General features: G+C 59.6%; 105 protein-coding genes, 5 tRNA genes and 2 pseudogenes (1 of these 112 running past the window's edge). 80 read left to right on the top strand and 32 right to left on the bottom strand.

Translation table 11 applies throughout. The features are described 5' to 3' along the window. Positions 1–2,289 carry the 5' portion of an excinuclease ABC subunit UvrA gene (gene uvrA / locus HH303_RS16305; RefSeq protein ID WP_169626451.1) on the bottom strand. Its footprint begins 561 nt before the window's first position, so the window shows 2,289 of its 2,850 coding nt (coding positions 1–2,289); it begins with the start codon at positions 2,287–2,289; its stop codon lies beyond the left edge, outside the window. Between the two features lie 220 nt (positions 2,290–2,509). Between uvrA and HH303_RS16300 the strand changes: the two genes are divergently transcribed. Both HH303_RS16300 and HH303_RS16295 read left to right on the top strand, forming a co-directional pair. Next, positions 2,510–4,666, top strand: a complete 2,157-nt coding sequence (locus HH303_RS16300) for a methyl-accepting chemotaxis protein (protein ID WP_169626450.1) — start codon at positions 2,510–2,512, stop codon at positions 4,664–4,666. Between the two features lie 68 nt (positions 4,667–4,734). Continuing rightward, a complete protein-coding gene (locus HH303_RS16295; protein ID WP_169626449.1) occupies positions 4,735–5,943 on the top strand; it encodes an APC family permease in 1,209 nt (402 codons plus the stop codon). Here the strand turns inward: HH303_RS16295 and HH303_RS16290 are convergent. Next, positions 5,940–7,106 carry a pyridoxal phosphate-dependent aminotransferase gene (locus tag HH303_RS16290; RefSeq protein WP_169626448.1) on the bottom strand — a complete coding sequence of 389 codons (1,167 nt, stop codon included), beginning with the start codon at positions 7,104–7,106 and terminating at the stop codon, positions 5,940–5,942. The genes HH303_RS16295 and HH303_RS16290 overlap by 4 nt on opposite strands. A gap of 76 nt (positions 7,107–7,182) precedes the next feature. Then, positions 7,183–8,076 (bottom strand): LysR family transcriptional regulator, encoded by an 894-nt coding sequence (locus tag HH303_RS16285; protein WP_169626447.1) that lies wholly within the window; start codon positions 8,074–8,076, stop codon positions 7,183–7,185. Positions 8,077–8,164: 88 nt separating this feature from the next. Here HH303_RS16285 and HH303_RS16280 point away from each other — a divergent pair, with 88 nt between their 5' ends. After that, positions 8,165–9,064 (top strand): DMT family transporter, encoded by a 900-nt coding sequence (locus HH303_RS16280; RefSeq protein WP_169626446.1) that lies wholly within the window; start codon positions 8,165–8,167, stop codon positions 9,062–9,064. A gap of 33 nt (positions 9,065–9,097) precedes the next feature. On the opposite strand, the gene HH303_RS16275 is transcribed toward HH303_RS16280, so the two are convergent. Then, positions 9,098–10,408, bottom strand: coding sequence for an adenylate/guanylate cyclase domain-containing protein (locus HH303_RS16275; RefSeq protein WP_169626445.1), 1,311 nt, complete (start codon positions 10,406–10,408; stop codon positions 9,098–9,100). A gap of 350 nt (positions 10,409–10,758) precedes the next feature. Between HH303_RS16275 and HH303_RS16270 the strand changes: the two genes are divergently transcribed. Further along, a tRNA-His gene (locus HH303_RS16270) sits at positions 10,759–10,835 on the top strand. A 22-nt stretch (positions 10,836–10,857) separates the two neighbouring features. Here the strand turns inward: HH303_RS16270 and mnmC are convergent. Both mnmC and HH303_RS16260 read right to left on the bottom strand, forming a co-directional pair. Then, positions 10,858–12,801 carry an FAD-dependent 5-carboxymethylaminomethyl-2-thiouridine(34) oxidoreductase MnmC gene (gene mnmC, locus HH303_RS16265; RefSeq protein WP_169626444.1) on the bottom strand — a complete coding sequence of 648 codons (1,944 nt, stop codon included), beginning with the start codon at positions 12,799–12,801 and terminating at the stop codon, positions 10,858–10,860. Positions 12,802–13,032: 231 nt separating this feature from the next. Then, entirely contained in the window at positions 13,033–13,572 is a 540-nt protein-coding gene (locus tag HH303_RS16260; protein WP_169626443.1) for a hypothetical protein, read from the bottom strand. A gap of 93 nt (positions 13,573–13,665) precedes the next feature. On the opposite strand from HH303_RS16260, the gene HH303_RS16255 reads away from it, so the two are divergent. The 31 genes from HH303_RS16255 (at position 13,666) to HH303_RS16105 (ending at position 43,893) form a co-directional block, all read left to right on the top strand. Continuing rightward, a complete protein-coding gene (locus HH303_RS16255) occupies positions 13,666–15,231 on the top strand; it encodes an NAD(P)H-hydrate dehydratase (RefSeq protein WP_227421880.1) in 1,566 nt (521 codons plus the stop codon). A gap of 230 nt (positions 15,232–15,461) precedes the next feature. Continuing rightward, on the top strand, positions 15,462–15,653 hold the full coding sequence (locus tag HH303_RS16250; RefSeq protein ID WP_169626442.1) for a hypothetical protein: 192 nt from the start codon (positions 15,462–15,464) through the stop codon (positions 15,651–15,653). A gap of 153 nt (positions 15,654–15,806) precedes the next feature. Next, positions 15,807–15,891, top strand: a tRNA-Leu gene (locus HH303_RS16245). Positions 15,892–15,985: 94 nt separating this feature from the next. After that, positions 15,986–17,413: a trigger factor gene (gene tig, locus HH303_RS16240; RefSeq protein ID WP_169626441.1), complete on the top strand. Its 1,428-nt coding sequence runs from the start codon at positions 15,986–15,988 to the stop codon at positions 17,411–17,413. 208 nt (positions 17,414–17,621) lie between these two features. Further along, positions 17,622–18,260: an ATP-dependent Clp endopeptidase proteolytic subunit ClpP gene (gene clpP / locus HH303_RS16235; protein ID WP_169626440.1), complete on the top strand. Its 639-nt coding sequence runs from the start codon at positions 17,622–17,624 to the stop codon at positions 18,258–18,260. A gap of 255 nt (positions 18,261–18,515) precedes the next feature. Continuing rightward, positions 18,516–19,784, top strand: coding sequence for an ATP-dependent Clp protease ATP-binding subunit ClpX (clpX, locus tag HH303_RS16230; RefSeq protein ID WP_169626439.1), 1,269 nt, complete (start codon positions 18,516–18,518; stop codon positions 19,782–19,784). A 396-nt stretch (positions 19,785–20,180) separates the two neighbouring features. Continuing rightward, a complete protein-coding gene (gene lon, locus HH303_RS16225; RefSeq protein ID WP_169626438.1) occupies positions 20,181–22,598 on the top strand; it encodes an endopeptidase La in 2,418 nt (805 codons plus the stop codon). A 252-nt stretch (positions 22,599–22,850) separates the two neighbouring features. Further along, positions 22,851–23,123 carry an HU family DNA-binding protein gene (locus HH303_RS16220; protein WP_169626437.1) on the top strand — a complete coding sequence of 91 codons (273 nt, stop codon included), beginning with the start codon at positions 22,851–22,853 and terminating at the stop codon, positions 23,121–23,123. Positions 23,124–23,271: 148 nt separating this feature from the next. Then, a tRNA-Val gene (locus HH303_RS16215) sits at positions 23,272–23,347 on the top strand. Between the two features lie 217 nt (positions 23,348–23,564). Next, a complete protein-coding gene (locus HH303_RS16210; RefSeq protein ID WP_169626436.1) occupies positions 23,565–24,344 on the top strand; it encodes a hypothetical protein in 780 nt (259 codons plus the stop codon). 233 nt (positions 24,345–24,577) lie between these two features. Next, a tRNA-Asp gene (locus tag HH303_RS16205) sits at positions 24,578–24,654 on the top strand. Between the two features lie 300 nt (positions 24,655–24,954). Further along, positions 24,955–25,320, top strand: coding sequence for an NADH-quinone oxidoreductase subunit A (locus HH303_RS16200; RefSeq protein ID WP_169626435.1), 366 nt, complete (start codon positions 24,955–24,957; stop codon positions 25,318–25,320). Continuing rightward, entirely contained in the window at positions 25,311–25,865 is a 555-nt protein-coding gene (locus HH303_RS16195; RefSeq protein WP_169626434.1) for a NuoB/complex I 20 kDa subunit family protein, read from the top strand. Before HH303_RS16200 ends, HH303_RS16195 begins: the two co-directional genes overlap by 10 nt. Before the next feature lie 54 nt (positions 25,866–25,919). After that, a complete protein-coding gene (locus HH303_RS16190) occupies positions 25,920–26,546 on the top strand; it encodes an NADH-quinone oxidoreductase subunit C (protein ID WP_169626433.1) in 627 nt (208 codons plus the stop codon). Between the two features lie 3 nt (positions 26,547–26,549). Continuing rightward, positions 26,550–27,770: an NADH-quinone oxidoreductase subunit D gene (locus HH303_RS16185; protein ID WP_169626432.1), complete on the top strand. Its 1,221-nt coding sequence runs from the start codon at positions 26,550–26,552 to the stop codon at positions 27,768–27,770. Positions 27,771–27,783: 13 nt separating this feature from the next. Next, on the top strand, positions 27,784–28,386 hold the full coding sequence (gene nuoE, locus HH303_RS16180; RefSeq protein WP_169626431.1) for an NADH-quinone oxidoreductase subunit NuoE: 603 nt from the start codon (positions 27,784–27,786) through the stop codon (positions 28,384–28,386). Positions 28,387–28,404: 18 nt separating this feature from the next. Beyond that, on the top strand, positions 28,405–29,718 hold the full coding sequence (nuoF, locus tag HH303_RS16175) for an NADH-quinone oxidoreductase subunit NuoF (protein ID WP_169626430.1): 1,314 nt from the start codon (positions 28,405–28,407) through the stop codon (positions 29,716–29,718). A 17-nt stretch (positions 29,719–29,735) separates the two neighbouring features. Next, on the top strand, positions 29,736–31,808 hold the full coding sequence (nuoG, locus tag HH303_RS16170) for an NADH-quinone oxidoreductase subunit NuoG (RefSeq protein WP_169626429.1): 2,073 nt from the start codon (positions 29,736–29,738) through the stop codon (positions 31,806–31,808). Next, positions 31,801–32,859: an NADH-quinone oxidoreductase subunit NuoH gene (nuoH, locus tag HH303_RS16165; protein ID WP_169626428.1), complete on the top strand. Its 1,059-nt coding sequence runs from the start codon at positions 31,801–31,803 to the stop codon at positions 32,857–32,859. Before nuoG ends, nuoH begins: the two co-directional genes overlap by 8 nt. A 22-nt stretch (positions 32,860–32,881) precedes the next feature. Beyond that, positions 32,882–33,370 carry an NADH-quinone oxidoreductase subunit NuoI gene (nuoI, locus tag HH303_RS16160; RefSeq protein WP_169626427.1) on the top strand — a complete coding sequence of 163 codons (489 nt, stop codon included), beginning with the start codon at positions 32,882–32,884 and terminating at the stop codon, positions 33,368–33,370. Positions 33,371–33,403: 33 nt separating this feature from the next. After that, on the top strand, positions 33,404–34,012 hold the full coding sequence (locus HH303_RS16155) for an NADH-quinone oxidoreductase subunit J (RefSeq protein ID WP_169626426.1): 609 nt from the start codon (positions 33,404–33,406) through the stop codon (positions 34,010–34,012). 16 nt (positions 34,013–34,028) lie between these two features. Beyond that, positions 34,029–34,337 carry an NADH-quinone oxidoreductase subunit NuoK gene (gene nuoK / locus HH303_RS16150; protein ID WP_169626425.1) on the top strand — a complete coding sequence of 103 codons (309 nt, stop codon included), beginning with the start codon at positions 34,029–34,031 and terminating at the stop codon, positions 34,335–34,337. Between the two features lie 13 nt (positions 34,338–34,350). Continuing rightward, the gene (gene nuoL, locus HH303_RS16145) at positions 34,351–36,345 is read left to right on the top strand and encodes an NADH-quinone oxidoreductase subunit L (RefSeq protein WP_169626424.1); all 1,995 of its coding nucleotides are present in this window, start codon (positions 34,351–34,353) and stop codon (positions 36,343–36,345) included. A gap of 27 nt (positions 36,346–36,372) precedes the next feature. Continuing rightward, entirely contained in the window at positions 36,373–37,905 is a 1,533-nt protein-coding gene (locus tag HH303_RS16140; RefSeq protein WP_169626423.1) for an NADH-quinone oxidoreductase subunit M, read from the top strand. A 20-nt stretch (positions 37,906–37,925) separates the two neighbouring features. Further along, positions 37,926–39,371: an NADH-quinone oxidoreductase subunit NuoN gene (nuoN, locus tag HH303_RS16135; protein WP_169626422.1), complete on the top strand. Its 1,446-nt coding sequence runs from the start codon at positions 37,926–37,928 to the stop codon at positions 39,369–39,371. A 4-nt stretch (positions 39,372–39,375) separates the two neighbouring features. Beyond that, a complete protein-coding gene (locus tag HH303_RS16130; RefSeq protein WP_319637435.1) occupies positions 39,376–40,107 on the top strand; it encodes a biotin--[acetyl-CoA-carboxylase] ligase in 732 nt (243 codons plus the stop codon). A 37-nt stretch (positions 40,108–40,144) separates the two neighbouring features. Beyond that, the gene (locus HH303_RS16125; protein WP_169626421.1) at positions 40,145–40,921 is read left to right on the top strand and encodes a type III pantothenate kinase; all 777 of its coding nucleotides are present in this window, start codon (positions 40,145–40,147) and stop codon (positions 40,919–40,921) included. After that, positions 40,918–42,594 (top strand): ribonuclease J, encoded by a 1,677-nt coding sequence (locus tag HH303_RS16120; protein WP_169626420.1) that lies wholly within the window; start codon positions 40,918–40,920, stop codon positions 42,592–42,594. The genes HH303_RS16125 and HH303_RS16120 overlap by 4 nt, the downstream gene beginning before the upstream one ends. Before the next feature lie 23 nt (positions 42,595–42,617). Further along, complete coding sequence (gene mce, locus HH303_RS16115) at positions 42,618–43,022, top strand: methylmalonyl-CoA epimerase (protein ID WP_169626419.1); 405 nt, start codon at positions 42,618–42,620, stop codon at positions 43,020–43,022. Then, a complete protein-coding gene (locus HH303_RS16110; protein WP_169626418.1) occupies positions 43,019–43,273 on the top strand; it encodes a DUF1467 family protein in 255 nt (84 codons plus the stop codon). Before mce ends, HH303_RS16110 begins: the two co-directional genes overlap by 4 nt. Before the next feature lie 56 nt (positions 43,274–43,329). Continuing rightward, on the top strand, positions 43,330–43,893 hold the full coding sequence (locus tag HH303_RS16105; RefSeq protein WP_169626417.1) for a DNA-3-methyladenine glycosylase I: 564 nt from the start codon (positions 43,330–43,332) through the stop codon (positions 43,891–43,893). Positions 43,894–44,081: 188 nt separating this feature from the next. Here HH303_RS16105 and HH303_RS16100 read toward each other — a convergent pair whose 3' ends face one another. Next, on the bottom strand, positions 44,082–44,759 hold the full coding sequence (locus HH303_RS16100; RefSeq protein WP_227421878.1) for a glutathione S-transferase family protein: 678 nt from the start codon (positions 44,757–44,759) through the stop codon (positions 44,082–44,084). Next, positions 44,756–45,193 carry a DoxX family protein gene (locus HH303_RS16095; protein ID WP_169626416.1) on the bottom strand — a complete coding sequence of 146 codons (438 nt, stop codon included), beginning with the start codon at positions 45,191–45,193 and terminating at the stop codon, positions 44,756–44,758. The genes HH303_RS16100 and HH303_RS16095 overlap by 4 nt, the downstream gene beginning before the upstream one ends. A 97-nt stretch (positions 45,194–45,290) precedes the next feature. On the opposite strand from HH303_RS16095, the gene HH303_RS16090 reads away from it, so the two are divergent. Further along, entirely contained in the window at positions 45,291–45,719 is a 429-nt protein-coding gene (locus HH303_RS16090; RefSeq protein ID WP_169626415.1) for a MarR family winged helix-turn-helix transcriptional regulator, read from the top strand. 72 nt (positions 45,720–45,791) lie between these two features. Here the strand turns inward: HH303_RS16090 and HH303_RS16085 are convergent, their stop codons facing one another. Genes HH303_RS16085 through HH303_RS16075 form a run of 3 tightly spaced genes read right to left on the bottom strand, consistent with a single transcriptional unit; the run spans position 45,792 to position 49,044 of the window. Beyond that, positions 45,792–46,997, bottom strand: a complete 1,206-nt coding sequence (locus HH303_RS16085) for an alpha/beta hydrolase (RefSeq protein WP_169626414.1) — start codon at positions 46,995–46,997, stop codon at positions 45,792–45,794. A gap of 43 nt (positions 46,998–47,040) precedes the next feature. Next, positions 47,041–48,096: an Ldh family oxidoreductase gene (locus tag HH303_RS16080; protein WP_169626413.1), complete on the bottom strand. Its 1,056-nt coding sequence runs from the start codon at positions 48,094–48,096 to the stop codon at positions 47,041–47,043. A gap of 27 nt (positions 48,097–48,123) precedes the next feature. Continuing rightward, positions 48,124–49,044, bottom strand: coding sequence for a DMT family transporter (locus HH303_RS16075; RefSeq protein ID WP_169626412.1), 921 nt, complete (start codon positions 49,042–49,044; stop codon positions 48,124–48,126). Positions 49,045–49,227: 183 nt separating this feature from the next. Here HH303_RS16075 and HH303_RS16070 point away from each other — a divergent pair, with 183 nt between their 5' ends. Both HH303_RS16070 and HH303_RS16065 read left to right on the top strand, forming a co-directional pair. After that, positions 49,228–50,802, top strand: coding sequence for a peptide chain release factor 3 (locus HH303_RS16070; protein ID WP_169626411.1), 1,575 nt, complete (start codon positions 49,228–49,230; stop codon positions 50,800–50,802). 85 nt (positions 50,803–50,887) lie between these two features. Continuing rightward, positions 50,888–51,808, top strand: coding sequence for a hypothetical protein (locus HH303_RS16065; RefSeq protein ID WP_169626410.1), 921 nt, complete (start codon positions 50,888–50,890; stop codon positions 51,806–51,808). Between the two features lie 27 nt (positions 51,809–51,835). Here HH303_RS16065 and HH303_RS16060 read toward each other — a convergent pair whose 3' ends face one another. The 3 genes from HH303_RS16060 to HH303_RS16050 all read right to left on the bottom strand — a co-directional run bounded on the left by HH303_RS16060 (position 51,836) and on the right by HH303_RS16050 (position 54,459). Next, positions 51,836–52,678 (bottom strand): tetratricopeptide repeat protein, encoded by an 843-nt coding sequence (locus HH303_RS16060; protein ID WP_169626409.1) that lies wholly within the window; start codon positions 52,676–52,678, stop codon positions 51,836–51,838. 84 nt (positions 52,679–52,762) lie between these two features. Beyond that, positions 52,763–53,365 carry an MlaC/ttg2D family ABC transporter substrate-binding protein gene (locus HH303_RS16055; protein ID WP_169626408.1) on the bottom strand — a complete coding sequence of 201 codons (603 nt, stop codon included), beginning with the start codon at positions 53,363–53,365 and terminating at the stop codon, positions 52,763–52,765. Positions 53,366–53,496: 131 nt separating this feature from the next. Continuing rightward, a complete protein-coding gene (locus HH303_RS16050) occupies positions 53,497–54,459 on the bottom strand; it encodes a DMT family transporter (RefSeq protein ID WP_169626407.1) in 963 nt (320 codons plus the stop codon). Positions 54,460–54,656: 197 nt separating this feature from the next. Here HH303_RS16050 and HH303_RS20135 point away from each other — a divergent pair, with 197 nt between their 5' ends. Next, entirely contained in the window at positions 54,657–54,953 is a 297-nt protein-coding gene (locus tag HH303_RS20135) for a DUF6898 family protein (RefSeq protein WP_227421877.1), read from the top strand. Positions 54,954–55,022: 69 nt separating this feature from the next. On the opposite strand, the gene HH303_RS16040 is transcribed toward HH303_RS20135, so the two are convergent. After that, positions 55,023–55,481: a MucR family transcriptional regulator gene (locus tag HH303_RS16040; protein ID WP_227421876.1), complete on the bottom strand. Its 459-nt coding sequence runs from the start codon at positions 55,479–55,481 to the stop codon at positions 55,023–55,025. Positions 55,482–55,971: 490 nt separating this feature from the next. Here HH303_RS16040 and rpiB point away from each other — a divergent pair, with 490 nt between their 5' ends. The 13 genes from rpiB (at position 55,972) to HH303_RS15975 (ending at position 68,524) form a co-directional block, all read left to right on the top strand. Further along, on the top strand, positions 55,972–56,439 hold the full coding sequence (rpiB, locus tag HH303_RS16035; protein WP_169626406.1) for a ribose 5-phosphate isomerase B: 468 nt from the start codon (positions 55,972–55,974) through the stop codon (positions 56,437–56,439). A 51-nt stretch (positions 56,440–56,490) separates the two neighbouring features. Beyond that, the gene (gene glyA, locus HH303_RS16030; RefSeq protein WP_169626405.1) at positions 56,491–57,801 is read left to right on the top strand and encodes a serine hydroxymethyltransferase; all 1,311 of its coding nucleotides are present in this window, start codon (positions 56,491–56,493) and stop codon (positions 57,799–57,801) included. A 69-nt stretch (positions 57,802–57,870) separates the two neighbouring features. Further along, positions 57,871–58,338: a transcriptional regulator NrdR gene (nrdR, locus tag HH303_RS16025; RefSeq protein ID WP_169626404.1), complete on the top strand. Its 468-nt coding sequence runs from the start codon at positions 57,871–57,873 to the stop codon at positions 58,336–58,338. Between the two features lie 8 nt (positions 58,339–58,346). Beyond that, complete coding sequence (ribD, locus tag HH303_RS16020) at positions 58,347–59,441, top strand: bifunctional diaminohydroxyphosphoribosylaminopyrimidine deaminase/5-amino-6-(5-phosphoribosylamino)uracil reductase RibD (protein ID WP_227421875.1); 1,095 nt, start codon at positions 58,347–58,349, stop codon at positions 59,439–59,441. Between the two features lie 275 nt (positions 59,442–59,716). Next, the gene (locus HH303_RS16015; RefSeq protein WP_264465910.1) at positions 59,717–59,968 is read left to right on the top strand and encodes an FtsB family cell division protein; all 252 of its coding nucleotides are present in this window, start codon (positions 59,717–59,719) and stop codon (positions 59,966–59,968) included. A 358-nt stretch (positions 59,969–60,326) separates the two neighbouring features. Then, a complete protein-coding gene (pdhA, locus tag HH303_RS16010) occupies positions 60,327–61,370 on the top strand; it encodes a pyruvate dehydrogenase (acetyl-transferring) E1 component subunit alpha (protein WP_169626402.1) in 1,044 nt (347 codons plus the stop codon). Between the two features lie 31 nt (positions 61,371–61,401). Further along, positions 61,402–62,781, top strand: coding sequence for a pyruvate dehydrogenase complex E1 component subunit beta (locus HH303_RS16005; RefSeq protein WP_169626401.1), 1,380 nt, complete (start codon positions 61,402–61,404; stop codon positions 62,779–62,781). A gap of 18 nt (positions 62,782–62,799) precedes the next feature. Then, positions 62,800–64,149 (top strand): pyruvate dehydrogenase complex dihydrolipoamide acetyltransferase, encoded by a 1,350-nt coding sequence (locus tag HH303_RS16000; RefSeq protein ID WP_169626400.1) that lies wholly within the window; start codon positions 62,800–62,802, stop codon positions 64,147–64,149. Between the two features lie 19 nt (positions 64,150–64,168). Next, on the top strand, positions 64,169–65,581 hold the full coding sequence (gene lpdA / locus HH303_RS15995) for a dihydrolipoyl dehydrogenase (protein WP_169626399.1): 1,413 nt from the start codon (positions 64,169–64,171) through the stop codon (positions 65,579–65,581). Between the two features lie 181 nt (positions 65,582–65,762). Next, a complete protein-coding gene (locus HH303_RS15990) occupies positions 65,763–65,984 on the top strand; it encodes a hypothetical protein (protein WP_169626398.1) in 222 nt (73 codons plus the stop codon). Positions 65,985–66,093: 109 nt separating this feature from the next. Then, positions 66,094–67,071, top strand: a complete 978-nt coding sequence (lipA, locus tag HH303_RS15985; RefSeq protein ID WP_227421874.1) for a lipoyl synthase — start codon at positions 66,094–66,096, stop codon at positions 67,069–67,071. A 53-nt stretch (positions 67,072–67,124) separates the two neighbouring features. Further along, a complete protein-coding gene (locus tag HH303_RS15980) occupies positions 67,125–67,571 on the top strand; it encodes a type II toxin-antitoxin system RatA family toxin (protein WP_169626397.1) in 447 nt (148 codons plus the stop codon). 197 nt (positions 67,572–67,768) lie between these two features. Beyond that, a complete protein-coding gene (locus HH303_RS15975; RefSeq protein ID WP_169626396.1) occupies positions 67,769–68,524 on the top strand; it encodes a helix-turn-helix transcriptional regulator in 756 nt (251 codons plus the stop codon). On the opposite strand, the gene HH303_RS15970 is transcribed toward HH303_RS15975, so the two are convergent. The 3 genes from HH303_RS15970 to HH303_RS15960 are packed head-to-tail and all read right to left on the bottom strand — an operon-like array spanning position 68,499 to position 70,668. Beyond that, on the bottom strand, positions 68,499–68,987 hold the full coding sequence (locus HH303_RS15970) for a CinA family protein (protein WP_169626395.1): 489 nt from the start codon (positions 68,985–68,987) through the stop codon (positions 68,499–68,501). The genes HH303_RS15975 and HH303_RS15970 overlap by 26 nt on opposite strands. Next, a complete protein-coding gene (locus tag HH303_RS15965; protein ID WP_169626394.1) occupies positions 68,984–69,460 on the bottom strand; it encodes a phosphatidylglycerophosphatase A family protein in 477 nt (158 codons plus the stop codon). Before HH303_RS15965 ends, HH303_RS15970 begins: the two co-directional genes overlap by 4 nt. After that, positions 69,457–70,668: a bifunctional 2-C-methyl-D-erythritol 4-phosphate cytidylyltransferase/2-C-methyl-D-erythritol 2,4-cyclodiphosphate synthase gene (locus HH303_RS15960; protein ID WP_169626393.1), complete on the bottom strand. Its 1,212-nt coding sequence runs from the start codon at positions 70,666–70,668 to the stop codon at positions 69,457–69,459. Before HH303_RS15960 ends, HH303_RS15965 begins: the two co-directional genes overlap by 4 nt. Positions 70,669–70,833: 165 nt before the next feature. Between HH303_RS15960 and HH303_RS15955 the strand changes: the two genes are divergently transcribed. The 14 genes from HH303_RS15955 (at position 70,834) to HH303_RS15890 (ending at position 88,275) form a co-directional block, all read left to right on the top strand. Further along, positions 70,834–71,520 carry a cytochrome C assembly family protein gene (locus tag HH303_RS15955; RefSeq protein WP_169626392.1) on the top strand — a complete coding sequence of 229 codons (687 nt, stop codon included), beginning with the start codon at positions 70,834–70,836 and terminating at the stop codon, positions 71,518–71,520. Between the two features lie 84 nt (positions 71,521–71,604). After that, positions 71,605–72,633: a tRNA dihydrouridine synthase DusB gene (gene dusB / locus HH303_RS15950; RefSeq protein ID WP_169626391.1), complete on the top strand. Its 1,029-nt coding sequence runs from the start codon at positions 71,605–71,607 to the stop codon at positions 72,631–72,633. Then, complete coding sequence (locus tag HH303_RS15945; protein ID WP_169626390.1) at positions 72,633–73,787, top strand: two-component system sensor histidine kinase NtrB; 1,155 nt, start codon at positions 72,633–72,635, stop codon at positions 73,785–73,787. The genes dusB and HH303_RS15945 overlap by 1 nt, the downstream gene beginning before the upstream one ends. Continuing rightward, the gene (gene ntrC, locus HH303_RS15940; protein WP_169626389.1) at positions 73,784–75,244 is read left to right on the top strand and encodes a nitrogen regulation protein NR(I); all 1,461 of its coding nucleotides are present in this window, start codon (positions 73,784–73,786) and stop codon (positions 75,242–75,244) included. The genes HH303_RS15945 and ntrC overlap by 4 nt, the downstream gene beginning before the upstream one ends. Before the next feature lie 157 nt (positions 75,245–75,401). Then, positions 75,402–77,663 (top strand): sensor histidine kinase NtrY-like, encoded by a 2,262-nt coding sequence (locus HH303_RS15935; RefSeq protein ID WP_169626388.1) that lies wholly within the window; start codon positions 75,402–75,404, stop codon positions 77,661–77,663. Continuing rightward, positions 77,653–79,065, top strand: a complete 1,413-nt coding sequence (gene ntrX / locus HH303_RS15930; protein ID WP_169626387.1) for a nitrogen assimilation response regulator NtrX — start codon at positions 77,653–77,655, stop codon at positions 79,063–79,065. Before HH303_RS15935 ends, ntrX begins: the two co-directional genes overlap by 11 nt. 24 nt (positions 79,066–79,089) lie before the next feature. Beyond that, a complete protein-coding gene (trkA, locus tag HH303_RS15925; RefSeq protein WP_169626386.1) occupies positions 79,090–80,466 on the top strand; it encodes a Trk system potassium transporter TrkA in 1,377 nt (458 codons plus the stop codon). Positions 80,467–80,469: 3 nt separating this feature from the next. After that, the gene (locus HH303_RS15920) at positions 80,470–81,141 is read left to right on the top strand and encodes an HAD family hydrolase (protein WP_169626385.1); all 672 of its coding nucleotides are present in this window, start codon (positions 80,470–80,472) and stop codon (positions 81,139–81,141) included. Between the two features lie 176 nt (positions 81,142–81,317). Continuing rightward, the gene (gene hfq, locus HH303_RS15915; protein ID WP_169626384.1) at positions 81,318–81,569 is read left to right on the top strand and encodes an RNA chaperone Hfq; all 252 of its coding nucleotides are present in this window, start codon (positions 81,318–81,320) and stop codon (positions 81,567–81,569) included. Between the two features lie 6 nt (positions 81,570–81,575). Next, complete coding sequence (gene hflX / locus HH303_RS15910) at positions 81,576–82,937, top strand: GTPase HflX (protein ID WP_169626383.1); 1,362 nt, start codon at positions 81,576–81,578, stop codon at positions 82,935–82,937. A gap of 160 nt (positions 82,938–83,097) precedes the next feature. Beyond that, positions 83,098–83,385 carry a co-chaperone GroES gene (groES, locus tag HH303_RS15905; protein WP_169626382.1) on the top strand — a complete coding sequence of 96 codons (288 nt, stop codon included), beginning with the start codon at positions 83,098–83,100 and terminating at the stop codon, positions 83,383–83,385. 98 nt (positions 83,386–83,483) lie between these two features. Beyond that, positions 83,484–85,130 carry a chaperonin GroEL gene (gene groL, locus HH303_RS15900; RefSeq protein ID WP_169626381.1) on the top strand — a complete coding sequence of 549 codons (1,647 nt, stop codon included), beginning with the start codon at positions 83,484–83,486 and terminating at the stop codon, positions 85,128–85,130. A 91-nt stretch (positions 85,131–85,221) separates the two neighbouring features. Next, complete coding sequence (locus HH303_RS15895) at positions 85,222–86,028, top strand: inositol monophosphatase family protein (protein ID WP_169626380.1); 807 nt, start codon at positions 85,222–85,224, stop codon at positions 86,026–86,028. Positions 86,029–86,190: 162 nt separating this feature from the next. After that, on the top strand, positions 86,191–88,275 hold the full coding sequence (locus tag HH303_RS15890) for a methyl-accepting chemotaxis protein (protein WP_169626379.1): 2,085 nt from the start codon (positions 86,191–86,193) through the stop codon (positions 88,273–88,275). Between the two features lie 79 nt (positions 88,276–88,354). Here the strand turns inward: HH303_RS15890 and HH303_RS15885 are convergent, their stop codons facing one another. Together HH303_RS15885 and HH303_RS15880 are read right to left on the bottom strand one after the other, a co-directional pair. Next, positions 88,355–90,001, bottom strand: a complete 1,647-nt coding sequence (locus HH303_RS15885) for a pentapeptide repeat-containing protein (protein WP_169626378.1) — start codon at positions 89,999–90,001, stop codon at positions 88,355–88,357. An 89-nt stretch (positions 90,002–90,090) separates the two neighbouring features. Continuing rightward, positions 90,091–91,737: an adenylate/guanylate cyclase domain-containing protein gene (locus HH303_RS15880; RefSeq protein ID WP_169626377.1), complete on the bottom strand. Its 1,647-nt coding sequence runs from the start codon at positions 91,735–91,737 to the stop codon at positions 90,091–90,093. Between the two features lie 104 nt (positions 91,738–91,841). On the opposite strand from HH303_RS15880, the gene HH303_RS15875 reads away from it, so the two are divergent. Together HH303_RS15875 and HH303_RS15870 are read left to right on the top strand one after the other, a co-directional pair. Next, positions 91,842–92,189, top strand: coding sequence for an ArsC family reductase (locus HH303_RS15875; RefSeq protein ID WP_169626376.1), 348 nt, complete (start codon positions 91,842–91,844; stop codon positions 92,187–92,189). Positions 92,190–92,309: 120 nt separating this feature from the next. After that, positions 92,310–93,122 (top strand): annotated as a pseudogene (locus HH303_RS15870) (IS1595 family transposase); the annotation flags it as partial. Positions 93,123–93,277: 155 nt separating this feature from the next. Here the strand turns inward: HH303_RS15870 and HH303_RS15865 are convergent. Beyond that, positions 93,278–94,186, bottom strand: a complete 909-nt coding sequence (locus HH303_RS15865) for a hypothetical protein (protein WP_169626374.1) — start codon at positions 94,184–94,186, stop codon at positions 93,278–93,280. A 113-nt stretch (positions 94,187–94,299) separates the two neighbouring features. On the opposite strand from HH303_RS15865, the gene HH303_RS15860 reads away from it, so the two are divergent. Continuing rightward, on the top strand, positions 94,300–94,629 hold the full coding sequence (locus tag HH303_RS15860; protein WP_169626373.1) for a hypothetical protein: 330 nt from the start codon (positions 94,300–94,302) through the stop codon (positions 94,627–94,629). Positions 94,630–94,837: 208 nt separating this feature from the next. Here the strand turns inward: HH303_RS15860 and HH303_RS15855 are convergent, their stop codons facing one another. After that, on the bottom strand, positions 94,838–95,176 hold the full coding sequence (locus HH303_RS15855; RefSeq protein ID WP_169626372.1) for an NIPSNAP family protein: 339 nt from the start codon (positions 95,174–95,176) through the stop codon (positions 94,838–94,840). Positions 95,177–95,281: 105 nt separating this feature from the next. On the opposite strand from HH303_RS15855, the gene HH303_RS15850 reads away from it, so the two are divergent. Together HH303_RS15850 and mazG are read left to right on the top strand one after the other, a co-directional pair. Further along, on the top strand, positions 95,282–96,112 hold the full coding sequence (locus HH303_RS15850) for a PhzF family phenazine biosynthesis protein (protein WP_169626371.1): 831 nt from the start codon (positions 95,282–95,284) through the stop codon (positions 96,110–96,112). Positions 96,113–96,200: 88 nt separating this feature from the next. Continuing rightward, positions 96,201–97,001 (top strand): nucleoside triphosphate pyrophosphohydrolase, encoded by an 801-nt coding sequence (mazG, locus tag HH303_RS15845; protein ID WP_169626370.1) that lies wholly within the window; start codon positions 96,201–96,203, stop codon positions 96,999–97,001. 51 nt (positions 97,002–97,052) lie between these two features. On the opposite strand, the gene HH303_RS15840 is transcribed toward mazG, so the two are convergent. The 10 genes and pseudogenes from HH303_RS15840 to HH303_RS15795 form a co-directional block, all read right to left on the bottom strand. Then, entirely contained in the window at positions 97,053–98,255 is a 1,203-nt protein-coding gene (locus HH303_RS15840; RefSeq protein WP_169626369.1) for an adenylate/guanylate cyclase domain-containing protein, read from the bottom strand. A gap of 53 nt (positions 98,256–98,308) precedes the next feature. Continuing rightward, positions 98,309–99,187 (bottom strand): annotated as a pseudogene (locus HH303_RS20360) (NAD(P)-dependent oxidoreductase); the annotation flags it as partial. A gap of 18 nt (positions 99,188–99,205) precedes the next feature. After that, the gene (locus HH303_RS15830) at positions 99,206–99,865 is read right to left on the bottom strand and encodes an MBL fold metallo-hydrolase (RefSeq protein ID WP_227421872.1); all 660 of its coding nucleotides are present in this window, start codon (positions 99,863–99,865) and stop codon (positions 99,206–99,208) included. Between the two features lie 95 nt (positions 99,866–99,960). After that, positions 99,961–100,755 carry a TatD family hydrolase gene (locus tag HH303_RS15825; RefSeq protein WP_169626366.1) on the bottom strand — a complete coding sequence of 265 codons (795 nt, stop codon included), beginning with the start codon at positions 100,753–100,755 and terminating at the stop codon, positions 99,961–99,963. Further along, positions 100,755–102,323 carry a methionine--tRNA ligase gene (metG, locus tag HH303_RS15820; protein WP_169626365.1) on the bottom strand — a complete coding sequence of 523 codons (1,569 nt, stop codon included), beginning with the start codon at positions 102,321–102,323 and terminating at the stop codon, positions 100,755–100,757. The genes HH303_RS15825 and metG overlap by 1 nt, the downstream gene beginning before the upstream one ends. A gap of 42 nt (positions 102,324–102,365) precedes the next feature. Beyond that, entirely contained in the window at positions 102,366–103,454 is a 1,089-nt protein-coding gene (locus tag HH303_RS15815; RefSeq protein WP_169626364.1) for a DNA polymerase III subunit delta', read from the bottom strand. Beyond that, positions 103,451–104,104 (bottom strand): dTMP kinase, encoded by a 654-nt coding sequence (gene tmk, locus HH303_RS15810; protein WP_169626363.1) that lies wholly within the window; start codon positions 104,102–104,104, stop codon positions 103,451–103,453. The genes HH303_RS15815 and tmk overlap by 4 nt, the downstream gene beginning before the upstream one ends. A gap of 7 nt (positions 104,105–104,111) precedes the next feature. After that, entirely contained in the window at positions 104,112–105,272 is a 1,161-nt protein-coding gene (locus tag HH303_RS15805; protein WP_169626362.1) for a D-alanyl-D-alanine carboxypeptidase family protein, read from the bottom strand. A gap of 103 nt (positions 105,273–105,375) precedes the next feature. After that, the gene (locus HH303_RS15800; RefSeq protein WP_169626361.1) at positions 105,376–106,398 is read right to left on the bottom strand and encodes a septal ring lytic transglycosylase RlpA family protein; all 1,023 of its coding nucleotides are present in this window, start codon (positions 106,396–106,398) and stop codon (positions 105,376–105,378) included. Between the two features lie 3 nt (positions 106,399–106,401). Further along, on the bottom strand, positions 106,402–107,625 hold the full coding sequence (locus HH303_RS15795; RefSeq protein WP_169626360.1) for a lytic murein transglycosylase: 1,224 nt from the start codon (positions 107,623–107,625) through the stop codon (positions 106,402–106,404). A gap of 245 nt (positions 107,626–107,870) precedes the next feature. On the opposite strand from HH303_RS15795, the gene HH303_RS15790 reads away from it, so the two are divergent. The 9 genes from HH303_RS15790 to HH303_RS15750 form a co-directional block, all read left to right on the top strand. Beyond that, on the top strand, positions 107,871–109,469 hold the full coding sequence (locus HH303_RS15790) for an EAL domain-containing protein (RefSeq protein ID WP_169626359.1): 1,599 nt from the start codon (positions 107,871–107,873) through the stop codon (positions 109,467–109,469). Between the two features lie 66 nt (positions 109,470–109,535). Continuing rightward, positions 109,536–109,625 (top strand) — tRNA-Ser (locus HH303_RS15785). 168 nt (positions 109,626–109,793) lie between these two features. Further along, positions 109,794–111,032, top strand: coding sequence for a tyrosine-type recombinase/integrase (locus HH303_RS15780; protein WP_169626358.1), 1,239 nt, complete (start codon positions 109,794–109,796; stop codon positions 111,030–111,032). After that, entirely contained in the window at positions 111,025–111,519 is a 495-nt protein-coding gene (locus tag HH303_RS15775) for a MarR family transcriptional regulator (RefSeq protein ID WP_169626357.1), read from the top strand. Before HH303_RS15780 ends, HH303_RS15775 begins: the two co-directional genes overlap by 8 nt. A 168-nt stretch (positions 111,520–111,687) precedes the next feature. Further along, a complete protein-coding gene (locus tag HH303_RS15770) occupies positions 111,688–111,873 on the top strand; it encodes a DNA-binding protein (protein WP_169626356.1) in 186 nt (61 codons plus the stop codon). Between the two features lie 3 nt (positions 111,874–111,876). Further along, the gene (locus HH303_RS15765; RefSeq protein WP_169626355.1) at positions 111,877–112,569 is read left to right on the top strand and encodes a hypothetical protein; all 693 of its coding nucleotides are present in this window, start codon (positions 111,877–111,879) and stop codon (positions 112,567–112,569) included. Beyond that, a complete protein-coding gene (locus HH303_RS15760; RefSeq protein ID WP_169626354.1) occupies positions 112,553–113,716 on the top strand; it encodes an AAA family ATPase in 1,164 nt (387 codons plus the stop codon). Before HH303_RS15765 ends, HH303_RS15760 begins: the two co-directional genes overlap by 17 nt. 648 nt (positions 113,717–114,364) lie before the next feature. Next, positions 114,365–114,952: a hypothetical protein gene (locus HH303_RS15755; protein WP_169626353.1), complete on the top strand. Its 588-nt coding sequence runs from the start codon at positions 114,365–114,367 to the stop codon at positions 114,950–114,952. A gap of 3 nt (positions 114,953–114,955) precedes the next feature. Beyond that, positions 114,956–115,343 (top strand): hypothetical protein (locus tag HH303_RS15750; RefSeq protein ID WP_169626352.1); only part of this gene is annotated, 388 nt, incomplete at its 3' end.

Raw genomic sequence — 115,343 nt, 5'->3', positions numbered from 1 at the left:
CTGGACATAGACGTCCGGTAGGAAGTGCATTTCGATCTTGATGACGCCGTCGCCCTGGCAGGCCTCACAGCGGCCACCCTTGACGTTGAAGCTGAACCGACCCGGTTGATAGCCGCGGGCCTTGGCTTCCGGCAGACCGGCGAACCAGTCGCGGATCGGCGTGAAAGCCCCGGTATAGGTTGCCGGGTTCGATCTTGGCGTCCGGCCGATGGGCGATTGGTCGATGTCTATGATCTTGTCCAGGAACTGAACGCCCTCGATCTTGTCATGCGCGCCGGGATGGGTGCGCGCGCCCATCAGGACACGGGACAGCGCCTGTTGCAGGGTTTCGATGATCAGGGTCGACTTGCCGGATCCGCTGACCCCCGTGACGACGGTCAGCGTGCCCAGGGGGATGGTCGCATTGACATTCTGCAGGTTGTTTTCGCGGGCGCCGAAAATCTTCAACAACTGACCCTTGTGCCCTTTGCGGCGGGTTTTCGGAATCGGAATCTGCATCATGCCGGTCATATATTGCCCGGTCAGGCTGTTCGGGTTGGCCATGACCTCGTCCGGCAGGCCCGCGGCGACGACCTCGCCGCCATGGACACCGGCACCGGGGCCCATATCGACCAGATAGTCGGCGGCGCGGATCGCGTCTTCGTCATGTTCAACCACGATCACCGTGTTGCCCAGGTCACGCAGCCGCCGCAGCGTGTCCAACAAACGGTCATTATCGCGCTGATGCAGGCCGATGGACGGTTCGTCCAGAACGTAGAGCACGCCGGTCAGGCCGGAGCCGATCTGGGAGGCAAGGCGAATACGCTGACTTTCCCCTCCGCTGAGCGTGCCGGAGTTCCGGCTGAGCGTCAGGTAATCCAACCCGACATTGTTCAGGAAGCCCAGCCGTTCATTGATTTCCTTCAGAATGCGGTAGGCGATTTCCTTTTGCTTGGCGCCGAGCTTTTCATCCAGTTCCGTGAACCAGGTTCCGGCATCGGCGATCGACATCTGCGCGACCTCACCGATATGCAGGCTGCCGACCTTCACGGCCAGGGCTTCCGGCTTCAAGCGATGACCGCCGCAGGCCGGGCAGGGGGTGACGGACTGGTACTTCGCCAATTCTTCCCGCGACCAGCTGGATTCCGTTTCCCGATAGCGGCGTTCCATATTCGGCACGACCCCTTCGAACGGTTTCGTGGTCTTGTAGGACCGCAGCCCGTCGTCGTAACGGAATTCAATGGCCGTTTCGCCGCTGCCGTGCAGCAGGCAGGTTTTCACCGCGTCGTCCAATTCGGCGAACGGGGTCTTCAAGGACGCGCCGTAATGGCGGCAAATGGCTTCCAGCGTCTGCTTGTAATAAGGGGAGGATGAGTTCGACCACGGCGCGATGGCCCCTTGCCACAGGGATTTCGTCTTGTCCGGAACGATCAGGTCCAGATCGAACTCCATATCCGTGCCCAGACCGTCGCAGGTCGGGCAAGCGCCGAACGGATTGTTGAAGCTGAACAGGCGCGGTTCGATTTCCTCGATCGTGAATCCGGAAACCGGACAGGCGAATTTGGCGGAGAAGATCGTCTGATCGCCGCTGTCGGCATTTTCCGCGAACAGCAAGCCGTCGGACAGGTGCAACGCGGTTTCGATGGAATCCGCCAAACGGGATTGCAGATCGTCCCGGACGACGACGCGGTCCACGACGACATCGATCGTGTGTTTCAGTTTCTTGTCCAGCGCCGGGACTTCGGCGATTTCATAGAACTTGCCGTCGACCTTCACCCGCTGGAAACCGCGCTTCTGCAATTCCGCGAATTCCTTACGATATTCGCCCTTGCGGCCGCGCACGAGCGGGGCCAGCAGATACAGCCGCGTGCCGTCGCCCATTTCCATGATCCGATCGACCATCTGGCTGACCGTCTGGCTTTCAATGGGAAGGCCGGTTGCGGGTGAATAGGGCACCCCGACTCGCGCCCAGAGAAGGCGCATATAGTCGTAAATTTCGGTAACCGTGCCCACTGTCGATCGCGGGTTGCGGGACGTCGTCTTCTGTTCGATGGAAATCGCCGGGGACAGACCTTCGATCAGGTCGACATCCGGCTTCTGCATCATTTCCAGGAACTGACGGGCATAGGCGGACAGGCTTTCGACATAGCGCCGCTGCCCATCGGCATAGATCGTGTCGAAGGCGAGGGAGGATTTGCCGGACCCGCTGAGCCCCGTAATCACGACCAACTTATCGCGCGGGAGGTCGACATCGACGTTTTTCAGATTGTGCTCGCGCGCGCCCCGAACCGAAATCAGACTGTTGGACATGAAACCTTCCGCGGGAAAGAGATAGGAGGGGAAGGAATATAGGGGCCAAGCGCCGGGGATTCGAGTCCGTTCCTGCCCTGGGACCAAACTCTCCTGACTTTCCTGCTGCGGCGCAAAAAATCTGACCGAATTTTGTCGCGCATTTTGTATATCGAGGATTTGTTAACCAATTAACCTCATGCTACCGAGACGATAGTGCGGTCAGGGGGACAGTCAGATAATGAGTGGTGATCAGAGCGTATCCGTTTCGTCGCAGGATGGGACGGTTGGAACGCGCGGTGTGGGGCTGCGCGGTAAACTGTTTGCGGCGATCGGTATCATCGCGTTGACGACGCTGGTATCGGCTGGGGTCAGTTGGCTGGCCTTCGACGGCATTTCCAGGGATACGGCGCAGTTCGAAACACGAACCTTGCCGGAAATGGAAACGGCGCAGCGGATCGGCGCCCTCGGCCCGGCAGTCGCGGCGGGTGCCGCTAATTTGATTGCCGCGGAAACGGATGCGGATCGGGCAACCCGATACGAACGTCTGCAAGCCGATCTGGTGAATTTACGTGCCGATGCACAGGCGCTGCCGCAGGCTGGGGATCTTCTGCAATCCATCGAACAGCTTTCCGGCAACTTGGACGCCATCAATGCAACGGTGGGACAACGCACGATCAAGGAAGCGGAAGCCCGCGCGGCCTTCGACACCGTGATCGCCGCGAAAGCGTCGCTGGACGAGGTTCTGGATCCCTATCTGGAAGATCAAACCAAACAGGCGGACGAGGCCTTGACATCGATCATGGGCGATCCGAACAATTTCTTTACCTATATTTTCCCGCTGAACGGAGCCTACAGCAAGGCGAAGGTCCTGCACCGCGTGCGGGGCTTTTCGGATCGCGCGATGACGCAGATCGTCGCGATCATGACGGCGTCGGACGAGGACGGTGTCGCCAAGGGCGTGGCGGAAATCGACACCATGCTGCAATGGGCGCGCGATACGGTCAATTCGCTGAACGCCGACTTCTCGGATTCCGGGAAGATGGTGTCGGAACGTTTCAAAACCTTCGTCGGGTTGTTGAGCGCGGAAGACGGCTTGGTGGCGGCGCGGCGGGCGACGTTTGCACTGCAAGGGGAACTGCAATCCCAATTGTCCGAAAACAATGTTCTGGTTAACGGGTTGGATAGTTTCGTGGCCGACCTGTCGCAGGCCACCGCGTCGGAAGGCGAGGTCGCGATCGTCTCCATCCGAAATTCGGTCGCCCAGTCTGAAATCTGGCTGATCGTCATCAGCTTGGTTTCCATCATTCTGGCGGTGCTGGTCGGGTATCTTTATGTCGGTCGGTTCGTGGTGCAACGTCTGCTAACCCTGTCGGATGCCATGGACAGCATCGCCGGCGGCGATCTGGATACGAAGATCGACACGGGGGCCGCCGATGAAATCGGGACGATGAGCCGCGCGCTCGTCACTCTGCGCGAAAACTCGCGGCAGGTGGTCCAACTGAACGCGGAAAAAGAAGCCGCCGACCGGGCCGCGGAACGGGAACGCCGCGAAACGCTGAACCGGCTTGCGGACGACTTCAACCGACGCGTCCTGGCCATCGTGAAGGATGTGGAGGAAGAGGTTTCCGCTTTGACCGGGCTTGTCGCTACCATGGCACAGGAAACCGGCAGTTCCGCCGAACAGGCGCGCGTCGTATCGGGCGTTTCCAGCGACGCGGCCCAGAAGATGGGATCAATTTCCGAAACCTCCGAACAATTGTCGCTGTCGATGCGGGAAATGAGTTCCCGGGCGGCGGAGGCATCGTCGATCACCGGCAGCGTCTCGTCGGACGCAAAACGCACGGACGAGGCGGTAGATACCCTATCCGACGCGGCGGAAAAAATCGGCGATGTCGTGAAGCTGATTTCCGAAATAGCGGAGCAGACGAATCTTTTGGCCCTCAATGCGACGATCGAGGCCGCGCGTGCCGGGGAGGCGGGGAAAGGATTCGCCGTCGTGGCGAACGAGGTCAAAGGCCTGGCCAGCCAGACGGCGACCGCCACCGGCGATATCGTCGCCCAGGTGGAAGCGATCAAACAGGCCGTATCCGCCGCCGCCGATGCAACGCGCAAGGTGACCGAAGGGGTCGGCAGCGTGGATCAGGCAGTCTCCGAAATCGCCACCGACGCCGACCGTCAGACCCGCGAAACCCACGAAATCATGCAGACCATGCAGGCGACGTCCGACGAGATGGGATCGGTCAGCAGTTCGGTCGGCACGATCATGACGGCGACGGAGGAAATCCGGGAGGCAGCCGATTCCGTCGTCGCCCGCGTCGATGAGCTTCGCGCGCGGACCGGCGATCTGACCGCTGAACTGAACCGCTTCGTCACGGATATTCGCTCCGGTTCCTAAAGGATCGTTGTCCGAGGGTTGCTTTCGGTGATTAACTCCCGGCATTGCGTATTGTGGCGGGGCGATCGATGGCAGAATTGAAGCGGTCTCTATCCCTGCCTTTGGTCGTGCTCTATGGGCTGGGTGTGACCATCGGCGCGGGAATCTATGTGCTGCTGGGGGCGGCGGCCGGGCGTGCCGGGATGTACGCGCCATTGTCCTTCGTCCTCGCCGGGATTGTCATGGCGTTCAGCGCCGCATCCTTCGCGGAACTATCGGCGCGGTTCCCCGTCAGCGCGGGGGAAGCCGCCTATGTTCGTGCGGGACTTCAATCCAACAAGCTATCTCTTGTCGTCGGCTTTCTGGTGATCCTGTCCGGGGTCGTTTCGTCAGCCGCCATCACGGTCGGCAGCACCGGATATCTGCGGGAATTTATCGACTGGACACCCTGGTTCATGATCCTGGTCGTCTTGGTCGTTGTGGGCGGGATCGCCGCCTGGGGCATCGTTGAATCCATCGTCTTTGCCAGCCTGTTTACGATCGTAGAGGCCGGGGCGCTGATCGCCCTCATCGGTACCGGGATCGCCGTCGACCCGGGAATCGTCGGCCGTTTTCCGGAAATCCTGCCGGATATGTCGGACAATATGGCGTGGAGCGGAGTATTGAGCGCGGGCTTGTTGGCCTTTTTCGCCTTCGTCGGGTTCGAAGACATCGTCAACCTTGCCGAAGAAGTGAAAAACCCCCGCAAGGTTCTACCCCTGGCAATCCTGCTGACGCTGATCGGGGCGATGGGGATTTACTTCCTGGTGACCGCCGTCGCCGTCCTGTCCGTGCCGTTGGACGAATTGGCGGCGTCGGATGCGCCGGTCAGCCTCGTCTTTGGTCGGATCGCGGGCGTTTCCCCGGTCGTCGTCACCCTGATCGCGATCGTCGCGACCTTGAACGGCGTGGTCATTCAAATCGTCATGGCGTCGCGCGTGCTGTACGGCTTGGCGAAACAGAACAGCATCCCGTCGGTCTTCGCCCATGTCCATCCGGTGACGCAGACACCTCTGATCGCCACCGTCTCGGTTGTTTTCGTCGTACTGATCCTGGCCCTGTTCTTTCCGGTCGAAAACCTTGCCGAATGGACGTCGCGGATCGTTTTGACGGTCTTCGCCCTGGTCAATCTGTCGCTGTTCCGGATCAAGCGACAGGAAGGGGTGCTGCCACCGGACGGATTCGTTGCGCCGATCTGGGTTCCCATTGCCGGATTTCTCAGTTGTGCGGCGTTTTTGTTAGGCGACCTGTTGGTTTAACCCAGGTAGCGCCCGATCCGGTCGATCGCCTCCAGGATATTTTCCTTCGAATTGGCGTAGGACAGCCGCAGATATCCCTCCCCATAACCGCCGAAGCTGGTCCCCGCGATGGTCGCGACATGGGCTTCTTTCAGCAGGGCGTCCTGCAAGGCGCGGGCATCCCGACCGGTGCCGGAGATATTCGGGAAGGCATAGAACGCGCCGCCCGGTTTAATACAGGTAACACCGGGTAGGGCGTTCAGGGCCTCTACCGTCGCCTTCCGCCGGTCGTCGAAGGCGCGCATCATCGCCTCTACCGCGTCCTGCGGTCCTTCCAGGGCGGCGATGCCGGCATATTGGGTCGCTGCATTGACGCAGGAATGGTCGTTGATCGCCAGCCGCGTCGCCTTTTTGACCAAATCCTTCGGCCAGACGGCATAGCCCAACCGCCACCCGGTCATGGCATAGGTCTTGGACCAGCCGTCCAACATGATCGCCCGGTCGGCCAGATGCGGATAGCTGAGGATCGTGCGGTGTTCCCGTCCGTCATACAGCATGGCGGAATAGATTTCGTCGGACAGGATCGTGACATGGGGGTGGTCGGCGAGCCCCGCCGCCAACTTGTCCATTTCCGCCGCCGGGGTAACGCCGCCGGTCGGGTTGGCCGGGCTGTTCACGATCACAAGCCGGGTGCGCGGGGTAATCAGCGACAGCAATTCGTCGGCGGAAAAGCCGAACCCGTTTTCTTCCCGCAGGGGCAGGGGAACCGCGGTTGCGCCGGAAAATTCGATGGCGGACCGATAGATCGGGAAACCGGGATCGGGGTAAATAATCTCCGCCCCAGGCTCCCCGAACATCAACATGGCGAAGAACATGGTGACCTTGCCACCCGGCACAACGACGACACTGCCTGGGTCGACGGAAACACCGTGGCGACGGTGCAGGTCGGCGGCCACGGCCTCCCGCAGGGCCGGAATACCGTTGGCGGGCGTGTATCCGTGATGTCCGTCGCGCAGCGCCTTGATCCCGGCTTCAACGATATGCGGCGGGGTCGGAAAATCCGGTTGGCCGATGCCGAGATTGATGACATCCGCGCCTTGCGCCGCCAACGCGTTCGCCTTTGCCAGAACATCGAAGGCGGTTTCCGTTCCCAGGCGGTCCATACGGGTGGCGAGTGTCGGCATCGTGCGGGGCTCCCTAACTGATATCTTGCGCGACACTAAGCGGTCGCGTGGTTCGTGCAAGTCTGTGATTGATATGTCAGCCGCCCGGTCCGTCATAGGCACGGGCCTCTTCCCGCAGCCAATTGACAAAGCGGCCGACAAGGCCATGGCGGCGTGGTCCCAGAAGAAGATAATACCGCCCCATTTCCACGGGTTCGATCCCCGGTAGCGGCACCAGGGCCCCGGAATCGATTTCCCGTCCGGCAACGATATTCGGCGACATGGCCATACCCAATCCGGCGACGGCGGCGCGAACCGCCGCGTCGTCGAGGTCGAACCGGTCGGAATATGTTAGGTCGAATTCGGATATGTTTTGAGCCTGCGCCCAAAGCCGCCAGTCCCAATTGTCTTCCGTCGATTTCAGCGCCGGAATGCGCCCGATATCGTCCAATCCCTGATAGCCGCTTTTCTTCAACAGGGTAGGGGACACGACCGGGCGGCAATTGTCGGGCGCCAAATATATTCCCGGCCCTTCATAATGGCCTGCCCGGCGATAGACGATACCGACATCCGTCATCTGCCCTAGGCGGAAATCCGCGCGATTACTGGTTTCGAAGGAAATCCGCGCCTGCGGGTAGCGCCGCTTGAACCGTTCCAGCCCGGGGATCAGCCAGGTGACCGCCAGTGTCGTCGATACCTGAACCGCGATTTCGTTCGCGTCCCGCATCAACGAGGCGACGGCGTTGTCGATCAGGGCAATGGCCGCCGTCGATTCCTCGTTCAGCATGCGCCCGGCATCGGTCAATTCGATCGTGTTTCCCGTCCGATGGAACAATGGGGTTTCGATGCGATCTTCCAGTTTCCGGATCTGATGGCTCACCGCGCTCGGCGTGACGCCCAATTCGATTGCGGCCTTGGCGAGACTGCCCCGCCGCGCAACGACAGTGAAGACACGGACGGCGTTCAGGGAGGTATCGCTCGGTTTCAGCATCGAAAAAACTCATCATTCAGGAGTAGGACTTGTTTGAACGTAGGGGCTTCGTGGGGGAAAGGGTAGAGAAATTTCGAAAGGATTTCCGATGTCCGTCACCACCGCACCCGAAACGCCGGTAAACCGGAATACGCGCGCTATTCTGAACGTCGTGATCGGGACCGCGCTTTTCTCCTTGTTTTTCGCGTCGGGCAAGTTCGCGGGGGACGGCGCGTCCGCGTTTCAGATTACGTTTCTGCGCTATATCGGTGGGTTGGCAACCATTCTGACGGTTGCGAAGATCAAAGGTCTGACGCTTCGATCCTTTATCGGCCCATCCTCCAAGAGCCATTTTCTGAGGGCGGCAACTGGATGCTTTGGCGGGGTCGCACTGATCCACGCGTCCAGCGAAATGCCGGTCGTGGACGTCTCGACGATCGGGCTTCTTTACGTGGTTATGGTGATCCCGCTCGGCGTTATCTTTTTGAAAGAGCGGATTTGGCCGCTGCAATGGGCGGGGATTGTTCTGTCAAGCATCGGGGCAGGGGTCATCATGGTGTCCAAGGGCGCGTTTCAGAGCTTCGATATCGCCTATTTCCTGCCGGCGGGGGTCGCCCTCGGCGGTGCGGTCCTTTTGGCGTTCGAGGGCGTTCTGATCCGCGTTCTGAGCTTGCGCGACGGGGCGATGAGTTCGCTGCTGCACGTCAATGTCTTCGGCCTGATCCTGATGGCCGTTCCGGCCTTCGCGACGTGGGAAAACACTGATTTGGTCTACAACGCGCAATTCCTGCTCTGGGGGCCGGTTGCGATCGCCGCGCAGTTTTTCATCATCCAAGGCTATCGGCTCGCAGACGTCTCGATTGTCGGTCCGGTCGACTATACGTGGCTGGTCTTTGCGGCGGCGGTTGGGTTTTTCTTTTTCGGCGAAATCCCAAGTCCGGACGTCGTCATTGGCGCATCCCTGATTGCGGCAGGCGGGGTTGTGCTCTGCCTCGTCAAGGCTCGCTAGGCCCGCTTTTCCTCGTCGCCTATTCCCCGCCGCCTATTCTTCGTCCCCGCCGATATCGAACAGTTCCGTCGCCGGAAGGGTAGAGATATCCAGTAGCTTATGGCTGCGTGGATCGGTCGGGTCGATCAGGTTGGAAATGCGCGAATACATTTCCGGGATCACGGCTTCGCTGCCATTCGCCATGGTTTGGCGAATACCGAAACGGATGGAACTGCGTTCCTTATCGCTTAACCGGCTCAACATGCTCTTGGTGATCCAGATCGATCCCTCGCGGGAAAAATCGCTCAACCGCGACGCGCGATTGATCGTGTCGCCCAGGGCCGTGAATTCGATAAAGGTCGGTCCTTCGAAGGTACCGAACCATTCCTCGCCCTGTTCCAGCCCGAAATTCAAATGCAGGGTGGTGCCCCAATTCTTCCGGCTCTGCCACTCCCGGCTCACCTTGCGCATGGCGGTCTGCATTTCGAACGCGCATTGGATGGCGTTCATGATGTAATTCGAATCCGGCTGCGGCAGGAAGTAATACAACATCCCGTCCCCCGCATGCTTGCCGTAGGTCGCATAGTATTTCCGCAAATACGGCTGCATCGTCGTCCAGATCGAATTGATCAGTTCGAAATACTGTTCCGGCGGCAATTCGGCGCAGATGCGCATCGAACTTTGCAAATCCGCCACCAGAACGGCGAGGGAGGTCACATAGGGCCGCCGCACGCGCAACAGGTCGCGGATAACGATGTCTCGGCGGCTTAACCAGGTCAGGAAGCTTTCCTGCTCCCGTTCTTCCGGGGCGACGGTGAAGAAGATGCCCTCGCGGAAGAATGTGGCGTAGAGCCTGTGCCATCGCGGAAGTTCGTCGCGGGAGGCGAGGTTGACCTCCGCGTCGCTGGTCATCTGATGGGCCGGGACGGCTTCAACACGGTCATAGAGCTGTCCCAAGAGTTCCGCTTCCCGAGATTCCAGATTCGGGTTGCTGAGGAATAGATAAGCCTTCGACGCCCGGCGCTTGGCGATGGTCAGATGGAACCGCAGCAATTCCGGCAGACCGTCGGACTTGCGCACGATGTCGCTCGACAGCAGCAAGTTGAAAAGGCTCGAATCCTCAATCGCGGGCGGCAAGCCCTCCGGGCGACCGAACAGTTCCTTAAGGGCGTAATCATTCGCCCATTCGACCTGAAACTTGTGATTGACCAGATAGGCCGGTGTGGACAGATCCTCCACCGACAAATGCCGCAGCACCGGCGGCGGCGCGTCCTCCGCAAGCCTCGATGCTGCGCCGGAAATAGACGTTACCTTGGACGTCCGACTCCCCCCGGACTCGCCCCCAGGCTCAAAAGAATCCGTCATCATACCCTCCCTCACTCGCGGTGTTCTGCCGCAGAGTGGATGGCGACAGCATTCTGCTGTCAGAACGGGCCCTGCCAGACCCGGTCCCCGATACCGGAAATGCGAATTGCATATCCCGATCGCAAGCGAGACGCGAAATTAAAGACTCAAATACAGAATCGAGTAAACAGGTATTCGTGAGCGATGCGCATAAAAATTTTGCAGCGCAATATCTAGTAGTACTTGAAGAATCCGACCCACAACGGGAATCTTTAAACTTGTCGTCGACAGTCCATCCGACTGCTTGACGCGGCCCTGCGCACAGCGTAAAAGCGCCGCCGTCGAGGGGGCGTTGCGCCCGTTCCGCAATGGTGGCTGTAGTTCAGTTGGTTAGAACGCCGGATTGTGATTCCGGAGGTCGTGGGTTCAAGTCCCATCAGCCACCCCAGCTCTTTTTCCGAACATTTTTTCTAAAGATTTCGCCGCAGATTTCGGATCTGAAACCGGTTTGGCAACAGTGCGTCCGTCATGTCCCTGTCTAGGGGCAGCGGATTGCCGGACAGCATGGCGGTCATCTGGTCTGCCAGAGTAAAGGCGGCTTGGAATCCGCGTGCACCGAGGCCGGTCAGGCAAAAGAGGCCGGGTTCGTAATCGGGGTCTGGCATCGCTTCGGGCGGTTTGCCGTGGCGCAGGCCGTCATAGGCCGTTTCGAAGGCCATCGGATTTTGAACCGGTCCTGCGAGCGGTAGGTGATCCACGGTGTCGCAGCGCAATCCGGTCCAGGCGTTCATCGATTCCGTGGAAAAATCCGGCAAGTAGTCGGCCAGCCGGTTCTGTATCCGGTCGGTTGCAGCGGGATCGACCGGAACCGGGCCGATATTCTGCCAGCCTTCGGAGGTTGCACCCGCCACGAAAACCCCGCTCGCGTCCGTCGATCCGACATAGCCGTCGTGGAGGATCGATATGCCGCTCGCAGTCGCGCCTTGTGCCTGAAACAATTGACCGGAGCCGATCCGCAGCCCGTAACCGGCATCGTGCTCCGGTAGCAATTCAACCGCCCCCGGACCGCAGGCGAGGATCACGACATCCGCCGTAGCCACGACCGTGTTCCGCCCGTCATGCAGGGACCATCGTCCGCCGGTTCGCGACAGCATTTTGACGTCGGTTTGCAGAAGCGTGGTATCCGGGACCAACCGTTCCAGCAGACGGCTTGGGTCCAGGATGCCCGCTCCGGGGAGGAAAAGACCGCCGGGGCAGGCGCGACCGAGCCGGTCGGCGGCTTCCGAGCTGTCGATCTGTCGCAAAATGTCTGTCGGCCAGGCCAACTCGCCTTTCAGGGCGGCCTGCCGGTCGCGGATTCCCTGATCAGGGGCGGGAATGATCAATCCGCGCGGGCCGCACCAGATGTCGGGGGCGATCCCGTCCAAAACGCGCAGGGCGTCCAGATAGGCTTGCCGCCAGAATCGGGGATAGGGTTGGTCCCCTCGGATAAGCTTCGGTGCGATCAAGGCGCGGGGCAGGGTGCTGGCGGCCCAGGCCCGGCTTTCGGGTCCCTGGATAACCGTGGTCTCGAATCCCGCGTTGATCAGGGAGGCGCCGAGGCAGCGACCGGCGATCCCGGCACCGATCACGGCAATCCGTGCGCCGGGCCGTGGCGTCGGCAGTTTCGTCCAGGGCGTTTTTGAAGCTGGACGGTCGACCGGTATTTCCAGGGTTCCGGCGATACAGTCCCGTTTCCGACCAAATCCGGGGCGTTTGACGATGTCGAATCCGACCTCCGCCAAACCGCGCCGAACCATGCCCGCTGCCGTGAAGCTGGCGAGTTTGGTGCCGGGGCGGCTGAGGCGGGCGATCTGATGGAAAACGGCATCTCGCCACATATCCGGGTTCTGGGCGGGGGCGAAACCGTCCAGGAACCAGGCGTCGGCAGTAAAATCGCGGGCGGCGAACATTTTTTCCGCCTCGCCGATCAACAGGATCAGCCGGATGCGCCCTTCCGACAGGGAAATAAGATGCGATCCCCGGATGAAACCCGGCCATTGTCGACGGAGTTGTGCGGCCTTATCGGCCAATGCAGGGAACAAGGCATGGGCCTGCTCCAAGTCCGCTTGAGACATAGGGAAGGCTTCGACACTGATGAAGGTGAACTGGGCGTCCGGCGATGCCAAAGCCTCCCACCGCTGCCAGGCTTCCAGGAAATTGAGCCCGGTGCCGAAACCGGTTTCCGCAATCGTCAGGGTCGGTTGGCGGCAGAGCGCGTCGAAATCCACTCCGTCCAGAAAGGTGTGTTGGACTTCGCCTCTGGGGTCTTCAGCGGAGTAATAGAGATCGCCGAAGCGCGCGGCATAGGGAATGCCGTCGCGCCAATCGATTGCGTCGGGATCGTGCCCGTCCTGTCCGTCCGTTTCCGTCATGGCGCGGATTGGTAGCGGATTTCAGATTTCAGGCAAAAGAAAAGCGACGACACGAAACAGCCTACACTTAATCTCATCGGCCGATATCGTGCGTCGCCAGGATGCCTTTGCCACGTTTAGGGACGCGACATCGGCGGTTGGTCGATGTCTGGACCCTAGTGTCCCGCCGTTACGGATTTTTGACGAAAATATGGTTATTCCGTGATCCCGGTATTCGGGCGAAACGCGCCGCTATTTCGCCTGACGCTGTTCCTTCGCCGTCAGGGTCGGCGCGATATGAGCCAGCAGGTCGTCGTAAATCTTTTCAGGCTCCGACGGGTTTTCGGGCAAGTATCCGCGTGTTTCGACCAGCCTGCTGCGGCCTTCGCAAACGACGGCGGTAATGACCATCTCGCCTTCGATTTTTGGCGAGAATGGTTCGTCCGCGCAGGCACTGGTCCCAGTATAGTTGCCGGGCGTATCGTGCAGAACGAGAACGCGAATCCGGGCCGTATCCCGAGTGGCGGCGGTGTCCGCATGGAACCGAAGCGCGCTATCCTGATCCGCCAGGAGCCGGGCGAACTGTTCCGACGCTTCCGCATCGGCCTTGAAGGGGGCGTCGCGCACGGCAACCGGTACGCTGCCGCCGTCGATGGCGACACCGTGAAGTGTGTTGAAGCTGCCCATCGGCGGAATGTAAATCTGGACCGTGCGCGGTTCCGTATCGTCGCAGGCCGCTACCCCAGTCAGCATGGCCGCCGCGAAAAGAAGCTTTAAGGCGCTGCTGGTCATGATCGGTCCTATCCAGTTGCAAATCGGTAGCAATAAGTAAGGAACGCCAGAACGTTATTTCAATCGATGGGGATTTCTTTCCCGGTTCCTTTCATGGAAAGTATCGCTATGCAGGAAATGTCATCACCCTTCGCAAACCTACCGACCGGCATCGACGGAAGCGCTTGGAAACGTCAGGCCTTGCTGACCCCGGTTGAGATGGGCCGGGCGGACAGCATCACGATCGAAAACGGGACTCCGGGTTATACGCTGATGCTGGTGGCGGGGGAGGCTGTTGCGGATGCGGTCTGTGACCGGTTTGAGACGGGGACGGTCGCGGTTCTATGCGGGCCGGGGAACAATGGCGGCGACGGCTTCGTTGCCGCGAAGATTCTGGCATCACGCGGATGGTCGGTGCGCCTGGGCCTGTTGGGCGACCGGACGGAGCTGAAGGGCGATGCGGCGCAGGCCGCCGCCGATTGGGTCGCGGCGTCATCAGAAGAGACTGTGGAGCCGTTGTCCCCGGAAATCCTGACGGATGCGACCGTGGTGATCGATGCTGTTTTCGGTGCGGGGTTGAACCGCGATCCGGAAGGCAGCGCGGCGGAAACGCTGTCGGCCATTGGAAATAGACCCGTCGTCGCGGTCGATGTGCCCAGTGGCCTTTTTGGCGCAAATGGGGCCTGTAATCGGGATATCACGCCGAAAGCGGCTGTGACCGTCACGTTCTTCCGGGGCAAGCCGGGGCATAAACTGCTGCCCGGTCGGGTTCTGTGCGGAGATTTATCGATATGCGATATCGGAATCGATACGACGGCCTTGAATGTCATTGAACCGAAACTGGCGTTGAATCGGCCGGACCTGTGGGCGTCGGCTCTGCCGGAGGAATCGCCGTTCCACCACAAATATTCGCGCGGCTATCTGATGGTCGCAGGCGGTCCTGAAATGATCGGGGCGGCATGCCTCGCGACCCGCGCAGCACAGCGGGCGGGGGTCGGCATGGTCACGGTCGCGGCCCCGCTCGCCCAGGCGCCGCTCTACCGCCTTGCCTTGCAAAGCGCCGTGGTCCGTGGGCTGAAGGATACACGCGGCTTCCTGGACTGTTTGGAAGACGCCCGGCTAACCGCCGCTTTGATCGGACCCGGTCTCGGGGACGAGGCGGCGGGATCGCATGAACGGGTCCTGGGTGTCCTGCGCGCGAATATTCCGGCGATCCTGGATGCCGATGCCCTGTCGATATTCGCTGACAGTCCCGACTCCTTGTTTCAACATCGCGCCGCGCCGATGCTGTTGACCCCGCATATGGGCGAATTCGCGCGGTTGTTTCCCGATCTGTCGACGCTGGACAACAAGGTGGAAATGGCCCGACGGGCCGCTGAACGGTCCGGCGCCGTGGTTCTATTGAAAGGCTACGATACCGTTATTGCCGATCCGTCCGGATGGGCGGTCGTCAACGATTCCGCGCCGCCGACATTGGCGGTGGCCGGGGCCGGGGATGTTCTTGCGGGACTTGCCGCGGGCTTGATCGCAAAGGGTATGCCGGTCTTCGCCGCCGCCTGTGCCGCAGCTTACCTTCACGGCGTTGCGGCGGATCGGGCCGGGAGTGGTTTGATCGCGGAAGACTTGCCCGATCTATTGCCGGAAGCGATCGAACGTTCCCGCATCCCGAGAGTACGTTAAGAAAAAATTCATATAATTGAAGTTAAATGTCGCGAATATCTATTTGCGGTAGTAGCACACTTATGTAACGTAAAATGCTATTGCACAGGTTTTGTGATCCGCGGTGGGCTTTCTACAATGACTTTTCTAGGACCGGAGGGTGCCGGTCTCGAAAAGGAGAAGAAGGGCGGTTGATCATGTTTTTTCGACGTACACGACCGAGTACTCCGATTGAAGCCGGGCAATCCTTCTTGCGCCGACGCAATGACGACTTTGTGGAAGTCGCCCGTGTTCTGGGCGTATCGCCGGATAGTTTCGGCATTCCGCATGTCCGTTATGAACTGACGGTCGAAAAGCCGCAATCGCACGGCATTTATATCGCCGGGACGAAGGTTCTGTCGATTTCCGCCTTCGCGGAGACCTATTCGGCTGCCTCTGCTTAGAGAATCGACTTCATCCGTCCGCTTTGCGCGGATTTCCCGGATATTCACGGAATTGACGCTTTGACGCGGGGTACCGCGTTTGCTATGACGCGCCCGCTTCGGCGGATCGCCGGGGCACGCGATCCGTTTTGGACGACGCTCTAAAGAGCCTGTGCGGGCGTGGCGAAATTGGTAGACGCGCTGGATTTAGGTTCCAGTGGGGCAACCCGTGGGGGTTCAAGTCCCTCCGCCCGCACCATGTTCGACCGCCCCTCAAAAAGGCGCTCGATCCTGGGTTTCGTCAAAACGTATATCGCGATCTGGAACAACTTTGAGCCGGGGCCCAATCTCCCATGCAGGTAGTCGAAACGAAGAACGAAGGTCTGAGCCGCGAATTCACCATTACGGTCGGCGCGGACGAAATCGATCAAAAGGTCGGAGCGAAGCTTGAGGAGGTCGGTCAGACGGTGAAGATGCCGGGCTTCCGCCCCGGCAAGGTCCCGATGAAAATCCTGCGTCAGCGCTTCGGCTCGTCCGTGCTGGGCGAAGTCCTGGAAAAGACGGTTGGCGAATCCAGCCAGTCCGCTTTGGTCGACCGCGAACTGAAACCGGCGATGCAGCCGAAGATCGAGATCACCTCCTTCGAGGAAGGTCAGGATCTGGTCTACACGATGGCCGTCGAAATCATGCCGGCGATCACCCCGGTCGATTTCGGGACGTTGGAACTGACTCGCTACAAGCCGGAAATCACCGACGAGGAAGTTCAGAACGCCCTCGACGAACTGGCGAAGAACAATCGTGCCACGTCGAAGATCGAAAAAGACCGCAAGACGCAGTCCGGCGATGTCGTGATGCTGAACTTCAAAGGGTTCGTCGACGGCGAAGCGTTCCAGGGCGGCGAAGCCGAAGACTTTCGTCTGGAACTGGGCAGCGGTCAGTTCATTCCCGGTTTCGAAGACCAGTTGATTGGTCAGAAGGCGGGCGAGGACATGAAAGTCACCGTCACCTTCCCGGAAGAATACGGTGCCGCCCACTTGGCCGGTAAGGAAGCGATCTTCGAATGCAAGATCAACGAAATCCACGAATATACCGACCGTGAGCTGAACGACGATTTCGCCAAGGAACTGGGCCTCGAATCCCTGGATGACCTGCGCGATCAGATGCGTCAGCGCATCGAATCCGAATATGCCGATCTGGCCCGCGCCCGCACGAAGCGCGAACTGTTGGACGTCCTGTTCGACAAGCACGATTTCGAAGTGCCGCCGGGCATGGTTCAGTCCGAATTCGACCAGATCTGGGAACAGTTCGCCAAGGCGAAGGAAGAAGGCCAGGTCGATGACGAGGACAAGGATAAGGACGAAGAGGTCCTGAAATCCGAATACCGCGACATCGCCAAGCGCCGTGTCCTGCTGGGTCTGCTGCTTGCCCATGTCGGCGACGAAGCGAAAATCCAGATTTCTCAGGAAGAACTGCAAAAGGCCGTTTTCGAACAGGCCCGCCGCTATCCGGGTCAGGAACGTCAGGTCTTCGAATACTACACGCAGAATCCGGAAATGATGGCCAGCCTGCGTGCGCCGCTGTTCGAAGAAAAGACCGTCGATTACATCCTGGAACTGGCGAAGGTGAACGATCTGGCGTTGCCGGTCGATAAGCTGCTGGAATCCGACGACGACGGCGACGAAAAGCCGAAGAAGGCAGCCGGTAAAAAGGCAGCGGCGAAAAAGAGCACGTCCAAGAAGGGCGCCGCCAAGAAAGCGGCTGCGAAGAAAGACGCCGACTAAGCGTTTTTCCGGCCTACGCGTTACCGTGAACACGGGCTTCGGCACCAGCCGGGCCCGTGTTCTCTTTTTGCCGCAAAGCGCTGCGCTGTAACGAAACGATTTTCCTGGTCCGGGGGCTTTACATCCGGGGCGGAGCCATTAACTCTGACAATCCAGTCCGTCGGTCGTCCGACCGATATTCCACGGGTTAGCGAGTGAGGAAGAGATCATGCGGGATCCGATCGATCTGTATATGAATACGCTGGTGCCGATGGTCGTCGAGCAGACGAACCGCGGCGAGCGCGCCTACGACATCTATTCCCGCCTGCTGAAGGAACGTATCATCTTCCTGACCGGCGGCGTCGACGACCATGTCGCCAGCCTGATTTGCGCGCAGCTTCTGTTCCTGGAATCGGAAAACCCGACGAAGGACATCGCGTTTTACATCAACTCCCCGGGCGGGGTCGTGACGTCGGGCATGTCGATCTATGACACGATGCAGTATATCCGCCCCGAAGTATCAACCGTTTGCCTGGGGCAGGCGGCGTCCATGGGCTCGTTGCTGCTGACCGCGGGCGCGGCCGGGAAGCGTTTCGCGCTGCCCTACAGCCGCATCATGGTGCACCAGCCGTCCGGCGGCGCGCAGGGGCAGGCGACGGATATCGAGATCCAGGCCCGCGAAATCCTACGGATGCGCGAAATGCTGAACGGAATCTATGTGAAGCATACCGGGCAGGAGCTGAAAGCGATCGAAGCGGCCATGGAACGCGACAAATTCATGAGCGCGGAAGAAGCCAAAGCCTTCGGCTTGATCGACGATGTCGTGAATGTCCGCCCGAAGCCGGATGACGGCGAAAACGGAAAGTAACTCAATCGGCTAGGCGGATCATGGCGCTTTCGGCGGGCTCTCGTTTCGGGGGGACGTCGCAATGCGTCGATCCGCCATGGGCGTGCCCGGCCAAGCCCCCTATATGGAATTGGGTGATTTTCCGTTTGAGGGGGCGGGTCGCTACGTCTACCATGATTGGGTGGTTGGTGTCCGAAGCCGCAATATAGGTGGTCCATAAGGGCCATCAGGCATCGGAAGATAATTTGAAAAGATCGGAAACGATCCGGAGAGACGATGAGTAAATCCAGCGGCAGCGACGGAAAGAATACGCTCTACTGCTCCTTCTGCGGCAAAAGCCAGCATGAGGTGCGTAAGCTGATCGCCGGGCCGACCGTGTTCATCTGCGACGAATGCGTCGAATTGTGCATGGACATCATCCGGGAAGATCATAAGTCGAGCGTTTCCAAATCCTCCGATGGCGTGCCGACGCCCCAGGAAATTCGCCAGGTCCTCGACGACTATGTCATCGGGCAGGATTATGCGAAGCGGGTGCTTTCGGTCGCCGTTCACAATCACTACAAACGCTTGGCGCATGGCCAGAAGCAGAACGATGTCGAACTGCAGAAGTCGAACATCCTGCTGGTCGGGCCGACCGGTTGCGGTAAGACGTTGCTGGCGCAGACGCTGGCGCGCATCCTCGACGTGCCGTTCACCATGGCGGATGCCACGACCCTTACCGAAGCCGGTTATGTCGGAGAGGACGTCGAAAACATCATCCTGAAGCTGCTTCAGGCCGCCGACTATAATGTCGAGCGGGCGCAGCGCGGCATCGTCTATATCGACGAGGTCGACAAGATTTCCCGCAAGTCGGACAACCCGTCCATCACCCGCGACGTGTCGGGCGAGGGCGTGCAGCAAGCCCTGCTGAAAATCATGGAAGGCACCGTAGCCTCCGTGCCGCCGCAGGGTGGACGCAAGCATCCGCAGCAGGAATTTCTGCAGGTCGACACGACGAATATCCTGTTCATCTGCGGCGGTGCCTTCGCCGGTCTGGAAAAGATCATTTCCGGCCGCGGCAAGGGCTCGGCGATCGGGTTCGGCGCGGATGTCCGTGCGGAAGAAGACCGCAAGGTCGGTGCATTGCTGCGGGAAGTCGAGCCGGAAGACTTGCTGAAATTCGGTCTCATCCCGGAATTCGTCGGTCGTGTACCGATGATCGCGACGCTGGAAGACTTGGACGAAGAAGCCCTGATCGACATCCTGACCAAGCCGCGCAACGCCCTGGTCAAGCAGTATGCGAAACTGTTCGAGATGGAAGATGCCGGTCTGGAGTTTTCCACCGACGCCCTGTCCGCCATCGCGCAGCGGGCCATCGAACGGAAAACTGGCGCGCGTGGCCTGCGGTCCATTTTGGAAGCGATCCTGCTGGATACGATGTACGAACTGCCCAGCATGGAAGGCGTCGAGCAGATCGTTATCAACCGGGAGGTTGTCGAAGGCCGGGCCGAACCGCTCTACATCTATTCCGACCGTCGGGACGAAGTCGAAAGTTCCGCTTCCTGATCGGCGAGAGAACAAGCCGTCCCGGTTCCGTCTTTAGCGAAAGACGAAATCGGGGCGGCTTTTTTCATGCGCGAACACCGAATCATCGCCGAATGCAGAAATTCACGTCCAGGGGCGTAGGCATGCTTGAAGTGCAGGGGAAACCGCCCCAATATCTTTATGGCTCGGCTGGCGCGAGCCTGAATTCGGGGCGCGCGGGTCGCGCTTCGACGGAGAACGTCCGCGCCGTCGGGACCGCCGGTTTCCTGTCCGATTGTCGGACCGGTCGATCGGCCCCCGCCCAAGCGCTCGGTGTCCGGGACCTCATCCGGTACGGTGCCGATGTGCCGATCTCCAAAATCCAACCGCGCGGGACGGGACCCATCGGTCCGTCCCCCGATAGGAGAGAGTGCTGATATGCAAGAGTTCAAGCCAGGTGTGGAACTGCCGGTTCTGCCGCTTCGCGATATCGTCGTCTTCCCGCATATGATCGTGCCTTTGTTCGTCGGACGGGAAAAATCCGTTCGGGCGCTCGAAGACGTCATGCAGGACGACAAGCAGATCCTCCTGGTCACCCAGAAAAACGCCGGGGAAGACGATCCCAAGGCGGAGGATATTTACGATGTGGGGACCGTCGCCACGGTCCTGCAATTGCTGAAACTGCCGGACGGGACGGTCAAGGTCCTGGTCGAAGGCGTACAGCGCGCCCGCATCACGGATTTCATCGAAACCGACGAATTCTTCCAGGTTCAGGCCCAGATGCTGGACGACCCGGAAGAGCAGGAAGGCGATTTGCAGGCCCTCGGCCGCGCCGTGGTCGGTCAGTTCGAACAGTATATCAAACTGAACAAAAAGGTTCCGGCGGAAGTGATGATCTCGATCAACCAGATCGAGGAACCGTCGCGCCTTGCGGATACCGTCGCACAGCATCTGACGCTGAAGATTTCGGACAAGCAGGACCTGCTGGAACTGGAAACCGTGTCGTCGCGTCTGGAAAAGATCTTCGGCTTCATGGAAGGCGAGATCAGCGTCCTTCAGGTCGAAAAGCGCATCCGCAACCGCGTGAAGCGCCAGATGGAGAAGACCCAACGCGAGTACTATCTGAATGAGCAGATGAAGGCTATTCAGAAGGAACTTGGCGAAGGGGAAGACGGCAAGGACGAACTGGCCGAACTGGAAGAACAGATCGAAAAGACGAAGCTGTCGAAGGAAGCCAAGGATAAGGCGTATGGCGAGCTGAAAAAGCTGCGGTCCATGAGCCCGATGTCCGCGGAAGCCACGGTCGTGCGCAACTATCTCGACTGGCTGCTGTCGATTCCGTGGAAGAAGCGGTCCAAGGTCCGCACGGACCTGAAGGCGGCGAAGGAAACCATGGATTCCGACCACTACGGCCTGGATAAAGTTAAGGAACGAATCCTGGAATATCTTGCGGTCCAGGCGCGTCAGAAAAAGCTGAAAGGCCCGATCCTGTGCCTCGTCGGCCCGCCCGGCGTCGGGAAAACCTCGCTCGGCAAGTCGATTGCGAAGTCGACGGGCCGCCAGTTCGTGCGCATGAGCCTTGGCGGCGTGCGGGACGAATCGGAAATCCGTGGTCACCGCCGGACCTATATCGGGTCCATGCCGGGCAAGATCGTTCAGGGCATGAAGAAGGCGAAGAAATCGAACCCGCTCTTCCTGCTGGATGAGATCGACAAGCTGGGCGCCGATTGGCGCGGCGATCCGTCATCTGCCTTGCTTGAAGTCCTGGATCCGGAACAGAACTCGACCTTCAACGACCATTATCTGGAAGTCGATTACGACCTGTCCGATGTCATGTTCGTGACGACGGCAAACACGCTGCGCATGCCGCAGCCGCTGCTCGACCGTATGGAGATCATCCGCATCCCCGGCTACACGGAGGATGAGAAGGTCGAAATCTGCAAACGGCACCTGATTTCGAAGCAACGTGAGGAAAACGGTCTGACCGAAAAGGAATGGTCGATTTCGGACAATGCCCTGCGCGACCTGATTCGCTACTACACGCGGGAAGCCGGCGTCCGTAACCTGGAACGCGAAATCGCGAACCTGACCCGTAAGGCCATCAAGGAGATCATGATGGGCGAAAGGGAAACGGTTTCGGTCACGACCCAGAACCTCGACAAATACGCTGGGATCCGGAAATACCGTTTCGGCGAAATCGAGGAGAGCGATCTGGTCGGCGTGGTCACGGGCCTTGCCTGGACCGAAGTCGGCGGGGAGCTGTTGTCGATCGAAGGCGTTCTCGTCCCGGGTAAGGGGCGCGTCACAAAAACCGGGAAACTGGGCGATGTGATGCAGGAATCCATCCAGGCGGCGGAAAACCTTATCAAGAGCCGTTCGGTTTCCTTCGGGATCAAGCCGACCGTCTTCGACAAGAACGACATTCACGTTCACGTCCCGGAAGGCGCGACACCGAAAGACGGTCCGTCCGCCGGGGTCGCGATGGTTACGTCCATCGTGTCGATTCTGACCGGTATCCCGGTCCGCCGCGATATCGCCATGACCGGCGAAATTACGTTGCGGGGCAGGGTGCTGCCGATCGGCGGGTTGAAGGAAAAGCTGCTGGCGGCATTGCGCGGCGGAATCAAAACCGTGCTCATTCCGCATGACAACGAGAAAGACCTGGCCGATATTCCGGACAATGTGAAGAAAGGGATGGAAATCATCCCCGTTCGCACGGTCGATGAGGTACTGGGTCATGCCCTGGTGGCACCTCTGGTCCCGATCGAATGGTCCCCGGAAGAGCAAACCCGGGCGGACATCGCCGCCGCGTCGACCGATTCGGGAGACGATCTGGACGGTGTCGTCACCCATTAAGGTAAATTTTCCCCGGTTGTTCCGCTGAAGGCGGAGCTTGAGCGCAGTGAGGCATTGCCTTGCTGCGCTCTTCGCCTTTGCCCAATCGTTGAATTGATTTGATTTCAATCAAATTCAATGAAATCCGCAGAAAACCGGGAAAAATTCGGCCTTTCGCGTTGACGTCTGTCTGAAACTACCCTTACACTCCACGGCATTCGGATAGTTCTATCCGGTCATTCAACATCATCCCGTAACACTAGGGGGGTTCCTGTGAATAAGAACGATCTCGTCGCTGCCGTTGCCGACTCTGCGGGTCTGTCCAAGGCCGATGCCGCCAAAGCCGTTGACGGCGTCCTGGAAGCCATCACCGGCCAGCTTAAGTCGGGTGACGAAGTCCGCATCGTCGGCTTCGGCACTTTCTCGGTCAGCAAACGCGCCGCGTCCACCGGCCGGAACCCGCAGACGGGTGCCGAAATTCAGATTCCGGCGTCCAACCAGCCGAAATTCAAGCCGGGCAAGGCTCTGAAAGACGCCGTCAACTAAGACAGCGACTTTCTCCGGTTCTTTTTTGAATCGGTGGGAATTAACCGATCGTCCTGTTAGGGGCGGTCGGTTTTTCTTTTTTGCCTGTTCCGCACCGGAAGGGTGATTGATAAACGTCGTCCGGCGGTCTATACGGGCGCGTGGTTAAGGGCGGTTAGCTCAGCTGGGAGAGCATCTCGTTTACACCGAGAGGGTCGGCGGTTCGATCCCGTCACCGCCCACCACCTTTTCTTTCCCAGAAATTCAACATCGACATTCGACGATAATTCGCATGCCCGCGATGCCAATCGGCTTTTGCGTCGGTGCGCGTCTTCCGGCGAGGTTTGCCGTTTCCCCGATTATCGCGATTAATCTGTTCATGGTGATCGGAATCATTAAACGATAAAGAGCAGAGTGGGGATGTATTGCCTCTTATGATTATCCGTATCGGGACGCGAATCGATGGCTCAGTTGGAACCGACGCAAGAGGACATTGCCGCCGGCGCACGATTATCGGTAATCCTGCAGCCCGACCACGAGACTTTGAACGTTTCAACGCCGACATATGACGAAACCTATCAGCTTCCCTTTGTCTATTCTCAGGACGGGGTTTTTACGGGGGTGACACGGCCCGCCCATGCGGTCACCACCCCGACGAAAGAAGTTCAATGCATCGGATTCGGGTATACGAACGCGTTACCGGTTTATTCGATCTACTATCCCGGATCCGTTCATTTGCCCGATACGCCAAACGGCAAGATTGTTGCGCGCGTCATTTCCGCGAAACAGTACAAGGTTATGAAGTTCGCAGCACTTCCGGCTGGAAGACTGCTTTATGAGGCAACCGAAACGGCGCGAGGCGATCACGGGCCGGTTTGCGAAAGCATCGCAAATGGTCGAAAGCACTATGCCGTCGCGGATTTCGGGGACGGGAGTGTGAAAAGCCTGCCGATCGATATCTCGTATAGCTATTTTTCCTCCGATCGTCTCGAATTCCGGACGGAAACATTTCCAATATCCTCGCACCTGACGAAACCGAAGAGGTTCAGCGACGACCTACGGTCCGCGTTGAGCGAGAAGGGAATAGAACCGGAAAATCCGAATTTCTATTTCGGCCAGCATTTTGATCTCGCATGGACTTTTTATCATTTTTTTGAAGACGGAAGTTATTCCGACACACCGGGCGATACCGATCAGAATAGGGGCAGCTATACGTCGCTTCGCATTTATGAGTATCCGTGAGTCCGCGATTGAAGCGATTGCCATGAATTCTATGAACCGATACGGCGTCGAAGGGTGCCGAACCGACGTAACCTTCGGATTTTTCCGCTTCGATCCGAGGCCCGGGAATCCTGGGAAAATCGGGTCCGATAAAAAAACCTTCATAAACTGGTTTTAGGTTGCTTGACACTGGGCGGGCGGGGCTTTATCAACCGCGTCGTTCGGGACGGAACACCGCTCCGGACACATAGCGCGGGGGTGTAGCTCAGCTGGTTAGAGTGCCGGCCTGTCACGCCGGAGGTCGCGGGTTCGAGCCCCGTCACTCCCGCCACTTAATTCTGAAACGGTATCGTTTCCAAAAGGTCCGCGGACGCCTGTCCTGCGGACTTTATTGTATCCGGCCCACAAGCTATAGTCCTGATTAAGAGCGTGTTTCAGGGCGTTGCGATGCCTTGACCGGATCGGTTTGCCGTGCAACATGACGCTTGCGTATCGATGGTCGTAGGGGCACCTCGAAGCGGCGCTTCGAAAATGATCCTTGCGGCGTTCAAGATTTTCCCTCGCCACCCCGCCAGATCGGCGGCGGGACGAGCCAGATAGGGGCGCGGGTTTTCGCCCGCGAGAGATCGCTATGGAAGAACTGCTCAGCGACTACTTCCCGATCCTCGTCTTTCTCGGCATAGCCATAGCGGTATCCGCACTCATGATCGTCGGCAGCATGCTTGTTGCGCGTCAGCATCCTGATTCGGAAAAACTGTCGGCTTACGAGTGCGGGTTTGAGGCTTTCGACGATGCGCGTTCGCGTTTCGACGTGCGGTTCTACCTCGTCACGCTTCTCTTCATCATCTTCGACCTGGAAGTCGCCTTTCTGTTCCCCTGGGCCGTCGCGCTTGGCGATATCGGCCTGTTCGGGTTCTGGTCGATGGTGATCTTCCTTGGAATTCTGACCATCGGTTTCGTCTACGAATGGCGTAAAGGGGCTCTGGAATGGGAGTAACGACCATTAATCCGACGGCCGGGCAGGGGCTGCTCCAGCCGGGCGCGGCACAGGACAGCGTCCTGGGCGCGGTAAATGAAGAGCTTCAGGACAAAGGCTTCGTCGTCGCGAATTTCGACAAGCTGGTGAACTGGGCCCGCACGGGCTCCATGTGGCCGATGACCTTCGGTCTGGCCTGTTGCGCGGTGGAGATGATCCACGCCTATATGCCGCGATACGACCTCGACCGATTCGGTGTCGTCGTGCGCGCCTCGCCTCGTCAGTCGGATGTGATGATCGTCGCCGGCACGCTGACCAACAAAATGGCGCCCGCTCTGCGTAAGGTTTACGACCAGATGGCCGAGCCGCGTTGGGTGATCTCCATGGGCTCCTGTGCCAATGGCGGCGGCTATTATCACTACAGCTATTCCGTCGTTCGGGGATGCGACCGCATCGTCCCGGTCGACATCTATGTGCCGGGCTGTCCGCCGACTGCGGAAGCCCTGGTATATGGCGTTCTGCAATTGCAGAAGAAGATTCGTCGTACCGGAACGATCGCACGCTGATCGTCCGGCGCGTTTTGATTTGGTTGCCTGTATCTTAGGGGGCACGTTGAGACCATGACCGCGAACCGCGAATCGCTGACCGAACTCGGTTCCTATATCGAGGCGAAATTCGGCGACGAAATCGGAGGCTGTGAGCTTGTAAACGACGAGCTGGTCGTGACCGTGCCGCCGCAATCGCTGTTGAAACTGTGCAAGTTCCTGCGCGACGATTCGCAATGCCTGTTCCAACAGGCGGTCGACGTCTGCGGCGTGGACTATCCGGATCGGGAACGCCGCTTCGACGTCGTCTACAATCTGTTGAGCTTCAAGCACAACATGCGCTGCCGGGTGAAGGTCGCGGTGGATGAAGATACCGCGGTTCCGTCGACCGTGGCGGTCTGGCCGTCCGTGAACTGGTACGAACGCGAAGTCTGGGACATGTACGGGGTCTTCTTCTCCGACCATCCGGATTTGCGCCGCATCCTGACCGATTACGGCTTCGAAGGGCATCCGCAGCGCCGGGATTTCCCGCTGACGGGTTACGTCGAAATGCGCTACGACGACGAACAGCGCCGTGTCGTCTACGAACCGGTGAAGCTGACGCAGGAATTCCGCAGCTTCGACTTCCTCAGCCCGTGGGAAGGCATGACGCCGAAACTGCCGGGCGACGAGAAGGCCGATGCGCAGCAGGAAGGGAAATAAGGGATGAGTGTCGCCGAATCGAACGCTGCGTCTCTCGTCGGGACCGACCAGGATCCCACCATCAAGACGCTGACCATGAATTTCGGGCCGCAGCACCCGGCGGCGCATGGCGTGTTGCGAATGGTCATGGAAATGGACGGGGAGGTCATTGAACGTCTGGACCCGCATATCGGCCTGCTGCACCGCGGCACGGAAAAGCTGATCGAATACAAGACCTATATGCAGGCGATCCCGTATTTTGACCGCCTGGATTACGTCGCGCCTATGGTGCAGGAACATGCCTTCGTTCTGGCGGGGGAGAAACTGCTGGGCGTCGATGTCCCGCTACGCGGGCAGTATATGCGTGTCCTGTTCGATGAAATCAGCCGTATTCTGAACCATCTTCTGAACGTTCCGGCCTATGCCATGGATGTCGGTGCGATGACGCCGATGCTGTGGGCCTTCGAAGAACGCGAAAAGCTGATGGAATTCTATGAGGGGGTCTGCGGTGCGCGTCTGCACGCGGCCTTTTATCGAATCGGCGGCGTTCACCAGGATATGCCCGCGGATATGGCGGCGAAGATCGAGGAATGGGCGGACGGGTTCCCGAAATTCATCGACGACATGGAAAGCCTGCTGACGGAAAACCGCATCTTCAAACAGCGGTCCGTCGATATCGGCATCATTTCCCCGGAAGAGGCGATGGCCTGGGGCATGTCCGGCCCGGTTATTCGTGGGTCGGGGATTGCCTGGGACTTGCGCAAGTCGCAGCCTTACGACGTTTACGACAAGATGGATTTCGACATTCCGGTCGGGAAGAACGGCGACTGTTACAGCCGCTATCTGGTCCGGGTCGCGGAAATGCGCGAATCGCTGAAAATCGTGAAGCAATGTCTGGCGGAAATGCCGAAAGGCCCGGTTCTGTCGACTAATGCGAAAGTATCGCCGCCGCGCCGGTCGGACATGAAACAGTCGATGGAATCCCTCATCCATCACTTCAAGCTTTATACCGAAGGCTTTCACGTTCCTGCCGGTGAGACCTATACCGCCGTCGAGGCGCCGAAAGGCGAATTCGGCGTCTATCTGGTTTCCGACGGCACGAACAAACCCTATCGCTGCAAGATCCGCGCGCCGGGTTTCGCGCATCTTCAGGCCATGGACCACGTTTGCCGCGGTCATATGCTGGCCGACTCGGTCGCCATTCTGGGCGGCTTCGACGTCGTGTTCGGCGAGATCGATCGGTAAGGATACGGAAGAGATGACGGATACGTTCGAATTTACCGGCGAATTCCTGAAGGAAGCCGAACGGAACATCGCCAAATATCCGGAAAAGCGGAGCCAGTCCGCTGTTCTGGCGCTGCTGTTCCTGGCGCAGGAGCAGAACCACGCCAACGGCCATTATGTGACACCGGCGGCGATCGCCAAAATCTCCGAAATGCTGGATATGCCCTATATCCGCGTGATGGAGGTCGCCAGCTTCTTCACCATGGTGAATCTGGAACCGGTGGGGAACTTCCATATCCAATTGTGCGGCACGACGCCCTGCATGCTGCGCGGCGCGGAAGACATCCGGGCGGCGATCGAAAAGAAACTGGACATCCACAACGGCGAAACGACGAAAGACGGCCAGTTCACCCTGACCGAAGTCGAATGCCTGGGCGCGTGCTGCAATGCGCCGATGGTCCAGATCAACGACGACTATTACGAAGACCTGACGCCGGAAATCATGGTCGACATCATCGACCGTCTGGCGAAAGGCGAGAGTGTGGCCCCCGGGCCGCAGAATGGCCGCAGCTGTTCCGAACCGGAAGGCGGGCCGCAAACCTTGCTGACCGGCCCGGCGCCGCAGGTCAGAAGTTAAGGGAAGGGGGCTTACGCCATGCCGGATTGGTCTCCGCTTAAGGACGAGGATCGCATCTTCAAGAATCTCTATGGGTATCACCCGTGGAACCTTGAGGCGGCGAAGAAGCGCGGCGCGTGGAACGGGACGAAAGACCTGGTCGCGCTCGGCCGCGAGAAGATCGTTGAAATCGTGAAGGCCTCCGGCCTGCGCGGTCGCGGCGGCGCGGGTTTCCCGACGGGCCTGAAATGGTCCTTCATGCCCCAGGCGACGCCGGAAAAGCCGTCCTACCTTGTCGTCAACGCGGACGAATCCGAACCCGGAACCTGTAAGGACCGGGAAATCATGCGCAACGACCCGCATACCTTCATCGAAGGCTGCCTGTTGGCCTCCGTCGCGATGGGCGCGCATAACTGTTACATCTATATCCGCGGCGAGTACCGCCTGGAATACAAGGTGATGGAAGGCGCAATCGCCGAAGCCTATGCGGCGGGCCTTGTCGGCAAGAACGCTTGCGGCACCGGTTACGATTTCGACATCGCGATCCATCACGGCGCCGGCGCCTATATCTGCGGCGAGGAAACCGCCCTGCTGGAAAGCCTGGAAGGTAAGAAGGGCCAGCCGCGCCTGAAGCCGCCGTTTCCGGCCATGGCGGGCCTGTATGGCTGCCCGACGACGGTCAACAACGTGGAAAGCATTGCGGTCACAGGTGAAATCCTGCGGCGCGGGGCGGAATGGTTCCAGGGCTTCGGTCGCGAAAACAATTCCGGAACCAAGCTGTTCTGCATTTCCGGTCACGTGAACAAGTCCTGCAACGTCGAAGAAGCTATGTCGATCCCGTTGAAGGAACTGCTGGAACGGCATTGCGGCGGCGTGCGCGGCGGCTGGGACAATCTGAAGGCCGTCATTCCGGGCGGGTCGTCGGTGCCGTTGCTGCCGAAGGATATCTGCGACGACGTGCTGATGGATTTCGACGCGCTGAAGGAACAGAAATCCGGCCTGGGCACGGCAGCGGTCATCGTCATGGACAAATCGACCGACGTCATCAAGGCGATCGCGCGCCTCAGCTACTTCTACAAGCACGAAAGCTGCGGCCAGTGCACGCCGTGCCGCGAAGGTACCGGCTGGATGTGGCGCGTCATGGACCGGTTGGTCCGGGGCGAGGCGGAAATCGAGGAAATCGATTCCCTGATCGAAGTCACGAAGCAGATCGAAGGGCACACGATTTGCGCCCTCGGCGATGCGGCGGCTTGGCCGATCCAGGGCCTTGTCCGGCATTTCCGCGACGAAATCGAAGACCGCATCAAAAATCGCACGCGTGTCGCTATGAGCGGCGCGGCGGCGGCTGAATAACGGGTAGGGCGCAGGATATGGCGACGATCACCGTCAAGATTAACGGCGAAGAACACGAGGTCGAACAGGGCATGACCGTCCTGCAGGCCTGTGAACAGGCGGGCGTGGAAATTCCGCGCTTCTGCTATCACGAGCGACTGTCGGTTGCCGGGAACTGCCGCATGTGCCTGGTCGAGGTGAAGCCCGGTCCGCCGAAACCGGCCGCGTCCTGCGCGCTTCCCGTCGCGCCGAACCAGGAAATCTTCACCGACACGCCGATGGTCCATAAGGCCCGCAACGGTGTCATGGAATTCCTGCTGATCAACCATCCGCTCGACTGCCCGATCTGCGATCAGGGCGGCGAATGCGACCTGCAGGATCAGGCCATGGCCTATGGTCGCGGGGGGTCGCGGTATCATGAGAACAAGCGCGCGGTTAAAGACAAATATATGGGCCCGCTGATCAACACGATCATGACCCGTTGCATTCACTGCACGCGCTGCGTCCGGTTTTCCGCCGAAGTGGCGGGGGTCGAGGAGATCGGCCTGCTGAACCGGGGCGAAAATGCCGAAATCTCGACGCTGGAAAAGGCCCTCGATAGCGAAATGTCGGCCAACGTCATCGATCTATGCCCGGTCGGCGCGCTGACGTCGAAGCCCTATGCCTTCGAAGCGCGGCCCTGGGAATTGAAGAAGACGGAAAGCGTCGATGTGATGGACGCCGTCGGCTCCAACATCCGCGTCGATACGCGCGGGAACGAAGTGCTGCGCGTTCTGCCGCGTCTGAATGAAGACGTGAACGAGGAATGGATTTCCGACAAGACGCGCTATGCCTGCGACGGTCTGCGCCGTCAGCGTCTGGACCGCCCCTATGTGCGCGGTGAAGACGGCAAGTTGAAGCCCGCGACATGGCCGGAAGCAATGACCGCCATCGCCGGGGCCGTGAAGGGCATGAAGCGCGACGCCATGGCCGCGATCGTCGGCGATCAGGCAGATGCGGAAAGCGTCTATTCGCTGAAAAAACTGATGGCCAGCCTGGGCGTCGCCAACCTCGATTGCCGTCAGGACGGCGCGAAACTCGATGCTACGACGCGCGCCGGTTACATTTTCAACACGACCATCGCCGGGATCGACGAGGCGGACGCGCTCCTCATCGTGGGGTCCAACATCCGTTGGGAGGCGCCGATCATCAATGCGCGCATCCGCAAACGTTGGATGGGCGGTCAGTTGAAGGTTGCGTCCATCGGTCCGCAGGTGAAGACGACCTTCGATGTCGATTATCTCGGCGCAGGTCCGGAAACCCTATCCGATGTTGCGTCCGGCAAGCACCCCTTCGCCAAGATCCTGAAGGATGCGGAAAAGCCGATGATCATCGTCGGCATGGGCGCGATCAATCGTCCGGACGGCGCGGCGGTCCTGGCCACTGCGAAGAAGCTGGCCGACGATTTCGGCATGGTGAAGGACGGCTGGAACGGTTTCAACGTGCTGCACACGGCGGCGAGCCGTGTTGGGGCGCTCGATCTCGGCTTCGTGCCGGGTGAGGGCGGCAAGTCGGTGCCGGAAATCGTCGACGGTGCGGCCTCCGGCGCGGTGAAGTTCGTTTACCTGCTGGGCGCGGATGAGGTCGACCTGACCGGCGGCAAGGCCTTCGTTGTCTATCAGGGCCACCACGGCGACCGTGGCGCGCATGCCGCCGACGTGATCCTGCCGGGGGCGGCCTATACGGAAAAGAACGCCACTTTCGTGAATACGGAAGGACGCGTTCAACTGGCGCGCCGGGCGGCTTTCCCGCCGGGTGAGGCGAAGGACGATTGGGCGATCCTGCGGGCGCTGTCGGAAACCCTAGGCAAGGCCTTGCCCTGGATCGATTTCGATGGCCTGCGCAAGGCAATGCGCGAGGAATATCCGCATCTGGCCCGGATCGACGATGCCGAAGCCGCCGAATGGGGCGATTTCGGAACCGCCGGGGAGATGAATGCCGCGCCGTTCAAATCGCCGATCGACAATTTCTACATGACCGACCCGATTTCGCGGGCGTCGGAGACCATGGCGGAGTGCACCCAGACCTTCGTGCTGGACCGCCAAAGCGAGGGGACCGGTACCAATGGCTGAGCAGTTCGCCAACCTGTTCGAAGGCGTCTGGTGGAGCAGCTATCTTGCGCCGACCATCCTGACGATCCTTCTGATCCTTGCGATCACGGTGCCGATCCTGCTGGGCGTTGCTTATCTGACGCTGGCGGAACGAAAAGTCATCGGCTGGATGCAGTACCGCAAGGGCCCGAACGTCGTCGGCCCGTTCGGTCTGTTGCAGCCGCTTGCGGACGGCTTGAAGCTGTTCCTGAAGGAAACCGTCGTACCGTCGGGCGCGAACCCGGTTCTGTTCCTGATCGCGCCGATGCTGACCTTCATCCTGGCGCTGATCGCCTGGGCGGTCATCCCCTTCGATGACGGTTGGGTTCTGGCCGATATCAATGTCGGCGTCCTGTATCTCTTTGCGATCTCGTCGCTGGGCGTTTACGGGATCATCGTCGCCGGTTGGGCGTCGAACTCCAAATACGCGTTTCTGGGCGCGTTGCGCTCAGCGGCGCAGATGGTGTCCTACGAAGTATCCATCGGCTTCGTCATCGTCTCCGTGCTGCTCTGCGTCGGGTCGCTGAATCTCAGCGATATCGTCAAGTCGCAGGCCGGCAGCGGGTTCTGGAACTGGTACTTCCTGCCGATGCTGCCGATGTTCGTGGTCTTCGTGATTTCCGCCCTCGCGGAAACGAACCGCGCGCCGTTCGACCTTCCGGAAGCGGAAGCGGAACTGGTGTCGGGCTACAACGTCGAATATTCGGCCATGGCCTTCGCGCTGTTCTTCCTGGGTGAATACGCGAACATGATCCTGATGAGCGCCATGACCTCGGTCCTGTTCCTGGGAGGTTGGTTGCCGCCGTTCGACATCGCGCCGTTCACCTGGATCCCGGGGCCGATCTGGTTCGCGCTGAAGATCGCCTTCGTGTTGTTCATATTCCTGTGGGTTCGGGCAACCTTCCCGCGCTATCGCTATGACCAGTTGATGCGCCTGGGGTGGAAGGTATTCCTGCCGCTGTCGCTGTTCTGGGTCGTGGCGACCGCCGGGTTCCTGGTGGCCTTCGATCTGCTGCCGACTGCGGCGCAGTAAGTTAGATTTAGGAGACGTCAATATGGCGAGCCTAGACAGTACCGCGAAATCCTTCCTGCTGGCGGAATTGCTCAGCGGGATGGCCTTGACGCTTAAGGCGATGTTCAAGCCGAAGCACACGATCAACTATCCCTATGAAAAGGGACCGTTGAGCCCGCGCTTCCGGGGCGAACATGCGTTGCGCCGCTATCCGAACGGCGAAGAACGCTGCATCGCCTGTAAATTGTGCGAGGCAATCTGTCCGGCGCAGGCGATCACGATCGAGGCCGAACCGCGCGCCGACGGGTCGCGCCGGACGACGCGCTACGATATCGACATGACGAAATGCATCTATTGCGGCTACTGCCAGGAAGCCTGCCCGGTGGATGCGATCGTCGAGGGGCCGAATTTCGAATTCGCCACCGAAACCCGTGAAGAGCTGTTCTACAACAAGGACAAGCTGCTCGCGAACGGGGAACGGTGGGAAGCGGAAATCGCCGCGAACTTGAAGTTGGACGCGCCTTACCGCTAACACGGCGGGGGCAGATAGACGAAGGGGGAACCGATGGCATTCGCCGGGTTCATGTTCTACATTTTCGCCGCGATAACCGTGGCTTGCGCCGTGATGGTCGTCACGTCGCGCAACCCGGTTCATTCGGTGCTCTACCTCATTCTCGCCTTCTTCAACGCGGCGGGGCTTTTCGTCCTGATCGGCGCGGAATTCCTGGCGATGATCCTGGTCGTCGTCTATGTCGGCGCGGTTGCGGTTCTATTCCTGTTCGTCGTCATGATGCTGGACGTGAACTTCGTCGAACTGCGCAAGGGCGTTCGTAACTACGTTTATATCGGCGCGGTGATCGGCGGCATCCTGTTCGTGGAACTGGCGATGGTCGCGACGTCGTGGAGCCTGGGACCGGAACTGGCCTCCATCTCCCTGGGCCCGGTGGTGGGAGAGGTGCACAACACCCGCAGCATCGGTCAGGTCATCTACACCGACTACATCTACCTGTTTCAAGGCGCGGGCATGATCCTGCTGGTCGCCATGGTCGGTGCCATCGTTCTGACCCACCGTCAACGGGCGGGCGTCAAGAAACAAGTCATCCGCGACCAGGTCGCCCGTTCGTCGAAGGACGAGGTCACCCTGGTCAAAGTTCAACCCGGCGACGGCGCGTAAGAAAGGGAGCGGGATTATGGAAATCGGACTGTCTCACTACCTGTCGGTCGCGGCGATTCTGTTCACGCTGGGTCTGTTCGGGATTTTCCTGAATCGCCGCAACGTCATCGTCATTCTGATGTCGATCGAACTGATGCTGTTGGCGGTGAATATCAATCTGGTCGCGTTTTCTGCCTTCCTGCAGGATCTGACCGGCCAAATCTTCGCCATGTTCGTATTGACCGTCGCGGCCGCGGAAGCGGCCATCGGTTTGGCGATCCTGGTCGTGTTCTATCGTAACCGCGCGTCTATTGCGGTCGACGATGTCAGCAATATGAAGGGATAAGGGCGAGAATCCCATGGAAGCACTCATCGTATTCCTGCCGCTCGTCGGCGCTCTCGTCGCCGGATTCGGCGGCCGGGCAATTGCCGGTCACAAGGGCGACCTGTTCGCCCAGATCGTGTCGTCCGGTCTGCTGGTTCTGGCGGCCATCTTCGCCTGGATCACCTTCATCAATGTCGGCATCCTCGCCCATGACGCGGCGGACAAGGCCTACACGATCAATCTGCTGCACTGGGTCGCGGTCGGCGATTTCGCCTTTGATTGGGCGCTGCGCATCGACACGCTGACGGCGGTCATGCTGGTCGTGGTCACGTCGGTGTCGTCCGTCGTGCATATCTATTCCATCGGCTATATGCACCACGATCCCAGCATCCCGAGGTTCCAGGCCTATCTCAGCCTGTTTACCTTCATGATGCTGATGCTGGTCACCGCCGATAACCTGGTTCAGATGTTCTTCGGCTGGGAAGGCGTCGGTCTGGCGTCCTATCTGCTGATCGGGTTCTGGTACAAGAAACCCTCCGCCAATGCCGCCGCCATCAAGGCCTTCGTCGTCAACCGCGTCGGGGATTTCGGGTTTGCGCTCGGCATCTTCGGGACCTTCGTGATGACCGGATCGCTCGGCTTCGACGCGATCTTCGCGGCCATTCCGGGCATCGTCGAGGGTGGTGATGCGGGGCAGACGTTCCAGTTCCTGTGGATGACGCTGACGCCGCAGGAAGCGATCACCTGCATCTGCCTGCTCTTGTTCATGGGCGCGATGGGTAAATCGGCACAGTTGGGTCTGCACACCTGGCTGCCGGACGCGATGGAAGGTCCGACGCCGGTTTCCGCGCTGATCCACGCCGCCACCATGGTCACCGCCGGTGTCTTCATGGTCTGCCGTCTGTCGCCGATCTTCGAATATTCGGAAACGGCGCTGACCGTCGTGACCTTCGTCGGGGCGATGACGGCCTTCTTCGCCGCGACGGTCGGCCTGACGCAGAACGACATCAAACGGGTCATCGCCTATTCGACTTGCTCGCAGTTGGGCTACATGTTCTTCGCAGCGGGGGTTTCGGCCTATCCGGCGGCGATGTTCCACCTGTTCACGCACGCCTTCTTCAAGGCGCTGCTGTTCCTGGGCGCGGGCTCCGTGATCCATGCCGTTTCGGACGAACAGGACATGCGCAAGATGGGCGGGCTGGCCCCGCATATCAAAAAGACCATGGTCATGATGTGGATCGGGTCGTTGGCGCTTGGCGGGATCGGTATTCCGGGCACGCAAATCGGTTTTGCTGGTTTCTTCTCCAAGGACGCCATTCTCGAAAGTGCCTATGGCGCGCATACCGGGATCGGCATGTTCGCCTTCTGGATGGGAATCGCGGCCGCCGTGATGACCGCGTTCTATTCCTGGCGCCTGCTATGGATGACGTTCCATACCCCGGCGCGGGCCGACGAACGCGTCATGGCGCATGTCCATGAATCGCCGAATGTCATGCTGGTGCCGCTGTATCTGCTGGCCATCGGCGCGGTGTTCGCGGGCGTTGTCTTCGCGCCGTATTTCACGGGGCATCACTTCGCCGAATTCTGGGGCGACTCCATCAAGATCCTGGAAGAGCATAAGGCGCTCGAAAACGCGCACCATGTGCCGGTCTGGGTGAAGATGCTGCCGCTGGTCGTTGGAATTATCGGGATCGCGGGCGCGGTCTGGGTCTATCGCAGCGGCCTGGAACGCGGGCGTCGCATCGGCGAATTCTGGGGGCCGTTCTATCAGTTCTCGCTCAACAAGTGGTATTTCGACGAACTGTATAACTTCCTGTTCGTCCGTCCGGCCTTTGCCATCGGCCGCTTCTTCTGGAAGCGCGGCGACGGCCAGACGATCGACGGGTTGGGTCCCGACGGTGTCGCCAAGACCACGGCATTCGCCGCCGGCCGCCTGAGCCTGCTGCAGACCGGGTATCTGTACCACTATGCTTTCGCAATGCTGATCGGGGTCGTCGTGCTCGTCAGCTTTTATCTGTTGGCCCATTAAGGGCAGGGAAGGGATCGGACCTTAACCATGTCGGAAGCCACGTTTCCTCTCCTCAGTTTGACGACTTTCGCGCCGATCGTCGGGGCGATCTTCGTCATGGTCGTGCGCGGCACCCAGGAAGAAGTCGCGCGCAACGCCCGTTGGCTTGCGCTCGTCGCGACGACGACGACCTTCCTGCTGTCGCTGCTCGTCCTGGCCAATTTCGACGGATCGACCGCCGACTTCCAGCTTGTCGAAGACGTTCCTTGGCTGCCCAGCATCGGCATCAGCTACAAGATGGGCGTCGACGGCATTTCGATCTGGTTCGTGCTGTTGTCGACCCTGCTGACCCCGCTGTGCATCCTGGCCAGTTGGAACAGCATCAAGACCCGTGTGCGCGAATACATGATCGCCTTCCTCATCCTCGAAACGATGATGGTCGGCATGTTCTGCGCCCTGGACATGATGCTGTTCTACTTCTTCTTCGAAGGCGTGCTGCTGCCGATGTATCTGATCATCGGCGTCTGGGGCGGCGCGCGGCGTATTTATGCCTCGTTCAAGTTCTTCCTCTACACGCTGCTCGGCTCCATCCTGATGCTGGTCGCGTTGATCGCGCTGTATTTCGCGGCGGGTGGGACGACGGATATCCCGACCCTGATGCAGACCAGCTTCCCGTACGAGCTTCAGATGCTGTGCTGGCTCGCCTTCTTCGCCAGCTTCGCGGTGAAGGTGCCGATGTGGCCGGTGCATACCTGGCTGCCGGACGCCCACGTGGAAGCGCCGACCGCCGGATCGGTTATCCTGGCGGGCGTGCTGCTGAAGATGGGCGGCTACGGGTTCCTGCGTTTCTCCATCCCGATGATGCCCTTGGCTTCCGACGCCTATGCGCCGCTCGTCTTCGTGCTGTCCTGCGTCGCCGTGGTCTACACCTCCCTGGTGGCCCTGGTGCAGGAAGACATGAAGAAGCTGATCGCCTATTCGTCGATCGCGCATATGGGCTTCGTCACCGCGGCGATCTTCTCCATGAACGAAACCGCCGTCGCCGGGTCCATCATTCAGATGTTGAGCCATGGTCTGGTATCCGGCGCGTTGTTCCTGTGCGTCGGTGTCGTTTACGACCGCCTGCACACGCGTGAGATTTCCCGCTACGGCGGTCTTGCGACGAACATGCCGCGCTATGCGCTCGTCTTCATGTTCTTCACCATGGCGTCGGTCGGTCTTCCGGGGACCAGCGGTTTCGTCGGCGAATTCCTGATCCTGTACGGGGCGTTCGAGAACAACACCTGGGTGGCCAGTTTCCTGGCAACCGGACTTATTCTCGGGGCCTGTTATGCGCTGTATCTCTATCGCCGGGTCGTCTTCGGCGACCTGACGAAGGACGACGTGAAGGCCATGCTGGACATGAGCCCGCGCGAAATCGCCATCTTCGCGCCGCTGATCGTGCTGACCCTGTGGATGGGGATTTATCCGGCGACGTTCCTCGATCCGATCGAGGCGTCGGTGACGCATTTGGTTGAAACCTATGATGCGGCCCTGGCCGCGGCCCAAGACGGTGCCGTGTCCGTGGCCGAAAGCCAGTAAGAGAGGCGGGACGGCTTCCCATGATGTTCGAAACCTCGATGATCGCCCCCGCGCTTCCCGAAATCGTCCTGGCCTGCTCGGTCATGGGACTGATGATGGTCGGGGTCTTCTCGCCGGAGAAACAGGCCCTGAGCCGGGTTTCCTTCCTGGCTGTCCTGGTCCTGCTCGTGATCGGCGTTCTCGTCATCGCGACCGGATCGGAAACGCGTCTGGCCCTGCATGACCTGTTCGTCGTAGACAGCTTCTCGCTGTTCATGAAGGTCCTGGTCATCATTGCCGCCGTTCTGGCGCTAGTGATGTCCGACGGCTATATCCGCCGTGAGAGCATGGCCCGGTTCGAATATCCGGTTCTGCTGTGCTTTGCCACGCTCGGCATGCTGATGATGATTTCGGCCCACGATCTCATCTCGCTCTATATCGGTCTGGAACTGCAGAGCCTGTCGCTCTATGTCGTGGCGGCTTTCCGCCGGGATCAATTGCGGTCGACCGAGGCCGGGTTGAAGTATTTCGTGCTCGGCGCGCTCAGTTCCGGCCTGCTGCTGTACGGTAGCTCCCTGATCTATGGCTTTGCAGGCACGACGAATTTCGCTGCCATCGCCAGTGGTCTTGCCGCCCTGGATCACGCACCGACAGGTCTGATCGTCGGGCTGGTGTTCCTGTCCGCCGGTCTGGCTTTCAAGATTTCCGCCGTGCCGTTCCATATGTGGACACCGGATGTGTATGAAGGCGCGCCGACACCGGTCACCGCCTTCTTCGCCGTCGCGCCAAAAATCGCGGCCATGGCGTTGATCCTGCGCGTCATGCTCGGCCCGTTCGAGGATTTGATTGCCGAATGGCAGCAGATCATCTGGTTGATTTCCGTCGCATCCATGATCCTGGGGGCGGTTGCCGCCATCGCGCAGACCAATATCAAGCGCCTGATGGCCTATTCCTCCATCGGTCATGTCGGCTATGCCCTCATGGGCCTCGCTGCAGGGACAAAGGACGGCGCCACCGGCGTGATGCTGTATATGGCGATCTATCTGGTCATGAATGTCGGCACCTTCGCCTGCATCCTGTCGATGAAGATCAAGGACCGTATGGTCGAGAATATCAGCGACCTGTCCGGCCTGTCCAAAACGCGCCCGGGCATGGCCTTCGCATTGATGATCTTCATGTTCTCCATGGCCGGTATCCCGCCGCTTGCCGGGTTCTTCGGGAAGTTCTTCGTCTTCCGCGCCGCGATCGACGCCGGTCTGATCTGGTTGGCCGTCATCGGCGCCCTGGCCAGCGTGGTGAGCGCGTTCTATTACCTGCGCATCATCAAAGTCATGTATTTCGACGAGAACGACGATGTGATCGACAAGATCGATGGCAAGTCGATGCGCGTCATCATGATCCTGACATCCGCACTTGTCCTGCTGTTCACCCTGGCACCGGAAACGATTGCAAGCTATGCCGCGTCGGCGGCGACCTCGCTGTTCTGATACGGTGACCGACATATCGCTGCCGCAGGGCTGGACCGGTCACGTCTTTGACGAAATCGGGTCCACCATGGATGTCGCGCGGGCCCTGGCCAATGACGGCGCCCCGGATCGCACCGCGGTCCGCGCCGTCCGTCAGACCGGGGGCAGGGGGCGATACGGTCGGCACTGGGTCGCGGAACCGGGCAATCTGTACGTAACGGCCCTGTTTCGGGAAGACCGGCCTCTTGCGGACTGCGCGCAGCTCTCCTTCGCCGCCGCCCTTGCCTTGCTGGATTGCGTCGAAACACCGCAGTCGCGGCTGAAATGGCCGAATGACGTCCTGATAGGCGGCAAGAAGGTTGCCGGTATCCTGCTGGAAGGGGGCGGAGAGCCATCCGCGCCTTGGATATTGATCGGCATCGGCGTGAACTGCGTCCATCACCCGGAAGACGGCACAACATATAAGGCGACCGATCTGGCGGCGCAGGGGATCGATCTTCCGGCGGACCGGCTATATCCGATGCTGCTGTCGCGGCTGGATCATTGGCGCGGCGTCTGGAAGACCGAAGGGCCGAGCGCACTACACCGGGCCTGGACGGATGCCGCCGCGAATATCGGCGAAACGATACGGGTCCGCCTTTCGGACCGGGAAATCTCGGGACGTTTCGACGGGTTGGACGATTCCGGCGCGCTAATCCTTGCCGAACCGGACGGGACGATGCACAAGATTTCCGCCGGGGACGTCTTTCTGCGCTAGAACAGGAAAGGCCCCGGATATTCTAAGGAGGGAGCCCATGCTTCTCGCCATCGATTCCGGCAATACCAATGTTGTTTTCGGTATTTTCGACGGAACGGATTTCGTGAAGGCCTTTCGCTGCGCCAACGATCCGAAACGCACCGCGGACGAATATATCGTCTGGTTAAGCGAGTTGATGAAGCTGAACGGCCTGGACATGGACGCGATCACCGCGACGGTCGTCGGATCGGTCGTCCCGGAAACGGAATTCAACCTGATCAGCCTGTGCCGCCGCTATTTCGACGGCGAACCGGTGGTGATCGGCGCTCCGGGCGTGACCTTGGGGATCGAGGTCTTGATCGACCGGCCGGAACAAGCCGGCGCGGACCGGCTGGTCAACGCGGTACAGGCGCATATCTCCTATGGCGGGCCGTTGATCTGTATCGATTTCGGCACTGCCACGACATTCGACGTCGTCGATGGCGACGGTAACTATCGCGGTGGCGCGATCGCTCCGGGGATTAATCTGTCCCTGAAGGCTTTGTACGACGCGTCCGCCAAACTTCCCCTAGTGGGAATCGAACCCTCTGAAACCGTCATTGGGCGGGAAACGAAAACGGCAATGCAGTCCGGTATCTATTGGGGCTATGTCGGCATGATCGAGGGGATGGTGGAGCGTATCCGCCGCGAATATGGAGAAGACATGAAAGTTATTGCCACCGGCGGTCTGGCGGAATTGTTCGCCGAACGCACCGTTGCGATCCAGCACACCGACAGGTCCCTGACCCTGCGTGGGCTGGTCGAAATCTTCCGCCGGAACGGAGGTACTGTATGAGCGCGCCGGGCTACCGCGAAACCGACGCACCGGGGATCGACGAATTCCTGTTCCTGCCCTTGGGGGGCACCGGCGAGATCGGGATGAACCTCAACCTCTATGGCCATGACGAAGCCTGGCTGATGGTCGATTGCGGTATCACCTTCGGTGACGCACGCACGCCGGGCATCGATGTCATCATGCCCGACCCGGCCTTTATCGAGGAACGCGCGGAAGACCTGTGCGGCCTGGTTCTGACCCACGCCCACGAAGATCATTTGGGCGCGGTCCAATATATGTGGCCGAAGCTGAACTGCCCGGTCTATGCGACGCCGTTCACCGCTGCCGTTCTGCGCAAGAAGCTGGGGGAAGCCAGTTTCGGCCGTGACGTGCCGATCATCGAAATTCCCATGTCCGGCAGCTTCACCGTCGGTCCGTTCGAAATCGAACTGATCACGCTGACCCATTCCATTCCGGAGCCGAACGCGCTTGTCATCCGCACGCCGTTGGGCGCGGTGCTGCATACCGGCGATTGGAAGCTGGACCCGCATCCGCAAATCGGGCCGAGCACCGATGAACAACGCCTGATGTCGCTGGGTGAGGAAGGCGTGCTGGCCATGATTTGCGACAGCACCAACGCCATGTCGCCGGGGCGCAGCGGGTCCGAGGGGGAAGTCCGCGAGAATCTGGCGGAAGTCGTGCGCGGGCTCGACGGCGCGGTGGCCATCGCCTGTTTCGCATCGAACGTCGCGCGTTTGGAAAGCGCCGCCAAGGCCGGGCTTGCCTGCGGCCGCCAACCGGCGCTGATCGGCCGGTCGTTGTGGCGAATGACCGAAGCGGCGCGGGAAACCGGGTACCTTCAGGATATGCCACCCTTCCTGAACGATGAGGCCGCGGCACGCCTGCCGAAGGACAAGGTCCTGCTGATCTGCACCGGAAGCCAGGGGGAACCGCGCGCGGCCCTGTCCCGGATCGCCCGCAAGGATCATAATTTCATCGAAATGGGGGAGGGCGATACCGTCATCTTCTCCAGTCGCGAAATTCCGGGGAACGAGATCGCCATCGGCGAATTGCAGAACGCGCTGACGGAACTGGGCTGTTCGATCATCACGGCGGCGGATGCGGAAATTCACACCTCCGGCCATCCGAACCGTGATGAATTGGCGGATATGTATTCCTGGATTCGCCCGCGGTTGGCGATCCCGGTTCACGGTGAACACCGTCATTTGCTGGCCCATGCGCGATTGGCGCAAAGCTGTCAGGTGCCGCACGGTATCGTCGCCAAGAACGGCATGCTGATGAGCCTGACCCCGAACGGCGTGGAAGTCGTCGATGAGGTCTATGCGGGCCGGCTTGCGCTCGACGGGGACCGTCTTATCCCGATGGATCACGGATCGATTCGACAGCGCAAGCGCATGGCCTATAACGGTTCCGCCGTTGTGTCCCTGGCCCTGACCAGCAAGGGGGCTCTGGCCGACGAGGCGCAGATCACGGTTTCCGGCTTGCTCGATCCCGACGCACCGGAACTGGACGAATTGCTGGATTTGGCCGAAGACACGGTCGAAGGACTGAGCAAAAAGCAGTTGCAAGACGACGGCACCGTTTGCGAGGCCGTGCGCGTCGCGGTCCGCCGGCGGTTGCAGCAGATCAGCCGTCGCCGTCCACAGGTAGATGTTCATTTGTTAAGAGTCTGAATATCTTAGGTGAGGAACTGAAGATGATCGGTAAGCTTAATCACGTCGCTATTGTTGTCCCGGACTTGGCTGCCGCGAGCGCGATCTACCGCGATACGCTGGGTGGGGATGTCTCCGAGCCGGTGAATTTGCGGGAACACGGCGTGACGACGGTTTTCGTCAACTTGCCGAATACGAAGATAGAGCTTCTGCACCCGTTCGGGGACGATTCGCCGATCGCCAAGTTCCTGGAAAACAACCCGTCGGGTGGCATGCATCACGTCTGTTATGAGGTCGACGACATCCTGGCGGCGCGGGACAAGCTGAAAGCCGATGGCGCCCGCGTTCTGGGCGACGGCGATCCGAAGATCGGTGCCCACGGGAAGCCGGTTCTGTTCCTGCATCCCAAGGATTTTTGCGGCACTTTGGTGGAATTGGAGCAGGTATGAATATCGCATCCTTCATCGTCGTCTATGTCATCGCCTGGTGGCTGATCTTCTTCATGCTGCTTCCCATCGGTGTGCAGCGAGAGGAAAACCCGGAAACCGGCCACGATATCGGCGCACCGAAGAAGCCGATGCTGATCCGCAAGGCCCTGATCTGTACCGTGTTGGCGGGCATCGTGCTGCTGGGATACTGGTATCTGGCGGATGTCGTCGGCGTCACGCTGGTAGATCGCAAAAACCTCCTGACACAATGATGTCAGGAGGACTGTGCTAAATCCGCCGCGACTTCAACCGGTTCGGAGGCGATGGGATGGCTTGGTATTGCGACTATGCGATTGGGGACCCGGTTCACGGCTCCTACCACGATATGGAATACGGATTTCCGGAAACGGACGAGACGCGTCTGTTCGAACGGCTTGTTCTGGAAATCATGCAGGCAGGTCTCAACTGGGGGCTCGTGCTGAAGAAGCGGGACGGTATGAACGCAGCCTTCGACGGGTTCGACGTCGATGCGGTCGCCAGCTATGGCGATGCGGATATCGCGCGTTTGCTCGACGACCAGAACATCGTTCGAAACCGGTTGAAAGTGCATGCCGCGATCCACAACGCCCAAGTGATCCAAGGCATGCGGGATAGCCACGGCGGATTCGCTGCATGGCTGGCCGCGCATCATCCGAAGACCAAACCGGATTGGGTCAAACTCTTCAAGAAGACCTTCAAATTCACCGGCGGAGAGATCACCGGCGAATTCCTGATGTCCATCGGCTATCTACCCGGCACGCATCGGCAGGATTGCGATGCTTTCAAAGCCATCGCGGAACAACAGCCGCCCTGGATGGACGTCGATGAAGGTTTCTACACCGTGTCGGCATAGGGGTGTTTACAGGCCCGTACGAAACCCACTGTCACGCGTTGAGAACACGATTCGGGCCCCCGGAACGGTGGAATCAGCGATTGCGATCTCAAACTTTGACACGAGGGTCGAGTTGAGACCGCAATTTCCAATGACGACCTCATATAAAGGTTTGTCGAAGATGCCGCCGACGCCGGGCTTCTCGATATTCATACCATCCCAGGACTTGTTTTTCCGGCCAATACCGAAAGATATGAGGCCCGCCGCTGAATGAAATCCCTTAGGAGTGCCGGATAGTCTTCGGTTACCGCAGTCCTAACAGAGGGCCTGCGCTCCAGTTCCTTTCGCCAGGCTTGAACACGAGTAAGACCTGTGAAGATGCCGAAGTCCCCAATCTCGTCGAAAACATCGAAATATCTGAACACAGGGCCGAACACGACGTCGACAAGCCTAAACCTATCACCGTCGAAATAGGGACCGACCCGAAGTTCGGCTTCAAGTCGGAGGAACTTGGTACGCAGGGCGCAGACCTTCTCGTCGAATGACGTGGCATCTGCGACTGAGTAGAATCCGGCGATGTCGTTCAGTATCGCCGATCCGAATTCCATCCATGCGCGATGTTCTGCCCGCGCGAGCGCTGTGTCGGGGTGCAGCGGATTGGGTAGCGTCTCTTCGAGATATTCGAGGATGACGGCTGACTCGAAGATCGGAAATCCATCGACAATGAGCACCGGCGTCTTGCCGAGCGGCGAGATGTCGAGGAACCAAGCCGGTTTGTCGGCAAGGTCGATGTTTGTACGATCGAACTCGACGCCCTTTTCGGTAAGCATGATCGCGGCCCGCTGAACATAAGGGCACAGCACGTGGCTGATAAGTTGCAACATCATGACGATACCTCCCGGCTTCTGAAAATAGTTTGAAGAGAGGTGGACGGGCTCATCGCGAACCTGCCGTCGCCGAGCATAGCCTGAACGACAGCGAGTAAGGTCAGATAGGCCGGATACTCCCAGCCGCCATTCGCATTTGCGAACATCCAGCCGTTTCCAGAATGCACCCACGTCGCCCCAGCAAGGATCGGTACGGTTGCGAGCGCGATCCAACGGGTCTGGATGCCAAGAACGAGAAGAATGCCTGCCACTGCCTCCACTGCGAAGACGGTGTAAGCAAGCCAACCCGGAAAGCCGAGAGAGATGAAGAACTGTGCCGTCCCCGGCAACCCGATAACGAAGAGCTTAAGAAGCAAACTATGGGCGAGAAACATGAGGCCGAGCGCAATACGCAGTAGGAGTATCGCGGTTTCGGTCCGTATGGTTTGGTTCATTGTCTTTCTCCCAATGTAGATACAGATGCATCTATATTGCGCGCAGCTTGCTGTTGTCAAGGTTGATGCAAGTGCATTCATGTGCCAAAAGGAACGCATGACCGATGTTGACCGAACCACACAGGCTGCTTGGACAGCCCTTATGACCAAAAGCCGACAGCTTTTGGAAACAGTCGAAGCCGCATTGAAATCAGCTGGCCACCCGCCGCTTTCTTGGTACGACGCACTGTTGGAACTGGAAAAGGTGGGAGAGGAAGGAATTCGGCCATTCGAACTCAGACAACGGCTTCTGTTGCCGCAATACGGCACGTCCCGTCTCCTGGACCGGATGGTCACGGCAGGACTCGTCAACCGCCGAGACTGCGAAGAAGACGGCCGTGGCCAAATCGTCTTTATTTCCGAGCGGGGACTCGCGATCAGAAAGGCAATGTGGCCGGAATATTCAAAGGTACTGACGGACGGTATCGGGGATAAACTGACAAGGGCAGAGGCCGTTCAATTGGCTATGCTTCTGTCCAAACTATAGAACCCGCACTGGAACCAGGGGTGGATGTTGGCCGCGTTGCCAAGTTTTACCAAGCGCTCCATAAAAGACCTCTCAGGTTTTTCGGGCAATTTCTACAACAAATTTGTAAAGATCGCTTTCCACGTCCGCCAAGGCCGTCACCACGGTGAAATGATTGAGGTTCGGTAGTTCCAGATAGCGGATATGGGCCCCGCGCGCGCCGAAAGCGTGGACGTATTCATGGCTTTGACGCTTGAATTCATCGCTTTCCGCACCGCCGACAACTGCTACGATCGGACCGGGCGAGCGGATATCGTGGTAAACGGGGCTTAGATCCTCTGCTTCCTCCTCCGTCAGGCGCAAGGCGGTATTCAGGCCGGTATGGCGCAAGGGTTCGAGCTCAAATAGTCCGGAAATCGGGATACTTCCCTTGATCAAATCCGACGGAAGGTCGCTGCTAAGATGCGTCCAATCGGTCGCGGCCATCATCGCGGTCAGGTGTCCGCCCGCCGAATGGCCGGACACGGTAATATGCGCCGGATCGTATCCATATTTCGATGCATCGCGATACAGCAGGGCAATGGCATCCTGACAGTCGGCGACGATGGCGCGGATCGTCGCGGGTGGGCACAGCGGGTAGTTCAACGTCGCGACGGCCAGTCCGGCCTTCACCAGTTCGCGGCAGCAATGGCCGTTGTCGCGCTTGTCGGCCGCCTGCCAATAGCCGCCATGGATGAAGATATGCAAGGGCGGGTTGCTGACGCCGTCCGGCATATACAAGTCGATCCGATGCTTCTCATCCGGCCCGTAGGTCAGTTCGGCGGTGCGCGTTTTTTGGAACTCCGCCCCGTCGATACGCCAGGACGCCATGATTTCCGGTGCCTCCGGCACCGTCGCGCGCGGGCTGTATTGGAAATTCAACGTGGCACTGTCCATGCCGCGATACTTCGGGGCCGTGTCTTTCGGCGGCACCACGGCGGCGGCTTGCAAGATGGTTCCCTGATCGGACGTCATTAAGGCGACCTTGCCGAAGGTTCCGCCCAGGGCTTCCCGGTAGAGAAGATCGTAATCGACGATATCCCGCTGTAGCGCCGACGGGTCGGGGACGGCAACGCTCAGGTGGCGGATATGCGGCGGGGCCGCCCCTTTTGCGACGAGATCGCGTCCAAGACTTCTCGCGGCCTCCAGAAATGCGGTCTTCGCGTCCTGTGCCGAGGACCGACCTTCCGCATTTACAGGGTTACAGCCATCCGTGCAGACCGGCATGGGAGCCGGTGTGTCGAACCAATCGAATTCCATTGTACAATCCCCCCGATCCGGAAAGCCGCATCATTTGAATTTATCAATCGCCGTCCGTGTCGTTGCCGACGGCGAGGTCCTGCACCGTGTCATACAGTGCCTTGGGCAGGCGGATGCCCTGGCTGGGCGTTTCCTGCCGCGCAAGACGGCGGCGGGTGCCGGGCAGGCGGCTGACGCCGATCGCTTCCAGTTCCTTGAACAGGACTTCCGTATGCGCAGCCCAACCGGCATCGCCGAAACGGCTGGGATCCATCGCCAGGATGAATTCCCCACCGACGGGCGGTCCGCCGTCTTTGTTGTCCTGACGGCCCGATTCCACGGAAAAGACAGACCCGATCAGCGCCCCCGCCAGCAATTCGATCATCAGGGCGATGTTCGATCCCTTGTAGCCGCCGAAAGGCAATTGCGCGCCTTCCAGAATTTTTGCGGGATCGTTGGTCGGATTTCCATCCGGGTCGATACCGGCGCCGTCCGGTGCGTCATGCCCGTCGCGGGCCATGATCATGATTTCCCCACGGGCGAGAGCCGCTGTGGCCTGATCGAACACGAAGGGATCCTGTCCCGGGCGCGGCCAGGAAAAGGCGAGGGGATTGGTTCCGAAAAACGGCTTCGTCCCGCCGGCTGGGGCGACCATCGGCGAGGCCTGGGTCATGGCCAGACCACACAGCCCCAATTCACCCAAGGTTTCGACCTCCGGCCACAGTGCCGCGAAATGATAGATATCGGTCAGCCCCAGCACCGCGACGCCCTGCTGCCGGGCGCGATCTGCCAAGGCGGGCAGGCCGAGTTCCAATGCCAGCGGGGCAAACCCGCCCTTGCCATCGACTTTCAAGACGCCGGGCGCCATGTCGTGCAGGGTCGGGTGGGCCGCGCCGTCGACCTTGCCGCTGTCCAGGGAGGCGCAATAGCCTTGTAGGCGGAACAGGCCATGACTGGCGCAGCGGTCGCGTTCCGCGCGGATCATGATATCGGCGACCGCGCGCGCGTTCCTGTTGTCCGCGCCGCGTCGGGTGAGGGCGGCAATCGCGAGGTCGCGCGCTTCATCAAGGGTCAGGGAAACGCTGCTCGTCGTATCGGTGGCGGTCTTCTGTACGGACACGGGGCTGTTCTCCCTTCGATGGTTGGATCAGGGTTTGACCTGCGCGACCGCCGGAGGAACGGGAACGGCGCGCCGCCGTTCCCGGTAAATTGTGTAGAGGCCGCTGGCCACGACTATAGCCCCCCCAACAATCGTCCACAAATCGGGAAGGTTGTCGAAGACAAGGTATCCGACAATCGTCGCCCAAACCAACATCGTGTAATTGAACGGTTGCAGGCTGGACGCGGGCGCGAGGCTCAACGCGTAGATAAGGCAGGAATGTCCGACGACACCGGTGACCGACAAGATGCCGAGCAACAGCCACGCTTCCGGTGTCGGCTCGATCCAATAGAAGGGCCCGATGGCGGTCAGAACGGCGGCGCCGACGACGGCCATATAAAGCATCGACGTGCTGGACTTGTCCGTCCGGCCCGCCACCTTCGTCAGGACCTGATACGAGGCGAACAGGAAGGCGGTCGCCAGGGCGATCAACGCTTCCACCCGAAACACGCCAAGACCGGGCCGCAAGATGACGAGAATGCCGACGAAACCGATCAAAACGGCTGCCCAACGCCGAATGCCAACAGCTTCTTTCAGGAATATCGCGGACATGGCGGTCACGATCAGCGGGAAGGATGCCATGATGGAATGAATTTCCACCAGGGACAGCACCCGCACGGCGACGACGAAGGTGCCGATTTCGACCAGGATAATCAGCGAGCGTAGAATCTGGAGGACCGGGCGGGTCGATTTGACCGCTTGCTTGATCGGCACATGCCATCCCGCGACGACGGTCGCAAAAATCGCAAAGAAGACGTACCGAATCCAAATGATCTGGGGCGTCGCATAGGTCTGGGCCAGATGCTTCGTCACCGCGTCCTGGCACGCGAAGACGAACATCGCGAAAACGATCAGCAAGATGCCCTTATGGGTCGTGTCGGATTGTGCATTCGATGTGTTAGCCGTCATGAGGGCTGCCTACGACGATCCCGCGTTTTGGACAAGATGCATTCTGGGCAAGACAGTCGGTCGGCAAAAAGAAGGATGGCGAAACCGCGCTTACGGCGACGCCATGCTTGCGCGGACCAGCCTGCGGGCCTAGAAACACGGCGCTTCGAAGACGGAATTCACAGAACGGACGGGCAGGCTTCCATGCCGACGACGGAACAGGCCGTACGCGACCGGCGTACCTTCGCGATCATCTCCCACCCCGATGCGGGGAAGACGACCCTGACGGAAAAGCTGCTGCTGCGCGGCGGTGCCATCCATTTGGCGGGTGAGGTGAAGGCGAAGGGCGAACGCCGCCGGGCGCGATCCGACTGGATGAAGATCGAACAGCAGCGCGGCATTTCGGTGACGACCTCCGTCATGACCTTCATTCGCGACGGCATCACGTTCAACCTGTTGGACACGCCGGGCCACGAAGATTTTTCGGAAGATACCTACCGCACGCTGACGGCGGTCGATAGCGCCGTCATGGTCATCGACGCGGCGAAGGGGATCGAGCCACAGACCCGCAAACTGTTTGAGGTCTGCCGCCTGCGCGATATGCCGATCGTAACCTTCATCAACAAGCTGGATCGGGAAGCGCGCGATCCGTTCGAACTGATGGACCAAATCGCGGAGGAATTGGCACTCGACGTCGCGCCGGTCGCTTGGCCCATCGGTATGGGTCGCGATTTCAAGGGCTGCTACGACCTGCTGCACGACCGTGTCCTGCTGATGGGGGAAGACCGGACCGAGTCGGTACAGGTCGATGGGTTGGACGATCCGAAGCTGGAAGAACTGATCCCGGCGGAACAGCTTCAGAAGTTGCGTGAAGAAGCGGAATTGGTTCGGGAAGCCTGCCCGAAATTCGATGTCGACGCCTTCCTGGAAGGGCACATGACGCCGGTCTATTTCGGTAGCGCCCTGCGCAATTTCGGGGTCGGTCATTTGCTGTCTGGGATCGCCGAATTCTCGCCGCCGCCGCGGCCACTGCCGACCGACAAGCGCAGCGTCGATCCGACCGAGGACAAGGTGTCCGGATTCGTCTTCAAGGTTCAGGCGAATATGGACCCGAACCACCGCGACCGTATCGCCTTCGTCCGCATGTGCTCCGGCAAGTTCAAGCGCGGCATGAAGCTGAAGCATGTTCGCTCCGGCAAGCCGATGGCGATCTACAACCCGATCATGTTCTTTGCGCAGGACCGTGAAATCGCGGACGAAGCCTTCCCCGGCGATATCGTCGGCGTGCCGAACCATGGGACCCTGCGTGTCGGCGACACGTTGAGCGAGAGCGAGGATATGCGGTTCACCGGTATCCCGGATTTTGCCCCGGAAATCCTGCGCCGCGTCCGCTTGGACGACCCGATGAAGGGGAAGCACTTGAAAAAGGCGCTCGAAAGTCTCGCGGAAGAGGGTGTGACCCAGGTTTTCAAGCCGGAACTGGGGGCGAACTGGATCGTCGGTGTCGTCGGTCAGCTTCAGCTCGACGTCTTGAAAACCCGGATCGAGGCGGAATACGGCATCAATGTTACGTTGGAACCGGCGCCTTACGAAACCGCACGCTGGGTCAGTTGCGATGACAAGGCGAAGCTCGATTCTTTCTGTGGTGCCATCCGCAGCGCCATGTCCACGGACCGCGACGGCGCGCCTGTCTTTCTGGCCCGCAACTATTGGGAACTAAATCACCAGATCCAGAACAACCCGGATATCCGTTTCTCGAAAACACGGGAACGCGCCTGATCCGTCTCCTTCCTGTGGCGGTTTGGCGGATGAATGGTGTAAATTCCCGCTGGGTGGGTAATCGGATCCGGAATGGAACGACCCAATGACTGAAGAGTTTTCGCTGACAGAACAGCGTGATCGATATGTTGCCTTTGCGTTCGCCGCGGCGGATGTTTTGTTGGAAGTCGATGACAGCGGCGTGGTCGTCTTCGCGGCCGGGTCGGTAAAGGCACTGTTGCATCGGACGGCGGAGGAGCTGAAAGGGCAGGATGTCGCCGTGATCGCGGCGGAGACCGATGCTGCCGTCCTGGGGGAATTCGTCAATAAATTGAAACTGACCGGCCGGGTGTCCGATCAGTGGATTCTGGCCCATCCCGGTGCGGATGGAAAGCCGACCCCGATCAGCGTTTCGGGGATGAGCAGCCCGCAGCGCAAGGGCATCCATCACCTGTCAATCAAGGCCCTACCGCTTAGATCGCGGGAAACCGTGACCAAGGCCGCCCCGAACCCCATGTCTGTCCTCGATTTCGCGAATGCCGCCGCTATCGTCGGTACTCAGTCGCGCGATGCCGGGGAGGAAATGAACTTCGCCTTCTACGACGTGAATTGGGACCATGTCGAAAAGACGGTCAGCCGCGAGGATGCCGATCGATTGAACGACAGCCTTGTGCAGACGATGCGGGCATGGTCGTCAGGCGGCAGCGGTGTCGGGCAGGTCGGTCGTGGCCGCTATTCGGTGCTGTTGGATGACGGTATTGACGCAAGTGCCGTGTCCAAGCGGATGGCGGAAATCGCCAAAGACCAATGCGACTATCTGGTTCTGGATGTTGAAGAAGCCTCCCTACCACTGGGGGAAATCGTAAATTCGGACGATTTCGGGCCGATGTTCGAAAAGGCAATGCGCCATTTCAACGATGTCGGCGGACGGGCGTTCGACCTGAAAAGCTTCGACGACACGAAGAAGATCGCGCCCATCTTGCCGAAGTCGGGCAAGCGCACACTGTTTCCGTCGAAAAAGCGCTGATTTCCTGAAACTGACAGAGTAGGGGGATCAGTAAACGTTGGACCGTTCGGGCACGAAAGCTTCGGCCCGACGCTGACTTTCCTCGCGCTGTTCCGCAGTCATCTTATCGGCCACTTTTTCCGCACGCTTCTTGGCGGACGCATTTCCCTGATTGGCCGCAAGCGTCAGCCATTTCAACGCTTCGACCATGTCCGTTTCGACACCTTCGCCCTTCGAGAAACGGGCGCCGATATGGTTCTGCGCTTTGTCATAGCCCTGTCGCGCGGCGGCCAGGAACCATTTTGCGGCCATGACGAGGTCTTTTTCGACACCGTTCCCGTCGCGATAGCGCTTGCCCATATTGTACTGCGCCCGGTCGAAGCCGGCGATCGCCGCCCGTTCGATCCATAAGGCAGCGCGAATCTGACTTTCCTCGACCCCCAGCCCATATTCGAACATCTTGCCCAGCGAATATTGGGATCGGACAAGACCGTGATAGGCGGCGCGTTCCAGCCAGCCGTAGGCACGATCGTAATTCTGGTTAACGCCGGACCCTTCGATATAGGCAAGGCCCAGATTGTGCATCGCCTGCGCATGGCCCGCTTCGGCGGCGCGGTTCCACCATTCAATAGCCTTCGCGCGGTCCGGGGCGATCCCCCGGCCTTCGTCGTAAATGACGCCGATGTTGAACATCGCCTTGGCGTTCCCGGTTTCCGCCAGGGGCATCCAAATGGCGCGCGCCTTTCCGAAGTCGCCCTGCTGATAGGCGTTCCAACCGTCGGTGAAATCTTCTGCAACAGCGGGAGTCATAGACGACAAATAGACGGCGGAACACACCGCCGCCGCAGCGCATATCAGACTGAGTTTCCCGCGCCCCCGCAATATCGTCATTCTTTGTCCTCCCTGGTTACCATTATGTGCGCTTCCGATATTCGGAACAAGGGAGAAGCGCATCGTCGGCACCGGCGGGAACGGTCAGGATTGCACCGAATATTTCGACGTCTTCAGGCGCAGAAGTTGGAGGAGTCCCGGCATTTTTTCCCGCGCGAGAATGGAGGAAAACTCCTTCTTCTGCGCCAAGGCCAGGCTCTTTCCTTCGACGATCACATCCAATATCCGCAAGCCCTTATCGGTATCGCGCACCAGCCAGGAAACGCCGGTCGGGTCGGTTCCATCTTGGATGATCGTCGTTTCGACGACAGCATCCTTGTCGCGGTGGGACCGGCTATCGTCGATGCGCAGGGTCTGGCCGGAATACCCGCCGAGCCGTTGAGAGTAAGTTTGCAGGACATAGTCCGAAAAGAGAACCAGGAACTCGTCCCGTTCATCCGCATCGGCGGTCTTCCAAAAATCGGCCAAAACAAAGCGCCCGATTACCTCGACGTCGAAGCTTTCATGCACGATGCCGCGAAGTTTGCTTTCCCGCTCTTCCAACGTGATCGACTGATCTCGCAGCACATCGACCGCGCGCTGTCCCAGATTTTCGATGAATTCGGCGGCCTGTTCGGGCTCCGTCTGTGCGAAGGCGACCACAGGAACCAGAAGAAAAGCGAAAACCAAGGCAATAAGACGCGACATTCAGGATGCTCCTGCTCGGCGAAATCCGGCGCGATTTTGGAAACAGCTTATACTGTGCTGCAGCGCGATACATAGGGAAATCAGTACCGACACGCAAGCTGAACCTATGATTCCGCCGTGACTCCGGGCAGTCAGCGCCCCCCTAGAAACCGCCTGAGGACACTTTTCACCGGCAGAACGGTCGCCAGCCCCAAAAGCAACAAGGCCATGCCGATCATGTCGCGCGTATCCAATACCTCGCCCAAAAACACAAAACTGAAACCGAGACTCGTGATCGGAACGACCAGGATCGCGATGGAGGCAAAGGCTATGTCTGTGATCTTCAACAAGGTTGTCCAGGCAAGGAAACCGAGCGCCTGGCTCATCACGGCGACGGCAAAAGCCGCGGCGAGGGCCGGGGCCGAAACCGTATCGATCCATTGCCCACCGTCCAGATACAGGGCCAGTCCGACGATCGGTATCCCACCGATCATCATCATCCAACCGTTCGCGACGGTCAGCGGTATTGAAAACCGAAAGGCGATCTGAAGCTTCGACCCGATTGCCCAGGTCAAGGCGGCGCCCAATACGGCCGGAATGCCGATCCGGGCGGCGGCGCCATTCAGGTCCGCAAGGGCGTCGCCGGACAGTACGGCCACGGCGGCAAGCCCCAGTCCAACGCCGATCAAACGCCCGCGCGACGCCGTCTCACGAAAGAACAGCACGCCTAGGACGAGCGCGAAGAAGGGCATCGTATAGGCCAGAAGCGCCGTCCGCCCAGCGGGAAGAACGCTCAACGCCGTCGCCGATAGAATCAACCACAGGGTGATCAGAAAAATGGAACAGAGGATCATCCTGCCGATCTCACCTCGCGCCGGCTTCAGACTGTGCCCCATTGCCGCGGCAACGCCGAAAAGGATAGTCGCACCGATATAGGCTGACGAAGCGCGGAGGGTCATTAGCGGGATTTCCGAGACAGCCAGCTTGATCAGCGGCCACATCGAGCCCCAGACAATAGCCAGAAACGCCAATAACAACCATGCCTGCGGCGGCACGGACTTGGTGGCTGCGACCGGGGGAACGTATAGACCGTCGTCTGGGGTAATGGTGCTCACTGGCGCGCCTGCAATGTTGGTGAAATCGGCGACCAACGGTGCATTTGTCGGGCGCTTCCTTCCTGGATGACTGTGTTTTTATGTATGAGAACAGCTAGACCGCGAAACCATGCCTGTAAAGCGGCGCCAAATAATTTTGCGATCCGCTCGGAAATTCCCTGCTTGGAGCTACGAACGACGCGTCGTAAAATTCCCCTATGTCGAAACACATTCCGTCGTCGAACCGAACCGTCTTGCCGCAGGGCGCGTTGATCGAATTCATCGCGCAAGGCGCCTATGTGAAGGTATCGGCGGTGGATCCTGTCACCTATATCGAAGTATCGATCGTCGGTAGTGCATCGGCGGGGGAGGCGGTATTGACGCAACAGGCGGTCCGAAAGTTGGAACGCATGGTCTATAAGGCGAAATACGATCGCAACACCCACGCGTCGGATGTAGATGCCGTTGTGCCGCGCGCTCGGCGTCAGGAAACGCCGAGCGGTTGGGACCTTTAGTCCCATATCGATATACCGGAAACGATGAATGAAAAGGCAAGGCCGGGTCGGAAACCGCCGGCCAAAAGGTTATCCGCGTCCGCCGCGACCGGTGGTTTTTCCCAGTCCGATCTGTTTGGCGAAAGTGGAGCGCTGCGCGGCATAGTTCGGTGCGACCATCGGATATTCCGGCGGCAGGCCCCATTTCGCGCGGTACTGTTCCGGCGTCATGTTATAGGCCGTGCGCAGGTGACGTTTCAGCATCTTCAACTTTCGACCGTCTTCCAAGCAGACGAGATAGTCGGGCTGAATCGACTCTTTGACGGATATGGGCGCCTTCTGCTTCACGTTGAGCGGCCGGGACGGCGTCCGTGGCGGATCCTGACTGAGCGACGAAAATTTACCGAAGACTTCCCCGATCACGCCGCTGATATCAGCCTTTTTAACGGAATTGTTGCCGACATAGGCGGACACGACTTCCGCAGTCATGTGCAGGAGGTCACCACGGCTTGCGGTCGCCTTGTCCTTATCCGAACTGGAAATTTTCATGACTATTTTCCCCCGGGCGCGATGTACGGTGCCCAATGCATGTCGTCCAGCATCCCCAAATGCCCGACAGGTCAATTCCGTATTGCAGAATCGGATTGCTGGTAAATTTAAGCAAACTACCGTCCGCGAATCAATAAAGATTCGGCACTATACTAATCGCGACCTATTGAATTAAATGTTGAGAAAACAGGCCAAGCTGGTGTGCCGATTTGATTTTTCACACACAATATATTGGCGACGCAGTCAAAAATTGACGAATCATGATTCCGTCCATGCCCTAAGGCCGTTGAAAATGGCAGGGAAAAAGACAACCGTCGATACGTCTATGCCATACCGACTGACCGTTTTGTTGTGGTGTGCGGCGACGACAAGGAGACTAAATCGGTGGGGTGACGCAATTTGTTGTGCTTCCCCTAGCCATTCCAACGACATTATGTTAAGTCCCGCCGTCTTGGAGGACACAGGTCCTATCACGGGTGAAAAGAAACACATGGCCGATTCTTCGACACCATCGACGACCGTTGCCCTCGGCTGCGATCACGCCGGGCTGGATATGAAAAACGCGCTGATCCCGGTGCTGGATGATTTCGGCCTGACCGCCCTGGATGTCGGAACCTATTCTACAGATAGCGTCGACTATCCCGATTTTGCGGATCGTCTCGCGGAAGCCCTGGCCGACGGTCGCGCCACGCGCGGCATTCTCGTCTGCGGATCCGGGATCGGCATTTCGATTGCGGCGAACCGCCATCGCCATATCAGGGCGGCGCTGTGCCACAACAGCACCGAAGCGCGCCTCTCACGGCTGCATAATGACGCAAATGTCATTGCTTTGGGCGCACGCACGATTGGGCCGGAAGTCGCGTTGGAGTGTGTTAGGACGTTCCTGACCACGGACTTCGAAGGCGGACGGCATGCACGGCGGGTGGGCAAGCTGTCCCCGGCCGCGACCGAAGACTGACGGATCGGGCTCAACCGGTCACATCTATTAGACAGAAGGATACAGGGTAGAATGAGCAGCGCCGAAACCCAGCCGCTTTACGGTTTCCAAGGGTTCTTTGAAACGGACCTGAAAGACAGCGACCCGGAAATTTTCGCCGCGTTGGAGCATGAGCTTGAACGCCAGAACGACGGGATCGAACTGATCGCGTCCGAAAACATCGTCAGCCGCGCCGTCATGCAGGCCGTCGGCTCCGTGAACACCAATAAATACGCCGAAGGCTATGCCGGTCGCCGGTATTACGGTGGCTGCGAATATGTCGATGTCGTCGAAAAGCTGGCCATCGACCGCGTCTGCGAGTTGTTCAACTGCAAATTCGCCAACGTCCAACCGCATTCGGGGGCGCAGGCCAACCAGGCCGTGTTCATGGCGCTGCTTCAGCCGGGCGACACCTTCCTGGGCCTGTCCCTGGCATCCGGTGGTCACCTGACCCACGGTGCCGGGCCGAACCAGTCCGGTAAATGGTTCAACGCGGTGCAATACGACGTCCGCAAGGAAGACGCGCTGATCGATTTCGATCAGGTCGAGGCCCTTGCCAAGGAACATCAGCCGAAACTGATCATCGCGGGCGGCTCCGCCTATCCACGTCAGATCGACTTCAAGCGCTTCCGCGAAATCGCGGACAGCGTCGGCGCGCTGTTCATGGTCGATATGGCGCATTTCGCCGGTCTGGTCGCCGCGGGCGAACATCCGAACCCGCTCGACTATGCCGATGTCGCGACGTCCACAACGCACAAGACCCTGCGCTGCACGCGCGGCGGCCTGGTGCTGACGAACAATGAAGAGATCGCGAAGAAGATCAATTCCGCCGTGTTCCCGGGTCTGCAGGGCGGCCCGCTGATGCATGTCATCGCCGGTAAGGCCGTCGGCTTCGGCGAGGCGCTGCGTCCGGAATACAAATCCTACATCAAGGCCGTCGTCCGGAACGCGAAGGTTCTGGCATCGACCCTGATCGAAGGCGGACTGGACATCGTTTCCGGCGGCACCGACACGCATCTGATGCTGGTCGACCTGCGTCCGAAGGGCCTGACCGGCAATATCGCGGAAAAGAGCCTGGAACGGGCCGGTATCACCTGCAACAAGAACGGCATTCCGTTCGACCCGGAAAAGCCGATGGTCACCAGCGGCATTCGTCTGGGCACACCGGCGGCGACGACGCGCGGTTTTGGAGAAGCCGAATTCCGTGAAGTCGGCAAGCTGATCGTTGAAGTCTTGGATGGTCTTGCCGCGAATCGTGACGACAATAGTGCGATCGAAAACAGCGTTCATGCTCGGGTGAAGGCGCTTTGTGCGCGTTTCCCGCTGTATGCGGCGCCGTATTAAGGCAGAGTATTAGGGGCGGGGCGGGTGCCATCGGGTATTCGCCCCGACCGAACAGGGGGCTAGCACACCATGAAATGTCCGTTCTGCGGTCACGAAGACACTCAGGTTAAGGATTCCCGTCCGACCGAGGATAACTCGGCGATCCGGCGGCGGCGCATGTGCCTGAATTGCGGGGCGCGTTTCACCACGTTCGAACGGGTTCAGCTCCGTGAACTGACGGTGGTGAAGAAGAACGGTCAGCGCGAACCCTTCGATCGCGACAAGCTGATCCGGTCCATGCAGGTCGCTTGCCGCAAACGGAATGTCGAACTGGATCGCATCGAACGGATCGCGAATTCCATCGTTCGGCGTTTGGAAAGTTCCGGCGAAAGCGAAGTTCCGGTTTCGACAGTGGGCGAGATGGTCATGGATTCGCTGCTGCAACTCGACCAAGTGGCCTATGTCCGCTTCGCGTCGGTCTACAAGAACTTCCGCGAGGCCAAGGACTTCACCGACTTCGTGCGGCGTGACGTCTCCCGCCTGGAAGACGAACTCTAGGTCCATTCATGGCAGACACGGCGGACAGGGCGGCGGACGCGCGATGGATGCACGCCGCCCTGTCGCTTGCCGCCCGTGGACTTGGCAGAGTAGCCCCCAATCCGGCCGTCGGCTGCATTCTTGTTAAGAACGGAACCGTGGTCGGGCGCGGCTGGACACAGCCGGGCGGACGGCCGCATGCGGAAACGGAAGCCTTGCGTCGGGCAGGGCAGGCGGCCAGTGGCGCAACGGCTTATGTCACCCTGGAACCGTGCAGCCATTTCGGTAAGACCGGCCCCTGCGCCGTCGCCTTGATCGACGCGGGGATCGTCCGCGTGGTCGTCGCCACTGTCGATCCGGACCCACGCGTTTCCGGGCGCGGCCTGACCATGCTGCGTGAGGCGGGGATCGAGGTCGTGGAAGACGTCTTGCGAGACGAGGCGCGGGCCCTGAATAAAGGGTTCTTTCTGACCAAGACGGATCAGCGTCCTTTCGTATCGTTGAAACTGGCCACCAGCCTGGATGGCCGGATCGCGACGGCGACGGGGCAGAGCAAATGGATCACCGGGCCGGAGGCCCGCCAGGACGCGCAGATGATCCGGGCGTCGCATGACGCCATCCTGGTCGGTATCGGGACCGTTCTGGCGGATAATCCGGCGCTGACACGTCGGCTACCGGGTATTCAGGAGCAACCGATCCGCATCGTTCTCGACTCGCGGGGCCGTTTGCCGCCGGATGCCGTATTCTGCAACGGCGGTCAGGACAGCCTTCAAATCGTTGCCCCTGACTGCACCACACCGCCGCCATCCGGCGTTGACCGCCTGACGATCGCGCGCGATGCGGACGGATTTCTCTCCATCCCCTTGATCCTGGAGCGACTGGCCGACCAGGGTATCACACGGCTGATGGTCGAAGGCGGCGGAACGGTCGCGACGCATTTCCTGAAATCCGATCTAGTTGACCGCATCTATTGGTATCGTGCGGGGTTGGCGATCGGCGGCGACGGCGTGGCAGGGTTATCGGGCCCCGGATGGTCGAATTTGGGGGATGCCCCACGATTCCGGTTCGTCAGCGGCCGCATCGTCGGGCCGGACCGTTTGGACGTGCTGGAGCGCACACCGTAATCAGGCGATGGCTATTTCCCGTTATTTCCTGCCAATGGGCGGTTTCCGACAGCGGCATGCTATATCCTGACTCTCCTACTACCCGTTGAGTCCCGGCGGGTTTCGATAGGCAATATATGCCGTTTCGGGCGGCAAAAGATTCCCTATAACTCATTGAAAATATTGCCCATTGACGGCGAATCCCTTTCGTGATTCAAAGAAGCGCTATGACTGCGCTTAATGAACTCAAACGGCGATCGCGCCAGATAACGCTCCCCGCTCTTGGGGCGTGTGTCTTGGCGTATTTTGCCTATCACACTGTTCAAGGCGACCATGGCCTTCTATCGTTGATGCGGCTGTCCAACGAAGTGGAACGCGCCCGTGTGGCGCTGAACCACCTTCAGTCGGACCGCGAGGTGCTGGAGCGGCGCGTCGGATTGCTCGACCGCCGCAGTCTGGATCTCGACATGTTGGAAGAACGTCTGCGCCTCGATCTGCACAAGTTGCGGGATAACGAGGTTATCATCTTCCTGCCGACGCAAAGCTAAACTACACTTCCTCTTCACAATTTGTTACTCTCAGGAATGGTATCTTTTTCCTGTTCTCGATTGTGCAGTGCGCAAAAAATATCGCTTTCAAAGAATTCAACTGTTTTCCAGTTAAGTTACGAATTATTGTGAGTTTTCAATAATTTGCGTGACCTATTGATTTAAGAATTAAAACCGGGTACCGCTTCGGCAATGGGTTGACCAAGAGGGGCGGTCGTTCATTGCCGACCTTTCAACCGTCTGTGCCTTTGAGGGACAGGGCAGGTAGACGATCAGCCCCCGTATCGTATCAACACCGGGCCCGGCGGCCACTGGCGGCCGCGACAAGAATCCGGGTCCGAGCTGAGGGGAACGACCGATGGCGAAAAAGGCAACGGCCAAACGGCCCGTGCGGAAAGGCGCTGCCAAAAAGGCGGCAGCCGCGAAACCGGCAGCCGCCGGCAAGGAACAGCTACTCGACTATTATCGTGAAATGCTGCTGATCCGCCGGTTCGAGGAAAAGGCCGGTCAGTTATACGGCATGGGCCTGATCGGTGGTTTCTGCCATCTCTATATCGGCCAGGAAGCCGTCGTCACCGGCATGCAGGCCGCGACCAAGGACGGCGACGCGGTCATCACTTCCTATCGAGATCACGGCCATATGCTGGCGACCGGCATGGACCCGAAAGGTGTCATGGCGGAACTGACCGGGCGCGAGGGCGGCTATTCCAAGGGGAAAGGCGGCTCCATGCACATGTTCTCCAAGGAAAAGAACTTCTACGGCGGCCACGGTATCGTCGGTGCGCAGATTCCGCTGGGCACCGGAATCGCCTTTGCCATGAAGTATAACGAAACGGACAATGTCTGCCTCGCCTATACCGGCGACGGCGCGATGAACCAGGGCCAGGTTTACGAAGCCTTCAATATGGCGGCGCTGTGGAAGCTGCCGGTCGTCTATGTCGTGGAAAACAACAAATACGGCATGGGGACCTCGGTGGAACGGATTTCCGCCTCCGGCGCCAATCTTCACGATCGTGGTAAGGCCTATGGCATTCCGGGCGAAGAGGTAGATGGGATGGATGTCCTGGCGGTCCACGACGCGGCGGAAAAGGCCATTGCCCACTGCCGCGCGGGCAAGGGTCCCTATATCCTGGAAATGAAAACCTACCGCTATCGCGGCCATTCCATGTCCGATCCGGCGAAGTATCGGTCGAAGGAAGAGGTCAATAAGGTCCGCTCCACCTCCGACCCGATCGATCGGGTGAAGGCGCTTCTCATCGACGGCGGTCACGCCACGGAGGATGACCTGAAGGAAATCGACAAATCGGTGAAAGCCGTCGTTTCCGAAGCGGCGGATTTCTCGCAAAGCAGTCCCGAGCCGGACCCGTCCGAATTGTGGACGGACGTGCTGATCGAAGCGTAACGCGTCGGAACCGGATCGAGAGGACATATAAATGGCTATTCAAATTCTCATGCCGGCGCTGTCGCCCACGATGACCGAGGGCACCCTGGCTAAATGGAACGTAAAAGAAGGCGACACCGTCTCCGCCGGTGACGTGATGGCGGAAATCGAAACCGATAAGGCGACGATGGAATTCGAAGCCGTCGACGAAGGCGTCATCGGCAAGATCCTGGTGCCGGAAGGTAGCGAAGGCGTCGCGGTGAACACACCGATCGCCGTGCTGCTGGAAGAGGGCGAGGACGCCAGCGCGGCGGAAGGGGCCGCATCCGCTGCGCCCGCCGCCGCACCTGCCGCGGAAGAAGCGCCGGCGGCTTCGGAAGCCTCTGCGAGCGCGCCCGCCGCGCCGAAGGCCGCCGACGCCCCGCCGCCGGAACCGGAATGGACCGGCGCGGTGAAGCAGCAATCGGTTCGTGAAGCCCTGCGCGACGCGATGGCCGAGGAAATGCGTAACGACACGTCGGTTTTCCTGATGGGGGAAGAAGTCGCCCAGTATCAAGGCGCTTATAAGGTGTCCCAGGGACTGCTGGACGAATTCGGCGACAAACGCGTCATCGATACGCCGATCACCGAACACGGTTTCGCCGGTCTGGGCGTCGGCGCGGCCTTCATGGGCCTGCGTCCGATCGTCGAATTCATGACCTTCAACTTCGCCATGCAGGCGATCGACCAGATCATCAACTCCGCCGCCAAGACTCTTTATATGTCCGGCGGTCAGATGGGCGCGCCGATCGTCTTCCGGGGACCCAACGGCGCCGCCTCGCGCGTCGCGGCCCAGCATTCCCAGTGCTATGCCAGTTGGTACGCGCATTGCCCGGGCCTGAAGGTCGTTTCTCCCTGGTGCGCGGCGGATGCGAAAGGCTTGCTGAAATCGGCGATCCGCGATCCGAACCCGGTTATCTTCCTGGAAAACGAACTGCTCTATGGGAAGACCTTCGACGTTCCCGACACCGACGATTGGACCGTGCCGATCGGCAAGGCGAAAATCGTGCGCGCCGGGACCGATGTGACGATCACCGCCTTCTCGCTGATGGTGGGCAAGGCGCTTGAAGCCGCCGACGCCCTGGCCGAAGCCGGGATCAGCGCCGAAGTCATCGATCTACGCACCATACGCCCGCTGGACGTGGAAACCATCGTGACCTCGGTCAAGAAGACCAATCGACTGGTTTCCGTGGAGGAAGGCTGGCCCTTCGCCGGGATCGGCGCGGAACTGGGTATGGTGATGATGGAAAACGCGTTCGACTATCTCGACGCCCCGGTCATGCGGGTCGCGGGTAAGGACGTGCCGATGCCTTATGCCGCCAATCTGGAGCAACTGGCGCTGCCGCAGCCCCAGGACATCGTCGAGGCGGCCCGCGCCGTCTGCTATCGCTGAGCCGGAGGGAGAAGGACCATGGCCGTTCAAATTCTGATGCCGGCACTGTCGCCCACCATGACGGAGGGCACGCTGGCGAAGTGGAACGTCAAGGAAGGCGACAGCGTCGCGTCCGGCGACGTGATGGCGGAAATCGAAACCGATAAGGCGACGATGGAATTCGAAGCCGTCGATGAAGGCGTCATCGCGAAAATCCTGGTACCGGAAGGGACCGAGGGCGTCGCGGTCAACACGCCGATCGCGATCCTGGCCGAAGAAGGCGAGGACGCCGCCGATGCCGTGAAAGAAGCCGGCGACAATGCCCCGGCGGCGAAAGCGGCCCCCACGGCACCCCCCGCGGCATCCCCGGAACCGGCAAAGGCGGAAGCGCCCGCCGCCGCCCCGGTACAGAGTGCCGCCCCGGCGCCTGCCGCGTCCGGCGACCGTGTCTTCGCCAGCCCGTTGGCGCGCCGGATGGCGAGCACCGAAGGCCTGGACTTGAAGGCGATTTCCGGTACCGGGCCGCATGGCCGGGTCGTGAAAAGCGATATCGAAAAGGCGCTTGCGGCCGGGACCGGGAAGGCCGCCGCGCCTGCCGCCGCCCCGGCAGCTGCGTCCGCTCCGGGAGCGGTGCCCGCCAAACCGGCCGCCGCCGGTGCGCCGCCTGTTCTGTCGGCGGACGATCCGATCTTCAAAATGCTGCCGGAAGCGGAAGCCATTCCGCATTCCAACATGCGCAAGACGATCGCCAAGCGGCTGACGGAATCCGCCCGCGACATTCCGCATTTCTCGCTTCAGGTCGATGTGGAAATCGACAAGCTGCTGGCCATGCGTAAGCAACTGAACGAACGGGACGGGGCGGACTACAAGATTTCCGTCAACGATTTCGTCATCAAGGCGACGGCGCTGGCGCTGTCCCGTGTGCCGGATTGCAACGTCGCCTATACGGACAGCGCGATCCTGAAATTCAAGAAGGTCGACATGGCCATGGCCGTGGCGGTCGACGGAGGGCTGATCACGCCGATCATCAAGGATTGCGCGTCGAAAGGTTTGGCCACGATCTCGCAGGAAGCAAAATCCCTCGCCGCGAAGGCGCGCGATGGAAAACTGGCCCCGGAAGAATATCAGGGCGGAACCTTCACCATCTCCAACCTCGGCATGTTCGGGGTGAAGAGCTTCAACTCCATCATCAACGTCCCGCAGGGCGGCATCCTGTCCGTCGGGGCAGGGGAACAGCGTCCGGTCGTGAAGGACGGCGCGCTGGCCGTGGCGACCGTCATGTCGCTCAGCCTCGCGGTCGACCACCGTTGCATCGACGGGGCGACCGGCGCGGCCCTGGTGAAGGAACTCAAGGCGCTGATCGAAGATCCGATCGCGCTGATGCTCTAGGGACGGGGAGGGAAAGACCATGTCCGACACGAATTTCGATGTCGTGATCGTCGGTGGCGGCCCGGGCGGCTATGTCGCCGCGATCCGGGCGGCGCAACTGGGCTTCAAAACCGCCGTTGTGGAGGCCAACCATCTGGGCGGCATATGTCTGAACTGGGGCTGCATTCCGACCAAAGCGCTGCTGCGGTCCGCGGAAATCTTTCACTATATGAAGCATGCGAAGGATTACGGCCTGTCCTGCGATAACCCGTCCTTCGATCTGGATGCGGTTGTGAAGCGTAGCCGGGGCGTGTCCAAGCAGTTGAATGCCGGTGTCGGCCATCTGTTGAAGAAGAACAAGGTCACGGTCATCGACGGCTGGGGCAAGCTGGCCGGTGGGGCGACGGGTGCGCGCAAGGTCGCCGTAGAGAAAGACGGCAAGGCGGTCACGACCCTGACCGGAAAGTATGTCATCCTGGCGACCGGCGCGCGGGCGCGGGAATTGCCGGGCCTGGAAGCGGACCACAAACTGGTCTGGACCTATCGCGACGCGCTTGTCCCGAATACCATGCCGAAGAAGCTGCTGGTCATCGGATCCGGGGCCATCGGCATCGAATTCGCCAGTTTCTTCAACACGCTGGGCGCTGAAACGACCGTCGTCGAGGTGATGGACCGAGTTTTGCCCGTGGAAGACCCTGAAATCTCGGCCTTCGCGAAAAAAGCCTTCGAGAAGCAGGGGATGAAGATTCTATCCGGTGCGACAGTGAAGGGCCTGAAACGCGGCACGGACAGCGTCACTTGCACCATCGAAACGAAAGGCAAGACCGAAGACATCACGGTCGATCGCGTGATTTCCGCCGTCGGCATTGTCGGCAACGTTGAGGATATCGGCCTGGAAGGCACGAAGATCAAAGTTGAGAAGACGCACATCGTCACCAACGAGTGGTCCGAAACTGACGAGCCCGGTGTTTACGCCATCGGCGACCTGACCGGCCCGCCCTGGTTGGCGCATAAGGCCGAACATGAAGGCGTGATCTGCATCGAAAAAATCGCCGGACTGAAAGGCGTCCATCCGCTGGATACATCACGGATACCGGGGTGCACTTATTGTCATCCGCAAGTCGCCTCCATCGGCTTGACCGAAGAGAAGGCGAAGGCTGCGGGCTATGACGTGAAGGTCGGCCGGTTCTCCTTCATCGGCAACGGCAAGGCGATCGCCCTTGGCGAACCGGAAGGCCTGATCAAGACAGTGTTCGACGGTAAGACCGGCGAATTGCTGGGGGCCCATATGATCGGTGCCGAGGTAACGGAGCTGATCCAGGGCTACTCCATCGCGAAAACCCTTGAAACGACCGAAGAAGAACTCATGCATACCGTGTTCCCGCATCCGACATTAAGTGAGATGATGCACGAATCGGTATTGGATGCGTTCGGGAAGGTTATCCACATGTAAGAAAAGGACATCGCAAGCAGGCGTCGGGGCGGTCCGTAAAATGTCAGTACGATTTACGTGATCTTTATCCTAAATACGTATAAAATTTTATGCGTTTTTGTTTCTGTCTTGCGATATCCCGAGTCACGTGTACAGTCGCCTACGTGATCAGGGCCATCGGTTTGTGAAAGGGACGTCCAAAATGGAAACCATCGAGCATCCGCATATTGCGGAAGTTCGCCGGGAACTGGTCTATGAAACCGGCCGGTGGCGTCACATGATGGTGGTTATCACTGATCTGTCTCTGGACCCGTCAGCACCGGACCACGACGCGAAAACCTTGAATGAGGTTATTCAGACCGTCGCGGAACAAGCGATCGCGAATAAAAGCGGCTATCACGGAATCGTCGTACGAAATCCGTAAGGTTCTCGTCGAAGGGCGGACATCCATCCGATCTTTTGCGGAGCCTTGACCTGAAATGCCCCACCGACCACTTTGGACGGTGAGAGGCTCATTTACAGGATACCGCATCATGTCCGATACGATGGACACCGCGCAGCGTCCCCACCGGCATCCGGAAAAGCGCAACCGGCCCGACAATCCGATCCAACGGAAACCTTCCTGGATTCGCGTGAAGGCGCCGGTCGGCAAGGAATACAAGAACACCCGCAAGATCGTGGACGACCACAAGCTGGTGACCGTCTGCCAAGAAGCGGCCTGCCCGAATATCGGCGAATGCTGGGAAAAGAAACACGCAACCTTCATGATTATGGGGGAAATCTGCACGCGAGCCTGCGCCTTCTGCAATGTCGCGACCGGCAAACCGAACGCGTTGGACGCCTTCGAGCCCTTCCGGATCGCCGATGCGGTAGAGAAGCTGGGGTTGGAACATGTGGTCATTACATCCGTGGACCGCGACGACCTAGCCGATGGCGGCGCCGCTCATTTCGCGCAAGTCATTACGGCGATCCGCGAGCGCATGCCGGAAACCACGATCGAGATTCTGACGCCCGACTTCAAAGGGAAGCACGGTGCCCTTGAAGTTGTGGTCGAAGCACGGCCCGACGTTTTCAATCACAATCTCGAAACCGTGCCGCGTCTATATCCGACCGTCCGGCCGGGCGCGCGTTACTTCACATCGCTGCAACTGCTGGCGCAGGTGAAGCAGTTGGACCCGACGGTCTTTACCAAATCCGGCCTGATGGTCGGTCTGGGCGAAACCAAGATCGAGATACAGCAGTTGATGGACGACTATCGCGCCGCGGATGTCGATTTCCTGACCATCGGGCAGTATCTCCAACCGACGGCGAAACATCACCATATCGACCGTTTCGTAACACCGGAGGAATTCGAAAGCTATGCCTCCATGGCGCGGGCGCGGGGGTTCCTGATGGTTTCGTCCTCGCCGCTGACGCGGTCCAGCTACCATGCCGGGGACGATTTTCGGCGTCTCCGGGACGCACGGGAAAAGAAACTGTCTGCCCAACGCGTGACCCCGGCGGCGGAATAGGGTAGGGAGCGGTTAGACTGCATTACCGGACCGAGGGACCGAGCGCCTTATTCATGCCCAGTCATACGGAACAACGCTTTCTGCCATACCGGGCGGAGGATATGTACAAGTTGGTCGCCGATGTCGGCCGCTATCCGGAATTTCTGCCCTGGTGCCGGGCAGCGAGAATTCGCACGCAGACCGATACTCTCTTGGTTGCAGACCTCGTCATTGGGTTTAAGGGTATCACGGAGCGTTTCACCAGCCGTGTTACCCTGGACCCCGGTAACCTTGAAGTTTTAACCGCTTATGAAGACGGTCCTTTCAAATATCTGGATAACAGCTGGAGATTCATACCGAATCCCGATTCGGGCGGGTGTCGTGTCGAATTTCATGTGGATTTCGAATTCAAATCCCGAATGTTGCAGGCAATGATCGGTTTGGTATTCACCGAGGCGGTTAAACGGATGGTCGCCGCGTTCGAGGAACGCGCCCGGGTTCTGTATGGAAAACAATTGTAGTTTGTTTCGCGGGCGAATCGTTCGGCGTCCGTTTTCGTGACTGCAACTGCAGTTTGGTGTTTGTTGCGAAACCGAATCGATTCTCGTTCGTGCGACTCCGACCACTTGCCGACACGCCCCATCTTGTAGCAATCCCGCAAATCGTGTCATGTTGCCTAGATAAATAGGCATCATCACTAATTTTAAGGGGTTTGACGGTGATTACAGCGGCACAAATCCGTGCAGGCCGGTCTTTGTTGAATATCAAACAGAGCGAATTGGCCAAGGCTGCGGGCGTTTCGTTGGCCACCTTGAACAATATTGAACGCGGCGTCGGCGACCCACGCGCCAGCACTCTGGACGCGATCGAACGCGCATTGTTTCAAGCCGGAATCGATGTCGAAACCGATGGTGCCGTCGAAACGGTGCGTCTCCACCGACTCGCACGCCCCAGTGCTTACGAAACCCTGCATGCCAGCCAGCGCGTCCTGGAAGCACTATCGCGGGACAGCCTGCTGAAGGTAGAGCGTATCCTGTTCTATGGTCGCCGAGACCACGCTCAACGGGACGAAAGCCCGAAAATATGCCTGCTGCTGGAGGGGCGGGCGCGGGCCGTCTTGTTCGATCAGGTCAGTTTCACCGTTTCCAGCGGAGCACGTATGGCGGAAATGGCCGGGCTGTTGTTGGCATCCTTCGCCTTGCACCGGGGGAACCTATTTTATCTGGACCGTCTGACGGAAGATACGACCCTGGTGTCGGTGTCGGAGGCAACGGATCGATTGCGGGCCGCCGACTGGCGGGGGATGGACCATCCGTCCGTCCTGATAGACACGGTGGACAATTGGGACGAGAAAGTCGCGCTATACGGTGAGCGACAGGGACATCCGCTCGCGGAACTGATCCGTCTTGTCGGTCCCCGCATTGAGGGCGCGTTGGAAGCCGGAGCGCCTATCCCCGCACTGACCGCCGAATAAGCGCCAAGGCTTCCAGGACGGTCTGCTTGCGGACGGCAGCGCGATCGCCACCGAAATTATTCTCAGTAACAATGGTTTGATAGTCACTCTTCGCGCAGGATATGAAGACGAGACCGGCAGGCTTGCGTTCAGATTGACCGGGGCCAGCAACACCTGTGACAGCGACGCTTATATCGGCATTTGAATGGGTTAGGGCGCCTTCCGCCATTTCTTGTGCAACAGGGGCGGAGACAGCCCCGAACTCAGCTATCTTTTCCGAGTCGACCCCAATCATCTCCGCCTTCGCTTCATTTGAATAGGTGATGAAGCCCCGGTCGACGACATCCGACGATCCGGGCACCGCCGTCAGGGCCGCACCGATCAAGCCTCCGGTGCAGGATTCGGCGGTCACCATCTTAAGTCCAGCCTTGCGGAGGAGATCGAGCGTTTCCTCGGCGGCCGCGTACAGGTCAGGATCGATCACAGGCTCCCCCCATCGGTCAGAGTTTGCACCACATAGCCTATGCCATAGAGCGACGCGGCGGCGAACAGGCCCGCGATGACATCGTCGATCATGACGCCGAAGCCGCCGCCGACACGCCGATCGGCCCACCGGATCGGCCAGGGTTTGATAATGTCGAACACCCGGAACAGCACAAATCCCAAGGCGTAATGCAGGATATCCGGCGGGACGATGCAGAGCGTCAACCAAACGCCGACCACTTCGTCGACGACGATTTCCGAATTGTCGTGTCCTCCCGCGCCGGCGTCGTATCGGGACGCCGCCCAGCAACCGAGGGGAAACAAAAGAACCGCCGCCACAAAAAGGGCAAGCCCGCCGCCATACTGCGCGATCAGCCAGGCGAAGGGCAGGGCGGCCGCCGTCCCCCATGTGCCGGGCGCGGGTTTCAGCAATCCACTGCCGAACCAGGTTGCAATCAGGGTAGACGGCGTCATTCGCTTTCGTCCTCATAGGGCGGCAGGGACAAGGTCGCGACCGCTTGGCAGGCAATGCCTTCGCCCCGGCCGGTGAAGCCCAATTTCTCGGTCGTCGTCGCCTTTATGGAGACCCTGTCTTTGGACAGGCCCAGGATGTCGGCGACCCGCGCGCGCATCGCGGCCCGATGCGGGCCGACTTTCGGTGCCTCGCAGATCAGTGTCGCATCGACATGCAGAATCTTGGCGTCGCGTCGGGCGGCCAGTGTGGCGGCGTGGCGCAGGAAGGCGTCGGACGGCGCACCTTTCCATTGGGGATCGCTGGGCGGGAAATGCTGCCCGATATCGCCGTCCCCCAACGCGCCCAGGATCGCGTCCGTAATAGCGTGGAGACCGACATCGGCATCGCTATGCCCCAGCAAGGTTTGGTCATGATCGATCCGAATGCCGCAAAGCCAAAGATGGTCGCCCGTCACCAGCCGATGCACATCGAAACCCATGCCGGTTCGGGTTTCCCTGGCAACCGACAGGCGTTGTTCCGCGGCGGCGAAGTCGGCTTCGGTGGTCAATTTCACATTCGTCTCCTCGCCCGGCACCAATGTGATCGGCAATCCCGCCAACTCCGCCAGCATGGCGTCGTCCGTCGCTTCCTGCGCGGGATCGGCGGCGCGATGCGCCGCCAATATCGCGCCCAAACGGAAGCCCTGCGGAGTTTGCGCGCGATGCAGACCGGCGCGGGGCACCGTCGCGGCCACAGTGCCGTCTGCGGCGGCCGATTTCAATGTGTCGACGACCGGCAAGGCGGGGAGGGCGGCCCCGGCCCGGTGGGCGGTTTCGGAAACGGATTGGATCATCCGGGGCGTGGCAAAGGGGCGGGCCGCGTCATGGATCAGCACTACCGCCGCCTCGGCGGCATCCCCCAAACGGCGTGTCAGGTCTTCCAAACCGTTTCGAACCGATTCCTGTCGGGATGCGCCCCCTGGGACAACTGTCAGGGTCTCAATGCCGGATAAGGCCGACGCGCAGTCCGCTTCCTGGCCCGCGCCGATCACGACTGTGATCGATTGCAACCCGGGGGTTCCGGCAAAGGCGTCGACCGTACGCCGCAGAACCGGCTTTCCGGCGAGAAGGCGATACTGTTTCGGCACACCGCCTCCCGCGCGCTGTCCGGTTCCGGCAGCGACGATAAGGGCATGAAAGGGGGCGGTAAAATTGACAGGCGCGGACATGGCTTTCGCATTTCAGGTCGGGATACGGGGTGCTATATAGCGGCCATGTTAGCGGACTCGCCACTCTTTCAAATCCTCGCACTTGCCTGCCTGGCGCCGGCGATATGGTTTTTTGTCGTCAGACCGGCGGAAAACTCGGCGCACGTTCGCGGATTTTCCATCTGGATGACGCTTGCCGTTTTTGGTCCGGTTGTCTGGTGCATCATGGCGCTTCAAGCTGGATGGCGCACGGATTTCGCCTTTACCCTCTGGGTTTCCGTGGCCGGCACCCTGCTTCTTTACGGCATGGTTGCCCTGGCGGCACCTATTGCCCGAAGCTTGGCCGTCCTCGTCCTACCCTATCTGGCCAGCCTGATCCTGCTGGCGATACTGCTGGACAGCGGCGACCGCATGCTGTCCGGCGCGCCGGATCCCTGGATACTCGTCCATATCGTTCTGGCGGTGACGACCTATGCCTTGATTACGCTATCGGCCCTGGCCGCCCTGTCGGTATTTGTAAAAGAACGCGCCTTGAAATCCCGGCGCAACGATGCCGTCAGCCGTCGTTTGCCGCCGGTCGCGGAGGCGGAACGGCTGCAAGACCATCTGATGATGGTGGGGGAAGTCGTACTGGGTTTCGGCGTCGCGACCGGCATCGCCATCCATGTTCATAGGGGGGACCCGCTTCTCGCGCTCGATCACAAGACCCTGTTGACCATCGCGGCCTTTCTGGTGATTGGCGGTCTGATCGTTCTGCAACGATTGGTCGGTTTGCGCGGACGCCTTGCGGCTCAATTGGTCATGATCGCCTATCTTTTGGTCACCCTGGGATATCCCGGTGTCAAATTCGTCACAGATATCCTTGAAGGATAGGGACATACTGCGTTTGTCTCTGGCAAAAACCGTCGGAAAGCGTTAAAAGCCTCGTTTGGTTTGCACAGAATTTAGGCGATACGCGTGACTGCGCAAAAACTAAGCAACAGGCTAACGCCGATCTATATCGGGCCCGTCCGTATCGAGACGCCCGTCTATCTGGCGCCCATGTCCGGTGTGACCGACCTGCCGTTCCGCACCGTTGTCCGGTCGCTGGGCGCGGAAACGGTGGTATCGGAAATGATCGCCAGTGGCGAAGCCCTGCGTCGGACCGAAGGGACGCTTCAGCGTTTCCGCGCGGAAGAGAGCGAAAAGCCCCATATCGTTCAGCTTGCGGGCCACGATCCCCGGATCATGGCCGAGGCCGCGCGCTTCTGCGAGGACATGGGTGTCGATATCGTCGATCTGAATTTCGGCTGCCCGGCGAAAAAGGTCACCAACAAGATGTGCGGATCTGCGCTGATGCGCGATCTGGATCAGGCGATGGCCATTGTCGATGCCGTGGTTGCCGCCGTGTCGGTGCCCGTGACGGTGAAGATGCGCACCGGCTGGGACGACGATTGCCGGAACGCCCCCGATTTTGCGCGTCGCGCGGAAGCGGCGGGCATTCGCCTTGTCACCGTCCATGGCCGCACCCGTGAACAGAAATACACCGGACGGTCGGATTGGTCCTTCATCCGGCGCGTGAAGGATGCCGTGTCGATTCCCGTCATCGCGAACGGCGATATCACGACCTTCGACGATATCGATGCCTGCCTTGCACAGTCCGGCGCGGACGGGGTGATGATCGGGCGTGGCGCCCAGGGTCGCCCCTGGTTCATGGGGCAGGCGATCCGGTATGTTCAGGACGGCACCCGGTTGCCGGACCCGGATTTGTCAGCACAAAGCGATATCCTGCTGCGTCATCTGGATGAAATCCTGGCGCATCATGGCAGCTATCGGGGCCTTCGAGTCGCGCGAAAGCATATCGCCTGGTCGCTGACGGGCCTGCGCGACGCGGCGCGGTACCGCGCCCGGATCATGGCGTCGGAAGACGTGGGACTGACCCGCCGTTTGATCCATGATGCTTTTTCCACCCACATCGATAAAGATACCGTGGCGGAGGCCGCCTAATGTCCGCGAAAATTCGTTTAGTACCCCCGCCGATCAGTCGGCCCAGTTCGGACAGCGTGATCGACAGCCTGCCGGAGCCGGTTATCGTCGTCGATGCCGGAAGCAATATCTCCTACCTGAACAACGCGGCGCAGACCTTCCTGCAAGGGTCTGAAGCCGTTTTGGCGGGCATGAACCTGCAGGACCTGATCCCGCAGGACAGCCCGATCCTGACGATGGTCGACCGGGCGCGCCGCGCCAACGCGTCGATGACCGTCCACGGGGTTCGCCTGACCACGCCTCGCATCGGCAATCACACGATCAGTGTCGATGCCGCACCGTTGCTGGACGACCCGGAATCCATCGTGTTGACGGTGAAGGAACATTCGATCGCCGGAAAAATCGATCACGCCATGGCGCAACAGGGGGCCGTCCGTTCGGTAACCGCTCTGGCCGCCATGCTGGCGCATGAGGTGAAAAACCCGCTATCCGGTATCCGGGGGGCGGCGCAGTTGATCGAAACCATGATCCCGGCGGAAGACCGTCAGTTAACGAAACTAATCACGGAAGAAACGGACCGGATCGTTAAACTGCTGAACGGGATGGAGATATTCTCCGACCGGCCGCAATTGGACCGGTCTCCGGTCAACATCCATGAGGTCCTGGACCGGGTCCTCGCCATCGCCCGCAACGGCTTCGCCCAGAACATGCGGCTGATCGCCGATTTCGACCCGTCGCTGCCGCCGATTTATGGCGACCATGACCAGTTGATCCAGATATTCCTGAATCTGGTGAAAAACGCCGCCGAAGCCATGGTCCCGAACGGACCTGACCCGGAAATCGTCGTCACGACCGCCTATAAGCACGGCGTGCGTTTGGCCGTGCCGGGTAAGGAAAGCCGGATGCACCTGCCGCTCGTCGTCACCATCCGGGACAATGGCGGCGGCATTCCGGACGACCTGCGCCCGCATTTATTCGATCCGTTCATTACCACGAAATCCAATGGAACCGGCCTGGGGCTCGCGCTTGTCGCGAAACTGGTGTCGGAACATGGCGGGGTGATCGACTTCGAATCCAAGCCGCGGCGCACGGTATTTACCGTCATGCTGCCCGTTCTGCGCGACATGGTCGGATCTGAAAAGCCTAAGCCGAAGAAAAAAGGGGCGCGCGGATGAGCGGTGAGACGATCCTTGTCGCCGACGACGACCGGGCGATCCGCACGGTCGTCAGCCATGCCCTGGGCCGCCAAGGCTACGAGGTGCGCACGACGGGCAACGCGGCGACCCTGTGGCGCTGGGTGTCCGACGGGGAGGGCGACTTGGTCGTCACCGATGTTGTCATGCCCGATGGCAACGGATTGGATCTGATCCCGCAAATCCGCAAAATACGACCGGACCTGCGCGTCATTGCGATGAGCGCGCGGAATACGCTGCTGACCGCCATCAAGGCGACGGAACGTGGGGCCTTTGAATACCTGCCCAAGCCGTTCGATCTGACCAATCTGGTCGATACCGTGCAGCGCGCCCTGAAGTCTCAAACGGAAGTGCCGGGCGACATCACCCCGCAGACGCCGGATGAGGAACCGATGCCGTTGATCGGCCGGTCGCCGGCGATGCAGGAAGTCTACCGCATCATCGCACGCCTTACCGGGACCGACCTCTCCGTGCTGATTACGGGGGAAAGCGGGACGGGGAAAGAACTGGTCGCGCGGGCGCTGCACGATTATTCGCGGCGGAAGCTGCGTCCCTTTGTTGCGGTCAATATGGCGGCCATTCCGCGCGAATTGATCGAAAGTGAATTGTTCGGGCACGAGAAGGGCGCCTTCACCGGCGCGACCAGCCGCAAGTCCGGCCGGTTCGAAATAGCCGATGGCGGCACGCTGTTCCTGGATGAAATCGGCGATATGCCGTTGGAAGCGCAGACACGCCTGCTGCGCGTGCTTCAGGAAGGCGAATATACGATGGTCGGCGGTCGCAGCCCCATCAAGACCGATGTGCGGATTGTGGCGGCGACCCATCGTGACTTGCGGCAACTGGTTTCCCAGGGCCTTTTCCGCGAAGATTTGTATTACCGATTGAACGTCGTACCGATCCGCCTGCCGCCGTTGCGCGAGCGGCGCGAAGATGTGCCCGATCTCGTGCGGCATTTCCTGGCAGAGGCCGCGGAAAACGGGTTACCCCTCAAGACCGTAACGGAAGCGGCGATGAGCCGCCTGATGAGCCACCGTTGGCCCGGAAACGTGCGCGAGCTGGAAAATCTGGTTCGTCGGTTGGCGGCACTATACGCCCAGGATCGCATCGATCAGGACATTATCGAGGCTGAGCTGGGCGAATCCCCCAGTTTCGCGGAAGAGGAAAGTGCCGGAACCGGCGGATCGGAAAGCCTGCACGACGCGGTTCACCGTCACCTGACCGCTTATTTCGACGCGCATGGCAATCAACTTCCCGCCGCCGGGCTGCATATGCGCATCCTGCGGGAGGTGGAGCGCCCCCTGATCGAAATTTGCCTGAAAGCCACGCGCGGGAATCAGGTTCGCACGGCGGAACTGCTGGGGCTGAACCGCAACACACTACGCAAGAAAATCCGGGAACTGGACATTACCGTTTCCCGCGGCGGCCGGGATGACGAATAACCCGGCCAGAGTCCGATTTCGCGCTTGGCGGTATGCCGTGAAAATGTGCTAAACCTGCGCGGTCATGAATCCGGGTCAGCAAACCGAACAGTCTGAAACGTCCAAACCGCCGCGGCAGTCCTTGTCGGCGCGGATTCGGGTATTTCTACAGCGCCTGATGGCGTCGAAGCGGGCGGCGCGCCTGTTCGCGGTCATCCTGTTGACCCTGGCCGTCCTGGCCGGGATCGGGACCTACACGGCGTTTACCGGGCTACCGCCCTTGGGCGGCGACCCAAGTGCGCTGGTTACCATGGTCTATGCCGACCTGATTATCCTGCTGCTGTTGGGTTTCGTCGTTGCGCGCCGGATTGTCGCCTTGTGGTCGGAACGCCGCCGCGGCTCGGCCGGATCACGGCTTCATATTCGCCTTGTCGGTTTGTTCGCCGCATTGTCCGTTACCCCGGCGATCATCGTGTCGACCTTTTCTCTGCTGTTTTTCGACCTCGGCCTCGAAAGCTGGTTCAGCGATCGGGTGCGCACCGCCGTCGCCGAAAGCCGTCAAGTGGCGGAGGCTTATCTGGTCGAACACCGGAACAACATCCGTACGGACGCGTTGCGCATGGCGCGGGACTTGAACGGCGATGCGCGGCGGCTGGTCGTCAACAATATGCTGTTGAACCGCTTTCTGGAAATTCAGCGCCGTGTTCGGGATTTGAGCGAGGCCATCATCTTTCAGGGACCGTCGCGCGATGTGATCGCTCGCGCCGGGATCACCTTGATGCTGGAATTCGAGCCGATCGCGCCCAGCGATTTCGAGGCCGCGACGTCAGGCGAAGTCGTCGTCATTACCAGCGGTGCAGACGACAGAGTCCGGGCGCTGTTGAAGCTGGACGCCTTCCCCGATGCGTATCTCTATATCGGTCGCCTCGTCGACCCGCAGGTGCTGAACCGTATCGAACAAGTGCGCAGCGCCGCCGCGCAGTTCGAAAAACTGGAATCCTCACGATCCGGCATCCAATTGTCCTTCGCCTTGGCCTTTCTCGTTGTGGCGTTATTGTTGCTGCTGACCGCAATTTGGATCGGCCTGACCATCGCGACGCAGCTTTCGGCGCCGATCAGCGCCCTGATCGGCGCGACGGAGAAGGTCCGCGCCGGCGACCTGGAAACCAAGGTCGAAGAGATCAAAGGTGAAGACGAACTGGCCTTGCTGGGCCGGGCCTTCAATCGCATGACGCAGCAGATTCGATCGCAACATGGCGAATTGCTGGAAGCGAACCGCATGGTGGACGAACGCCGCCGCTTCACGGAGGCGGTTCTAGCCGGCGTCAGTGCGGGGGTCATCGGTCTGGACCGCAACGGCCGCGTCGACCTGCCCAACCGGCGTGCCGCGGAATTGTTGGGGATGGAACTGGATACGTTGATCGGCGACAGGTTGATCGACATCCTGCCGGAAATCGAAGAAACGCTGGAAACCGCGCGGCAGGCCCCTGCGGGACGCCCTGTCGAATCCCAAATCCGGTTGGCAATCCACGGCGAGACCCGCACCTTGTTCGTCCGTATCGTCGTCGAACGGGAAGCCGGGCAATTGCGTGGTTATGTCGTGACTTTCGATGATGTATCGCCGCTGGTTGCCGCGCAGCGCAAGGCCGCCTGGGCCGATGTCGCCCGGCGCATCGCGCATGAAATCAAAAACCCGCTGACGCCGATCCAACTCTCCGCGGAACGCCTGAAGCGCAAATATATGAAGGAGATCGAGACCGATCCTCATGTATTCGAGGGCTGCATCGACACGATCGTGCGTCAAGTTGACGATATCGGCCGCATGGTCGATGAATTTTCGTCCTTCGCACGGATGCCCGCGCCGGCGATGAAGGTGCAGGATATCGTCGACATTTGCCGCCAAAGCCTGTTCCTGCAGCGCAACGCCAATTTGGACGTCGATTACATTTTCGAAGGGCCTGATTCACCCTTGGATATCCGATGCGACGGACGGCAATTGAGCCAGGTCATGACGAACCTGTTACAGAACGCACATGATGCGATTGAGGGCCGGTTCGAACTGGAAAAGGCCGGGGGAACGGAGTCTGAGAAGGGACGGATTAAGCTTTCCATCGAAGCCGACGACGGGCATGTTCAGATTTCCGTGGTCGACAACGGCAAGGGATTGCCTGAGGCGGAAAGAGACCGTCTGACCGAACCCTATGTCACGACACGCAAGAAGGGAACCGGTCTGGGACTGGCGATCGTGAAGAAGATCATGGAAGACCATGGCGGCGATCTGACATTGTCGGACGCCCCTTCCAACGGATCGGTCCGGGGCGGTGCCTGTGTTACGTTGCGATTGCCGCGAAATACGGAAGACGGTCCGGTCGCCCAATCTGAAACAGGGTCGGAAGTCGGGTCGAAAGTAGGGGAAGGAGGCGCACGCGATGGCTCATGACATCCTGATTGTCGACGACGAAACCGACATCCGGATGCAGATCGCGGGCATTCTGGAAGACGAAGGTTATCAAACCCGCGAGGCATCGACCTCCGCTGAGGCGTTGAGCGCCGTTGCCACGCGCCAGCCGTCCCTGATGATCCTGGACGTCTGGTTGGCGAATTCCGAGCTCGATGGATTGCAGATTCTGGAGGTCGTGAAGCGCGATCATCCGGCGCTGCCGGTCGTTATGATCAGCGGACACGGCACCTTCGACATGGCGGTTACCGCAACGAAGAAGGGGGCCTACGACTTCATTTCCAAACCGTTCAAGACGGATGTGCTGCTGCTCACCATCGACCGGGCCTTGGAAGAAGCCCGCCTGAAATACGAAAACGAGTCCCTGCGCAAACTATCGCCCTACGGCATGCAGAACGATCTCGTCGGCCTATCCTCAGTGATTGCGGAAATCCGGCGATCCATTGAAAAAGTGGCGCCGACGGACAGTCGTGTTCTGATTTCCGGCCCTCCAGGCAGCGGCAAAGGGGCGATTGCGCGCGCCATCCATGCTCAATCTCAGCGTCGCAGCGGCCGGTTCGTGTCGCTTGCCTGCGCCTCGCTGACCGAGGACACGTTGGAAGCGGCCTTGTTCGGGACGGAAGCGACCAAGGACCATCCTCGGCATGTCGGTGTTCTGGAAGAAGCCCATGGCGGCACGCTGTTGCTGGACGAAGTCGCCGATATGGATCTGGCGACCCAGCAGAAAATCGTCCGCGTCCTGCATACGCGGAAGTTTCAGCGCATCGGCGGCGAAAATACGGTCGAGGTTAATACCCGCGTTCTGGCGACGACGTCCCAGGATCTACAGGCCTTGATCGCGGAAGGCCGCTTCCGGGAAGACCTGTTCTACCGCCTGAATGTCGTGCCGCTGTCCGTACCGCCCCTGGCGGAGCGCCGGGAAGATATCCCGATGCTGGCGGCGCATTTCATGGAACGCTCCGCTCAGACGAAGGGACGGTCGCCGCGCCCCATGGCACCGGACGCGATCGCAGCCTTGCAGGGCCATGATTGGCCGGGAAATCTGTGGGAATTGGGCAATGTCATCGAGCGCCTGTTGCTGATGGCAACCGGCGCGTCGCACGATCCGATTCACGCGGACGCCGTCGCCCAAGCCTTGGGCGCGGGAACCGGCGAGAACGCGGGATCCAAATGGGACCGCGCGACGGAAGTGATGAGCCAACCCCTGCGCGAGGCGCGCGAAGCATTTGAGCGGGAATATCTCGTCTTTCACTTGGCGCGGTTCGGCGGCAACATCTCCCGGACCGCTGAATTTGTCGGGATGGATCGCGCCGCGCTGCACCGGAAGCTGAAAGGCTTGGGCGTTGCGGGGACACAGCGGCAAAAGACGGAAGCGGACGGCTGACCAAGCCGCCGAGGAGACGATGTCATGAAAGTGGTGATCTGCGGGGCCGGACAGGTCGGTTTCCATATCGCGCGCTATCTGTCGGGCGAGGATAACGACGTCACCGTCGTCGACCAATCGCCGGAACTGATCGGCAAGATCAACGACCAGTTGGACGTTCAGGCCTTTGTCGGTCATGCCTCCCATCCCGACGTGCTGGAACGGGCAGGGGCCGCCGACGCCAATATGCTGATTGCGGTCACCTTCGCCGACGAAGTGAACATGATCGCCTGCCAGGTCGCGCATTCCCTGTTCAACGTGCCGACCAAGATCGCCCGTATCCGGCAGCAAAGCTACCTGAACCCGCTATGGGCCAATCTGTTCGCCCGCGATCAATTGCCGATCGACGTCATCATTTCCCCGGAAATCGAAGTGGCGCGCGCCATCGCCCGACGTATCCGTGCGCCCGGCGCCTTCGACATGATCCGAATGGGGGATGACCGGGTCCGCGTCGTCGGCGTCCGCTGCAATGAAAACTGCCCGGTCATTCATACACCGCTGCGTCAGCTGACATCGCTGTTCCCGGACCTGAACATCACGGTCATGGCGATTTTCCGCAACGAATCCATGCTGATCCCGTCATCGGATGACCAGATGCTGCCGGGGGACGAGGTCTACTTCATCGCCGAAACCAGCCATGTTCCGCGCGCCATGGCGGTGTTCGGACATGAAGAAAAGGAAGCCCGCCGCATTCTTGTGGTCGGCGGCGGCAATATCGGCACGACCCTGGCCGGGGAACTGGACGGCAGTTCCGACGGCTATTCGGCGAAGATCGTCGAAATGGACAAGGCCCGCGCCCGTCAGGTGGCCGAGGTTCTGCCCACGACCGTCGTCATTCAGGGGGACGCCCTGGACCAGGAAATCCTGGAAGAGGCCGGTATCCGGAATACGGAAGCCGTGGTCGCGGTCACCGACGACGACGAAACCAACATTCTTTGCTCGCTATTGTGCAAGCGCTATGGCGTCGATCGAGCGATCACCCTGGTCAACAAGAACTCCTATGGGCCGCTGATCACGACCCTGGGCATCGACGTCGTCGTGTCGCCGCGAGAAATCACCGCCTCGACCATCCTTCAACATGTCCGGCGCGGTCGTATCCGGCAGGTGCACAGCCTGCGCGACGGCTTCGCGGAACTGATCGAAGCGGAGGCGATGGAAACGTCCAGCCTTGTCGGGGAACCGCTTAAGGACGCGAATTTCCCGAACGGCGTCATCGTCGGTGCCATTATTCGCGGGGAGGAAGTCATCATCCCCAGACCGGATACCGTGGTCCGCGCAAAGGACCGCGTCGTCCTTCTCGCAGCGGCACAAGCCGTTAAGAAAATGGAAAAGATGTTCGCCGTAAGGCTTGAGTATTTTTAATAAATGTCCGAATCACCGATTCTCATTCCGCCGATCACCGTCGTTTATGATTGGGACAATACCCTGGTAGATACCTGGCCGGTCATCCATGCCGCGATGAACCATCTGTTCCGCTATATGGACATGCCGGAATGGCGGCTGGAAGAGACAAAGGCGCGCGTCCGCAAATCGATGCGCGACACCTTCCCCGAGATGTTCGGCAACCGCTGGGAAGAAGCCCGCGACGAGTTCTATTCCGCATTCGAAGCCCTGCATCTCGACGCGCTGAAGCCCTTGGACGGCGCGGAGGCCTTGCTGTCGTCCCTCACGGATAGCGGCGTTCCGCAAAGCGTGGTGTCCAACAAGCAGGGACCGTTCCTTCGCAAAGAGGCGGGGCATCTGAACTGGGATCGGCATTTCCACGCCCTGGTCGGCGCCGGCGACGCCCCCCGCGACAAACCGGCCCCGGATCCGATCTTGCTGGCCCTGTCCGGGCTGGACGTCACGCCGGGTCCCGCCGTCTATTTCGTGGGAGATTCGAGCGTCGATATGGAAATCGCCCATGCAACGGGCCTGACGCCGATCCTGATTCATCCCGAACCGGATTTCCCCGGCGAATTTGCGCAATTTCCTCCGGCGCGGCATTTTAGCAGTCTTGCCGCCTTTAAAGATTTTTTAACGGCGCAACGTGTATGACCGTGATAGGCTTTTTGCCGTAAATGCATGCTTCTGTGACGGAGATGCATCGGTAAGGAGGTCTTCTTTCGCCCGACCAACGCCGGGGCTTGCGCGGCGTCGCGGAATTCGACAGAAGAGGGCAACCTTATTCGGGGACGAATAACAACAACATTGCCAAACGGAAGGGGGCATAAATGTCGTCCGACAAGAACCAGAACCTCCAAGATACCTTTCTCAATAACCTGCGGAAGAACAAACTTCCCGTAACGGTCTTCCTCGTGAACGGCGTGAAACTCCAGGGCATCGTGACCTGGTTCGACAATTTCTGCGTTCTGCTGCGCCGCGATGCGCATTCGCAGCTTGTCTACAAACACGCGATTTCGACCGTGATGCCGGCGACACCGATCCAGCTGTTTGAGCCGGGTGAAAGCGGCGAGGAAAGCTGATCCGATTTGAGTGACCCCCGCTATCGCGCCCAGGATCGGGGCTGGTCGGAGACCGGCGCCCGACGGGCCGCTGTTATCTATCCGGAAATCCCCGGTGTTACGCAGAAACACCGGAACCCCGATGCGCGCCTGGAAGAAGCCGTCGGCCTTGCCGCCGCGATCGAGTTGGACGTCGTGCATGCGGAAGCGGTGCGGCTGAACAAGCCGGTTCCCGCGACCCTGCTGGGCGGCGGTGTCGTGGAACGCCTGCACGGCATCTGCGAAGCGATGGAAATTGAGGTCCTGATCGTCGATGCCGCCCTGTCGCCGGTGCAGCAGCGCAACCTGGAAAAGGCGATCGACACGAAGGTGATCGACCGGACAGGCCTGATCCTAGAAATTTTCGGCGCGCGGGCGCGCACTCATGAAGGCCGGTTGCAGGTCGAACTGGCGGCATTGACCTTTCAAAGGTCCCGCCTTGTCCGTAGTTGGACCCACCTGGAACGGCAGCGCGGCGGGCTGGGATTCATCGGTGGCCCCGGGGAAAGCCAGATCGAAATTGACCGTCGCTTGATCGACGAACGCATCGTGCGCCTGAAAAAGGAACTGGAGCAGGTCGCAAGGACACGCGGTTTGCACCGCAAGGCGCGCGAGAAGGTGCCGTATCCGGTTGTTTCCCTGGTCGGCTACACCAACGCCGGAAAATCGACACTGTTCAACCGCCTGACCGATGCAGAGGTTCTGGCGAAGGATATGCTGTTCGCGACCCTGGACCCGACCATGCGTAAGTTGGACCTGCCATCCGGGCGCACGGCGATCCTGTCCGATACGGTGGGGTTCATTTCCGATCTGCCGACCGATCTGGTCGCTGCCTTCCGGGCGACGCTGGAGGAAGTGCGGTCCGCCCGCGTGCTGGTCCATGTCCGCGATATTTCGGCCGTGGATAGCGACGTCGAAAAGCAGGATGTCGAACAGGTGCTGGGGTCGCTGGACATCGATAGCGACACCGTCCTGTTGGAAGCCTGGAACAAAATCGACAATCTGGACCCGGACGCCCGCGCCGAGGTTCTGGCCCGAGCGGATCTGAGTCGCCGCAGCGAGGGGGAAACCCCGTCCTATGCGATTTCCGCGCTGTCCGGGGAGGGATTCGCCGGCCTTCTTGCCGCGATCGACGATGCATTGTCCCGTTTCCGGACGGAAGCCACACTCGATATGCCAAGCGATGACGGGGCGGCCCTGGCGTGGCTGCATCGTAACGGCGATGTCCTGAACGAAGTCTTTGATGACGACCGCGCGACAGTTCACGTTTCGATGGATGCGGCGGATTGGGCGCGGTTCTCGCAGCGTTTCGGCTATGAACCGGACGCAGCGACATCAGAAAAGTCCTAGGAAAAATAAGCGAATTTCGGGGCCGTCCATTGACATTCCCCAAAGAGTTCGTATATGCCCTGGCACTCAAGTGAGGGGAGTGCTAACACTTCCGCTCGTCCGGCGGCGCGGGAACAGCCCATCCGCACGAAATCAATTTGAAGGCTAAAGGGGAACAACCATGAAATTCCGGCCTCTGCACGATCGCGTCCTTGTGAAGCGCGTTGAAAGCGAGACCAAGACTGCTTCCGGGATCATCATTCCGGATACGGCTCAGGAAAAGCCGATGCAGGGCAAGGTCATCTCGGTCGGCTCCGGCACCGTTAAGGAAGACGGCTCGGTCAAGGCGCTGGACGTCAAAAAGGGCGACACCGTCCTGTTCGGCAAATGGTCCGGCACCGAAGTCAAGATCGACGGCGAAGACCTGTTGATCATGAAAGAGTCCGACATCATGGGGATCATCGAATAAGCCATTGGACGATAGCGGGCGACGAAGATCACTTCGGCGCCTTTTGTCTATTCGGCAATTCGATATCAAACGAAATCTAATTTAAGGAGTTCAAGGCAATGGCAGCCAAGGACGTGAAATTCGGTACGGACGCCCGTGCCAAGATGCTGAAAGGCGTCGACACCCTGGCCGATGCGGTCAAGGTCACCCTGGGTCCGAAGGGCCGCAACGTCGTCATCGACAAATCCTTCGGTGCCCCGCGCATCACGAAGGACGGCGTTTCCGTCGCCAAGGAAATCGAGCTGAGCGATAAGTTCGAAAACATGGGCGCCCAGATGGTCCGGGAAGTCGCTTCCAAGACCAACGACATGGCCGGTGACGGCACGACCACCGCGACGGTTCTGGCCCAGGCCATCGTTCGCGAAGGTGCGAAGGCGGTTGCCGCCGGCATGAACCCGATGGATCTGAAGCGCGGCATCGACCTCGCCGTCGAAACCGTCGTCGCCGACATCCAGAAGCGTGCGAAGAAGATCAAGACCTCCGACGAAGTCGCCCAGGTCGGCACGATCTCCGCGAACGGCGACCGCGAAGTCGGCGAAATGATCGCCGCCGCCATGCAGAAGGTCGGCAATGAAGGCGTCATCACGGTTGAGGAAGCCAAGGGCCTGACCACTGAACTGGACGTCGTCGAAGGCATGCAGTTCGACCGCGGTTACCTGTCCCCGTATTTCGTCACGAATCCGGAAAAGATGATCGCGGATCTCGAAAACCCGATGATCCTGCTGCACGAAAAGAAACTGTCCAACCTGCAAGCCATGCTGCCGGTTCTGGAACAGGTCGTGCAGAGCGGCCGTCCGCTGCTGATCATCGCCGAAGACGTCGAAGGCGAAGCGCTGGCGACCCTGGTCGTCAACAAGCTGCGTGGCGGCCTGAAGGTCGCGGCCGTCAAGGCGCCCGGCTTCGGCGACCGCCGCAAGGCCATGCTGGAAGACATCGCCATCCTGACGGGCGGCACGGTGATTTCCGAAGACACCGGCATCAAGCTGGAAAGCGTCACGCTGCAGATGCTGGGTGAAGCCAAGAACGTCACGATCACCAAGGACGAAACCACGATCGTCGACGGCGCCGGCAAGAAGAAGGAAATCGAAGGCCGCTGCGCGCAAATCCGCCAGCAGGTCGAAGCCACGTCTTCCGATTACGACCGTGAAAAGCTGCAGGAACGTCTGGCGAAGCTCGCCGGCGGCGTTGCGGTGATCCGCGTCGGCGGTGCGACCGAAATCGAAGTGAAAGAAAAGAAAGACCGTGTCGACGACGCCATGCACGCCACGCGCGCTGCCGTCGAAGAAGGCATCGTCCCGGGCGGCGGTACGGCTCTGCTCTACGCCGTGAGGGCGCTGAAGAAGCTGGAAGGCGCCAATCACGACCAGACGGTCGGTGTGGACATCGTCCGTCGCGCGCTGACCACCCCGGCGCGTCAGATCGCCGACAACGCCGGTGAAGACGGCGCGGTCATCGTCGGCAAGATGCTGGAATCGAAAGACGCCAACTGGGGCTTCGACGCGCAGAACGGCGAATTCGTCGATCTGGTCAAGTCCGGCATCATCGACCCGGCGAAGGTTGTCCGTTCGGCTCTGCAGGACGCGGCCTCGGTCGCCGGCCTGCTGGTCACGACGGAAGCCATGATCGCCGACAAGCCGGAACCGAAGGGTTCCGCCCCGGCCATGCCCGACATGGGCGGCATGGGCGGCATGGGCGGCATGATGTAATCAGCCGTCCGGCTTACCGGATTAATGGAGAAGGCCGTCGGGGCGACCCGGCGGCCTTTTTCTTTTCGCGAATTAGGCTACCTTTACCGTCATGATTTCAGACCCGTCCAAAGTCACCGACCTGATGCGCCGCGCGGCCGTGGATATCGTCCTGCCGCGTTTCGAGAGCCTGAAATCCCACGAGATCATTGAGAAGGCGCCGGGCGATCTGGTCACCGTCGCGGATTTGGAGTCCGAGCATTTCCTGACGCAGGAATTGCCGAAACTTCTGCCCGGCTCCCTGGTCGTGGGGGAGGAGGCGCATGCCAAGAACCCCGAAATCCTGCGCCGATTTGAGGAACCGAACCCGATCTGGGTGATCGACCCTGTCGACGGCACCAAGAATTTCACCAAAGGCAGCAAGACCTTCTGCATGATCGTGGCGCTTGTCGTCGGCAACCGGCCGATGATGGGCTGGATTCACGATCCGCTGAAAAACGTCACGGCCTTTGCCAAGGAAGGCGAGGGGGCGTGGCTGGAAGGCGCGCGCCTGACCGTTCCCGCGCCGCCGCCGGAGTCCGACATGATCGGCATGCTGGATTCCCGGTTTTTCGAAGAACCGCGCCCGGCGGAAGTCCGGGCACAGGCGAAGGCCCGCTTCGGAAAACTGGGCTCGCTGTCCTGCGCGGGTCAGGACTTGCTGGCGCAGGCGAAGGGGGAACGGCATTTTTCATTCTACCGCCGTCTCTGGCCCTGGGACCATGCGGCGGGCACGTTGATCCTGCGGGAAGCGGGTGGTGTGGTCGAACGGTTCGATGGCGGCCTGTATCGCGCGGGAGACAGGGTACACGGCCTCCTGACCGCACCGGCCCTCGACACATGGCGCGATATCCGGGATTTTCTGAAAGGCCGCCACTAGAAACGCGGTAATCGCCTTTGGTGTCTTTAAACCTTCATCGTGTTTCTCAATGTAATTGTCGGCTTCCACCCAAAAAGTAGGACATCGTTAATAATTAGCGAGCTTAATAGAGGCACGCAGGCGGTTGCCTATTGGGTGGAATATTCCGGAGCCATACAAATCATGAAGAACTTGTCGCTCGGCGCAAAAATGTCGGTAGTTTGCGGCGTGATCGTCGCGATCCTTTTAGGGGCCGGTATTTTCGTTCAAACCAGCTATGTCGGGAATGTCGTTCACGACGAAGCGGCCGAACAGGCGCAGGCAATCGCCGATGCGCAGGCGGAGCAGGTCAGCAACTTCCTCAACCAATTAATGAAGGTTTCCGAAATTACGGCGAACAGTGTCTACGGTTTAATGGAGGCCGGAAACCAAAACCGCGACGACTATATCGCGATCCTGAAGGCATCCATGGATCGGTCGGATGAGTTGAACGGCCTCTGGTTCGGATTCGAACCCAATGCCTTTGACGGCAAGGACGCGGATTACGTCCAACCGAATGATGACGGGCCGTATTACAAGGCCAACGGCCGCTTCGTTCCGTATTTCTACAATTTCTATGACGGCAACGGCGTTGTCCCGTCACTGCTGACCTCCCTGGAAGCCGATAATCCGTCCGCCGGTTATTATCAGATCCCGTTTCAAAGCAAGAAGCCGTCGGTCCTCGACCCGATCGCCTATGACAGCATCATCGAAGGACAGATCATCACGCTTGTATCGTCCGCAATCCCGTTGATGAAGGACGGAAAGGCGATCGGCGTGGTGGGTGCGGATATCGACCTGACCGACCTGTCGCAGGAATTCGAAAAGCTGAAGCCGCTGGGCACCGGATCGGTGCGCATGATCACCAATTCCGGCGTCTGGGTGACGCATTCCAACACGGATATGATCGGCAAGCCCCTGGGTGAAGCGGAACCCTTCTTCGCGACGGTGAAGGGCAGGATCGCCAAGGGCGAATCCTGGCTGGAAGAATCCGACGGCATGCTGCACGTCTTCTCCCCGGTCAATGTCATCCTGAACGACAAGCCCTGGTCGGTCGTCGTCTCCGTCCCGCTGGAAACCATCAATGCGAGCGCGGACCGCGTGCGTACCACGGCGCTGATCGGCGGCATCGTCATCATCGTCATCGTCTGCGTGGTGCTGTTCTTCTCCGGCAAGATCATGGTCGGCGGCCCGCTGTCGCAGAGCATCGCCGCCATCGCCACCATGCAATCCGGCGACTATGCAAAGGAAGTGCCGGACCGGGAGCGCGGCGACGAGGTCGGCGCCATCAACACGGCCCTGGAGGAATTCCGGGGATCGGCCCTGCGCATGCAGGAATTGGAACGACAAAGCCGCGAGGCCGAAGAACGCGCCAGTAACGAACGGGCGGAAGCGCGCCGCAAGATGGCGGACGACTTCGAATCCTCCGTCGGCGCGATCATCAAGGTGGTCAGCGAGGCCGCCGCGAATATGAACCGCTCCGCCACCGCCATGCAGGGCACGGCGGACGATACCTCGCAAAAGGCGACCAGCGTTGCCGCGGCGGCGGAAGAAGCCTCCGTCAACGTGAACACGGTGGCCAGCTCGACCGAGGAACTCTCGGCCTCCGTCCGCGAGATTTCCGAACAGGTCAACCGTTCCGCCAGCATCGCCAACGAGGCGGTGGACGAGGCGGAAGAGGCCAACACCATGGTGCGCGGCCTTGCCGACGCGGCGGGCCGGATCAACGAAATCGTCGACCTGATCAACGATATCGCCGAACAGACCAACCTGCTGGCCCTCAACGCGACCATCGAGGCCGCGCGGGCAGGGGATGCGGGCAAGGGCTTCGCCGTCGTCGCGAACGAGGTGAAATCCCTCGCCACCCAGACCGCCCGGGCGACCGAGGAAATCGTGCAGCAGATCGGCAGCGTCCAGACGGAAACCAAACGCTCCGTCGACGCAATCCAGCATATCGCCCAGACGATCGCGAGCATTCAGAGCAGCTCGACCACCATCGCCGCCGCCATCGAGGAACAGCAGGCCGCGACCTCCGAAATCTCCAACAGCGTCCAGCAGGCCGCGTCGGGGACGCAGGAAGTCGCCAGCAACGTCGTCGGCATGCAGCAAACGGCCGTCTCCGCCGGGGACGCCGCCAGCTTGGTCCGCTCGGCCTCCGAAGACTTGGCCGTGCAGGCGCAGGAATTGGAAAGCCAGGTGCACAGCTTCCTGACCCAACTCCGCGCCTAACCGCTCCAACGAACTCCGTCAGGAGGGCAGGCATCGGGCTCGCCGGCAGAACGCCAGGCGGGCCCGTTGTTTTTGGGGATCAGCGAATACGGAATCGATTGCGCAAGGCGAGACCGATCAGAAACACAAAAACCGCCCCCAGGACGGATTGTATCCCGCTCATCAGACCAAACCAGGGAACCGGAAAATCCGTCAGGAAGGTCCCGAAAAACTCCCGCCGCATCCCGAACAACCCGCCCAGGCTCGCGGCGCTGAATCCAAGGGCCTGGAGCGGCCCGACGGCATCCCCCGAACCGCCGCGATAGATCACGGCGCAAAGGTACCAAAGCGCGACAAGCCACAAGGCCGGACGCCGCAATCCCTGCCCATAATCGGACAGCACCGCATATATCCGAATGGGAATGCTCTGCCAGAACCCAAGTTCGACCTGTTTCGCGCGCAATTCCCGTGCAAAGAACTCCAGTTCCTTCTCATGGTTCTGGATCGCATTCATCCGCAGTCGCAAATGCGCATAGGCATCGGCCATTTCACCGGCGGCTTTAGGGGAATTCGGCGTTCGCGGCCAGGAAACGCCGCGCCACGTCGTTCGCTGGTGCAAATCCGCTCCCGCAAAGACGGGGACTAGCGTTTCAAACTTACAACCGTCGAAAGCTGTTTTTGCCAAAAACACACGGTTTGTAAAATCCGCTACCGACCTGAAATGTACGTCAACGAAACTTGTCTCTCCTGCGCACTCTCTTCGCGCAGAAGTGGAGATACCTGCCGAAGACGATACTCGTTCTTCAAACCGTGCTTCAAACGGGTCGCTGAATTGGGCTCTCGATCCAGTGATTGTACTTCCGCTCATATTGTCTGTCTCGCTGACAGCTTTCGGTGCACCGCAGAAAATGGCCTTGCCATTAAATGCAACCCCTTCGAAATTGGCGTCGCGCAGAAACGCAGCCTCTCGGAAATCAGCATAGCAATCAGCATAGCCTCCAAAAGTGGCATCCCTAAAAATGGTGTAACCTTTAAACACGGACCTATAGAAAATTGCCTCGTCGCCTAGGCATTTGGTCATGCGGAAATCAGTATAGCTGTGAAACGAGGTTTCGCGGAAATCCACATCTTCGAAAAACAGCGCTTGATTGAAGCCAGAAGTGTCCAGAAATGCCGCCTCACGAAAAACCGAGAGTCCTTGGAAATATGCCTCATTGAAACTGGTTGGTTTTCGGAAAGAGGCCGAGTGAAAAGTTGAGTAGCCGAAAAAAATAGCGGCGTAGAAACTGGTGTTCCCCATAAATAAGGATTCCGAAAAAACAGCTGCATCTCGAAAGATAGCCAAAGAAAATGAGGTGTAACCATTAAATAAAGCGTTTTTAGCGTGTACTGATTGGCAAAACAAATAACCATTGAAAAGTGAATTGTTCGGAAATTCTGTCTCAGACCAATTGATCTCAGTGTTCGGATCGGGTGCTTTCAGCTCCATTAGACGAGTGGATATGGCTTCTCGGTCAGAATCGGTTAAAGGGCCGACTTCATCACTGGAGAGACTACCCTTTTGGAGCAAATAAAATCGGCTGCTTTCAGACAGAGATTGAGCCATCCAACGATTCCAGACTAGTCGGTTCTTTGCTGCAAGTTTATTATTAAACACCCCATCCACCGGCTGTTCCCCATGCACGGTGGCGAGGCGGTACCAGGGGTTTTCGTTGGCGGGGATGCGCTTTGGGGGAGCGTCGGTCATGCGATTGCCGGTCTTGGGAAATTTCTCCGGCAGGTAGTGTGCGGCGGTTTGCGCGGGACGGCAAGAACCGGCGTCAGGCGGGCAGGGTGTTAGGCGGGGAGGGCGTCCCGGTTGGGGATCAGATAGATGTCGACCGGTTCGTCGCGGCCCCGGACCGGTATGCTGGCGGGGTCGAAGCCTGCGGTGTTCAGGCTGGCCGTCTTGGCGGTTTCGCGGGACAGGATGATCGGCACCCCGTTCTGTTTCGTCAGGGTTTCCAGGCGGGCGGCGATATTGATCGTGTCGCCGATGGCCGATGTGATCTGCGCCTGGGGCGGGCCCATCGCACCGACGATGGCGTCGCCGTGATGGATGCCGATGCCGATTTGCAGCGGGAAGGGCAATTCGCTTTTCAGGGCCTCGTTCAGACTGTCCAACCGGCGCAGCATCGCCACCGCGCCGCGCAGGGCGTCGCGCGCGCCATCCTCCGGCGTGCCGGTCAGGCCGTAGAGCGCCATCAGCCCGTCGCCGTTGAACTGCGCGTAATGGCCGTTGGTTTCCGCCACGGCCTTGGTCATTTCCGAGAAAAACTGGTTCAGGATGAACAGCACGTCATAGGGCAGCTTTTCCTCGCCCAGCTTGGTCGAGCCGCGCATATCGATGAACAGACAGGTGACGCGCTTTTCCTCGCCCTCCAGCCCGCCGAGTTGGCGACCTTCCTTCGCGCCCGCCGTGGGCGGGAGCAGGGGGGTGACGCCCAGATTGCTGGTCGGGCGAATCTGACAGGCCAGCCGAACCCCCTCCAGGGCCTTGATCCTTTCCAGGGCTTTTTTTTCCAACTCGTCCGGCGGGGCCAGAAGCGACGCGCCCTCCAGAATACGCACGCGGCAGGTCGTGCAGCGTCCCCGCCCGCCGCAAACCGCCGCATGCGGCCGACCGGAGGCGCGGATCGCCTCCAGTGCCGTCGCCCCGGCGGGAACCGGCACTTTCCCGCCATCCGGCAGCAACAGAACGACGCGGTTGCCATAGGGCAGGCGGCCCCGCACAAGCCGTGCGGCAAAGGGCGCGGCGGCCAGGACGATCAGGGCCAGCGTCACCGGCCGGAGCAGCGCATAGAGCGGCGCCACCTTTTCCGCCTGAAAATGCGCCTGCAGCAGGATTTGCTGCACCATATGGTCACGGTTGAGTTCGGACAGCAGTTCGAACCCGGCGGAGATATAACCGGCAAGCGCGGTGACCGGGATCACCACGGCGATGAAGATCAGGGTGCGGCGGATGTTTTCGTACCAGGGCTGAACCCGCATCCAGAAATGCAGGCCCAGGCATCCATGCAGCCAAGCCACCACAAGCGCCACGGCCTGAATCGCGCCGCTGGTGGGACTGCCGACCCATAGGGCCGCGACGACATATTGATAATTCGGGTCGATACCGGCGAAATCCTCCGCCACGGCGGTGCCCATGATATGTTCGGCGATCAGCACGGGGATCAGCAATCCGCTGCCGATCTGTCCGGCCTCCCACAGCGACATTTTCAGGGTGCGGCGGCGATAGATCGACCGCAGCGCCAAACCGAAATGGATAAGGAAACTTCCGGCCAGCAGGGCCGATCCCGGCGGGGTCCGCCAGATGCCCAGCAGGATTTTATGGGCGATCGCCAGGGCCTCGAACGAAACCAGTCCGAAGGCGTGGTTGATCAGATGACATGTCAGGAAGGACATCAGCACCAGGCCGGTCGCGGACCTCAATCGAGCGATCATGTCGGGAAAGGTTCCTTCAACGCGGATAGATACTGGTTCTAACGGTGGGAATCCTATCAGATTCCCGTCGAACTTAAATAACTTCGCTTGGAGGCTCTGTCGGTATGACCGGTATCGTCGTTTACGGAATCAAAAGCTGCGACACGATGAAGAAGGCCATGACCTGGCTGAACGATCATGGCGTGGCCTATACGTTTCACGACTACAAGAAACAGGGCGCCGACCCGGATATGGTGAAAGCCGCCATCGCGGAACACGGTTGGGACAAGGTCATCAACCGCGCTGGAACGACGTGGCGTAAGCTCCCGGAAGAGGTTCGGTCATCCATGGGCCCGGACGAAGCCGTCGCCGTGGCAATGGAAAACCCATCCATCATCAAACGCCCGTTGCTGTCCATGAATGGCAAAACCTATCTGGGCTTCAAGCCGGATATATATGAAGCGTTGTTTTAGGAATAGTCGATAAGATGCGGAAATATCGGTGAGATGCGTCTTTCACATCATTATTGGGGTGTATCCCCTTGACATACGGTAGCCTCATTCCCATCTGATATGTAACAGAGGAATGAGGCCATGAAGCAAGCAAACGTCCGTGAGTTCTTTAATCAGTTTCCCAACGATGACGCATGCTTAGAGCATCTTTTTAATGTGCGCTTTGGACAAGGTCATACCTGCCCGAAGTGCCAGCGATCCGCCAAGTGGTACCGTCTCGCATCCGAACAGGCCTATTCCTGCCAGTGGTGCGGCCATCATATCCACCCGATGGTCGGATCCATTTTCGAGAAGTCCCGGACCCCTCTCCAACTCTGGTTTTATGCGATCTTCCTCTTCACCACGTCCAAGCATGGTGTCTCCGGTAAGGAACTGGAGCGCCAGTTGGGCGTCACCTACAAGACGGCGTGGCGCATGGCCGCGCTTATCCGTGAGCATATGGCCGCTATCGACGGCGAAGAGCCTCTAGGTGGCCCTGGTAAGGTCGTGGAGGTCGATGAGACCTTCGTCGGCGGTAAAGCCGAGGGTATGAAGTGGCGCGATCAGAAGACCGTTGTCTTCGGCATGATCGAACGCGGCGGTGACGCCATGCTGTCCGTTGTGCCGGATCAGCGTAAGGTCACGCTCATTCCCAAGATCAAAGATAACGTCCTGCCGGGGTCCGAAGTCCACACCGACGAGTTACAGGCTTACAAGAAATCCCTGCCGATGGATCAGTACACCCACAAGACCGTCAATCACGGTGCCGGTGAATACGCCAAGGAAGACGGCACCAGCACGAACCAGATCGAAAGCTTCTTCAACCACCTCAAGAAGTCCATCGCCGGTACCCATACCAGCGTGTCGTCCAAGCATCTGGAACGCTATGTGAAGGAATTCGAATACCGCTTCAATCGTCGGATGCGGCCCCAGACGATGCTTTCGGAACTGCTTTCCCGGTTCCCGGAGATTTCCGCTTAATCACGGCGTCCAGCTTATCGGTGTCACCCGGAGCATCGTTTTCGTGCTCCTTGATGAACTTCTCTAGGTCGCCGTCTTTGCGGGCTTTCTTAAGCGTCGTCATACAACCTCACCAGATGGCACTCTACAGGGCGTACTTCGTCCCCAACGGTTTCGGAGATCAATATAATATCGCCGCGTAGCGTCCCTCTATTGTACACGTCCTCTAATTTGATCGGGGGAAATACTTTCATGCGAACCCGGTCGCTCGATACTGACGGTATTACCGCAGCCCATCCCCGATTTGCATAGTCTACGTCTTGGGCATGAACTTCTATCAGAACATCTTCCATTGATTCTGATGTCGGTTCCGGCTTAGCGGCCGCGTCCGAAAAGTCCGCTGGGATTTCTGCAACTGTCGACGACGCAACGTCTGTGTTACCAACTTTGACCGCTGCATTTCCCTGCTTTTTGCTTGGCCTAAAGAAGTTCGCTGTTGCACGACCTAAATCCACCAATCGTCGCCCCTTGTATCGTTCCTTTAGAATGGCGCGAATAGCGTCTTCAGATCGCCCTGTGAGGGACGATAGCTCAGAAATCAAACCGTCAAGCTGCTTGGAAACGGACGCCGTTTCTGTCGCCTTCAGATATTTTCGATAAAGAAAATCAGCCCCATAGAATAAGATAACAAGAGTACAAACAGTAACGATCGTGTCGTACTGGTCTGGAATTTGACTTTCGAAAAGTTTCTCGAGCACTTCCGGTATTTCCGTCTCTAACCCGTCTTGAAACCCAACCATAAGACTAACGAAAAAGACCTCTCTGAGAGGGCTTTCTTGCGTAATTGATCTAACCTGCGCTGTTGATGTTTCAACTTTCAGCCCATCGAAGCAGGCTTCCAATAACTGCCCCGCCTCCCGAACCGCAGCGCGCGTACCCATCAACGAAACAATCACATCGTCAATAGAGGATTCGCCGGTGGTTTGATAAATCACCTGGTGCGGCACCCGTATTTCCATGAAACCCCTCCCGTTTTGAGAGAGGCTATCCCCGGTTATCGCGCGGGGTCAATGGAAACTGACGCGTGTACGTGGTATCCTCCGGGTTCATCTACCGGCAGGAGGAGGTGGTTATGGCCTTAGAGGCAAAGGATCGTCGGTATCTCGTTGTGATCCAGCTAGACAGAAGCTCCGATCTGCACCGCGTGGGGCAAGTAGTACCCGCCATACTGGGCATCCTGACGAATGCCGCTCTATCAGCGCCCGAACAAGCTTTTCGGTCGTCAGACGGTCAGTTGTTCGGCTTCCTGCTCAAAAGCCGCTTGAATTCTGGCCAAATCCGCGCGCGCTTTGAAGGCGACACAGCGACCAATCGCGAAGACGGAATTTTCATCATGGAGGCCGGGGAAGACTTCAACGGCATCCATTTCACCCGTGCCTGGACTTGGCTACAGCATCATTGAAGATGCGATCTACCTGACGTTCACGCCAAACCAGTAAACGTGAGGTGAGACGCCACATTACGCGGCGAAGCAAATCCCGCATCTTAATTTCCTCACATTCCTAATGGTTTACGTTAACGTATGCTGTGGGGATAGACCCCTCATTATTTTCCATAATATACATTATCGGGATTAATGTATGGCATGGACTTCCAACTTCAACATGGTGTCAGGCATACCCCTTCCTTAACGCTTCGACACTCTCCTTCGGCATATCGACGACGGTCTTCAGGCTGCTCGTTATTCGGTCGACAATTTCGGTCCGAGGGCCGTTCCTCCATGCGTCGCTTTTATAAAACTCTGCCTGAGATAATTCGAGGTGCCGGAGGTCTCTATAAGATCGGATCAGGTAATACGCGTCCGGATCGTGAATCGATTGACCAAAGGCGACCACGTCCATGCCGACACTCGCGTGCAACGGAACGCTTACCGTCCGCATGATTTCATGGAATTCGGCCCCCGTCCCCGGACGCAATGTATAAAGCAATATCTCGACTGTTTTTGACACTTGGTTTTTCCTACACTTACAGCAGCGGTGAAATGAACGATCTTCGTCGTAGAAAGGTCCGCCGGCGTCGATTGCGTATCAAATTTGAATTTGGTGGATACCCAGATGCATATACAACGCCTAGCGTCCTTCTCAGAAGATAATTTCGGTGGAAACCCCGCTGGCATTTTGATTGCGGACGAACTTCCCACGTCACAGGAAATGCAACGTCTAGCCGCCGAAATCGGTTTCTCGGAAACCGCGTTTGCCATGGCGCAGGACGATGCTTGGCGTGTTCGATACTTTTCACCTGAATCGGAAGTACCCTTCTGCGGGCACGCAACCATCGCACTGGGTGCGGCGCTTGCAATGAAATGCGGTAATGCGGTCTACCGGCTCACACTTAACAACGCCGAAATTACAGTTGAGGGGAGAATCGACGATGGCCGACTTCTCGCAGCGCTGCAATCGCCGCCTACCCGCAGCTCTTCCCCGCCTCCCGAACTAGTGACGGAAATACTCGATCTCTTCGGATACAAACCGGGCGATCTGGATCAGCGAATATCCCCAGCCCTGATTCATGGCGGTGCCGATCATTTTCTATTGGCGCTGAACTCGCGAGATGCCCTCGCGCGCATGAACTACGACTTGGATACCGGACGTTCCCTGATGATCCGGGAAGGATGGATAACGATCATGCTCGTCTATTCGGAAGATATGAAGGTCTTCCACAGCCGCAACGCCTTTGCCTCCGGTGGGGTATTCGAGGACCCCGCAACCGGTGCCGCAACAGCCGCCTTTTGCGGATACCTTAAGAATATCGGTTGGTCGCATGAGGGAACGATAAAATTGATTCAGGGCGAGGATATGGGAATGCGCTCCATCCTATATGCGGAAATTCCGTCACAGCCGGGCAGCTCTATCCGGGTATCGGGAGAAGTCCGGATCATGGAGTAAATCGAAGGGTCGACGGATAGAGCCGAAGCCATATAGGTTGTCCCCCTCTCGTGACCTTACCTATCCAAAACGTCAGGACAGAACTGCCATGAAGGACAAGCGAAATATTGATCGCCTTCTCGATATCATGGCCCAGCTTCGAACACCCGTCTCAGGATGTCCTTGGGACCTGGAACAAAACTTCGCGTCCATCGCGCCCTATACGATCGAGGAAGCCTATGAAGTGGCCGACGCCATCGCACGCAACGATCTGACGGAGTTGCGCGACGAATTGGGCGACCTCCTCCTCCAGGTCGTCTTTCATTCCCGCATGGCCGAAGAAGAAGGCCATTTCGATTTCGAGCAAGTCGCGGGCGCCGTTTCCGACAAGATGATCCGCCGCCACCCGCATGTCTTCGGCGCCGACGGGTCCGACACGCCGGAAAAGGTCAAGATCAGTTGGGAAGCGATCAAGGCGGAAGAACGCGCCACCAAGCAACAGGACGACAGCGCCTTGTCCGGGGTCGCCGTCGCCCTACCCGCCCTGTCCCGCGCCGAAAAGCTCTCGAAACGCGCCGCCCGCGTCGGCTTCACCTGGGCGGAGGCGTCTCAGGTTTTCCGCGACCTCGACGAAGAACTGGACGAGTTACGCGCGGAAATCGATGCCGGCAGCAACCCCGACCGGCTGGAGGACGAACTGGGCGATGTGCTCTTCACCGTCGCCAATCTGGCCCGCATGCTGGATGTCGACCCGGAAAAGGCCCTGCGCCGCACCAACCGCAAGTTCGAAATGCGCTTTCGGGCCATGGAACAGAAATTCAAGGATGGTGGACGTGACCTAAAGGATTGCCGCTTGGACGAAATGGACGCCTGCTGGGACAGCGTTAAAGGTGTGGAAAACGCGTCCTGATCGCCTGCGTAAAGCAACAAGGCGTAAATAGCACCACGGCCTAACTCTGTGCTAAAGCACCAGGGCGTAAATCGGTTGCGGTTCGGACACGCCGCGCAAGCGGTGGCTGCCCATCGGATCCCAGTCGCTGTTATCGACCAGATTGGCGAAGGCGTCGGAGGCCAAAACCGGGCGGTCCAGGGTCTTGGTCAAATCTTCCAGTCGCGCCGTCTCATTTGCACAGGCGCCGATGACAGAGAATTCCAGCCGCTCCGGAACGCCGATATTCCCGAACATGACGTCGCCGACATGCAGGCCCAACCCGAAACGGATCGGTACCAGGTCTTCTTTCGGCAAATTCGCATTGATCCGTTCGACATGGCGGAAGGCATCCCGCGCCGCGGCGACGGCCATACGGCTGGCCCGTTCCGCGCCGCCCGGCCCATTGATCGGGAAGATCGCCAATACTGCATCGCCAATAAACCGCAGAACCTCCCCGCCATGGTCCAGAACGGCCCCGGCGGTACATTCGAAATAGCGGTTCAGGCGTTCGATAAAGAGCTCCGGCGGCATGCGGTCGGCCAGTTCCGTCGACTGACGCATGTCCGAATACCAGACGACCGCCTGAATCTTGTCGTATTCCCCGCGCCGGATGCGGCCGTTCAGCACCCGTTCCCCAGCCTGACTGCCCAGATAGGTCGATGCCAAATTCTGCGCCGTCCCTTCCCGCACCAAGGTCTTCATCGCCACGGCCAGCCGCGGAAAAAGGCGGCGGATCGTCGCGAGACAGCGGTCAGTAAATCCGTCCGGTGCATCGGTGGCGAAGGACGCAATACAGCCGTCCATATTCGCCAAGGCGGTTTCTTCCGGCCATGTGAAGGCCTTCCGCGTGCAATAATAGTCGGTGTAGCCCCGCTCCTTGAATTCCTTCAAGACCGGGAACTGGTTGATCCCTTCCCCCAGTTTAAGACGCGCGCGGATTTCGGGGTTCTCGCCCGGATCCAACACGGCCTTCAAGGGGCTGACCAGCCAAGCCTCGGACGTCGGGCTGCTATAGGCGAAGCGATCGCGGACGAGACCTTCGTCGCGGTTCCAACAAATGGAAAACGCCTTGAACAGAGGATGCAGAAGACCGCAGGCGATTTGCACCCGAACCAGGGGCACACCGCCTTCCGCCATTTTTTCGCATAAGCCTCTTACGAGGCGATCGGCCCGCGTTCCCCGCAGGGTCTCATCGACCAGCCAATCGCTCGCTTCCTGTACCCAATCCGTCATGCGCGCAGACTAGTCCTGAAATCCAAATTGGTCACTTTTATTTCAACCGTATTTCAGTCGTTCGCGAGAAGGTGAACGAGACTGGACGTATCCCAGCGGTTGCCCCCGCGTCCCTGCACCTGGGCATAGAACTGATCGATCAGCGACGTTACCGGCAGGCGCGCACCGTTGTTCTTGGCCTCGCTCAGGCAAATGCCCAAATCCTTGCGCATCCAATCCACCGCGAACCCGAAATCAAACTTTCCGTCGCACATCGTACCGCCGCGATTTTCCATCTGCCAGGAGCCTGCCGCCCCCTTGGAAATCACGTCGATGACTTTTCCCATGTCCAGACCGGCCTTCATGCCGAAATTCATACCTTCCGACAGGCCCTGCAACAGACCCGCGATGCAGATCTGGTTCACCATCTTGGTCAACTGGCCCGCGCCGGACCCGCCCATCAGCTTGCAGGAGCGCGCGAAGGCCGCGATGACCGGTTCCGCCTTGGCATAGGCGCCATCATCCCCGCCGCACATCACTGTCAGAACGCCGTTCTCCGCGCCCGCCTGACCGCCGGAGACCGGCGCATCGATGAAGGAAACACCGATTTCCTGTCCGGTGGCGTAGAGTTCGCGGGCGACATCGGCCGATGCGGTCGTGTGATCGACGAAGATCGCGCCGGAGGACATGCCGGCAAAGGCGCCCTGTTCCCCCAGCACCACGCTGCGCAGGTCGTCGTCATTCCCGACGCAAGACAGGACGAAATCGGCCCCTTCGGCGGCTTCCTTCGGCGTCGCCTTGGCGGTGCCGCCGAATTCAGCGGCCCATTTCTCGGCCTTCGCGGGGGTGCGGTTATAGACGGTGACGTCGTGACCGCCCTTCGTCTTCAGATGACCGGCCATCGGATAGCCCATCACGCCCAGTCCGAGGAATGCTACTTTCGCCATGGCTGTGCTCCCTAAATTTTCGTTTTAGTCAGATAGATCGATTTCCATGCCGTCAAAGGCAGGAACGACCCCGTCCGGTAAGGTCCGGCACAGGGTTCCGTAATCGAGGTCCATATGCAAGTTCGTGAGAACCGCCCTGCCCGGCTTGATCCGCTCAATCCAAGTAAGGGCCCGATCCAGATGCGCATGGCTGGGATGCGGTTTGTAACGTAGGGCATCGACGATCAGCAGTTCTAAACCGTCCAAATCGGCAAACCTCTCTTCCGGTATCTCCGATACATCGGGAAAATAGGCCGCGTTCCCGATACGATAGCCGGTCGCATCGATCACACCATGCTGGACTCGGATCGGGGTGATTGTAACCCCCGCCCTGTCGATCGGTCCCATCAAGGCGTTGGCATCCAGGATCGGCGGGTAATCCTTGATCTGCTGGAAGCAATAGTCGAACCGGGTCGTCAGTTGATCCAGGATATCCGGTTCCGCATAGACGGGAATCCGATGACGGTTGATCAAGGCAAGCGCCCTAAGGTCGTCGATCCCATGCGCCTGATCCGCATGCAAATGAGTGTAGAACACGGAGTCCAAGGCCCGAACTTCCGCCGCGAGAAGCTGTTCGCGCATATCCGGCGCGGTATCGATCAAAATTTGACCTTGGTCCGTGGTCACCAGCAAGGAACACCGCATGCGGCGGTTTTTCGGTTCCGTCGGGTCGCACGCGCCCCAACTGCCCCCTACCCTTGGAACGCCGCCGGACGAACCGCAACCGAGTATCCGGACCTTCATACGGCCTCTTGCGGTCGGGCCGTTTTGGAGAATAGACGGAAAAAGTTATCCGTCGTCGCCTGCGCCAGTTCTTCCGGCGTCACGCCCTTTAGTTCCGCCAATCGCTGCGCCGTGTGCACGACAAAGGCCGGTTCGTTCTGCTTCCCCCGTTTCGGCACGGGGGCGAGGAACGGCGCGTCGGTTTCGACAAGCAGCGCGTCCAACGGCAATCCTTCGACGGTCGCCCGCAGGTCTTCCGCCGTCTTGAAGGTCAGGATCCCGGATATCGAAATCGCCATCCCCATATCGACGCAGCGTTCGGCGAGCCAGCGACTGCTGGTGAAGCAATGGATGACGCCCGGAAAGGCGCCCTTCCCCATTTCATCCTCCAGGATCGCCACCGTGTCCTCGTCCGCTTCCCGCGTATGGACGATCAGCGGCAGGCCGGTTTCGCGCGACGCCTCGATATGCGCCCGGAAACTGGCCTTCTGCGCCTCGCGCGGGCTGTGCTCATAAAAATAGTCCAGGCCCGTTTCGCCGATGCCGACGACCTTCGGATGCTTCGCCAATTCGATCAGGCGCGCCGCGTCGACCGGTGGTTCGCTCTCCGCCTCATGCGGGTGAATACCGACGGAACACCAGACCCGGTCATGCGTTTCCGCAATCTCGCGGATCGTGTCGAATTCGCTCACCTTCGTGCAGATCGTCACCAGGGTACCGATATCCGACCGCATGGCGGCGGCCACGACCTCATCCAGGTCGCGCCCGTCCCGTTTCAGGTAATCCAGGTGGCAGTGGCTGTCGACGAGCATCAATTCGCCTCGTCTTCCTCGACATAGCGCGGGAAAACCGGCTGCGGCTTGGGTAGCTCGGTTCCTGGCACCAGGGCTGCCTCGATATCCGCGAAAGACCGCACGTCTTGCGCTACGGCCAGTTGATCCAACAATTTGGACGCCGAGGCAGGGACCGTGCTTTGCACGTAAATGCCCAGCATGCGGATCACGTCGGCCAGAACATACAACACCGTCGCCATCCGGTCGGGATCGGTCTTCCGCAGAGCCCAGGGCGCCTGCGCATCGACATAGCGGTTGGCGTCGCCGACGACTTTCCATACCGCTTCCAGCATGCGGTGGATTGCCTGGATTTCCATCGCCGTGCGCATTTCGTCCAAGGCGCCCTTGGCGGCACCGATCAGCACGTCGTCATCCGGCGTGAGCGCGCCCGGCGTCGGGACCTTGCCGTCGCAGTTCTTCGCGATCATGGACAGAACGCGCTGGCCCAGATTGCCCAGATCGTTCGCCAGATCGGAATTGATGCGGTTGACCATGCTTTCCTTGGAGAAAGACCCGTCATTGCCGTAGGGAACTTCGCGCATCAGGAAATAGCGAACCTGATCCAGACCGAATTCATCGACCATGGCTTGGGGCGTAATCACGTTGCCCAGGGATTTGGACATTTTCTGCCCTTCGATATTCAGGAAACCGTGCCCGAACACGCGCTTCGGCAAGGGCAGCCCCGCAGACATGAGGAAGGCAGGCCAGTAGATCGTGTGGAAGCGCATGATATCCTTGCCGATGACATGGATATCCGCGGGCCAGAACTTCTTGTAGGTCTCGCTGGATTCGTCCGGGAAGCCGGTCGCGGTGATGTAATTGGTCAGCGCATCCAACCAGACATACATGATGTGCTTGTCGTCGCCCGGAACCGGAATGCCCCAGTCGAAGGTGGTGCGCGATACGGACAGGTCGGTCAGCCCCTGTTTGACGAAGTTCACAACCTCGTTCCGACGGTAATGCGGCAGAATGAAATCGGGATTGGCTTCGTAATGCGCCAACAGCTTGTCGCCGTATTCCGACAGTTTGAAGAAATAGGATTCTTCCTCGACCCATTCGACCTCGGCCCCGGATGGTGCGAACAGCTTGCCTTTCTGATCGCCCTCGCCCTTTGTCAACTCGTCTTCGCCGAAATAGGCCTCGTCGCGCACGGAATACCATCCGGCATATTTGCCCAGATAGATGTCGCCCTTCGCCTGGATGCGCCGCCAGATTTCCTGAACGCTGTCATGGTGGCGCGGTTCCGTGGTTCGAATGAAATCATCATTCGAAATATTAAGAAGATCTGTCATCGCCTTGAATTTAGACGCGATATCGTCGCAGAATTCCTTCGGATCGACGCCGTTCTTCTGGGCCGTCTTCTCCACCTTCTGACCGTGTTCGTCCGTGCCGGTCAGAAACATCACGTCATACCCGTCCAGACGCTTGAACCGCGCGATCACGTCGGTCGAAATCGACTCATAGGCGTGACCCAGATGCGGCGGTCCGTTGACGTAGGAAATCGCCGTGGTGATGTAGAATGTATTCTTCTTGGTTTCTGACGGCATGGCGATCGATCGGGCTCCAAACGGAAAATTTCGGATCAGGGATTATCGTGCCGCCGTCTTCTGAATCTCCAGAAACGCCGAAACGATGACCTGACGCTTATCAAGATTGGCCGGATTGTCGGTTTGAGCAAGCAGGCCCGTCAGCTTTTCCCATAGCTGCATCGACGTTTCAAGGCCGCCCAGCGAAAACCAAGCCTCAAGCGCTTGATCTTCCTCGGGCAAAACCGTCGGCGGACGCATGCCGGATGCCTGCGCGCGGATCGCCCGTTTCATCCACCAATCCATCAAGGTCCGGAAGGCGGTATAGGCGCTTTCCGCCCCCTTCCCCGACAACATATCGGCCAAACCATAAAGCTGTTCCGGCTTCGGCCGGGCCGGATTGGACATCAGCACCATGGCGGCACGATACAGGTCGATGCCGCCCGCCGCCGCATAATCCAGGGCGGTGCCGATGCTGCCCTCGCTCAATTCCGCCAGCAGTTCCGCGTCCCCCGCCCCGATATCCGGCGCATAACGAGACAGCAGCGATGTCAACACAGTGGGCGCCAAAGGCTGGAGCGCCAATTTTCGACAGCGCGACCGGATCGTCGGCAGCAAACGGCCCGGCGCGTGGCTGACCAGCAGGAACAGCGTGCGTGGCGGCGGTTCTTCCAAGGCTTTCAGGATCGCGTTCGCGCCCGATGTGTTCAATTCATCGGCGGTATCGATCACGATGGCTTTCCAGTCGGATTCGGCGGCCGTCTGCTGAACGAAGCTGAGGACGGCACGCACATCCTCGACCGGAATCGTCGTTTTACCTTCCGGCTTTTCGATTGCGCGGAAATCCGGGTGCCCACCGGACACAATCCGCCGAAACGTCCCGCTTTCCGGCGGCATATACAGTGATGCCGGGGCCGCATCGCCGAACAGTCCGTCCCCTTGGCCACCCCCCGGCCCGCCATCGCCGCCCGACAAAATCCATCGGGCCATCCGATATGCGAAGGTCGCCTTTCCGATCCCCGACGCACCGGTAATCAACCAGGCATGCGGAAAACGCTTGGATTTCCAGGCTTCGATGACCTTGGCTTCGGCATCTTCATGCCCTTGAAGATCGGAATTTTCGCGCGGCGGCGGGATCACATCGTCGGTCATGACGCGACTTCCGGAAACCGCTGGGTCACGACATCCATCAAGCGCGCGGTAACAGTCTCCGGCGTGCCCAATGCGTCGATCACGGCGATCCGATCGGGCTCGCGCCCCGCAATATCCAGGAACGCCTTGCGTAAAGTCTCGTGAAATTCGAGTCCCAGGCTCTCAAAACGATCCGGTCCCCCGCGTGCCCCGGCCCGTTTCAGGCCTTCTTCCACCGGCATATCGAAGAACAGGCTCAAATCCGGCTTAAAGCCTTCCAGGACGAGGGTATCGAGCCGTTCGACCCAATCACGACCCAATCCGCGCGCGTATCCTTGATACGCCATGGTGGAATCGCTGAACCGGTCGCAGATGACCCAAGTCCCTGCCTCCAGGGCCGGACGAATGCGACGCAGAACATGATCGCGCCGCGCCGTATACATCAGCAGGGCCTCGCTAACGGAATCCCATCGGTCACCATCGCCTGTAACGACGAGGGCGCGCACCGCATCCGCGCCCGGCGTCCCGCCCGGTTCGCGCGTCGTCATGACTTCTATACCGGCGGCGGCAAGAGCTTCGGCAAGACGCTGTATCTGCGTTGTCTTTCCGGCCCCCTCACCGCCTTCCAACGTGATGAAACGACCGCGCCGGGCCGATGTCTGGGCGGTCATGAACGCGTCAGCCCCCGCTGGATTCGCCAAAGACGAGGTATTCGACCGCCGCCTTCAGACGTCCGAAGGATCCCAGACGTGCCACGGCTTCTCCGGCGACCAGCGGGACTTCCTTCGTCTTCATGCCGGGCGCGGAGATTTCCAGCGTGCCCAGCGGCGTTCCCGCCTCAATCGGCGCCGGGACCGGTTCCTGCGTTTTCAGGACGACTTTCAGGTCGTCGCGGTGGTTCCGACGGACCACGACACTGACAGGTTCCTGAACGATCAACGGCACCCGGCCGTCGACGCCCAGCCAGACCGGCGACTGATCCACCGTTTCCCCGGCGGAGAACAGTCGGTAGGTGCCGAATTCGCGGAAACCCCAGTCCAGAATGCGTTCCGCTTCCTGAGACCGTTCCTTGGTTGAGCCTAGCCCGTTCACGACCAGCACCAGCCGCTGTCCGTTCTGCACGGCGGATGCGGTCAGGCCGTAGCCCGACGCTTCCGTATGGCCGGTCTTCAGACCGTCGGCGCCGATATTCCGGTACAGCAGCGGATTCCGGTTCTGCTGGGTGATCTCGGAATAGGTGAACTCGGTTTCCGAATAGAAGTGATAGAATTCCGGGAAATCGCGGATGATATGTTCCGCCAGGACGGCCAGGTCGTGCGCGGTCGTATAATGCTCATCATCCGGCCAGCCGCTGGCATTGCGGAATTGCGTATGCATCATGCCCAGTTCGTTGGCCTTCGCGGTCATTTCCCGGGCGAAGGCTTCCTCGCTGCCGGACAGGCCTTCCGCCACGACGATGGTGGCATCGTTGCCGGACTGGATAATAATGCCGCGCAGCAGGTCTTCCACGCGCACACGCGACCCGACTTCCACGAACATCTTCGACCCACCCTTGCGCCACGCTTCCTCGCTAACCGGGAAAGTGTCGTCCAGGGACAGGGTGCCGTTCTTCAGGCGTTCGAACACCAGATAGGCGGTCATTAGCTTGGTCATCGACGCCGGATACATGCGCGTATCGGCGTTCTTAGACAGCAGGATGGTGCCGGTGCTGTAATCGATCAGAATCGCCTGCTCCGCCTGGGTTTCCAGGCTGTTCACATCCTGCGCGGACACTGGCGGCGCAGCGGCGACGGCAGCGGCGACGGTCAAAACAATGGCGGAAAGAATTCGCGAAAACATACTACCTCCGGGCATTCGGTCGGGTTTCGGCGTTTCGTCCGCTTTGCGCGGGCCCGTCCCAGCCTTGCCGTCGGATTCCGGCGAAATCAAGGCAGGGTTCGGATCAGTTTTTGGCCACCACGATTTGGGCATCGGTATACCCCGCCTGGATCACCGCGACCAGCAGCGATTCCAGACGATCGTCATCCGGCAGCGGTCCCAGGCGGACCCGGAACAGCGGCGTTTCGGAGCGGGTAATCTCCTCCACCACGATCGGCCCCAGATAACTGAGGCGGGATCGCGCCAGATTGGCATTCGTATATTGCCCGAAGGCACCCGCCTGAATGAAGACGGTCGGCGTCGGCGGCACCGGCATCATCATCACCTTTTCCGATTCCGCCGCATCCTCGACCACGCTCGGTTCGACGGGACGTGCCGACGTATCCACGGACAGGCTGACCTGCTGAATCTCGGCCGTTTGACTCGCCGTCGATTGCGGCGACGGGGCGGAGCCGGGCGGCGGGGCGAGTTCTTCGCCCTCAACCGACGCTACCGGGGCTGCATCCGGCGGCGGGGCTTCCGGTTTGTTGTCCGCCAACGCATAGGCGGGCCCGCCGTTCAGGCGAGAGGCGAGCTGCTTGCTTTCCGCCTCCAGAACCTCCACGCGGACAAGGACCGTCCCCTTTTTTTCATAGCCCAGCAACTGTGCGCCGCGCCGGGACAGGTCGAGGATCCGGCTGTGTGCGAAGGGACCGCGGTCGTTGACGACGACCTTGATCGACCGGCCGTTTTCCAAGTTCGTCACGCGGACGACCGACGGCAACGGCAGGGTCCGATGCGCCGCCGAAACCTTGTTTTCATCGAATACCGCCCCGTTCGCGGTCTGTTTTCCGTGGAAACCCGGCCCGTACCAGGACGCGATTCCTTCTTCCACATAGCTGTAGTCGGCCTTGGGATAGTACCAGATGCCGGAGACCTGATAGGAATTGCCGATCTTATAGCTGCGCCCCGGGTCGGGGGCCGACGGGTCCAACGGGGCATGTGCGCCGTTCGGGCCAACCTGCTTCGACGCCTGTGACAGGAACTGAAATTCCGCGCAGCCGGTCAAGGCGGCCAACAAACCGATACCGAGGAATAGTCGCCGCACGGATCAGCCCCCCCTGAGTTTCGACAGCAAGGCCGGTGTCGGATATCCGTCCGGCGGCAAACCGACGGATTTCTGATACCCCTTCACCGCAGCGCGCGTCATCGGGCCGACCATGCCATCCGGCTTACCAGTATCGAACCCCGCATCGGTCAACCGGCGCTGCAATTCCAGGATCTCGTCCCGATGCAGCGGCTTGTCGTCCACCGGGCGTTTGGTCAGCAAGCCGCCCTTGCCTTCCAGCCTGTCGGACAGAATACCGACGGCGAGCGCATAATTCAGCGCACGGTTCCACGTCATGATCGCACGGAAGTTACCATAGACCAAAAACGCCGGGCCGGACACGCCCGACGGAAGAACGATGGACCCGTCGATAGCAACGGCAGGCAGATCGCGCCCGTCCGCCCGGCGCACGCCGAGAGCCTGCCACTCCGAAATGTCTTTGCGAATTTTCAAATCCGCCTGTTCGACGTCGAACCCCGACGGCAATTTGACCTCACGCCCCCATGTTTCGGTATCGTCCCAGCCGATGGACGACAGATAATGCGCGGCGGAGGCAAAAACGTCCGGCAGGTTGTTCCAGATATCCTTGTGGCCGTCTCCATCCCCGTCGGCGGCATAGGCCGTAAAGGTCGACGGCATGAATTGCGGCTGCCCCATTGCGCCCGCCCAGGACCCAACCATCGCATCCGGTGTGATATGGCCTTCGTCCAGAATGGTCAGCGCCTGGAACAACTCGTTCCGGAAGAAATCGGACCGGCGCGGATCATAGGCCAGGGTCGCGATCGCATCGATGACGGAAAACCCGCCGGTATAATCGCCGAAATTCGTCTCCATTCCCCAGAAAGCGACCAGGAAACGCGGCTGCACCCCGTATTTGGCGTGGACCTTGTCCAACAAGGCCTTGTGCTTCACCAAAAGCTGCCGCCCCCGATCGATACGGTCCTGGGTCACGAAACTGTCCAGGTAACCCCATATTGAGCGCGTGAATTCCGGTTGGCGCTTGTCCAGTTCCAGAACCCGCGGTACGGGCTTGGTATTCTTGAACGCGGCATCCAGGGTCGACGCACCGATCCCACGGGACAGCGCCTCCTGCCGGACGCCGGCAAGCCAATCCTGAAAACCCGCATCGGACGTTTGGGAATCCGTCGTTTGGGCAAAAGCCGCCGAGGCCCCGGTTGCGAGAGAGAAAGCGACACAGGCGGCGAAAGCAAACGACAAGCGCGGCATGATGGGGGCACCGATCCGAAAAGTCCTAGATCACTTACGCTTATGCCAGGATGGCCCTCTGTCACAAGGCGTGGCGTTAACTTCTTGAAAGTGCGGTACAATCGTCCGCGCTCCCGCAGGAAAAATGAAACAAATCCCCGAATCGGCGACCCACTGTTTGCGTGTTTTCAGGGCTTGGTGTAACTCAAACGGATACAGAAGGCCGCGATCCGGGGTCTTCCCTTCGGATTTCCAAGAGCAGCGGGATGGCGATGTCAGCGGAATTGGGTGACCGGGAAAGCGAGGCCGATCGGCGCAGTTTCCAGCTTTACATCGATGAAAGCGGACGGATCGCCATGGCGCGCGGCAACACCGAGGCATGGCTGGGCCTGCCCATGGATGCGTTGAAAGGCCGCTCTGTCGCCGAATTCGCGGCGGACGAATCGCAATTCGCCGTCAGTGAAATCCTGGTGCAAGCCGCATTGCGGGAACTCCTGCCCCCCGCCTTCTACTTCATGTGCGATGTCGCCACCGGCGCCGTGAACGGATTTGAAGTCACCGGAAAGCCGCAAGGCTTTAACGATCAATACCGGTTGAGCTTCGTACAGGACCCGCAATTGGTCTATGCGCCGAAATCGAAGAACACGCGCACCGGCTTCGTCGATTCCGTCGAAAAGGCGATTTCGGATGCCATGGCCGAAGATCGCGACATCGACATGACCTTCCTGGATATCGGCGACGTCGAGAAACTGGCCGATCTACAGGGTTTGGATGAAGAGGAACTCCGCCGCTTCACCGACAAGGTCGAAAGCCGATTGAAAGCCGAAAGCATCGGCGGCGAAGGTCTGGGTCGTGTCGAACAGGGTAAATACGGCCTCGTTCACGACCGCGACCGGGACATTGCCGCGCTGAAGGACGAAATCCAGACCTATGCCCGCGATATCGATCCGGACGGCGCGGCGCTGTCCGTCGGGTCCTCTACCGTCATGCTCGATGCCCAGGCTATGGAATCGGGGGAAATCAAAACCGCCCTCTCCCATGCCGTGGACGCCTTCGCCGACACCGGCATCGACGCCGTGATCTTCGAAACCCTAGCCGACAGTCAGGCGGCTTTTGTGGATTTACGGCATTCGCGGCTGGCCCTGCTGGAAAAGAGCCTTCAGGAGGATTTGCTTTCCAGTGCCTTCACGCCGGTGGCGGATATCGCCCGATGGTCGGTGCACCACCTGCTCGCAGAATTCAATGTCACGCTCGACGACGACGGCATGGGGGCCGGCGAAATCCTGAAGCTCTGCGAGGGCGACGTTGCGATGCGCACGCGGGTCGATGCGGCGCAGTGTCGGAAGATTCTGACGCGCGACGATCTGGACGAGTTCAGCGTCGCCGTCGATGTCGCGATCCGCTCGCTACTGGACCCCGAAGTGGTCGGCATGCTGCTGGAATTCAAACACCGTGCGCCGCATCGCGACCTGACCTTGCGACTGTCCGGGTTGGATCAGATTCCCTGGGACAAGGTCCAAACCCTGGAGATTCTACGCCGGGCTGGATTCAACATCGCCTTGTCAGGCCGCGATGTCGGGGCGGTTACGCCGGACAAGCTCGAATCCCTGCCGGCGGACTACATCCTGCTGGACCCGAATTTCGTGCTCGACGCCACGCAATTGAAACGCAGCCTGCCGATGCTGGAAAGCATGGTCAAACGATGCGCCGAGCATAAAATAGCCATCGTTTTCGAAGGCGTCGTGGATGCGGAAGCGGCACGGCTGCTGTCGAAAATCGACGGTGCCCTGTGTACCGGCCCCTATTTCGGCCCATCCATCGAAGACCTGAACGACCTTCGCCTGCCCCGGCGCAACAACGGCTAGTCGTTATTGTCGAACCCTTTGCTTGATAAGGCGCGGATCAGAGTGCTATCACGCCCCGCCGATCACGGACAGGTGGCCGAGTGGTTTAAGGCACTGGTCTTGAAAACCAGCGTGCGGGAGACCGTACCGTGGGTTCGAATCCCACCCTGTCCGCCAGCGGCTCATTCGCCAATGTTCGTCGACGTCCCAAAAACCCCAATATTACAGCGATGAAACACCATTTCGTGTTCGCGCACATTCGCTTGCGTTCGTTGAAATTCGCGTTTAAAATGTGGGTTGGAAGGTGGGCTATGAAATTTGATTCCCACTTGGAGACCAAAGACAATGGCACGCGCTCTAAACAAGTTGGCCGCTCGCAGGGTGGCGACGGAGACTCGCAAGGGCCGCTATTCCGACGGTGGCGGGCTGTGGCTTCAGGTCGGAGAGGCCGCGAACAAGTCATGGCTCTTTCGATTTCAGCTTAACGGTCGAAAACGCCAGATGGGCCTAGGCGCGGTTCACACTGTTTCCCTCGCTGACGCTCGCCAGGAAGCCGCACGGTGCCGCCAACTCATCCGGGACGGGATCGATCCGATCGAGGAACGGAAGGCTATCCTACTGGATCGCCGAACCCAGGCTGGCACGGCCAAGACGTTCAAGCAGTGCGCTGAATCCTATATCAAACAACACGCGCCGAAATGGTCGAACGTTAAGCACGCGGCGCAATGGACAGCGACGTTGGAAACATACGCTTATCCCGTAATCGGCACTCTTGGCGTTGGAGACGTCGACACGCCGCAGGTGCTGGATATTCTGGAGCCAATTTGGTCGGAGAAGCCTGAAACGGCATCACGTGTTCGCGGACGAATCGAAGCGATCCTTGATTGGGCCATCGCGCGGAAACATCGCGAGGGGGAGAACCCGGCCCGCTGGCGGGGGCATTTGAACAAAATCCTACCGGCGAGATCGAAGCGATCGAAAAAGCACCATGCGGCCCTACCCTACCCCGAAATCAACACCTTCGTTACCTCCTTACGTGAGCAGCCCGGCATGGCCGCGCGGGCTCTTGAATTCCTGATCCTGACGGGGACGAGGACCGGCGAAGTTTTGGGCGCGCGATGGTCGGAAATAGACTTCACTAATTCCTGCTGGAATATCCCCGGTGAACGAACGAAGACTGGAGCCGATCATCGCGTACCGCTATCGGGCGGAGCGGTAGCCATTCTTCGCGTCATGGAAGATTTGAAGTCGTCTGATTTCGTATTTCCGGGCGCGCGGCCCAAATCGCCGCTGTCGAACATGTCGATGCTGGCGGTCTTAAAACGGATGGGGCGTGCGGACCTCACTTCACACGGATTTCGATCCACCTTCAAAGACTGGGCGTCTGAATGCACCCGTTACCCAAACGAGGTATCTGAGGCAGCCCTCGGGCACGCAATCCCGTCCGCAGTCGAAGCGGCCTATCGGCGTGGCGATTTGTTCGACAAACGGGTACGCCTGATGTCGGATTGGGCGGCGTTTGTAGCGCGACCGGTTGAAGCATCAGGAACCGTAGTTTCGATTCAAGGAAGTACGCATGCCTAGCGACGATCAAAAGAAAGACACTGAGGTTCGTCGCAAAAGCAATGATCGAATCGTAGAGACCCAGGAGCAACTCTACGCTTTCGACAAGAATCCTCTCAGGCTCGCTTCTGCATATCGGGCCGCCCGCGAAAATGGGGACGATCTTCCTCCTTACGTTTTCGACTGGCTCGATGCAGCTATGGGTGAACTGGATAGGCTTCATAAATCCGCTTATTGGGGCGCTAACGGCATCGGTGCAGCGGAAGTCGCCAAAGCGTTTGGTTTCACAAATTTTGGCAAAGTATTCCGCGAAGGGAACACCTACGATCCAGAATACCTTGCGGTTTTGTATCGCCACTTTAAGAAGCAGAACATCGAGAAGTGGGGGCGGGATGTTAAGGATCACACAGCGCAAGATGTTGCCGACTTTATGGGAATTTCAAAGTCGACGGTAAACCGGGCTATAAAAGAGTACGAAAAGTGGGAGCAGTTCCAAGAAGGCAGTTAAGTCGAGGAAGAAACTTAACCCCCATAAATATCTGATAAATAATATTTTTTCATGATTAAGATGTAACCGTGAAAACGGCTCTTGGTGCGTTCGTCAGGGGCCGCCGATACCCTTCTGCCATCGTCAACCCACGCCGACATACGTCGCGCAACGATGGAGGAAAGAGGCATGCTGGTCTCGATTCCCGAAGCCCGCCGCCAGCTTGGCGGTATTGGTAACACCCTGTTCTACGAACTCGTGAACAATCGCGATGTACCGATCCACTTGGTTAAGATTGGGCGTCGATCCATGGTGCGTCAATCGGATCTGGAATCATACATCGCCACCCTTCCCGCTGGTGATGAGGCGGCATGAACCATGCCGTTCCAAAAGCCGCGCCCCGGCGCGCTGCGTGAGCAGCAGACCGAGGCGGCGGGGAACTCTCAAAGTGCTTTGGCGAGCCGTGAGAATACCCTGTCCGCGAATCTCAATCAACTGTTCGCTTCTCTTCACGATCCGACGAGCACCGAGCGCGGGCGGAAGCGCCTTGGGCAGCTTGGGCTTCGCAACCTTGCGCATGCGGTTCGTGGTCCTCAGTTGTGCGCCGTCGGCAATGTCCGACCGGATGGGAAACGCTTCGCTATCGATCATGATGGAGGTCTTCCGGCACTTGTCGTAGCCGCGTGGGATCGCCCCTGCCCCCTCGACGACGGATTGCCCGGATGGGCGGAGAGTCTTGACGATCTGGTCGCCTTCTCTCCTGACCGGCCCGAAAAATGGTGGACCATGGCGGGCGGAAACATTCTAGGAGGCTTCTGGTTGGAGCGCGCGTCCTACTTGGACGAACCGGCGTTGATCCATGATCGGCCCATCGACTGGTTGCGGGCTGGCGGCTTTGGCTCTGTCGTCCTCGACTGGGACGCGCCGCCGATCCTTACTCTTTCCACCCTCCGTCGGATTGTCTCGCGCTCGGAACGCACCGCGGCTCGAATTGCGCGTGCACTTACTCGACCCGTGTCTATCCCTGAAATCCGGGTAAATCGCGAGGTGCTTAATGTCGCCGCCGCATGACACGAATGCAGCTTTCGAGGCCAGCACTCCTCATATTCAGAATCGACGCCATCGCGGAAATCCGCGCGGGCTACTCGCGGGCGGTGTCGCAGTCTCATCCTTAGCGGATCGTCCGATACCTGAGCGGAAATGGTTGGTCGATGGTCTAATTCCGGTGGGTTCGGTCACGATGTTGTCCGGCGACGGTGGGCTCGGAAAGTCCCTGGTCGCAATGCAGCTTCTCGCGGCATGTGCGACCGGCGGGCGTTGGTTGGGCCTGGAGACCATGCCGTGCCGGTGCATCGGCTTCCATTGCGAAGACGACATGGAGGAACTTCATCGCCGCATGTCCGCATTGTCGGCTGCGCTCGGGATAAGCCTCCACGATTTCAGCGACGATTGCGTTCTGTTTGATCGCGTCGGCCAGGACAACGCGCTCATGACGTTCCCGCCGAACTACGACGGGGTGCCGGAAGCAACGGCAACGCTCGGTGGGCTCCACAACTACGCTCTTGATTTCGGAGCTCAGCTTATCGTTCTCGACTCGCTACACGATCTGTTCCTGGGAAACGAAAACATTCGCACCCAGGCGCGTGCGTTCATTGCGGAGCTCCGGGCACTTGCGAGGGAGATCGACGGCGCTGTGGTTCTTCTCGCGCACCCGTCCGCCTCCGGTCTGTCTACGGGATCAGGGTCCGCCGGATCGACCGCCTGGAACAACGCGGTGAGATCGAGAATGTATCTCACCAAACCGGATGATGAAGGAACGGACCTTCGGACTTTGAAGACCATGAAATCGAACTATGGACCGGCGGGCGGTGAAATCCGCATGCGGTTCAGAGACGGGGCGTTCTTCGCCGAATCCGATGACCCAGGAATCATAGGCACGATCAAACGCCGGTCTGCCGAAGATGTTTTCCTGCGGTGTCTGGATCGCGCTCAAGCTCAAGGCCGCCACCTGACCGACGCGAATAATTCGCCCCGCTACGCGCCCCGCACCATGGAGACGATGAGCGAATCCGAGGGCCATTCAAAGCGGGATTTGGAACGTGCGATGCGACGGCTGTTCGATCAAAACCGTATCCGGATCGGCACCGCGCTCGGCTCTGATCGGCATGCTCGAAAGGCCATTGTTCGCTCCGAAAATGGGGGCGGCGATGCGGAATAATCTCTGCGGGAAGTGCGGGAAGTGGTTCTGTAAGTCATTGATTTTGCTTGCGGGCGGTGTTCTGCGGGAAGTGTGCGGGCGGTGCGGTAAGTTATTGAAATCATTGCGGGGGGGCTGCGGTGCGTGTGGTCCATATACTACGTATATGAGAGACCCGCCCTATAGGGAGCGGGCGGCCTCCCTCTTTAACCTGGTCTCGGTCGCATGACTACGCGCGGACGCCCTCGGGACTGGTGCCCGTCAACTACGGCTGAAAGGAAGCGTCGGCAAAGAGCGCGGGAACGTGCCGGCATCGTCTGTCTGCCTTCGATTCCGCTCACCCGAGAACGGCGCGTCGAACTGACGGCAGCGCTTGGGCTCCCAGAAGACGCATCGCCGGAATCGATAGCGGAAGCGATCCGCACAAAACCTATTGCGGTCACGCGGGACAAAAGCGCCGAATTAACCAGTCGGGACGATGGAAACCAAAATGCAGGACGAAAGCGATGAAGAAGTTTCAAAACACCGCCGGAATTCCCGGCCAGAAACACCGCCGCCGGACCTCGCTTCCGCTCCCCCATTCTGGAAGTCCATCGCGACCCGACAGCCGCATGTCCGGCGGCGGTGCCCTACTGCCGGTCAACACATGAGCTTTTAGGAGGCCCGAAAATGATTGGCACTCGCAACAAGAAGTCCCCCGCTACCAATGACGAAATCGCCACGCTCGAAGCCGCGCTTCATGAGGCAAATGGAAAGGTCGATCAGGTTCGCGCTCGCCGCGACAATCTGAACGCCGAACGTCGAAAGCTCGAAGAGCGACGCTGGGCGCTTGACCTCGAAGCACTCAACGAACTCGATACCGCAGCGCTGGGCGTCCTGGACGATCCGAACTACGTTATCGACACAGCCGATCTTGACGCCCGACTTCGACAGATTGCCGCCGAACAAATCGTCATCGAGCGCGCGGCCTCACTCGCACGCAAGCGCCGGAGCGAAGCGGCGAAGCGCTATTCGAACGCTATCGCCAAAACGCTGATTCCCGCGCATCGCGCTGCCGTCAGCAAGATCGCAGACGCGCTCAAAGCCCTAGACGCCGCAAACCAAGAAGAGGCGGAAATCCGTGCCAAAGTTCCCGGCGGCGGTGCCCTACTGCCTGTGAGCGCATTTCTGCCCGCTGGATCGCTTGCCCATGAGTTGAGTCCGATCTCGTGCTGGATGCGGTACGCAAGCGCTGCTGGCCTTCTGCGCGAGGATTAATACATGTCGGACCTGATTGGACGCGATGGCAAGCGGCTCCACCTTCAAGGGCTGGTCGTTCCTTATCACGAAGAAATCGCCGTTGACGGCGCGCCCGAAAGTTTTGATGCGAGTGCCTATGACCGGCAGTTTCCGAAAGGGACTTGGACAGCAGGCGTGCCCCTGATGTGGCAACATGAAAATTTCGTGGTCTGCGATGCTCCCCGCGTTTCGATACTAAACGGCGATTTCGGGTTATGGTTTGACGCCGTTTTGCCCGACGCCGCCATGGCCCGCCACGTCGCCGCTATGGCACGGTCTGGGCATCTCGGTGCGTCGATGCTCTTTCACGCAATCAGCGCACCGAGGGCGGACGGAGTCGTCACGCGGGCGCGGCTGGAGTCGGTCGGAC

The sequence above is a fragment of the Pacificispira spongiicola genome (genome assembly GCF_012926505.1).
GTDB classification, from domain to species: domain Bacteria; phylum Pseudomonadota; class Alphaproteobacteria; order UBA8366; family Aestuariispiraceae; genus Pacificispira; species Pacificispira spongiicola.
Note: the sequence above shows the minus strand (reverse complement) of the source record. Positions and strands in the feature narration are given on the sequence as shown.

Coding starts and splice junctions, on each gene's coding strand:
- HH303_RS16300 (WP_169626450.1), top strand. CDS start 2,510: ATGAGTGGTGATCAGAGCGTATCCGTTTCGTCGCAGGATGGGACGGTT.
- HH303_RS16295 (WP_169626449.1), top strand. CDS start 4,735: ATGGCAGAATTGAAGCGGTCTCTATCCCTGCCTTTGGTCGTGCTCTAT.
- HH303_RS16290 (WP_169626448.1), bottom strand. CDS start 7,106: ATGCCGACACTCGCCACCCGTATGGACCGCCTGGGAACGGAAACCGCC.
- HH303_RS16285 (WP_169626447.1), bottom strand. CDS start 8,076: ATGCTGAAACCGAGCGATACCTCCCTGAACGCCGTCCGTGTCTTCACT.
- HH303_RS16280 (WP_169626446.1), top strand. CDS start 8,165: ATGTCCGTCACCACCGCACCCGAAACGCCGGTAAACCGGAATACGCGC.
- HH303_RS16275 (WP_169626445.1), bottom strand. CDS start 10,408: ATGACGGATTCTTTTGAGCCTGGGGGCGAGTCCGGGGGGAGTCGGACG.
- mnmC (WP_169626444.1), bottom strand. CDS start 12,801: ATGACGGAAACGGACGGACAGGACGGGCACGATCCCGACGCAATCGAT.
- HH303_RS16260 (WP_169626443.1), bottom strand. CDS start 13,572: ATGACCAGCAGCGCCTTAAAGCTTCTTTTCGCGGCGGCCATGCTGACT.
- HH303_RS16255 (WP_227421880.1), top strand. CDS start 13,666: ATGGAAAGTATCGCTATGCAGGAAATGTCATCACCCTTCGCAAACCTA.
- tig (WP_169626441.1), top strand. CDS start 15,986: ATGCAGGTAGTCGAAACGAAGAACGAAGGTCTGAGCCGCGAATTCACC.
- clpP (WP_169626440.1), top strand. CDS start 17,622: ATGCGGGATCCGATCGATCTGTATATGAATACGCTGGTGCCGATGGTC.
- clpX (WP_169626439.1), top strand. CDS start 18,516: ATGAGTAAATCCAGCGGCAGCGACGGAAAGAATACGCTCTACTGCTCC.
- lon (WP_169626438.1), top strand. CDS start 20,181: ATGCAAGAGTTCAAGCCAGGTGTGGAACTGCCGGTTCTGCCGCTTCGC.
- HH303_RS16210 (WP_169626436.1), top strand. CDS start 23,565: ATGGCTCAGTTGGAACCGACGCAAGAGGACATTGCCGCCGGCGCACGA.
- HH303_RS16200 (WP_169626435.1), top strand. CDS start 24,955: ATGGAAGAACTGCTCAGCGACTACTTCCCGATCCTCGTCTTTCTCGGC.
- HH303_RS16195 (WP_169626434.1), top strand. CDS start 25,311: ATGGGAGTAACGACCATTAATCCGACGGCCGGGCAGGGGCTGCTCCAG.
- HH303_RS16190 (WP_169626433.1), top strand. CDS start 25,920: ATGACCGCGAACCGCGAATCGCTGACCGAACTCGGTTCCTATATCGAG.
- HH303_RS16185 (WP_169626432.1), top strand. CDS start 26,550: ATGAGTGTCGCCGAATCGAACGCTGCGTCTCTCGTCGGGACCGACCAG.
- nuoE (WP_169626431.1), top strand. CDS start 27,784: ATGACGGATACGTTCGAATTTACCGGCGAATTCCTGAAGGAAGCCGAA.
- nuoF (WP_169626430.1), top strand. CDS start 28,405: ATGCCGGATTGGTCTCCGCTTAAGGACGAGGATCGCATCTTCAAGAAT.
- nuoG (WP_169626429.1), top strand. CDS start 29,736: ATGGCGACGATCACCGTCAAGATTAACGGCGAAGAACACGAGGTCGAA.
- nuoH (WP_169626428.1), top strand. CDS start 31,801: ATGGCTGAGCAGTTCGCCAACCTGTTCGAAGGCGTCTGGTGGAGCAGC.
- nuoI (WP_169626427.1), top strand. CDS start 32,882: ATGGCGAGCCTAGACAGTACCGCGAAATCCTTCCTGCTGGCGGAATTG.
- HH303_RS16155 (WP_169626426.1), top strand. CDS start 33,404: ATGGCATTCGCCGGGTTCATGTTCTACATTTTCGCCGCGATAACCGTG.
- nuoK (WP_169626425.1), top strand. CDS start 34,029: ATGGAAATCGGACTGTCTCACTACCTGTCGGTCGCGGCGATTCTGTTC.
- nuoL (WP_169626424.1), top strand. CDS start 34,351: ATGGAAGCACTCATCGTATTCCTGCCGCTCGTCGGCGCTCTCGTCGCC.
- HH303_RS16140 (WP_169626423.1), top strand. CDS start 36,373: ATGTCGGAAGCCACGTTTCCTCTCCTCAGTTTGACGACTTTCGCGCCG.
- nuoN (WP_169626422.1), top strand. CDS start 37,926: ATGATGTTCGAAACCTCGATGATCGCCCCCGCGCTTCCCGAAATCGTC.
- HH303_RS16125 (WP_169626421.1), top strand. CDS start 40,145: ATGCTTCTCGCCATCGATTCCGGCAATACCAATGTTGTTTTCGGTATT.
- HH303_RS16120 (WP_169626420.1), top strand. CDS start 40,918: ATGAGCGCGCCGGGCTACCGCGAAACCGACGCACCGGGGATCGACGAA.
- mce (WP_169626419.1), top strand. CDS start 42,618: ATGATCGGTAAGCTTAATCACGTCGCTATTGTTGTCCCGGACTTGGCT.
- HH303_RS16110 (WP_169626418.1), top strand. CDS start 43,019: ATGAATATCGCATCCTTCATCGTCGTCTATGTCATCGCCTGGTGGCTG.
- HH303_RS16105 (WP_169626417.1), top strand. CDS start 43,330: ATGGCTTGGTATTGCGACTATGCGATTGGGGACCCGGTTCACGGCTCC.
- HH303_RS16100 (WP_227421878.1), bottom strand. CDS start 44,759: ATGATGTTGCAACTTATCAGCCACGTGCTGTGCCCTTATGTTCAGCGG.
- HH303_RS16095 (WP_169626416.1), bottom strand. CDS start 45,193: ATGAACCAAACCATACGGACCGAAACCGCGATACTCCTACTGCGTATT.
- HH303_RS16090 (WP_169626415.1), top strand. CDS start 45,291: ATGACCGATGTTGACCGAACCACACAGGCTGCTTGGACAGCCCTTATG.
- HH303_RS16085 (WP_169626414.1), bottom strand. CDS start 46,997: ATGGAATTCGATTGGTTCGACACACCGGCTCCCATGCCGGTCTGCACG.
- HH303_RS16075 (WP_169626412.1), bottom strand. CDS start 49,044: ATGACGGCTAACACATCGAATGCACAATCCGACACGACCCATAAGGGC.
- HH303_RS16070 (WP_169626411.1), top strand. CDS start 49,228: ATGCCGACGACGGAACAGGCCGTACGCGACCGGCGTACCTTCGCGATC.
- HH303_RS16065 (WP_169626410.1), top strand. CDS start 50,888: ATGACTGAAGAGTTTTCGCTGACAGAACAGCGTGATCGATATGTTGCC.
- HH303_RS16060 (WP_169626409.1), bottom strand. CDS start 52,678: ATGACGATATTGCGGGGGCGCGGGAAACTCAGTCTGATATGCGCTGCG.
- HH303_RS16055 (WP_169626408.1), bottom strand. CDS start 53,365: ATGTCGCGTCTTATTGCCTTGGTTTTCGCTTTTCTTCTGGTTCCTGTG.
- HH303_RS20135 (WP_227421877.1), top strand. CDS start 54,657: ATGTCGAAACACATTCCGTCGTCGAACCGAACCGTCTTGCCGCAGGGC.
- HH303_RS16040 (WP_227421876.1), bottom strand. CDS start 55,481: ATGAAAATTTCCAGTTCGGATAAGGACAAGGCGACCGCAAGCCGTGGT.
- rpiB (WP_169626406.1), top strand. CDS start 55,972: ATGGCCGATTCTTCGACACCATCGACGACCGTTGCCCTCGGCTGCGAT.
- glyA (WP_169626405.1), top strand. CDS start 56,491: ATGAGCAGCGCCGAAACCCAGCCGCTTTACGGTTTCCAAGGGTTCTTT.
- nrdR (WP_169626404.1), top strand. CDS start 57,871: ATGAAATGTCCGTTCTGCGGTCACGAAGACACTCAGGTTAAGGATTCC.
- ribD (WP_227421875.1), top strand. CDS start 58,347: ATGGCAGACACGGCGGACAGGGCGGCGGACGCGCGATGGATGCACGCC.
- pdhA (WP_169626402.1), top strand. CDS start 60,327: ATGGCGAAAAAGGCAACGGCCAAACGGCCCGTGCGGAAAGGCGCTGCC.
- HH303_RS16005 (WP_169626401.1), top strand. CDS start 61,402: ATGGCTATTCAAATTCTCATGCCGGCGCTGTCGCCCACGATGACCGAG.
- HH303_RS16000 (WP_169626400.1), top strand. CDS start 62,800: ATGGCCGTTCAAATTCTGATGCCGGCACTGTCGCCCACCATGACGGAG.
- lpdA (WP_169626399.1), top strand. CDS start 64,169: ATGTCCGACACGAATTTCGATGTCGTGATCGTCGGTGGCGGCCCGGGC.
- HH303_RS15990 (WP_169626398.1), top strand. CDS start 65,763: ATGGAAACCATCGAGCATCCGCATATTGCGGAAGTTCGCCGGGAACTG.
- lipA (WP_227421874.1), top strand. CDS start 66,094: ATGTCCGATACGATGGACACCGCGCAGCGTCCCCACCGGCATCCGGAA.
- HH303_RS15980 (WP_169626397.1), top strand. CDS start 67,125: ATGCCCAGTCATACGGAACAACGCTTTCTGCCATACCGGGCGGAGGAT.
- HH303_RS15965 (WP_169626394.1), bottom strand. CDS start 69,460: ATGACGCCGTCTACCCTGATTGCAACCTGGTTCGGCAGTGGATTGCTG.
- HH303_RS15960 (WP_169626393.1), bottom strand. CDS start 70,668: ATGTCCGCGCCTGTCAATTTTACCGCCCCCTTTCATGCCCTTATCGTC.
- HH303_RS15955 (WP_169626392.1), top strand. CDS start 70,834: ATGACGCTTGCCGTTTTTGGTCCGGTTGTCTGGTGCATCATGGCGCTT.
- HH303_RS15945 (WP_169626390.1), top strand. CDS start 72,633: ATGTCCGCGAAAATTCGTTTAGTACCCCCGCCGATCAGTCGGCCCAGT.
- ntrC (WP_169626389.1), top strand. CDS start 73,784: ATGAGCGGTGAGACGATCCTTGTCGCCGACGACGACCGGGCGATCCGC.
- HH303_RS15935 (WP_169626388.1), top strand. CDS start 75,402: ATGGCGTCGAAGCGGGCGGCGCGCCTGTTCGCGGTCATCCTGTTGACC.
- ntrX (WP_169626387.1), top strand. CDS start 77,653: ATGGCTCATGACATCCTGATTGTCGACGACGAAACCGACATCCGGATG.
- trkA (WP_169626386.1), top strand. CDS start 79,090: ATGAAAGTGGTGATCTGCGGGGCCGGACAGGTCGGTTTCCATATCGCG.
- HH303_RS15920 (WP_169626385.1), top strand. CDS start 80,470: ATGTCCGAATCACCGATTCTCATTCCGCCGATCACCGTCGTTTATGAT.
- hfq (WP_169626384.1), top strand. CDS start 81,318: ATGTCGTCCGACAAGAACCAGAACCTCCAAGATACCTTTCTCAATAAC.
- groES (WP_169626382.1), top strand. CDS start 83,098: ATGAAATTCCGGCCTCTGCACGATCGCGTCCTTGTGAAGCGCGTTGAA.
- groL (WP_169626381.1), top strand. CDS start 83,484: ATGGCAGCCAAGGACGTGAAATTCGGTACGGACGCCCGTGCCAAGATG.
- HH303_RS15895 (WP_169626380.1), top strand. CDS start 85,222: ATGATTTCAGACCCGTCCAAAGTCACCGACCTGATGCGCCGCGCGGCC.
- HH303_RS15890 (WP_169626379.1), top strand. CDS start 86,191: ATGAAGAACTTGTCGCTCGGCGCAAAAATGTCGGTAGTTTGCGGCGTG.
- HH303_RS15885 (WP_169626378.1), bottom strand. CDS start 90,001: ATGACCGACGCTCCCCCAAAGCGCATCCCCGCCAACGAAAACCCCTGG.
- HH303_RS15880 (WP_169626377.1), bottom strand. CDS start 91,737: ATGATCGCTCGATTGAGGTCCGCGACCGGCCTGGTGCTGATGTCCTTC.
- HH303_RS15875 (WP_169626376.1), top strand. CDS start 91,842: ATGACCGGTATCGTCGTTTACGGAATCAAAAGCTGCGACACGATGAAG.
- HH303_RS15865 (WP_169626374.1), bottom strand. CDS start 94,186: ATGGAAATACGGGTGCCGCACCAGGTGATTTATCAAACCACCGGCGAA.
- HH303_RS15860 (WP_169626373.1), top strand. CDS start 94,300: ATGGCCTTAGAGGCAAAGGATCGTCGGTATCTCGTTGTGATCCAGCTA.
- HH303_RS15850 (WP_169626371.1), top strand. CDS start 95,282: ATGCATATACAACGCCTAGCGTCCTTCTCAGAAGATAATTTCGGTGGA.
- mazG (WP_169626370.1), top strand. CDS start 96,201: ATGAAGGACAAGCGAAATATTGATCGCCTTCTCGATATCATGGCCCAG.
- HH303_RS15840 (WP_169626369.1), bottom strand. CDS start 98,255: ATGACGGATTGGGTACAGGAAGCGAGCGATTGGCTGGTCGATGAGACC.
- HH303_RS15830 (WP_227421872.1), bottom strand. CDS start 99,865: ATGCGGTGTTCCTTGCTGGTGACCACGGACCAAGGTCAAATTTTGATC.
- HH303_RS15825 (WP_169626366.1), bottom strand. CDS start 100,755: ATGCTCGTCGACAGCCACTGCCACCTGGATTACCTGAAACGGGACGGG.
- metG (WP_169626365.1), bottom strand. CDS start 102,323: ATGCCGTCAGAAACCAAGAAGAATACATTCTACATCACCACGGCGATT.
- HH303_RS15815 (WP_169626364.1), bottom strand. CDS start 103,454: ATGACCGACGATGTGATCCCGCCGCCGCGCGAAAATTCCGATCTTCAA.
- tmk (WP_169626363.1), bottom strand. CDS start 104,104: ATGACCGCCCAGACATCGGCCCGGCGCGGTCGTTTCATCACGTTGGAA.
- HH303_RS15805 (WP_169626362.1), bottom strand. CDS start 105,272: ATGTTTTCGCGAATTCTTTCCGCCATTGTTTTGACCGTCGCCGCTGCC.
- HH303_RS15795 (WP_169626360.1), bottom strand. CDS start 107,625: ATGCCGCGCTTGTCGTTTGCTTTCGCCGCCTGTGTCGCTTTCTCTCTC.
- HH303_RS15790 (WP_169626359.1), top strand. CDS start 107,871: ATGGCGATGTCAGCGGAATTGGGTGACCGGGAAAGCGAGGCCGATCGG.
- HH303_RS15780 (WP_169626358.1), top strand. CDS start 109,794: ATGGCACGCGCTCTAAACAAGTTGGCCGCTCGCAGGGTGGCGACGGAG.
- HH303_RS15775 (WP_169626357.1), top strand. CDS start 111,025: ATGCCTAGCGACGATCAAAAGAAAGACACTGAGGTTCGTCGCAAAAGC.
- HH303_RS15770 (WP_169626356.1), top strand. CDS start 111,688: ATGCTGGTCTCGATTCCCGAAGCCCGCCGCCAGCTTGGCGGTATTGGT.
- HH303_RS15765 (WP_169626355.1), top strand. CDS start 111,877: ATGCCGTTCCAAAAGCCGCGCCCCGGCGCGCTGCGTGAGCAGCAGACC.
- HH303_RS15760 (WP_169626354.1), top strand. CDS start 112,553: ATGTCGCCGCCGCATGACACGAATGCAGCTTTCGAGGCCAGCACTCCT.
- HH303_RS15755 (WP_169626353.1), top strand. CDS start 114,365: ATGATTGGCACTCGCAACAAGAAGTCCCCCGCTACCAATGACGAAATC.